Source organism: Corynebacterium sp. HMSC072D12 (genome assembly GCF_001813925.1).
GTDB classification, from domain to species: Bacteria; Actinomycetota; Actinomycetes; order Mycobacteriales; family Mycobacteriaceae; genus Corynebacterium; species Corynebacterium aurimucosum.
Map to the genome: position 1 here is coordinate 105,748 of NZ_KV814411.1, position 83,880 is coordinate 189,627.

An 83,880-nucleotide genomic window follows, 5' to 3' on the forward strand; every position below is an offset into this window, starting at 1 on the left:
ATGCGCTACCAACTGCGCTACATCCGCATTCGAAACCAGGCCCGGTTTCTAGGACTAAGTCCTTGTGCGCGATACTGGGATTGAACCAGTGACCTCTTCCGTGTCAGGGAAGCGCTCTCCCGCTGAGCTAAACGCGCTCACTGCACCCAGAATTGGGTGCCAGCTCTTGAGGTGGAAACGGGAATCGAACCCGTGTGCACGGTTTTGCAGACCGTTGCCTCACCACTCGGCCATTCCACCGTGGCGATACCGCCTCACACACTACATGTGCTGGAGCGGATGACGAGACTCGAACTCGCGACCCTCACCTTGGCAAGGTGATGCGCTACCAACTGCGCTACATCCGCATTGCACGTTCCCGGCTGGTATGCCGTGGTGCGAGAAGAAACTTTATCGTGCACCGCCCTAGTTTCCAAATCCGCAGCCCACAGCACTAATCCCCAACCATCCAACAGCACATGGATTACATTAGTGTGATTGAGACTGCGGTTACAGTGATTGCGCATGATTTGCACTAGGAACACACTAGTACTGACGGGAGATCTCCAAGATCCATCCGTTCTCGCACAGCCTTGAGCAGCCACTACATCCTTACAGCCGCGAGCAGCCACGCAGAGTAAATGAAAGCGCGGTTGAGCTGGACGATTAGGGGTTTCCATACGCGCGGTGTACCTTAAGTGCTGCAGCGAGGTTCTATAGCTCAGTGGGAGAGCGTTCCGTTCACACCGGAAAGGTCGCTGGTTCAATCCCAGCTAGGACCACCATTAAAGTTGCAGGTTAAAGACGTGCAGCGTATAACACAAGCCTCCGCGTGGATACTATGTGGAAAATGAATCCGCATTTAGCTGTTCACCCAGGGGTGTTTTCTCATTGTTCCTGAAACTGGCCAAGAAAGCCAGACACGATAGCTTAACCCGTTGGGGGACACGGCATGGTTAATAAAGTCTGCACGATATTGGACCTGCCCCCACGCGTAGTTACCCGATAACTCCATAATGGTTCAATAGCAACACGTGCAGGCATAGGGTGATAGATGTGCAGTTGCCAAAGTACGGCCCAGCCTGGGCAGGCTCCTTGATGGGAACCTCAATTGCGTCAACTTTGTCGGGTTTGCATGGTCTACGCGTAGGCCAAATTGTTTTTGCTCTTATCGCAGCTGTTCTGCTGGTGATTTTTACCGTGGGCGCGAAAAATGAACCGCCTCGACACCAGAATATGGCTGCGTGGGGCATGTACACGATGGGCCTGCTGGCGTGCGGCTCGGCATGGACCGCGCTGACCGGAACCGATGCCTTCCAGTTGGCAAGTTGGTGGATTGGCGCACCGCTTTCGGTCGTGGTCTGCCTGTGGCAGCTGTGGGGGTTGTTCAAACAGCAAGACCACTACGACAAGCCCGCGTTTCCTTGGGGGCTGGCGCTGGTCTCCCCCATGGTGGCGGCGACCTCCGCGGGTCAATTGGCTATCAATCACGGGCAGTTCTACCACTATGCCGGTGAGCTTTGCTTCTTCCTCACGTTCATCACCGCAATTCCGCTGTTCGCTTATTGCTATTGGTCTTTAGTACGCTGTCAAGATAGGCCGCGCGAGGCGGCTGCGGGTACGGCATGGATCCCACTCGGCGTGGTTGGACAGTCAACGGCGGCCTCGACACTGCTTTTTGACGCCCACCTCTACGGCATCATCATGTTCATCATTGGTGCGCCCTGCGTAGTATTCGCAATGTATTGCTTTTACCAAGCGGTAGTTGCGTGGGCCCCTTATGGCCCAGGCTGGTGGGGCTCCACATTCCCTGTCGGCACTTTGTGCCTTGGCTCCTGGGATGAAGGCTGGCACCGGTTGTCCCTTGCTTTATTGGTGCTCTTGCTATTGCATTGGGGAGCCTCTGCGCTGCGCTTCGGCACATGGCGGTTCCAACGCGCCTGATCACATACGCTCCGACTAATCCCACACCCTAAGCCGTCGTCGACATTTTAGGTACCGTAGGGCGCCATGAGTGACACCGCGCTGATCGAACACCTCATGGGGCCTGACCGAGAAGGAATCCGCTTGATCGCGGTGAGCACTCTCCACGGCTCCGCCACCATCGATGGAACCTCAGGACCGATGGGCAACGGCACCGACGCTCAGCTCTTCGCTGCACTGCGTGAGTGGGCCGACATTGCCGTCATCGGCTCAGCCACGGTGAAGTCGGAAGAGTACGGACCGTCGACAAGCACGCGGCTCGCCGTGCTCAGCCACTCCCTTGATTTTTCCGGCTTCGAGGACTTCATTGCAGCTGGCCCCCTCGTGCTTACCCCCGCAGAACGCGCATCTTCACTCGAGGCACGGCGCTTAGCCGACGCTGGTGCCGAAGTCGTCAGCACAGGTACCGGAACCATGAGCGAGGCTATTGCTGCCCTCCGCGCCCAGGGCGCGCGCCGCATCAGTTGTGAAGGTGGGCCATCCGTCTACTCCGCTTTTATCGCAGAAGGCCTCGTAGACAAGCTGTATTTGACGCTTGATCCGCACCTTTCCCCTTCCGTCGAAAAGCCAGTCGTTGACGGCGAGGCCACCTCCCCCGCACTCAAGCTCGAGCTAGAGAACGTCACCGCCGTCGACAACACGGTGTTTCTGCGCTACCGGCGCACTCAGACCCCGTAAACTGTGCTGCCGTGACTTCTCCGGCTCCCTCACCCTCAGATTCCACATCCGCTGATTCCGCGCGACTGTGGACGGCCGCCGCGTGGCCCGCCGCCATCGTCTTGGTTTTCCATCGCGTGTTCGTGTTCGCCTTCAACGGCACGGTGACTGATGATTTCGGCACCGTCTACCGCGCGATCCGGAACCTGTGGGTGGGCACCCCGGTCTATGAACAGAACTATTCCTTCGTCGAACCGCTCTACCTGTATAACCCAGGCGCCACGGTCCTCCTGTCCCCCTTGGGGATCGTGTCCGAGGAACACGCGCGCATCGCCTTCATTCTGGCCAACGCCGCCGCCATCATCGCTGCACTAGCCGTGTTGACCCGCTTTGTAGGCCACAGCCTGCGGGGCCCGCTGTGGCCGGTCAGCATCGCCGCAGCCTTCGCTACCGAATCAGTCATCAACACGTTGGTCTTTACCAACATCAACGGTTTATTGCTGCTCGCGATGGTGGCGTTCTTAGCCTTGTTGGATAAACACGGCTGGGCCGCTGGCTTGTGCATCGGACTGGCAATTCTGGTCAAACCACAATTTGCCCCGCTGCTCTTCCTCGCCCTCGTCCGCAAGCGCTGGCTCACTGTAGGCTTGGGCGTAGCCGTACCTTTGGTAGTCAACCTTGCAGCCTGGCCGTTCGTCCCCGGCGTGGAGGGCTTCCGCGCCAACCTTGTGCCTTACCTGTCCACCACACGCGATTATGCCAACGCCTCGTGGCCGGGCGTGCGCGCCTACTTCGATCTTCCTGGCATCATCTACTACCCCATCTGGTTGCTCTTCGCAGCTCTAGCGGCAGTGGCGATCCTCGGTCTGCTGCGCTGGCACGACAGTGAGCCCACCTTCTGGGCGCTGAGCACCAGTGGTGCCATCATGGTCGGCATCTTCTTCCTTTCCTCCCTGGGTCAGCAGTATTACTCCATGTGGCTTATCCCCATGCTGTTTACGGTGGTACTTGCGCGCTCGGTCTTCCACACGTGGGGAGCATGGTTGGCCGCATTTTTATTCTTGGCACCGCTCGAGTGGACGTCGTCCAGCATGCCCACCGCCGCGCACTGGATGAGCGTCTTTATCGCTACCCTTGGGTGGGGACTGCTCATTGTGGTCACCGCCGCCTCGGTGGCCGGCTGGTGGGCTGCGGAGCGAGGCACTAGCCCCAAGCATCAAGCGAGCGATAAAATCCCTGCATGACTGATTTCAAGCTCATTGCTGATGCTGAATGGCGCAAGCGCCTAAGTCCGGAGGAATACCACGTCCTGCGCGAGGCTGGCACCGAGGCACCGCACGTCGGTGAATACACCAACACCACCGCCGAGGGTGTGTACTCCTGCCGGGCCTGCGGTGCCGAGCTCTTCCGCTCCACGGAAAAGTTCGAGTCGCACTGCGGTTGGCCGTCCTTCTTCTCCCCTTTGGCCGGCGACGCCATCATTGAGCGTGAAGACAATTCACTGGGCATGCGCCGCATCGAGGTGCTGTGCGCCAACTGCGAATCCCACCTTGGACACGTCTTCGAAGGCGAAGGCTACGATACGCCGACGGACCTGCGCTACTGCATTAATTCCATCTGCCTCGACCTAGAAGAAAAGCCGGTCGAGGACTAAACCCTCAACCGACTTCCGGTGCCTTTCGCTGCCGCTACCCCGAATTATCGCAGCTCTTAAGGCAGGATAGCGATGAGCTCAGCGACGTCCTTCACGCGGCGTCCGGTGTGGAAGGGAATTTCCTCACGCACGTGGTGGCGAGCCTCGGTGTAGCGCATCAGGTACATCAGGTCCACGATGCGGTGCAGCTCTGGGGCCTCAAAGGCCAGGATCCACTCATAGTCACCCAGCGCGAAGGCCGGCACGGTGTTTGCGCGCACATCCGGGTAATCACGGCCCTGCATGCCATGCTCCATGAGGATGCGGCGGCGCTTTTCTTCATCCATGGTGTACCAGTCGTAGGAACGCACGAAGGGATAGACAGAAATCCACTCGCCAGGTTCTTCGCCCATGATGAAGGACGGCAGGTGAGATTTGTTGAACTCCGCCGGGCGGTGCAAAGCATTTCCTACCCACGTCACCTCAGAAACCTGGCCCAGGACGGTCTCGCGGCGGAAATCCGCGAAAGCCTTCTGGATGTCGGCGAATTCTTCCGCGTGCCACCAAATCATGTAATCAGCGCTCTCGCGCATTCCGGACAGGTCATAGATACCGCGAACGGTAACCACGCCTGCTTCCTCGAGCTCAGAGAAGAACTTCTGCGCCTGCGCAACGATCTCCTCGCGCTCCGTGCCCAACGCACCCGGGATCACCTGAAATACCGCGTGCTGCGAGTAGCGCTGGACCTTGTTGAGCTCGGCGAAGTTGACCTTCGACATGCCTTTCTCCTTCTTTCAACCGACAGAGTTTCTTATCCATCATAAGTTGGAGGCGCCTCCGCGCGCCACTAGCTTTTCGGCGCGCCTTCCACCGCCACACGGGCGGAGCTTATACCTTGATCCCCGTGAGCAATTCCGACGTTTCTTCGCGCAACCTCGCAGGGGCACCGACCAACCTGCACGATCGCGCCGCCGCCTCTTCCGCCGAATCGCGCCCTGCGGAGCCGAGCACTCCGACCGCCTTCACGGAGGCCGTCGAGTCCCTCCATACCGCACAGCTGCGCCCCGAAATCACCTTGGGCACCATCCGCCCACCGCAACGCCTGGCTCCATTCAGCCACGCCATTGGCCTCGAGGTTGAGCGCACAGAACACGGGGACCTTATCCCTACTGACTCTGAAGGCGATGCCTTCGGCCGCCTCATCCTGTTGCACGACCCAGGCGCTGAGGAAGCCTGGGAAGGTGCGATGCGCCTGGTGGCCTACATCCAGGCAGACTTGGACGATGCCGTCGCCGGGGACCCGCTGCTTCCCGACGTCGCCTGGGAATGGCTCACTGAATCCCTCGACGTGCGCGAAGCTACTCATACGAATTTGGGAGGCACCGTCACCTCGACCGCTTCCGTTCGTTTCGGCGAAATTGGCGGACCACCGCGCGCCTACCAATTAGAAATGCGCGCCTCGTGGACTGCCTCCGGCCTGGATCTCGCCCCACACGTCGAAGCTTTTGCGCAAGTCCTCTCTCTCGTCGCTGGTTTGCCGCCAGAGGGCGTAGCCGAACTCGGACGCTAAGATGAGCGAATTGCGCCAGGTACCGGTTGATGGGACGCCGAAAGTCCTCCTTTCTCCCCGTGAGTTTCAGGCCGGTGCCGCCCGCTTAGCTGCGGGCACCGGGCCGTTTGCCATCGACACCGAACGCGCCTCGTCCTACCGTTTTGATGACCGCGCCTTCCTCGTGCAAATCCGCCGGGAGGGTGCAGGCACGTTCTTGTTCGCCCCGGAGCACCACCGCGATGAGCTCCGCGCAGCACTCGCACCGGTGCTCAATGGGCAAAAGTGGGTGGTCCATGCCGCCCCTTCCGATCTCCCGAGCCTAGCGTGGATGGGCCTATACCCGGGCATGCTGTTCGATACCGAGTTAGCTGCCCGCTTCGCCGGTTTCGCACACCCTAACTTGGCCGCAATGGTGCTGGAGCTTTTCGACGTTGAACTGGAAAAAGGCTACGGCGATTCCGACTGGTCCGAAACCCCCATCCCGCGGAAGTGGCGCAATTATGCGGCGCTCGACGTGGAGCTTCTCAACGAGCTCGCCGTGACACTGCGAGATATTCTTGCGGAACAGGACAAGCTCGACTGGGCTTATGAAGAGTTTGAGAGGATTGTCGAAGACCACGCCCGCATCACTGGGCCTGAACCTAGGTCGTGGCGGGCCCTCAAGGGTGTCTCCTCTCTGCGCTCCCGAGAGCAACTCGTGGTAGCCCGTGAACTGTGGCAGCGACGCGAATCCATCGCCCGCTCCCAAGACATCGCCCCTAACCGAGTACTGCCGCACCGTGTGCTCGTCGACATCGCGCGCCGCGTGCCCCGGTCGCCGCACGAAATCAATCAAGTTAAAGGCTTCCCCCGCCGCCGCGGCGGCGCCACCTTGCGCTGGTTCGATGCCATCGAGACCGCCCTTGCTAGCCCGCGCCAGCAGTGGCCGAAGGCGTTGCGCAGCCCACGCCCGGTTCCTTCCAAATCAGCTTTTAACCGAGATTTCCCCGAGCTGTGGCAGCTCTATACCGAGATCCGTAGTGATTTCGAGGCTCTCGGTGAAGAGCTGGGCATGAGCTACGAGCTGATCCTCAAACCCAGCTTGGTCCGCGCTGTAGTCTGGGCGGCCTGCGGACCTGAAGGCGGTGTGGCGGGCGAAATCGCAGCAGACGCCGATATCCCCGATTTCCTGCGTTCCCAAGGTGCGCGCGAATGGCAGGTAGAGCTATCCGCGCCGCTCCTGCGTCGCGGTCTAGCGCGAATACGCTCTATGCCACCGCGCCTCTAGCTCCGAGCAGCTACCCACTCATTCACGGAGTCCGTGATTCCCTCCGGGGTCAACCCGAATTCCTCAAGGATTTCTCCGCGGCTGGCATGCTTGGGGAAGCACCCAGGAACACCAAGGCGGTGGACTGGGGTATCCACATCCGCGGCGTCGAGTGCTTCCGCCACCATGGAACCCACGCCGCCCCGCAAGAGGCCATCCTCTACCGTGACCACAAGATCATGATCAGCAGCGAGTGCAACGATGGATTGCGGGACCGGCACCGGCCAGCGCGGATCCACGACGGTGACGTTGAAGCCTTGGGCTTCGAGCAGCTCAGCTGCTCCCAGGGAACGCGCACTCATGGCACCGATAGCGACGATCAGTACATCAGTGGCTTCCGCCGCAGCAGCATCGGAATAGCTCAGGATATCTACCCCGTCATCGAGGCGCTTGAGTTCGTCGCGGTCATCAAGGAGGTTGCCCTTGGGGAAGCGCACCACCGTGGGGCCATCCTCAATAGAGATGGCCTCATTAAAGAGCTCACGCAGGCGTGCGCCATCGCGCGGCGCGGCAATGCGCATCCCCGGGACGATGCTCATCAACGCCATGTCCCACACTCCGTTGTGCGAAGGGCCATCAGAGCCCGTGACACCGGCGCGGTCGAGCACGATGGTGACGGGCAGCTTGAGCAGCGCGATGTCCATGACGACTTGGTCCACTGCACGGTTAAGGAAGGTGGAGTACACCGCCACTACCGGATGCATTCCGGCCAGCGCCAGACCGGAGGCGGAGGCCATGGCATGCTGTTCGGCGATGCCAACGTCGAAGAATCGCTCCGGGAATTCCTCCTGGAAGGGCGCAAGACCCGTCGGCCCCGCCATAGCAGCGGTAATAGCCACGATATCCTCGCGCGCATGACCGGCCTTGATGAGTTCCTCGGAAAAGGCCGCAGTCCATCCCGGCTGCGTTTGCCCCTTGGAGACACCGGTGACCGGGTCGATAGCTCCGGTGGAGTGCATCTGGTCCTTCGGCTCATTGACCGCCGGGGCAAAGCCATGCCCCTTCTCCGTGACGGTGTGCACGATGATGGGACCGTCATAGTCCCGGGCATAACTCAGTGCCCGGACCACCGCGTCGATATCGTGGCCATTAATGGGGCCAATGTATTTGATTCCCAACTCTGGGAACATCTCGGTAGGCAGAACGGTGGACTTTACGCCCTCCTTGACCGCGTGCAGAGCATCAAAGGTACGCTCGCCTACCCAACCCATCGACTTCAGGCGTTTCTTGCCCAACTCCATGAACTCGTCATAACCATGCTGTGCACGAATACGCCCGAGGTTCTCCGAAAGGCCGCCAATGGTCGGCGAATAGGAGCGGCCATTGTCGTTAACGACGATGACGACGTTGCGGTCTTTATCCGCAGAGATGTTGTTCAATGCCTCCCAGCACATGCCACCGGTGAGGGCACCATCACCGACGACTGCCACGGCATTGCGGTGCGATTCACCGCGAATCTTGAAAGCCTTGGAAAGGCCGTCCACCGTGGATAGCGCTGCAGAAGCGTGCGAGGATTCGGTCCAGTCATGTTCCGATTCCCCACGGTCCGTGTACCCGGATAAGCCGCCCTTCTGGCGCAAGGAATCAAACTGGTTGGCACGGCCGGTGAGCATCTTGTGCACATAAGACTGGTGCGAGGTATCGAAGACGACGGGGTCCCGCGGGGAGTCGAAGACGCGGTGGATCGCCACCGTGAGCTCCACAACGCCCAGGTTGGGCCCGAGGTGACCGCCCGTGGCGGACACCTTCTCAATCAAGCGCTGGCGGATATCCGCCGCGAGCTCAACCAGTTGCGTCTTGCTCAGGGCTTTGAGATCGCCTGGTGATTGAATGGAATCCAGAATGCCCATAGAGCTTGCCTTAAACCCCTTCATCGATCGTTTTCTTCTCTACCACCGTACCCGCTTATACGCGTGACACGTCAATCATTACCCCGGGATCTTCCGCCGCGGATGCATCCTGCCTTATGCCGCAGAAACCAGCAGTGCCAAGGTCTCAAAATGGTGTGTTCCCGGAAAGGCATTCACCATAGCTAGGCGCTCCATGCGGTAGCCGCGCTCGGACCATGCAGCGATATCACGCGCAAACGTAGCGGGGTCACAGCCAATGTGGAGGACGCGCTGCGGCGCCGCAGCGGCAATGGCGTCCACCACCTCAACACCCGCACCGGTACGCGGAGGATCCAAAATGACCGTTGTTGGCCGCGGCAGCTGGCTTGCGGCCTGCTCCACCTTAGCTGTCCGGAAGTGCACATCAATTCCTGAAAGGCCCGGCTGCGCTGCCGCAGCCGCCGGCGAGTAATCGACGGAATACACCGTGGCGTGCCCACCCTCAGGTGCAGTGACTTCAGCCAGCGCGGGAACGAATAGCCCTACTCCTCCGTAGAGATCCCACGCTACTGCTGTGACCTCGGATCCCTTCGTTGCTTCGTGTTCTTCGGCCTCGCCTTCAGCCGCGAGCCACTGACGCGCAAGCCGTGTGTAGACATCAGGTGCGCCGATGTGTGCTTGCCAAAAGGCGGTGGGTGGGAAGTGAAACTCGTGGCCATCAGCGCGTTGAACTACGTCTTGCGTCGGCGCCTCGATGGTCTCCCGAATAGTCTCGATCCTCCGGCCGCGCGGCGCCTTCCGGGTTTCCACGACGTGGCGGTTACCGTCGCTGTCCATGACCGCAATGACCTCCGCGCCAGGGCTAAATGTGCGGGCTCCAGGACCGACCAGACCGCTGACAAGGCCCGGTACTAGCTGGCTGCACGCCACGTCCGTAACCAGTTCTGTGGATCCGCGCTTGCGCACACCAGCACGGCCTTGCTGGTCGACGCCCAACCGGACCCGCGTGCGCCACCCTCGCTGGGGCGCCACATCAATAGGCTCAATTTCTGGAATACTCTCAAGGCGTCCTACCCGGCGCAGCTGATCCCGCAAGACTGCGACCTTGATTCCCGGCTCCGCCGCTAGGTCTAGCTCAGCGAAGTCGCAGCACCCGGCACCACGCTGTGCCGCCGGGCAGGCAGATTCAACGCGGTCAGGGCTTGCCTTGAGCACAGCATCAATTTCGGCTTCCACGAAAGATTTCTTCACCTTGGTAGCCGTCACTGCTACCTGGTCTCCGGGAAAAGCGCCGGGGACAAAACACACACGCCCGTCGGGTGCTGCGCCGATTCCGACACCGCCGTGCCCCATGCGCTCGATGGAGGTACCGAAAGACTGGCCTTTGGTGATGGCTGCGCTCTCAGCGTTCCGCTCAGTCTTAGTCATGAGTTTTCTCCTTGTGTAATTCCGGAGCCCTGCGCTTCCTCAACAACAGCGTTGGCGCGACGCACCATCCAAACAGTCAAGATGGTGACGATACCGGTCAGCGGCCAGCCCATGAGGATGCGGACGATGCCGAGGGTTGTGGTCTCGTCGGCGTCGTACAGCGCGCGCTGCACTATGAACCGGGCGATGAAGACTGCGGCCCACCCCGCTGTTGCTAAGGCATAGGCCCGCCGTGCCTTCGGTACTGTGCGCCACCCCATGTCATCGCCGTTCAGGCCCTTCCAGACCACGCCCACGAGTGGCCAGCGCGCGATGATAGAGACCACCGCCACGATGAACAGTACGAGCGACATCCAGATTCCATAAAGGAAATAGCCCTTGGCATCCCCTGTAAACCAGGCAATAGCGGCGCAGATAGCTACGCCCAACAGGCCGGAAACAGCCGGCTGCAGGGTCTCTTTGCGGGCCAAACGCCACACGCTAATGGCCAATGCCACGCCGAGCGCCGCAGCCAGCGCTGGTCCCAGACCCCAGACGTTGTTGACTGGGATGAGAACCAGCACCGGTAGGGTCGCGGACACGAGCCCAGTCAGGCCTCCCATCTGTTCGAGCAACGATGGTTCCACCTCGGCATCCGGGACCACGGCCGTTGCCTGCGGTGACGTATCGGTACTCGGCCCCGCGGTATCTGCGGGGCTAGGGGCGGCGCCGCGCTCAGTGAAATCGTGCTCTTCAGGCGTAGGGGTGGTCACGTGTTTTAAGAATCCTTTTCGCTAGTGCCGGGGAGAGAAAACAACGTTTAAAGTTTTAGTTCTTCTCGTTGTCTTCGAGCTCCCGCAGCTGTTCGCGGGCTTGGGCCTCCGCGGCGTTCTCGACGCCTTCGGTAGCTGATGCGGCCTCCGGTGTTGCAGTGTTGTCGGCATCGGCAGCCTGCTGCTGGCGCTCCTTCAGGGCCTGCTGAACTTGCTCAGCCAGTTGCTGCGGCAGCATAACAGGAAGCGAACTTCCGGCCAGGATAGGCTCCTCACCACGGTAGATGAAGGTACGGGCGACGACTTCACGCCCCAGCTTTGCGAGCTCTTCTTCCTTGCCCGCCGGGGCGGCCAGGGTCAATCGGTACATCCACCGCGGCCCCTCCACGCCGATAATGCGGATCCCGCCTTTGTCGCTGGATCCAACAATTTCAGATCCCCAAGGCCCGTCCTCTGGGTGCGCGGCAAAACCATCGGCTTCCAAGCCTTGGACGATATCCTCCGCAGATTCCGCCCATTGCCCTGGCGTGCGCGGCGCGGCAAAGGCTACGGGGGTCATGCGGCCGTGCGGCGTAAGGATGTGGAGCATGCGCGGGCCGTCTTGGCCCATCTCCACCTGGACCTGCGAGCCCTTCGGCAGCGGGATGCGCATGGAACCCAGGTCCAGCAAACCAACCGAGAAGTCCTCAAAGTTGAACTCGGCAATATCAACGTTATCGCCGTCGTAGGGCCCCATTTCCCCGTTGATGGCATCATGTGCCACGGCCTTAATCCCGGTAACACCATGAGAATCATCGTTGGCTTCGCGGACTAGGCCAGCGCTGGATTCGGCAGGAGCCGTGGCAGCGGTATCGGCTACGGTCTCTGCTGCCTCCGGAGCAGCCTCGTCCTGACGGAGATCCGGGTTCTTCCCCGCGTCCTCGGTCTTATTCTCGTCCTTCTTCTTTTTGCCAAAGGGCCACATCGCCATAGTTTATGCCTTCCTTAATTCGTGTGTGTTACTGGTCTATTCGAGTCAGTTGACGCCAGTGGAGCCGTAACCGCCTTCACCGCGAGCGGTCTCATCGAGTTCCTCAACCTCACGGAAACCGACCAACTCCACGCGTTGCACAAGGAGTTGGGCAATACGCATTCCCCGCTCAACCTCAAAGGTCTCTACTGGGTCGTGGTTAATAAGGCAGACTTTAACCTCACCGCGGTACTCCGCATCGATGGTGCCTGGCGTGTTGACCACGGAAATCCCATGCTTGGCTGCCAAGCCGGACCGAGGGTGAACCAAGCCGACCGTGCCCATCGGCAGGGCAAGGGCTATACCCGTGCCAACCAAAGCCCGCTGGCCGGGACGCAGAGTGACATCGTGCGCAGCATAGAGATCCGCGCCGGCATCGCCACGGTGGGCGCGCTGCGGCAGCGGAAGCTCCTTATCAAGGCGCTTTACCTGAATCTGACCAAAAGGACTTACCGGTTCTACGAGGGGATGTTGCTCATTCACGCGGCCCAGCCTACCTTGCTCCCACCGTGCCGCACCCACGGGCTGGGGCCTGGAGGCTATGTCTACTCGGCGCGTTGGGTTCTCCCCTCCCCAGACGACTAGACTCTGAGGCCATGTCTTCGAGTTCTTCGTCTGCTTCCCCCTCGGCGGCTGCCGAATCCCCCGTCATCCTTTACCGCGAGCGCCAGTGGGTGCCGTGGCACTGGTGGTTGATGGCGGCCGCCGTTGTGGTGATCTCTACAGCCACGGTCAGCCTCAACCGCGGAATCATGTGGGTCATCATCCCCGCTATTCTGCTCAGCGCCATCGCCGCGTGGGTCCTCTTAGCATGGTCCAACACGGTGGTGCAGGTGGAACAGGATACCGACGGCACGCGGTGGCTCACCGTGAAGGATGCGCAGCTGCCACATGATGTTGTCGCCCGAAGCACCGCGGTGCCGGCCACCGCGCGTCGCAATGCGTTGGGCCCACAGCTCGATCCCGCTGCATTCCTTGTGACACATGGCTGGGTACCAGAACATGTGATGCTTGTCCTCGATGACCCAGAGGACCCAACACCTTATTGGCTCATTGGCTCAAAGAACCCCGACGAGCTACTTGCGGCCTTCGTGCCCGAACAGGCCGCTGCTGCCAAGGCTTAAACGCCGCGTGCAGAATCAGGAAGCTCGTTAGCTCATTGGTTCAACCAATTGGCCGACCAATGAGCTAAGCGCAGTCCATGCAGACGGGCTGCCCGTCTTCTTCGTGGTCCAGGCGCTTATTGGACTGCACCAAGTAGCACACGGAACAGGTGAACTCGTTTTCCTTGCGCGGCACGACAGTGACGTTGAGCTCCTCGCCCGTCAGGTCTACTGACGGCGGCTCAAAAGCCTCGACGATTTCGCCATCGTCATCCATGCCGTTGTTGTCATTTTCAGCCGCCTTCAGGCCCTCGAGGGAATCAGCCTCGAGCTCATCTTCAGCGCGGCGACGCGGTGCGTCATAATCGGTGGCCATAATGCTTGCCTCTGTGAGTCAGATAGATAGGTACGTGTATTTATCGACGGCATCCTAAACCACACAGGCCCGCGTGTCACACTCGCCCCGCCATGGGGGCACCATGCGGCTCACCCTAATACCCCCTCCGCTCCTGCTTTCATGGTTCTAAGCTGTGCGTTTGCACCTTTCGTATCGTGGAAAATTTTTCTGGGTAAAGCTCCTCACACCCCACCCAATATGCATTGGGGCACGATGCATCGGACAGCGAAAATCGAAGCATTCTCCCCCACGCCTTCGGCTTAAATGCTGAAGTATCACCACATCATCGGGCGGCTAAACATAGACTGTCGGTATGACCGTGCAAGAATCACAGCAGCAGGACACGAATCCGAGCCCCCAGCACCATGGCCATGCCTTCGGCATCGATGTTGGAGGCTCCGGTATCAAAGGTGCCGTAGTAGACCTCGCGACAGGAGGGTTCGTCGGCGACCGCCTCAAGATCGCCACGCCACAGCCTGCCACCCCCGACGCCGTGGCCACGGTAATCGCGCAGATCGTCGCTGAGAAGAACTGGGACGGTCCTGTCGGAATCACCATGCCCGCGGTGGTCAAAGAACAGATTATTCGCAGCGCAGCGAATATTGATAAGTCATGGATCGGGGTCGATGCACAGGACTTGCTGAGCAAGTACCTCGCTGCTCCTTGTACTGTGCTTAACGACGCCGACGCAGCCGGCCTCGCCGAGGTGGCCTACGGCGATGACGTCGCGCGCTCCGGCCCCGTTATCTTCCTTACGCTAGGCACCGGCATCGGCTCTGCCTTCCTACTAGATGGCCAGCTCTTCCCTAATACGGAGATCGGCCACCTCATCGTCGGGGAAAAGGAGGCAGAGCACCAAGCCTCGTCCGCAGTCAAGGATCGTGAGGGGCTCAAGACTAAGCATTGGGCAAAGCGCGTCAACCGAGTACTCCATGAATACGAGGCGCTTTTTAACCCCTCAGCTTTTGTCATCGGCGGTGGAATCTCTCGAAAGTTTGACAAGTGGGGCGAGCACCTGAGCATCGAAACCCCAGTCGTTGCAGCTCAGCTCCGCAATCGCGCGGGCATCGTCGGGGCCGCAATGGCAGCGAAGGAAGGCATTCGCCCATAAACCGAGCAGACCCTATCTTCCCCAGTCGACCCCAGTCACCGCCTAGTGACAAAAATGATCTATACTGGGCTGTCGATTATCGAATATCCAGCGGCGCGCCTCCCCTGCTCATTACGGAGGCGGGCTAGCATCGGGGACTAGTCGCGATAAACTTGCGCGTCCCCATAGTTTCCACTCAAAGAGCAAGTCGAAAGGGCGTACGTGGCAGCCACTGATTCTTCAGACCAGGTACTCGGCGAGGGCGAGAGCGCCTCCGAGGCATCTGCACCTGCACAGAAGACCGCCAAGAAGACGGCAAAAAAGACAGCCAAGAAGACGGCTAAGAAAACCGCGAAAAAGACTGCGAAGAAAACGGCTAAAAAGACGGCCAAGAAGGCTGCTAAGAAGACAACTCGCAAGTCTGCGCAGAAGGCGACGAAGAAAACCGCCAAGAAGACTGTGCGCAAGTCGGCAGCCAAGAAGGCAACCTCGCCTGAAAGCTCTGAATCTGCCGAAGAGCTCGCAGAGGATCAGAACGACGAGTTGGATGCCGAAACCAACGACGATGCCGATATCGACTTCGATCCGGACAACGCAGAGTTGGACGAGGACGACGAGTTCGGTGACGACGATGACGACCTCGAGGGCGAGGACTCTGAAGAAGAAGATGACGGCTCATCTGTCTGGGATGAGGATGAGTCCGCAGCCCTGCGCCAGGCTCGCAAGGATGCAGAGCTAACTGCCTCGGCAGACTCTGTCCGTGCCTACCTGAAGCAAATCGGCAAGGTCGCCCTGCTCAACGCAGAGCAGGAGGTATCCCTCGCCAAGCGCATCGAGGCCGGCTTATACGCTCAATACCGCATGGATGAGATGGAAAAGGCCCGCGCCGAGGGCGACAAGGCCGCCAAGCTCTCCCCCATGGAGAAGCGCGATATGCGCGCCATCGCCCGTGATGGACGCAAGGCAAAGAACCACCTCCTCGAAGCGAACCTCCGCCTCGTCGTGTCCTTGGCTAAGCGCTACACAGGCCGCGGCATGGCATTCTTGGACCTCATCCAGGAAGGCAACTTGGGCCTGATCCGTGCCGTTGAGAAATTTGACTACACCAAGGGTTATAAGTTCTCCACTTATGCCACGTGGTGGATTCGCCAGGCCATCACCCGCGCCATGGCGGACCAGGCCCGTACCATTCGCATTCCGGTGCACATGGTGGAGGTCATCAACAAGCTGGGCCGTATCCAGCGTGAGCTGTTGCAGGACTTGGGCCGCGAGCCTACCCCTCTGGAGCTGGCGAAGGAAATGGACATCACCGAGGAAAAGGTGCTGGAGATCCAGCAGTATGCCCGCGAGCCTATTTCCTTGGACCAGACCATCGGTGATGAGGGTGACTCCCAGCTCGGTGATTTCATCGAGGATTCCGAGGCCGTTATTGCCGTCGACGCTGTGTCCTTCACTTTGCTGCAGGACCAGCTCCAAGATGTGCTCACTACCCTTTCTGAGCGCGAGGCCGGCGTGGTTCGCCTGCGCTTCGGCCTGACCGATGGCATGCCGCGCACTTTAGACGAAATTGGCCAAGTCTACGGCGTTACCCGCGAGCGTATTCGCCAGATCGAGTCGAAGACCATGTCTAAGCTGCGCCACCCATCGCGTTCCCAGGTGCTGCGCGACTACCTGGACTAAGCAAACTGAAGAAATAAAGCGGCGAGGAGGGATAAACCTCCTCGCCGCTTTTTCTTTGCCCTATACAGCCGGCAAACCCAAGGGCTTTCTAGCCTTCGATCCCCAGCTCAATGGCTGTGGCGATCCGATCGATAACGTCTTTATCGGAAACATCTCCGCTGATGGTCACCGAAGCGCCCTGGGATACCCCGAGAGACATCAGCATCATTGCAGAGTCTGCCTCTGCCGACTCTCCGTCACAGGAGAGGGTGACATCCCCTGCCGCTTCCGCCGCCAGCTCTGCAATCCGTGACGCCGGACGTGCATGCAGACCCGCCTCATCGGCCACAGTCACTGTCAGCGAGTACCCATCAGCGTTTGTTGCTAGGTCATCCTCGGCCGCAGACGCAGTGGCTGAGGGCTGCTTCGGAGCGAAGACTTCGATGGCGCGTTCCGCGGCTTTGATCACGGCGGCGAGTCCATCGCCCTGCTGAGCGGCGGTGGCTGCTGCAATTGTGGATTCGACAAAGGGGGCATCGACAAACGTCACCGTGTCTTCGTCAAGGAACTCGAGAACGGACTCAACGGTCATCGTGGCCGAGCCTAAATCGGTGAGGACAACCACGCTAAGGCCTTGTCCACGTGCATGGCTGATAGCCCCTTCGACGAGGTCAAAGGACGTTCCGATGCCGCCCTCCTCCAGACCACCGGCAGGAAGGATGGTCACGTCAGGAGCCATCTGAGCAGCAAGCTCAGTCAGACCTTCAGCGAGCTTTGCCGAGTGTGATACGAGAACGAGTCCAACGCGGGGTTGTGCCATATCCTATGCTTCCTCCTTGAGGGTTTCGGCGGCGCCCGCAGCCGCAGCGATGAAAAGTGCCGAGGATGTAGCGCCCGGATCCTTGTGTCCAGCAGAACGCTCCCCTAGGTAGGAAGCGCGGCCTTTCGTGGCCACCATCGGGATAGTCGCTTCCGCGCCTGTTGCTGCGGCGTCGGCAGCCGCGCGCAGCACTTGATCGGGGCTCTGTGCGGCATCCGCCGCAGCGCGAGCGGCCCGTGCGGCCGGCGCCCAGGCATCGACCATCGTCTTCTCCCCTTCAGAGGCCTTACCACGGGTGGCTATTCCCTCAAGCGCGGCCTCAATGAGAGCGGCCGTCGTAGGCGCATCGATCTCTCCAGAGCCTGCGGCCTTAGCCGCGCGTAAGAAAGCGGTTCCCAGCAATGGACCAGAGGCGCCACCAACGGTGGACATAAGCGTCTTTGCCGTCAGCTTCAACACATCAGCAACGTGAGACGTCTCCGGTGAGATATCCGAATCCACTTTCTCCGCGACAGCTCGGAAACCGCGGTCGACGTTTGCGCCATGGTCACTATCCCCGATGGCGCGGTCAAGCTCGATGAGTTCCTCGCGGTGTTCGTGTGCCGCTGCGGCGCAGTTTTTCATCCATGCCTGGGCCCACGCTGTTGTCAAAGTTGCATTGTCGGTCATATCTACATTCCTTGTCGTAGTGCAGCGGTGTGGCACGGGGCATCAAAAAGCTCAAGGTCTTCCTCGTCCGCGCGCATGACTGTAACGGAGCAACCGGCCATATCTAGACTAGTAACGAAGTTACCCACGAGGGAACGCTCGATGCTAACACCCGCGTCCTTCAGACGCTGAGCCACACGACGGTAGACCACGTACAGCTCGGACGCCGGAGTAGCACCCATGCCGTTGACAAGGACAATGGTACGCTCCCCATCACCCAGCTTAAGGTCTGCCAACACCGGATCAAGCAGATGGTCAGTTACGTCGTCGGCAGAGACCAACGGAATTTCCTTGCGGCCCGGCTCCCCATGAATACCCACGCCGAGCTCGACTTCGTCTTCCCCGAGGTCAAAGGAGGGCTTGCCCACGTGTGGCACCGTGCAGGCACTCAGCGCTGCGCCCATGGTCGCGGTGTTTTCTACCACCTTCTTCGCCACAGCGGCCACCGCCGCGAGATCATCACCGCGCTCGGCTGCAGCACCCGCCAGCTTTTCTACCAACAGTGTGCCGGCAACACCGCGGCGACCAGCTGTAAAAGTGGAATCCTCCACCGCAACATCATCGTCCACGATGACCTGGCTGACCTCAATATCATCGAATTCCGCCAGCTCCGCCGCGGTGTCGAAGTTGAGAACATCGCCGGTGTAGTTCTTGACGATGTAGAGCACCCCCGCCCCGGCATTAGCTGCCTCCGTGGCCGCTTGGATTGCGTCCGGCGTTGGCGATGTAAACATGGCACCGGGCACTGCTGCATCCAACATGCCGTAGCCAACGAAGCCGGCATGCAGCGGCTCATGTCCAGAACCGCCCCCGGAGACTATGGCTACCTTGCCGTCTTCTTTCTTCTGCGAGCGGGACACAAAGAGAGGATCGGTGGATCGAGTGACTATGTCACCGTGTGCTAAAGCAAAGCCCTCCACGGATTCCTCTACTACGCTGTCCGGCGAGTTGATGAGCTTCTTCATCATCCTTCTCCTTAGGTTTTCATTGCCCTCGAGCACTCTTCTGGGAATGCTGCCGAGCCTACCCTCGCTACCGGACGGTCTGCCGAGACCAGCGTAACGCTCCTGTAGCCCCCGCCTCACCTTCTTAGCTCTTCGCGGCCTTTTGAACCTGCAACGCACCAAAGACACCGAGTACCAAGAACATCACTGCGGCCAGAAGCGACCATCGAGCTGCATCACTCATGCCTTCGCTCAACGCCTGCACCAACGCTGTTGTCTGTTCCCCAAAGGGTCCAGCCGCGCCCTGTGCGCGAAGTCCTGCGATGCTCGAGCCCGCGGACTGGCGGGTAGCTTCCGCCATGGCATCTGCGGCTGGGCCGACGACGTCGATGTCTTCGAGCGCCTTCGGCAACGCCAGTGCTAGGGCGACGGAAAAGACGGAACCAGAAACCGCGGTGCCGAGGGAGGAGCCGATCTGGCGGACCGTGCTCTGGGTAGCAGATGCCTGCCCCGAATTCGCTACCGGTATCTCGCTCAAGACCGTGCCCGTCAACTGCGCAGATGCGAACCCCAAGCCCACGCCATACAACACAAGCGGAAGCGCGATGACCCAACCGCTAGTGTCCGGACTCAGGAGCATCGCGAGGATAAGCGCGCCGACAACTTCTAGGCCCAGACCTATGAGCACTGTTCCAGGAGCACCAAAGCGGCCAGCAACATGCCGTGCGGCGGCTCCCGAAATAAAGGCGCCGATTGCCATCGCCGCGAGCACGAGGCCAGCGGACATCACACTCAAGCCCAGCGCATTAATGAGGTACAGCGGGAGGATAAAAATAATCGCAAACTCACCGATAGCTACCGCGCCCGCGGTGATGTTTCCCCAGGAAAACGTGGAGTAGGAAAAGAGGCCCAGGTCCAGCAGCGCGGAGCGTTGTACTCGCTCACGGTGCTCCTCCCAGCGGATGAACAAACTGAAACTGATCGCGGCGATGAGCAGTGCAACTGGCACCGCAGATACCGGCGCGGTGGTGGGCCATGTCCAGCCGAACACCGTCAGCTCGGACTGTGGTGTCCACCAGCCAAGACTTGGCCCCTCAATCACCGCGAAAACAAGGGCTCCGAAGGCAATCGCGCTCAACTGTGCGCCATCGACGTCGACCCCGGGCCGTTTTTCGGGGCTACGGGTTTCCCGCACGGTGAGCACAGCTCCAACAGCCACGATGATGCCAATGGGAACATTGACCAGGAAGATCCAATGCCACGATACCCACTGGGTAAGCGCGCCACCGGCCAAAGGTCCGACGGCGGCGGCGCCAGAGATAACTGCGCCCCACACACCGAATGCAGCCGCGCGATACTTGCCTCGGAAAACGGCGTTCACCGTGGACAAGGTTGAGGGCATGATAAACGCTGCACCCACTGCTTGTACTGCACGCGCGGAAATGAGCGTGCCTGCGGAGTCCGCGAAACCCGCCCACACGCTGCCTGCTACGAAAATGCTAAGACCGGCGAGAAACGCTCGCTTGCGACCCCAACTATCCGCGATCTTTCCGGTGGACAACAACAGTGCGGCAAGCACTACCGCGTAGAGGCTGTTGACCCACTGCGCCTGAGTTATGTCCAGTTTGAGGTCAGTAATAATAGCCGGCAGCGCTACCCCGACGATGGTGCCATCAAGGACAATGACGCCCAGTCCTACCGACAAAACCGCAAGACTAATCCAGTCACGGCGGGTCGGCACCGCCGTGATGGAACCCGCTGTGGGCGACAACATGACTAGGCGCTCACGGGTGCCGGGGTGGAAGAGTTAGCCGGCTCCTTCAATGCGCGGCCAAGTGCGACAACGAAGAGAACGAGGCCAATCGTGATGAGGATGTGGCCAATACCGGCAATCCCGGCGATCATGGCGGTGGATTCCTCGCCCAACACGGTCAGGCTGCCGTGCCAGATGAGCATTCCAACGGTAAGCACGACACCAATGTTGTAGAACCAGAAGAAGGAGTTAAACAGCTTCTTATTCCGCGAGACGCCGAATACCTTGTCCACGACGAGGAAGATCAAAAACATCATGAATCCCAGCGCCAAGAGGTGGGTATGGGCCACGCCCAACTGGGTGAACTGGCCCTCCGGGAAATCATTTGCGCGTGTGAACTCACGGTAGAATAGTCCTGCTGCCAACCCCATAACGAGGTAGAAAATAGCTGCTCTATACAGGGACTTCATTACTTGTTCCTTCCTAGCCACGGTGTTGTGGCTGCTGCACCGAGGGTGTTATCTATCACGGCCAAAGCCTTCTGGTATCCATCCTGCTTGGCGCAGCCAGCACAGTCATCGAGTGGTCGGCTGACTTTGACATCAACCAACTAGTTGATCGCGCACCTAGCCCTCAGCCCGCAGCTCTCTTCTTCCCCGAATCCACGCCTACTCAGCGGCGCCAACTACCACTTGCGCAGATAATCGATGCGCTCTTGGAGCTGCTCGGCGTCGCACAACGCGGTGGGAGGGCCGCCGCAAGCCTTGCGGGCTTCAGTGTGAATAGCGCCGTGTGGGCGGCCGGTGCGTTGAGCGGTGATAGACACTACTGTGTTGAGCTCCTTGCGCAACGCGGAAATCTCATCCACCACACCTGACTGGGAACCGGTGCTGCTTGCCGATGCCTCCGCCCCGCGCTTGGGCGCATGCGGAGTGCCGTAGAGCTTGCGGCGTTGCTCCTCTGCCGCCTCTGCAGCCCGGCGCGCCTTCTCTTCTGCCTCGCGGCGGTCCAGCTCATCGGACTGCTTCTTGCGCAAAAGGTCCTTGACCTGGTCGGCGTCGAGAAGCCCGGGGATGCCGAGGAAATCCTCTTCTTCATCGGTGATATTGCCCGTGGTGAACTGCGAGCCGTTGTAAAGCAGTCCTGAAAATTCTGCTTCCGCGCCTAAGGATTCATAGGAAGGCTCGAGCATGTCCGGTTCGGACTTCTTCTTATTGGCGTCCTCGAGCAGCTCATCGTCCCAGCCATCCTTGTCGGGGTTTTTCTCCCCTCCCAGGACGTGGTCGCGCTGCTTCTCCATGTTCTCGGCAAGCCCCAAGAGCACCGGCACGGAAGGAAGAAAGACGGAGGCTGTCTCCCCTGGCATGCGGGAGCGCACGAAGCGCCCGATGGCCTGCGCGAAGAAGAGCGGTGTCGACGCAGAGGTGGCATACACACCCACGGCGAGGCGGGGAACGTCGACGCCCTCCGACACCATGCGCACGGCCACCATCCACTCGTCGGTGGATTCAGAGAACTCTGCAATACGCGCCGAGGAGCCTGGGTCATCGGAGAGGATGACGGAGACGGGGGTATTGGAAATCTGCTTGAGGATCTTGGCGTAGGCGCGCGCGGTTGTCGTGTCGGTAGCGAGCACGAGACCGCCGGCATCCGGCATGTTGCGGCGCATCTGCATCAGCCGTGTGTGCGCCGCCTGCAGGACGGTGGGGATCCACTCGCCTTTCGGGTCGAGGGCCGTGCGCCATGCGCGGGCGGTCTGCTCCGGATTGAGAATATCGCCGAGCCGGGCCGCATGTTCCTCACCGGCGCTATCACGCCAGCGGGATTCGCCGGAGTAGCTGAGGAAGACGACGGGGCGCACGACACCGTCGGCAAGCGCATCGCCATAGCCATACGTGTGATCAGAACGGGATACGAGGTGACCTTCCCCATCCTCCTCGTAGCGCACGAAGGGAATTTGCGAGTCATCGGAGCGAAAGGGGGTACCGGTCAGCGCGAGGCGGTGCTCCGCATCATCATAGGCTTCCCGCACGCCATCGCCCCAGCTCTTGGCATCACCGGCGTGGTGGATCTCATCGAGGATCACCAGGGTGCGCCGAGCTGAGGCCACCGCTCGGTGTTTGTACGGGTGCATGCCCACCTGCGCATAAGTCACCACGACACCGTCCATCGCGGGGTTGACTCCCGAGGAGTTTGTGAACTTGGGGTCGAGCGCTAAGCCAACGCGGGAGGCGGATTCCGACCACTGCACTTTGAGGTGCTCGGTGGGCACCACCACGATGACGCGCTCAACGGTGCGGTCCGCCATAAGCTCTGTGGCCACCCGCAGGGCGAAGGTGGTCTTACCTGCACCTGGCGTTGCCACCGCCATGAAATCCTTCGGCTTGGTGGCTAGGAACTTATCCAAAGCAGCGCGTTGCCACACGCGCAGCGAACCGTTATTGGCAAATCTCTGTGCTGGAGTCTGTGTAGACACGGTCAGCGACTATCCCCCTCTAGTTATCCCAACATCCCGCTTCTGTGAAGTTCTCTATCCCTAATGCTTGGCATCGACGCAGGATGAACGTCGATGCACAGCTTAACGGCGGCGCAAGCTCTTATAGACGCGCTCGCAGTCAGGGCACACGGGCGAACCAGGTTTGGCTTGCTTGGTTACCGGGAAGGTCTCTCCGCACAGGGCAACGACGTACTTGCCGTTGACCGCGGAGTCGAGGATCTGGTTCTTCTTCACGTAGTGGAAGAACTTCGGGGTGTCGTCGTTGGTCGACGTATCCTCGCGGACATCAGGGCGCTCAATAGTCTTAGTCGTCGTACTCACGCCCACTATCATGCCGCATCAGTATCGAAGTTGGCGAGTCCTCCAGCTACGCTGATAGGCATGACCCCTTCGAACTCGCGCGATAACGCCCGCCATACCCCACGATCGGGGCAGCGGCGCGGACGCCGATTCGGGCGCGAAACGCACCTCATCACCACGGCAAAACTCGCCCCCGGTCAGGACCGGCATCGCCGCGAGATCATCTACTCCATACTGCAGTTTCTGCGCGTTCCATCCCTCCTGATAGCCGGGGCCATGGTTTATGTCTGGCAGTGGTGGATCCCCGCCGCCCTTGTCGTGGCCGTCACCTTCCCCCTCCCCTGGATCGCTGTGGTCATTGGCAATGGCCGGGGTCAAAAGAAAGACAAGCGCGAAAAAGCTGTTTATAAACCAGCCCTTGCCCGGCAAATGGCGCAAGCACAACGTGAAGAACTCACCAGCGGTTCCCATGGTGAACTGCCCAGCACGCCTGGGCGGCACAAACCCTCGTCAGGAGCAGACACAAACAGTACTGCAGCTGACACTATTGACCACGAAGATTAGAACATCACTGTATTCCCTCCCCGATGCATTTAAGGATTCTCTTGTGAGCACCCAGCAGCCTTCTCCTTTTGGCCCAGCGATGAACCCGGAACACCCCATCGCGGACGTTGCGGCAGAACTTTCCCGAGTGTTTGCGGAGGCAGGGTTTAGTGCGGATGGCATCGCAGGCCATTTGGGACCCGAGTACACCGAAGCCCTGCATCGCGGCGAGCCCGCCGCAGTTGCGCTAGGAGCAAGCGGCGATTCCCGCCTGGACCATCTCATCCGTATCTTCTTGCTGCATGAACACGTACCAGCCACGCTGCTTTCCGACGTCCTCGGAGCACGCCTAGCCGCCCAACTCATTGATTGCGGTGTCGTGCTCAGCGACGAACACGGCACCGCCTACGTGGCTTATGACATTCGACCGCACATCATCGTGGGCAAGAATCGTGTCGTGTTCTCCGATGTTGATGCATCTCTGGTGCATCACGTCCCCGGCCCCGAGCATGTGTTGGGAGTGGGCTCGGCCAGCCTGTCCTTGTTGCATTCAACGCCAACGACACCAGTGGAATCAGTACTAGATTTAGGCACGGGTTCAGGCGTCCAGGTCCTTGGGCAGCTGGATTCTGCGCAACGCATTGTGGCTACCGACGTCCATGAGCGAGCCCTTGAACTCGCCCGCGCCACCGTCCTCGCGGCGGAGGCGGAAGACCGCGTTGAGCTACGCCACGGCTCCTGGTACGAACCCGTTGAGAATGAGCGCTTCGACCGCATCGTGGCTAATCCTCCATTCGTGGTTGGCTTACCCGAAGTGGGGCATGTCTATCGAGACTCCGGCCTCAACCTGGATGGAGCAAGCGAGCTGGTGGTCTCCCAGGCAGTCGAGCATCTCAACCCTGGGGGCACAGCGCACGTACTCGCAGCCTGGGTGCATCAAGGCGAAGAATCGTGGCAGCAGCGCGTCGCCTCGTGGCTACCGGATACCGGCGTCGCTGCATGGATCATTCAGCGCGATGTGGCGGACCCAGCGTTATATGTCTCAACCTGGTTGAGCGATGAATCCGTGGATGTTCGCAGCCCTGAAGGCCAAGAGCGGTCTCGCCGGTGGCTGGAGCACTTCCGTGAAAACGAGGTCACCGGAATCGGGTTTGGTTTCGTGGCCATCCAGCGCATCGGTGAGGACGAGCCCTCGGATATCTTGGCGGAGACCATGGCGCAGCCAGTTATCGATCCGCTCGGCCCGGAAGTGGAAGAATACTTCGCGCGCGTCGAATGGCTGCGCAACCTGGTGCCGGGTGAATTAGAAACTAAGCATGTACAGCTGCGCCCCGGGGTGGCCCGTGAGGACGTTGCGCTGCCCGATGGGGACCTGGGCATGGGCTTTGAGCGCGCGGCACTGCGGCTCAGCCGTACCGATGGCCCCCGCTGGCAGCACGATGTCGATGAGCATCTCGCGGCCATTGTCGCCGGGTTTAACCCGAATGGTTTGAGCATCGGTGAAACCATCGAGCTCTACGCCGCCGCGCAGGGTTTTGAAGAAGCCGAGTTGGTCAGCGCAGCACTTCCGGCCATCGTGGATCTTATCCGCCACGGGCTTCTCATCCCGACTGAGCTGCTAGCTTTTAGCAACACTGAGTAGCCTCGCGCCCCACTAAGAGCCTCTTTCCTCCTTCAATCCCCGCGTACTTCTCATCCGAGAAAGAACTCCTCTACAGAAAGGTTGTGTACTTCCCTGCCATGCGTGCTGTTTTAACCCGTGTTTCTGAAGCCTCTGTCACCGTTGACAACGACGTCGTTGGGTCCATTACCTGCCCCGACACCGGCGGAGTCCTAGCACTCATTGGTGTGTCGCGGGAGGACGTCGAGGCAGGTGGTGACGCCACCGCTAGCGACGGCCCGACTTTAGAGGAGAAGATGGACACGATGGCGCGCAAGATCGCTGAGCTGCGCATCCTCGAGGGTGAGACCAGCGTGGTCGATAGTGGTGCGCCAGTTCTGGTGGTAAGCCAGTTCACCCTCTACGGACGAACCGCGAAAGGCCGCCGACCTTCGTGGTCAGATGCAGCCCCAGGCGAGGCCGCGGAGCCGGTGATCCAGGGTGTAGTTGCGCGCCTGCGCGAACGCGGAATCACCGTGGAGGAAGGCCAGTTCGGAGCGATGATGCGCGTCTCCTCGGTCAACGAAGGGCCGTTCACCGTGCTCGTGGAGGTCTAGGTGCGGCGCGCCTCCCCCAAAATGGCCTAAAACCTCACTCTTCCCGCGGGGTGTTAGAACATTTTTCGGGCCACGGGAACTAACTGCGCCGAAAGCTCGTTGTAGGAGATGAACCAAGCCGCAACTTAGGAGGCATGAGATGGCCACATCATCCGCTGCTAGCGTCCAGGACGAGGACGGACAGGAAGTTGACCGCGGCTCACGCCGTAACCAAACAAATGACAATCCCTCTGCGGACTTGGTCCGCGTTTATCTCAACGGAATCGGCAAAACGGCGCTGCTGAGTGCTGAGGACGAGGTTGAGCTCGCACAGGCCATCGAGGTAGGCCTGTACGCCGAATACAAGCTCGCTAATGCCGAAAAGTTGACCCGCGCTGAGAAGCGCGACCTGAAGATTTTGGCCCGCGAAGGCAAGAAGGCTCGCTCCCACCTCTTGGAGGCCAATCTGCGTCTCGTAGTCTCCCTGGCTAAGCGTTATACCGGCCGCGGCATGCCGCTGCTGGACCTCATCCAGGAAGGTAACTTGGGCCTGATTCGTGCGATGGAGAAGTTTGATTATGCCAAGGGCTTCAAGTTCTCCACGTATGCAACGTGGTGGATCCGCCAGGCCATTACCCGCGGCATGGCTGACCAGTCCCGCACTATCCGCCTCCCTGTGCACCTGGTTGAGCAGGTAAATAAGCTTTCCCGGATTAAGCGCGAGATGTACCAGTCCTTGGGCCGCGAGGCCACGAATGAGGAGCTCGCGGAGGAATCCGGAATCGAAGAGTCCAAGATCGAGATGCTGCTGCGCCAGTCCCGCGATCCTGTTTCCTTGGACATGCCGGTCGGTACCGATGAGGAAGCCCCGTTGGGTGACTTCATTGAGGATGCCGAGGCAACGGATGCCGAGACCGCTGTGGTGGCCTCCATGCGCCACTCCGATATCCGCTCCGTGATTGGTTCCCTCGAGGAACGCGAACAGGATGTCATCCGCCTGCGCTATGGCTTGGACGATGGTGTCCCGCGCACCCTCGACCAGATTGGCCGCAAGTTCGGCCTCTCTCGTGAACGCGTTCGCCAAATCGAGCGTGAGGTGATGGCCAAGTTGCGCGAGGGCAACCGTGCGGACCGCCTCCGCGAGTACGCGCTCTAAGCCTTAGCTGACTTCCCAGCCTTAGCCATTGAGGAATGCCTTTGCTGCCCAGTTGACTTGTGCTGCTGGGCCGCAGAGGACGTTGCTCGGTGGCTTTTTCTTTCCTCGCGGTGGTCCTCACGGTTTTTAATTCCCGCCCCTCTCCTCCCTGTCGAACGCACAGTGCTGCGCGCTCTCAGCTTTCGAAAAATGCGCTATTGTTTAAGATATTCTCTTAATACACTTTTATTACCGCGCCTAAACCTATGTGGCTACGGACCGCCGACAACGCAGAAAGGTAAGCCCACGTGAGGGACCTAGTTGACACCACGGAAATGTATCTGCGAACCATCTACGAGCTCGAAGAGGAAGGTATTACCCCACTGCGTGCTCGAATTGCAGAGCGTTTAGAGCAGTCCGGACCGACCGTCTCCCAGACCGTGGCCCGGATGGAGCGCGATGGACTTCTTCACGTGCGCACCGACCGCAGCCTTGATCTCACTCAGCAGGGCCGCGAATTAGCTACCAACGTCATGCGCAAACACCGCTTGGCTGAGCGGTTGCTCACGGATGTCCTTGGCCTTGATATCCACAAGGTCCACGACGAGGCCTGCCGGTGGGAACACGTCATGAGCGAAGAAGTGGAAAAGCGAGTCGTCGCGGTGCTGGAGGATTCCTCCCGCTCACCATTCGGCAACCCAATCCCCGGTTTGGCTCAGCTGGGCATGTCTCCGGTAGAGCTCGACTTGGGCACGCGCGCCATCGACCTTCCCACGGGGCAAGAAACCGAGGCCACTATCGTGCAAATCAATGAGGTCTTGCAAGCTGATAATTCCACCTTCCACGACCTGTATGCCTGCGGAATCCAGGTTGGCTCGCACGTCACCGTAGTCAATGAGAGCGGGACGATTAGGCTGACAACGAAATCAGGGCACACTGTCGAGCTTGTCGACGACCTTGCTCACGCTATCCGCGTCAAGGAGGACTAAACCGATGAAGCTGTTAGTTACCGGCGGCGCCGGCTATGTCGGCAGCGTATGCGCGGCCGTCCTCGTTGAAAAAGGCCACGATGTCACCATCATCGACAATTTCTCTACCGGCAACCGCGAGGCCATCCCGGAGAAGGCGCGCCTTGTCGAAGGCGACGTGGCCGATGTCGCTCGTGAGGTGTTATCTGAGGGCGGTTTCGAAGGAGTCTTGCACTTCGCGGCCCGCTCCCTCGTGGGCGAATCTGTGGAGGCCCCGGCTGACTATTGGCAGCACAACGTGGTCACAACTCTAAAGCTGCTCAACGCTATGCGTGAATTCGAGGTCACCAACCTCGTCTTTTCCTCAACCGCTGCCACCTACGGTGAGCCGGCGCAAGTGCCGATCACGGAGACGATGCCCACCCAGCCGACGAACCCTTATGGCGCATCGAAGCTTGCCATCGACTACATGATTACTTCTTATGCCCAGGCCTATGGCTTGGGGGCGACTTCCCTGCGCTACTTCAACGTCGCCGGCGCCTACGGCGATATCGGAGAGAACCGCGAGGTGGAAACCCACCTCATTCCCCTTGTCCTGCAGGTAGCGCTGGGACATCGCGAAAAGATTTTCATCTTCGGCGATGACTACGACACCACCGATGGCACCGCAGTGCGCGATTACATCCACATTCGTGACTTGGCCGAAGCCCATGTCTTAGCGCTGGAGAGCAATGCCGCTGGCACCCACCGCATCTACAACCTGGGCTCCGGGGACGGCTACTCGGTCAAGCAGGTTATTGAGGCCTGCCGCGAAGTCACTGGACACCCCATCCCAGCAGAGCTTGCGCCGCGCCGCGCTGGTGACCCCGCGACGCTCGTGGCGTCCTCAGACAAGATTAAATCCGAGCTCGGATGGAACCCAGGCCGCACCGACTTGAAGACCATCGTCACGGATGCTTGGAATTTCACCCGGCAGCTCGGCGAGCGGGCTCACTCCGCTCGGCGCTAAGCGTCTTTTCTTTAGGCTCCTTCCCTAGGGCGGTGTCATAAGCCTTGAGCGCCCCTGTATGAATCGAATCACGTACCTTTTCATGCAGGCCATGGCGGTACGCTTGGCACAGCAGCGCCCCGAGGCGGTGGCTGGGAAACTCCTCCGTGACGAGCTGCAATGCTGGTCCGGCAAGGATATCCCACTCCTGCTCCAACTGCGCTAATGCGAAAAGGGTCAGCGCATTCGCCCGCAGCTCCCCGCTGAATGTGCGGGCCGCTGCGAGGAGAAGGTCCGCCCCGGCTTCGCCTGCCTGCGCGCAGATATCTACTACGAGGTCGCGCGTCCACGTCGTCGCGAGCCACACTGCGCAGGTTTCCAGTAGCTTGCTGTCCTGTTCTGCTTCTTCCACCGATGCCACTTGGTCAAGCGCCCACTGGGCATCCTCAAGAAAGTGATCCAGCAGGTCTTTGCGCTTCTTTCCGTGCGCAACGGCCACCTGCTCGCGATATCGCGTTGCCGAATCGCGGGCTTGCTGCGCTAAGACTTTAGCTTCTTCAGCGTCGAGGTAGCTATTCCCCGGCGCAAAGACGGAAAAGAAATCCTCCCGGTTTAGCTCAGGTACCACATTGTGGTCGACGCAAGAGCGCATCGAGGGGGCGTCGGTTAGCGCCGGTATAGTCCCCTCAACCCACTTCTTCATCGGCCCGCTACCGTCCGCGTTGACGGTTCCATGCAGCAATATATAAGGCGTATTCTGGGTGATTTCCTGGGCATACCACGCGGCGTCGATCTCCACCCCATCCTCAGCACGGTCCAGGCTATAAAGCCAGTGGGACACTTCCCGCAGTTCGGTGAGAGGCTGCTTCGAGATGAGGAAGGCAAAGACACCTTCGCGGGCATGCTCCGCTAGTAGCGGTGCGATGTCTGTGATCGTTCCTTGGGCATCCGTGATGTCGACGCGAGCGAGCGGCCCCATGGCTGGGCCGCGTGGAGTGGTGTCGATGGCCATGAACACCACTGATTCGGTGGGATAGAAGCCTAAGAGGCCGGGGATGTTAGCGAGAAGATGACCTGGAGTTGTTATTGGTGGTGTACGGTCTGTGTGCGTTGAAAAAGTGTTCATACCCTGTAGCCTGAACCACCAACGGTAGCCACCGCTAGGGATACCCCGGCGCGCACGGCATATCTGTGGATAACAAGTCCGGACTGCCACTCAATCCATGGAAATCCACTGGGTTATCCACACCTTGGCAAAGGCAAGCCTGGAGGAAGTAATGACTATATGGCATGCTTGTACGATCAACACCAGTTCCCGCAGGCAGTCCCACATACGCAGCCTCCCGGGTTTGTGTTCTCCTTGGAGCACCATTTCAGCTGGGAATAGGCAGCAAGCCTTAAGCGTTGCATGACACAGAACGCTGATGAAGTCCGTACGCTCGTTAAGAAGCGCACGATGAGAAGGAGGAGTCACTACCATGCAGGAAGAACAGCGCCGCATGTATGAGCTGGAGTATCCCGCTCCAGTGATCAAGGATGATTCGACTCCAGACAACGGCCCCACGATGATCGTTGCTATGAATGGTTATGCCGACGCCGGACAAGCCGTCGAAGCCAGTGCCGATCACCTCAAGGCCGCTTTGGAAAACCGCCAGCTGGCCTCGTTTAACAATGACGAGCTCATTGATTACCGCTCGCGCCGCCCCGCCGTCACCATCGATCATGACCGCACGGTGGAGATTGAGAACACTGACTTGGGTATCAAGGTGCTGCGGGATAACTCTGGCACTCCATTCTTGCTTCTCTCGGGCCCTGAACCGGACTTGCGGTGGGAGGCCTTTACTGATGCGGTAGTGAACTTGGTGGAGAAATTCGATATCAAGAACACCATCATGCTCTACTCGGCCCCCATGCCGGTGCCGCACACCCGCCCCACTGTGGTAACAGCGCATGGCAATTCGCCGGAGCTCCTTAACTCAATGGTGCGCATGGAATCCACCATGATGGTCCCCGGCGCCGCCGCCCTGTATATCGAGCGAGCCTTGGACAAGAAGGGCCGCCGCGTTGCCGGGTACACCGCCCATGTTCCGCACTACTTGGCCGCCTCCCCGTACCCGTCGGCCACGCTGCGTCTTTTGGATTCGGTGGCAACCGCAGCTGGCCTCAACATCCCACTGGGCAGCTTGGAGGCAGACGTGACTCGCGTTAACCAGCAGTTGGAGGAGCAGGTTACCAACTCTGAGGAAATTGCAGGCGTGGTCCACCAGCTGGAGGAGCAGTACGACGCCTACATGGAGCGCTACCGCTCCCGCCACCCGCAGGCCATCATGCCTGGCGAAGAGCACATGCCTACTGGTGAGGAGATCGGAGCAGACTTTGAAGCTTTCCTGGCGGGCCTCGACGACAATCCGGATATCCTCTCCGAAGATATCGATGACCGCGAAGACAACTATGGGCGGGAGCAAGGACCCGGCTCGGATATGGACGATGACGTCTAATCGCAGTTAGATCTACCGCACGAACACAGGCACCGAGGACAGCCATCTGGGACTCCGGGGTGGAGGCCTAGTCCGCGGTGCTTTTCGCCTAAGGTGGGACGGGTGAACCTTTCTCAGATGTTGCCCGATCTCGCCGAAGTCCCCGAGTCGATGGTTGATGAGGCCATCTGGGACACATTTTTGTCCTGGACTTCTGGCCGTGGTATTTCGCTTTACCCAGCGCAGGAAGAAGCCTCCCTCGGCATTCTTGCCGGGGATAACGTCATCCTGGCAACTCCCACTGGTTCCGGCAAATCCATGGTGGCCAACGCCGCCCACTTCATTGCTTTGGCGCGCGGCCAGCGCAGCTTCTACACCGCACCCATCAAGGCCTTGGTGAGCGAAAAATTCTTCGCGCTCTGCGAGATTTTCGGCCCCGAGAACGTCGGCATGATGACCGGTGATGCCACGGTCAACGGCTCCGCTCCCATCATCGCCGCGACGGCTGAGATTGTGGCCAATATTGCGCTGCGTGATGGCGCGGAAGCCGCCATTGATCAGGTAATCATGGATGAGTTCCATTACTACTCCGAGCCTGATCGCGGCTGGGCCTGGCAGGTTCCGCTGTTGGAGCTACCGAAGGCCCAATTCTTGCTCATGTCCGCCACCTTGGGCGATACCGCCTGGCTGGAGAAGGATTTGACGGAGCGTACCGGCCGTACGACGACTCTGGTAGCGGGAACAACTCGCCCAGTGCCCCTCGACTTCTCTTATGTCTTTTCCGCGGTCCACGAAACCATCGAAGAATTGCTCGCCGATGGCAAGGCCCCTGTCTATGTCGTCCACTTCTCCCAACGCGAGGCCTCAGAGCGCGCGCAGGCGTTGACTTCCCTGTCGAAGATCATCACCCCGGAGGAGAAGGAGGCCATTGCAGCTGAGCTCGCGGGCTTCCGCTTCACCACGACGTTTGGCAAAGACCTCTCTAAGCTTCTGCGTAAGGGAATCGGTGTGCACCACGCTGGTATGTTGCCGAAATATCGGCGCTTGGTTGAGCGCCTGGCCCAGAAGGGCCTTCTCAAGATTATTTGCGGCACCGATACTTTGGGCGTGGGCATCAACGTCCCCATTCGCACAGTCCTGATGACCGGCCTTGCCAAATATGATGGAACCCGCCAGCGCATTCTGAAGTCTCGCGAGTTTCACCAGATTGCCGGCCGCGCTGGCCGCGCCGGTTATGACACGGAAGGCACCGTCGTCGTGCAGGCGCCGGAGTATGAGATTGAGAACGCCAAGGCGCGGCGCCGTGTGGGCGATGACCCAGCAAGGCTCAAGAAGCTGAAAAAGAAGTCTGCGCGCGACGGTGAAGTGTCGTGGTCGGAACAGACTTACGCACGGCTTATCGACGCCGAACCGGAGCAACTAACGTCCCAATTCCGAGTGTCCAATTCCATGTTGCTCAACGTGCTCGCCCGGCACGGCAACGGCTACGAGCATCTCAAGCACCTGCTGCGCACCAGCCACAACACGCGTGCCCGCCAGAACGAAGACATCCTGACGGCATTGAGTCTGTTCCGGGGACTTCTCAATTCGGGCGTAGTGCAAAAGTCTACGAAGGGGCTCGATATCTACGGCCGTCCCTACCACGTCGTGCGAGAGATGCCGCGCGATTTCGCCCTCAACCAGCCTTTAGGACCCTTCGCGCTGGCAGCGCTCACCTTATTAGATCCAGAATCGGATACTTATGCACTCGACGTCATCTCTGTCTTTGAATCGGTGCTGGATGATCCTCGCCAGGTACTCATTGCCCAACAGAAGCAGCGGCGCGGTGAGGAAATCGCGGCGCTCAAGGCCGAGGGCGTGGACTATACCGAGCGCATGGCCATCGTGGAAGACATCACGTGGCCAAAGCCTCTGGAAGAGCTCCTCGAGCAGTCCTATGAGACCTTCTGCCAGACCAACCCATGGGCGAAGGAGTTCGAGCTGCGGCCTAAGTCTGTAGTGCGCGACATGCTGGAGAGCGCCATGACTTTTTCCGATCTCGTCGCCACCTACGGTCTGGCCCGCTCGGAAGGCGTCATTTTGCGCTACCTGACCGATGCCTGGCGCACGCTCAAGCAGTCCATTCCTGCGGAGTTCCTCACAGAGGAACTCGAGGACATTATCGTCTGGCTCGGGGAGCTTATCCGCCAAGTCGATTCTTCGCTTGTCGACGAGTGGGCTGAGATGGCTGGCGAGGACTCCCCCATTTCCCAGGAAGATTTGGACCGCGAGTTGGCCTTCGGAGTCGAGGATCCCACCGCCTTGACCGCGAATCAGCGGGCTTTCAGCATCATGGTGCGCAACTACTTCTTCCGCCTTGCCCAACTCTTTGCGTTGGAGAAGGAAGAGCGCTTGGCAGACCTGTTGGACTACTTGGAGGAGATTCCTGACTTTAGCCGTGCCCTCGATGACTACTTCGATGACTACGATGACATTGACACTGGGCCAGCGGCTAGGGGCCAGGAATACTTCCTCCTGGACAAGGGCGACGCAGGTTCGGGCGCTCGTGGCGTTGGCGGCTCGCGGTCGTGGACCGTGCGTCAGATCCTTAAGGACCCAGAGGGTGATAATTCCTATCAGCTCGTTGGCACCGTAGATCTCGATGCCTCCGATGAAGCCGGGGAGGTACGGCTATCCGAGCTGCGCGTGGAGTACTAGGGCGCATAAGCAGGGACTATTAATACCCCCCTTTCTGAATTAATATTTTCTACACACCGCATATTATGCGTATGATTGGGGAATGAGTACGCCACAGCAGATAGACGAACGCAAGCTTTCCCCTATCCCTCACGCCAGCGCAGCGCCTGCGGCCGAGCGCCTCACCCCCGGCTCCTTCACCATGAAGGTCCTCAACGGCATCTCCATCGCCGTCGTTGTGTCGCTCGTCCCACAAGCACTGCTCGGTGAATTAGCCAAGGCGCTACTCCCCTTGTGGTCCGGCGCAGCCACCGTCATTGCACTGACGGGCTTAGCCGCAAGCCTCTTGCCGGTAATGATTGGTGTCCTCGTGGGCATCGAATTCAAGATGACCCCCATCCAGACTGCTGCGGTCGGCATTGCTTCCTTCTGCGGCTCAGGCGTGGCCACTGTTAATCCCGAAGGCGGTTTCTTCCTCAAAGGCACCGGTCTTGTTATCAACTCAGGCCTTACCGCAGCCATAGCAGTGGGATTATTGCTCTTTATCGGCGACAGGCTGAAAAATTACTCTATTTTGTTGCTATCCACCATCGTGACGCTGGTGGCGGGCACCATCGGTTGGGCTGTCACCTTCCCCATCGTCAAGGTCTTCACTCTTTGGCTGGGCAACTTGGTCAATGGGGCAACTACTTTGCAGCCGGTTCTCATGGGTGTTGTCCTCGCCGTCCTTTTCGCCATCATGATTGTCTCTCCAGTCTCCACAGTCGGCATTGCCACTGCCATCTTCATTGACGGCATCGCCTCCGGTACCGCGAACCTGGGCGCCGTCGCCGCTGGGTTCACACTCCTCGTTGCCGGCTGGCGCGTCAACGGCTTCGCCACCTCTATCCTGCATGTTTTGGGTTCCCCGAAGGTGCAAATGGCCAACATGCTATCCAAGCCAGTCACCTTCCTGCCCGTGATATGCTCCGCTGCCGTGCTGGGCGGCGTCGGTGGCGCTTTAGGAATCTCCGGCACCCCTATCTCTGCTGGCTTTGGCATCTCCGGCCTCATGGGCCCACTGGCAGCCCTCAATTACGAAGGCTGGGGTTGGAGCGCCAGCAACGTGATGATTATTACCTTCGTTTATGTCATCCTTCCCCTCGCCCTTGCGCTGCTCTTTTGCTGGCTCTTTGAAAAGGTTCTGCACCTGACTAGGGCTGAGTACTTTTCTCTCGACTTTAAGTAGGTATCCGGGGAGTACAGTGGGGACCGCTATGAACGAACAGAACACCCCGCCCACCGGCATCCGCCTCGCAGGCGTTCATTTTGAGACGCACGAAGACGCCGTCACCGTGCATTGGCTCCTTGGAGGAATGCCCCACCACCGTGACGTCGTGTTCACCCTGCACACCCTCGATCTGGAGCTCACCGCTCACTTCGAACAAGAGCAGCTCACGTCGATGGAAATCTCTTCCTTCGGCGAGGACACCAGGGACGCCCACCGTCGGGTTGATTACCCCTACGAGTACACCCCGGAAGAGTTGACTGTTACCCTCCCCACCGCTCATTTCAACCTCTCGGAAGAAGTGTTTACCATGGCTCTTTCCGTGGACGGTGCGGCATGCGGTGAATGGACCGGCACTATAATCTAAGCCTTCACTCTCTGCATTCAGCTAAGCCTACACACGCTTTACAAGGCCCTGACCAGCGGCGATACTGGAACATAAGAAGTTCTCTAGACAACTGCGAAAGCACTAGAGAGCCACGCATATTCTGGTATCCAAGGAGCTGGCAATGCCACAACATATCAGCGAACCCCACGGAGCCTCACACAACGCTCGTCTGAACTCTCTTCGCGCAGGTGTACTTGGGGCTAACGACGGCATCGTCTCCGTCGCGGCACTTCTACTTGGCGTCGTTGGTTCTGGGGCGTCGGCAAGCGCCATCCTCACCGCCGGCCTAGCCGCAACGGTGTCGGGCGCTGCCTCCATGGCACTCGGAGAATATGTCTCTGTTTCGGCACAACGCGACTCCGAGCGCATGATGATAGACAAGGAGACCCGCGAGCTGGCAGATCTCCCCGAGCAAGAGCATGCCGAGCTCGTTTCTATGCTCGCCAGCTACGGCATGCATACCGAAACCGCGGATACTGCCGCCCGCGAGATCGCTGCCGAAGATAGACTTCTCGAGGCACACCTTCGACTGGAGATGGGCATTGATGGCGAAGACCTGACAAATCCTTGGCACGCCGCGTTGTGGTCGGCCGTATCCTTCCTTGCCGGCGCCGCACTCCCCCTGTTATCAATCTTCCTCGCACCCATGAGCATGGCTGCAGCAACAGTCGCCATTGTTACCCTGATCGCCCTGGCAATCACGGGCTACGTTTCGGCACGCCTCGCTGACACGGATGCCGCGCGCTCCGTCTGCCGCCTGGTTATCGGTGGTGCGCTCGGCTTAGCCATCACCTATGGCATCGGCGTAGCCTTCGGCGGGGTCATCGGCTAGCCCATGCTAGGACACTTTCCTCTGCCCCAGGTCCGGGCCCAAGCCGACAATGCACAAAGTCCCACTCACCGCAGTGCGAGCGGTGAGTGGGACTGCTTAACTGCGCTTGGGAAAGCGCACTGAGTCATTTACTCAGCGGAGCGTACGGCTTCGGCCTGGAGCGCTTGTGCAACGGCCTCAACCACACCAGCGACCTTGATGCCTTCCCAAATCTGCTCCTTGGTCACGCCTTCCTCGAGGAGAGTATTAGCGTGTGCGGACAGGCAGTGCTCGCAGCCGTTGATGGCGGAGACGACGGTGCTCCACAGCTCGAACGTAGCCTTGTCTACGCCAGGCTTAGCAATGATATTCATGCGCAGACCAAACTTGACCTGGGCAAAATCATCACCCAACCAGCTCTTTGCGCGGTAGGCCACGTTGTTCATAGCCATCACCGTGGCGGAGCCGAGAGCTGCGTCAATTGCCTCCTCGCTGAGGTGCTCGCGAGCTTCCTCAAGAATCTCCGACAGCACCAGGTCATTGCGGGTCGCAGCGGCGGCAGCAACCAAGCTGCCCCACAGCTGCTCCTCATTCAGCTCGGTGCTACGCGTAAGGGAACCAATGTTGAGCTTCTGATCCTTGGCATATGCCGGAAGCGCGGACTTCAGATTTTCGATGGACACTGATCTAACTCCTTTAAGGTTGGGCGGTTGTGCTTAGTGCTGTTTTACAGAGCGGACTTAACAACCTCGAGCTTGTCGATGTTCTTGGTCGGGTCATTAGCCTCCCAGTTGCAGGCACAGACCTCTTCAGACTGCAGGGCGTCCAGCACGCGCAGAACTTCATCTACGTTGCGGCCGACAGCATCCGGAGTCACGGACACGAACTGGATAACACCGTCCGGGTCGATGATGAAGGTAGCGCGGTCAGCAACACCGTCGGCGTTTTCCACACCGAGGGCACGGATCAGGTCGTGGCGAATATCAGAGAACATCGGGAACGGAACTTCCTTCAGCTCCGGATGGGTTGCACGCCAGTTGAAGTGCGCGAACTCGTTATCGGTGGAGCCGCCAAGAACCTGGGTATCGCGGTCCAGGAATTCCTCGTTCAGCTTGCCAAAGGCCGCAATTTCAGTCGGGCAGACGAAGGTGAAGTCCTTCGGGTAGAAGAACACGACCTTCCACATTCCCTGGTACTTGTCCAGAGATACCTGCTCGAAGTAGTCCTCCGGCTGGTTAGCGTTGACGTCGTGGAGGTCGCCACCCTTCAGCGCGGTCAGCTCGAACTCCGGGAACTTCTCACCAACGGTCAAGATAGGCATAGAAGACTCATCTCCTTCAATAGTCACAACAATGCACAAAAGTGATGCAAATCTCTACGACCGCACACCACTTTGCCTTTTGGCTGGTACGCAGTCGCTCGCTTGTTAAGTATGCCACGGAAGGCTTGGCACGTCAATAGGCTCCACGAATTAGAGATGTTAGAGTTATAGGCATGAACAATAAGGAGTATCGCCCAACCCTCGCCCAGTTGCGCACCTTCGTCACGATTGCGGAAAACAAGCACTTTGGAACCGCAGCCGCCAAACTCGATATCTCCCAACCTTCGCTCTCCCAGGCCCTCGTCGCACTCGAGCAAGGTTTGGGAGTACAGCTGATCGAACGCTCGACCCGCAAGGTCATCGTGACGTCCACAGGTGAAGCGCTACTGCCTTATGCCAAGGCAGCACTCGAAGCTTCCGATGCTTTCCTCAGCCAAGCGCGCGGCGCTAGCGGCACGCTTACCGGCCCCCTCACTATCGGCATCATCCCCACCATCGCGCCCTATATTTTGCCGGGGATACTGCAGTCCATCAGCGAGACCTATCCCGATTTAGAACCCCGCTTCGTCGAGGAACAGACCCAGCACCTGCTGGACAAGCTGCGCGAGGGCAACCTGGACCTGGCCATTGTTGCTCTGCCCACCGAAGCCCCCGGAATGGTGGAGATTCCTCTCTACAGCGAGGCCTTCACCGCAGTCACCCCGGCAGAGCACCCACTTGCGGGTCGAAAGGATCTCACGCTCGAGGATCTAGGGCACCTTGATCTGCTCCTGCTTGACGACGGCCACTGTCTCCGCGACCAAGTCCTCGACCTGTGCCGCCGCGCGAAGGTCAATCCCTCCGAAGCCACCAATGCCGTCACTCGAGCCTCATCGCTGACTACTATCTTGCAGCTGGTCATGGGAAACCTCGGCGCCACTCTCGTCCCCGAGTCCGCCCTGGCAACGGAATGCCAGAATCCGCGGCTCTCCGTCGCACACTTTGCCCCTTCTGTCACGGCGGAGCGGCACGTGGGGCTTGTCTTCCGCTCTTCCGCTGCCCGTGCCGATGAGTTCAGCGCTTTCGGGACCTTGGTCACCGCTGCCTTCCACGACGCCGCGGAGCGTTCCCGGACACTTTTCACGGCCTCCTAACTGTTCCCCAGCTCCAGCATCAGAGCTAAAGAAGACGACAACGCCGCCCCTAACTCACCTCATGAAGTCAGGGGCGGCGTTGCATATCGATTCGACAGCTTAAGCCTTAGGCTGCAGGAGCATAGCGACCCTGGCACTGGCGGCACAGGTGTGCGGTTGCCAGCTGCAGTGCCGGCGCGATGATGATCAGTGCCAAGCCCAGGGTGATGAGGGAGGCGAAAGCCATCAGACCGGACAGGACAATGAACAGCAAGATGTGACCGTAGTTTTCCTTGCCCAGCTTCAGACCCTGGGAGAAAGCCTCACCAACGGAGGAGCTATCGGCTGCCAACCACGGCATGAGAGTGAAGAAGGGCTGAATGAACAGCGCAATCAGCATGACGATGATGACTCCGCCGAAGATAGAGCCAACGAGTGCAAAAATATCATTTTCACTGAGCTGCTCTGGGTTCTGGAGGTCCACACCTGCCACACCACCGAGGCCCACCATAAGCAGGCCGACGATGACAATCACCAAGACAATCGCACCAAGAATGCCCAAGACGATGTTCACCACGAGCGGCGGTACCCAGCGAACACCCTGGAACAGGGTGCCCCATGTGGGGCTCGGCTTGTCGATTTCACGGTAGGCCAAACGATAAACAACCAGAGCAATGACAAAGGACAGGATGGACACCGCGAAGGAGAAGAGGTCCAACATAATGGAGGTCTCCGCCCCATCGGCGTTCTGCGCACCAACGCTGATTCCAATTTGTGGAACAAACTGAATAGCAAACACGACGACGGCGCCCAGCACCCACAAAAGTGCGTTACTGAGCGCGGCTTTGAAACCCCACTTGATAGCTTCGATAGCGCTGACCGGACCGGTGTAGGCCGGGCCGGCGCCTGGGCCTGGGCCTTCGTAGCTGGAGTCGCTTCCATAGCCCGCACCAGCGTAGCCTGGCTGGCCAGCCTCGTACCCACCATAGGACTGGGAGCCGTAGGCGCCGCCGCCATAATTGCCGTAGCTGCTGGACTGGCCGAAGCCAGCCTGATCTTCTGGGTGAGAAGTAGGCTCGTATTTGGGAAGTCCGCCGTTGTTTCCGGAGGAGTCGCCGGAGTTATGAGCCGGGTTGCTGCCAAAGCCCCGGTTGGAGCCGTTATCCTCCGGATTCGATTCAAAAGGATTAGTCATAATTCATACCCTTCATTGATTAGTGTTCACGCAATAAACACGAGGGTACCAATATCTCCACCTCGACCTGTGAGCGAATAGCCTTCCGAGTAGACTTTTAGGTCGATTATGACTGCTACTCGCGAAGACCTTTACGGCGCTCTCACTTCGGTTTCCTTGAGTGATGAGCGCGCTTTCCGCCGTCGCCTGCGCAAGGCCCGCTCCCCCAAGGCCCTGAATGCCATTGGAGCCGATATCGCAGCCGCCCAAGACAAGGTGCGCACCATCGATGCGCATGTACCACCCATTACCTACCCCGAACAGCTTCCCGTCACTGGGCGCCGCGATGATATCGCCGAAGCTATCGAGAATAATCAGGTAGTCATCATCGCCGGTGAGACTGGTTCGGGAAAGACCACCCAGATTCCCAAAATCTGTTTGGAGCTCGGCCGCGGGCGTCGAGGGCTCATTGGGCATACTCAGCCACGACGTTTGGCAGCGCGCACGGTTGCTGAGCGCATTGCAGAAGAGCTTGACCAATCCATCGGGGACTCAGTCGGCTATGCCATCCGCTTCGATGACCGAGTCTCCTCCACCACCGCTGTAAAACTCATGACGGACGGCATCTTGCTGGCAGAAATGCAGCGTGACCGCTTCCTCAACGCCTATGACACGATCATCATCGATGAGGCACACGAGCGTTCGCTCAACATTGACTTCCTTCTCGGGTACCTCAAAAGGCTGCTGCCCAAGCGCCCCGACCTAAAGGTGATCATCACCTCCGCCACCATTGATCCGGAACGCTTCGCCAAGCACTTCGCTGACGCTCACGGTGAACCAGCGCCGATCATCGAGGTATCGGGGCGTACCTACCCCGTGGAGATCCGCTACCGCCCGCTCGAGGTCGAATCAGGTGGCAAGACCATCGACCTCGATCCCTTGGACGCCCTCTGCGAAGCCATCGAAGAACTCATGGCCGAAGGCGAAGGAGACATTCTGTGCTTCTTCCCGGGCGAGCGCGATATCCGCGACGCCATGGAAGCCATCGAAGGGCGCCATTGGCGCAACGTGGAGGTCACTCCGCTCTTCGGACGACTGTCCAACCAGGAACAACATCGCGTCTTCCGCTCGCACCGCGGCCGCCGAATCGTGCTCTCTACCAACATCGCTGAGACCTCATTGACGGTGCCTGGCATTCGCTATGTCGTCGACACGGGCACCGCGCGCATCTCGCGCTATTCCACTCGCACCAAGGTGCAAAGACTGCCCATTGAGCCGATCTCCCAAGCAAGCGCTAACCAGCGCTCAGGCCGATGTGGTCGCGTTGCCGATGGCATTGCCATCCGCCTCTACAGTGAACAGGACTTCCTCTCCCGGCCAGAATTCACCGACCCCGAAATCCTGCGCACCAACCTGGCCAGCGTCATCCTGCAAATGATCTCGTTGCGCCTCGGTGATATCGCCGACTTCCCCTTCGTTCAATCCCCCGAACCGAAGGCCGTGCGCGATGGTCTGCTCCTCCTCCACGAACTGGGCGCACTCGAGGGCAAAGAAAAAGATGGGCTGCCGGTACTAACCCGAATTGGACGCAATCTTGCCCGCATTCCCGTGGATCCGCGCATGGCCCGCATGCTCGTTGAAGCCAACACCTCCGGATGCCTCCACGACGTCATGGTCATTGTCGCCGCGATGACAATCCAGGATGTGCGCGAGCGGCCTACCGACAAGCAAGCGCAGGCTGACCAAGCCCATGCTCGTTTTAAAGACAAGTCTTCAGACTTTATGGCAATGCTCAACCTGTGGGACTTTGTCCAAGAAGCGCGTGAGGAGATGAGCGGCAATGCTTTCCGCAAACGGATGAAGGCCGATTTCCTGCACTATATGCGCATCCGCGAGTGGTTCGACCTGGTGCGGCAGCTGCGGGACGTCACCAAGCAGCTCGGATGGAACGCTCAAGAGGGCACCGAACGGCGCCCCGATGACATCCACATGTCGTTGCTCTCTGGCCTGCTGTCCAACATCGGCGCACGTGACGGTAACTCCAAGGAGTTCATTGGCGCACGCAATACCCGCTTCCTTGTTTTCCCGGGATCAGCGCTCGCAAAGAAGCCACCGGAGTTCCTCATGGCAGCCGAGCTGGTGGAAACCTCGCGACTGTGGGCACGCGATGTTGCCGCCATCGACGCGGCCTGGGTGGAAAAACTGGCGAAGGATCTGTTGAAACACAACTATTCCGATCCAACATGGTCACGGAAGCGTGGCTCAGCAGTCGTTACCCAACGCTCGACGTTGTACGGCGTCACCGTGGTCGCAGACCGGACGCTGCCCTACCACCGCGTCGATCCTGCGGCGGCACGCGATATGTTCATTCGCAATGCGCTTGTCGACGGCGAATGGACCACCCACCATCACTTCTTCCACGACAACAAGCGCAAGCTTGCCGAGGCCTCCGAGTATGAGGAGAAGGCCCGTCGGCGCGGTCTCGTGGTGGATGAAGACACGCTCTTCGACTTCTATGACCAGCGAATCCCCGAGTCTGTCACCACTGCCCGTCACTTCGATTCTTGGTGGAAGAAACAGAAGAACAAGCATTCTTTGGACTTCGACCCGGAAGCACTCCTCGAAGAGGACCACGCTGTTACTGAAGAGGCTTTCCCCGACCGTTGGCTGAAGGGAAGCATCGACTACGACCTCTCTTATAAATTTGAACCCGGTGACCCCCTCGATGGTGTCACGCTCATGGTCCCTGTCCCCCTCCTTGCGGGATTGGACTCCGAGGGCTTCGACTGGCTCGTACCCGGCCTGCGGCTAGAGCTGGTAACGGAGCTGATTCGCTCACTCCCGAAGGCTCTTCGGCGCACTGTGGTTCCAGCACCCGAATTCGCTGAACGAGCGCTGCCCAAGCTTGTGCCCTATGAAGGCGCACTCACTGAGCAACTCGCTGCTGTTCTGCAAGAAATGGGCGGGCAAGGCATCAACGCAGGGGATTTCCGCCCCGACCAGCTCCCTCCGCACCTGCGCATGAACTACGCGGCAGTGGACAAACGAGGAAAGGTCATCGATTCCGATCGGGACTTGAAGGCGCTCGTGCAACGCCAAGCCGGGCATATCTCGTCCTCCGTCTCGCGTGTTGGCCGGGCAGCTGAATCCACCGCCGTCAAGGAATGGTCAAAGGACACTCTGGGCGCTATCGATGAAGAGGTAACCACTGTCGTTGATGGGCACGAGGTCACCGCCTATCCAGCACTCGTAGCAACGAAGGAAGGCGTCGCTCTCAAGGTGCACCCGACAAAAGCGGCTGCCGACGCCTCCATGATCACCGCCACCCTCACCTTGTTGCTTCGGGAAATCTCCGTGAGTGCACAACAGATGGTCAAGGGCTTGCCGCTACAGCAGCGGGTAGCTGTCGACTCCTACCCACACGGCGGAGCCGAAGGGTTGGTCAACGATGCACGAGTAGCCGCAGTGCGCGACATCATGATGGACAAGGGAGGGCCCGTAAGAACTCCTGAGGAATTTACCGCCTTGCTGAACGCCGTAAAGCCTGAGGTCCCGGGGCGTGTGCGTCAGGCGGTGGTGGCCATTGCCCCAGGGTTGGCAGAGTACTCCAACCTCAACGCAGAGCTGAAGCACTGGGAGGGGCCGGCAATCGATGATATTCGCGCTCAGCTCGACTTCCTATTGCCACCGCACGCAATCACCGTGCATGGAATCCAGCACTTGCGCCACCTACCGCGCTATATCCAGGCTGCACGTATCAGGCTTGATGATATGAACCTGGATCCAGATCGTGACGCTGACCGCCAGGCAGATGTCGACGAGGCCAAGGCCTACCTGAATAATCGTTTGCGCTCCTTGCCTGCAGGCCGCGAGAAGACGCGTGAAGTTAAGGAGATCTTGTGGATGATCGAGGAGTTGCGCGTATCGCTCTTCGCGCAACGCCTAGGAACCGCTCATGCGGTGTCTGTTCGGAGAATCCAAAAGGCCGCGGATAAATTGCGCTAGAAGCTATCGCGGTCACGCCGACGCATCAGGCGGATTTCCGATTCGAAGTCGTCTGCGCTTTCGAAAGACTTGTATACGGAGGCGAAGCGCAGGTAGGCGACCTCATCGAGATCGCGGAGAGGCTCCAAGATGGCAAGGCCGATGTCGTTGGCATTGACTTGGGAAGACCCATGACTGCGCACGGTCTCCTCGACTTCTTGTGCAAGCTTCTTCAGAGCATCGTCACTTACATCACGTCCTTGGCACGCGCGTTTGACGCCGCGAATCAGCTTGTCGCGGCTGAAGGGCTCCGCTAAGCCATTGCGCTTGACTACCGACAGGACCGCCTTTTCGATCGTGGTAAAACGGCCTTTACATGCGGCGCATTCGCGACGCCGCCGGATTGAGGTTCCACTATCAATCACGCGCGAATCGATGACTCGTGACTGTTCATTGTGACAGAACGGGCAATACATAGTGCCGTAACCTTCCTCTCCGCCGATGCGCCTTGCTTCCCCGGCTCAAGGAATTCTAGCGCGAAGCTGCCTCCGCGGTAGCTGAAGCACCATTGTTACTAGGAACCTCACTATCGATGCTGAGGCCACCCCACACTGTTCCAATAAAGACTGCAGCGCCAAAGACCGCGCCCAAAACATAGTTACCTACGTTCGACCCACCACGCCGGCTCCGCGACACACTCCGCGGGGAAGAAACACAGGGTGGTGCCGAGCTGATCGTGCGCCCCTGTGTTCTACCCTCCGAAGAGAGCGTTCGAACAACAGACGAGCCACGGGAAGAAGTAGGTGATAATTCATGGGTTCGCACCTGGCCCTGCACAGGATCCCAAATTGCCGCCGGAGGGACCAGCACTGCCGTATTGCGAGGCTTCCGACGAACATCCCTACGCAGTACAGAGGCATTATTGAGAGCGATAGCCATGACGGCTCCTTTCTAGTTCTTCCTTCTCCATCGACGCAATATCCGAAGTATAAGAATCCAGGCAGACACTTTCGAACATCACCATCGACCAACCGTTCGATTTAGCGTGTATGTTCGATTTATAGCACCGTCTCGAAAATTTGTCCATAATTCGGCGACGCCAGTCGAACATTTTTTCCTGTCGTGCTAAAAAGGAAAGCAGAAGCACCATCGGCAGCCCCATACATGCCTGGCACGCCAAAGCCTCAACCACGAATGTGCACATCGCAATAGTTTTAGGAGAAAGAATGGCTCGCAAATCCAAGCGAAGCGACCACCCTTCCCTCGACACCCTGTCCGCCCGCCAGCGCCGCATCCTGGAGGTTATCCATGATGCCGTAATGCTCCGCGGATACCCGCCAAGCATTCGTGAGATCGGTGATGCCACCGGCCTACAGTCCACATCATCCGTGGCCTACCAGCTGAAGCAGCTTGAGGAGAAGGGCTTCCTGCGCCGCGATCCAAACAAGCCGCGCGCCGTTGATGTCCGCCACTTCCCCGGTGCCGAAGACTCGAAGAAGCCCGGCCGCAAGACAAGCCAGGCAAACAAGTCTCCGGATCTTTCCACCCCCGATATCCCTGAGGACGCAGCGACGCCGAACTACATCCCTGTTGTCGGCCGCATTGCCGCAGGTACCCCAATTACCGCCGAAGAAAACGTTGATGCTTATTTCCCCATGCCGGGCGAAATCCTTGGCAGCGGCGAACTTTACATGCTGCAGGTCGTGGGCGATTCTATGCAGGACGCCGGAATCCTCAACGGCGATTGGGTGATTATTCGCTCACAATCCGTCGCAGAGGAAGGCGAGTTCGTCGCCGCTCTCCTAGACGGCGAAGAAGCCACCGTAAAGGAATTTCACCGCGACTCCTCCGGCGTCTGGCTTCTCCCCCATAATGATGCCTACTCCCCCATCAAGGGCGACGAAGCTGAGATCATGGGCAAGGTAGTGTCAGTTTTCCGCAAGCTCTAGGAATCATCACTTCGCAGCCATCCCCCAGGGCCCTACCCACCCCGCAGTGCCAGTCCACTCGGTGCGGGCGTAAAGGGCCGGGGGATTGTTTCTTTCTACCCCCTTGTGTGTGTACATGCCCGATTCCTACCGCTTTAGCGTCCGACATCACACATTTACATATGTGCAGGTTATGACGGAATTTTTACACTAAGACAGCAATCTCAATGTGAGTTTTTCTTTGTTTCGTTCCGTTTTCTTCACCTTCAGTGGGACAATAGAAGCATCGCCGCAACATTCGTTGTTCTTTTCGTTCACACGCCCCAGCCCCGTTTCCTTTCCGCGGCGGGCGCAGTGACCACCACAGGCAGACTTCACCGGGAGGAACTATGTACGCAGAAGAGCGTCGCCGACAAATTGCCTCATTGACCGCCGTCGAAGGCCGTGTCAATGTCACCGAACTTTCTGAACGCTTCGATGTTACCGCTGAGACGATTCGCCGCGATCTCGCGGTTTTGGACCGGGAAGGAGTCGTGCACCGAGTCCATGGCGGTGCGGTTGCCTCCCAATCCTTCCAAACCGCGGAGTTAACCCTTGATACCCGTCAACGCTCGGCCACGGGCGCCAAGATGGCCATTGCGCGCGCTGCACTGGAACAGCTTCCCGATGGCGGCAGCATCTTCCTCGACGCCGGCACCACGACGAATGCGCTTGCTGATCTCATTGGCCAGCGCTATTCGGCAGGTCAGTTCAGCATCGTCTCCAACAGCCTGCCGATCGCCCTTTCGCTAGCCAGCAACGGGGTATCCGAAGTCCAGCTCCTTGGCGGTACAGTACGGGCAATTACCCAGGCCGTGGTTGGTGATACCGCCCTTCGCACCATGGCGCTCATGCGTGCCGACGTGGCTTTTGTCGGCACCAACGCACTGACCATTGATCACGGTCTCTCAACGGCAGACTCGCAAGAGGCTGCGATCAAGTCCGCTTTCGTCACCAATGCGCACCGCGTCGTCGTACTGTGCGATTCTTCAAAGCTGGGCAATGACTACCTCGTGAGCTTTGCGTCCCTCGATGAAATTGATGTCGTTATCACCGATGCCGGCGCGCCCGCTTCCTACGTTGAAGCGCTGCGTGAGCACGGCATTGAGGTGATCATTGCTGCAGAGAAGTAGGCGCTTTAGCCCCTAGATCGTTTCAGGAGGTGTGCACCCCTTCATGGTGAGGGGCACACACCTCCTGCGCATTCACAATAATCTAGGACGCTTGGAATTGCTCCAATAGGTCAATCACCGCGGCGCGGGCATCAGCTGGGCCCTCAGCGTTTACTGCTGCGTCCGACATCTTCTGGCATTGCTCAAGAGTGACCTCAGCAAGCTGTGCGCCAACACCTGCGACCGCAGTCGACGCCGCAGACAGTGAAGTCACACCAAGGCCAGTTAGCACGCAGGCGAGCATGGGATCTGCTGCTGCTTCGCCGCAGACGCCCACCGGAACATTATTATCGCGCCCGACCACGCAGGTGTGCTGGATCAAACGCAACACGGCCGGTTGCCACGGATCAGTCAAGTAGGCCAGCTGGGGCGATAGGCGGTCAGCGGCCATAGTGTACTGCGTCAAGTCATTGGTACCGATGGACACGAAGTCGAGGTGCGGCAGGATAGTATCCGCCATCAGGGCTGCAGCCGGTACCTCAATCATCGCACCAGCCGTGAGCCCACGCTCGCGACAGAGTTCGGCGAACCACTTTGCCTCGACTGCCGTGGCCACCATCGGTGCCATAACCCACGTCGTGGCACTTTCGGCACGCTTTTCTGCGGCCTGCGCGATGGCATCGAGCTGACGGGTCAAAAGTGCCTCGTTATCGCGGGCGATGCGCAGGCCGCGGACGCCCAAGGCGGGGTTCTCCTCAGAGTCTAACGTGGCATAGGAGATCGGCTTATCAGAACCGGCATCGAGTGTTCGAACAACGACCTTGGAGTCCGGGAAAGCGTTGAAAACCTTGCCGTAGATGCGCGCTTGCTCCTCCACGGTGGGCTCTTCGCTCGCGGAGAGGAAGGACAGCTCTGTACGGTACAAACCGATACCTTCTGCCTGCGAATCAGAGGCGATGCGAGCTGCGTTGCCGTCGGCAACATTGGCGAGCAACTGCACGCGGTGTCCATCCTTGGTCTGGGCCGGACCCCGCCACTCGGCCACTCGTGCCGCCTTCTCGCGGTATTCCTCTACAGCCTTGAGCGAGGCAGCGCGATCCGCACCAAGGGCCACTGTTCCCACGGAGCCATCGACGAAGATCTGGGTTCCCGCCTCAATCGTGCGTAGCTCAGCGCCGACGGCCACGATGCACGGAAGGTCGAGCTGACGAGCGATAATTGCCGTGTGGCTGGTGGGACCGCCCAGCTCGGTCACAAGCGCCTTGATATGGGTGGTGTCCAAGGTTGCGGTATCCGCCGGTGCAAGGTCATCCGCCAGCAGCACCGCCTCCCCTTCAACCATGGGCAGGCCCGGCTCTTGCTCACCACGCAGTTGTGCGATGACGCGGTCGCGCACGTCCTTGAGGTCAGTCGTGCGCTCGGCCATTACGCCGCCGGCGGCCTCAAACATGGTGACAAACCTGTCTGTGGCACCAACAACTGCATATTCGGCGTTCTTGCCGCTGCGAATGCCCTTGCGCACTGCCTTGTGCCAACCTCGGTCCTTGACCATTCCAGCAGTAGCGCCCAGAACTTCTGCTGCCTGACCTTCAGCACCAGCGGCACGCTGTTCTAGCCTGCTGGCAACGATGTCGGCGGCTTCGAGGAAGCGATCGTATTCAGCATCACGTTGCTCTTCCGCCACGGTTTCTCCAGCCGTGGGCAGTTCTGGGCGTGGGCGAACCCACACCGCCTCAGCGTATGCAACGCCGGCGACGACGCCGGTGCCTTTAATGGTGGATGGGGATGCGTTTTCCATGACACATTTCCTTACGGAGACGATGTTTTTCTCTATCCAGATCATCACAAGTCGGTCAAAAATGCAACGAAAACCACAGTGATTCCGTTGACATTCGGACACATACGGGCAATAATCAACATTAAGCAACATTACTTTCACGCTGACCACGGGCAATCCGCACGGGAGTTCTTGTTTAAGCCGCCGAGGCGCGTTTGCCCCCAATATACGCACTCCGCGAAAGGGGACATTGTCCACAATGATCCTTACCTTGACCCCCAACCCAAGCATCGACGCCACCGTGCGCCTAAACGAGGAACTCGAGCCTGGTGCTGTACACCGCGCAGGGTCTGTATCCAGCGTTGCCGGTGGTAAAGGCGTCAACGTCACGCACGCCGTAACGCTCGCTAACGTCGACAGTCTGGCCCTTCTACCGGCTGTGGCCTCAGACCCTTTCTTAGCCCTCGCCGCTGACGCGTCTATCCCCGTGCACGCCGTGCCGGCACATGACGCGGTGCGCACCAATACCACCCTGACCGAACCGGATGGCCGTACGACCAAACTCAACGGACCCGGCCCCACGCTCGATGAATCAATTCAGCAAGACGTGGCACAGGCCGTTGCTGAACTCTGCGCTGACGCCGAGTGGATCGTCATGGCGGGCTCTCTCCCCCAAGGCGTTCCTACAGATTGGTACACGCAGCTCATCTGTGTCGCGCGCGAAGCCAACCCCGGCATCCGTGTAGCCGTCGACACCTCCGATGCCCCTATGGTGGCTCTCGGAGAAAACCTCGAAACCGCCAGCCCCGACCTCATCAAGCCGAATGGTCTTGAGCTTGGCCAGCTAGCCAACGTGGATGGTCAGGCCCTCGAAGCTGCCGCCGAGAACGGTGATTTTAGCGGTGTGGTCAAGGCCGCGAGGGTCGTCGTCAAGCGCGGCATCCCCGAGGTTCTCGTCACCCTGGGTGGCGCTGGCGCAGTGCTGGTCACTGCCGATGAAGCGTGGGCCGCTACTCCCCCGCCGATTACCCTGCGCTCTACCGTGGGCGCCGGTGATTCTTCGCTCTCCGGCTATATCCTCGCCCGCCGCTCGGGTGCCTCCTACTCGGAAGCCCTGCGCCAAGCGGTGGCCTACGGCTCGGCTGCCGCAGCACTCCCGGGAACCCAGATACCAACCCCTGAAGAACTAGATATCGAACACACGACGGTTCAGGCCGTCACCGACTTTTAGCAGTACTGAGGAGTACGTACCCGATGTCATCAGAACTCATCACCACCGATCTTGTGGCGCTCGACGCCGACTTCGGTGACAGCATCGAATCAGTCATTACCAACCTGGCCACGCTTGTCCACGACACCGGCCGCGCCACCTCCGTGGAGGAACTGGCTGGCCCCGCCATCGAGCGTGAAGCAAAAGCTGGCACCGGTGTCCCCGGTGGCGTTGCCATCCCACACTGCCGCTCCGCCGCAGTGTCTGAACCCACCTTGGCCTTCGCCCGCCTCTCGCGCGGTGTAGACTTCTCCGGGCCCGATGGCGACGCCCACCTGGTGTTCCTCATCGCCGCCCCGGAAGGTGGCGGTAAAGCACACCTGAAGATCCTTTCCAAGCTGGCTCGCGCGCTGGTGAAGAAGGACTTCTTGGAGGCTCTGCGCACCGCGCAGACCAAGGAGGAAATCGTCTCCCTGGTACTCGACGTGGTTAACGCCGAAAAACCGAAGAAGAAGGCTACGGCCAGCGAATCAGCACCTGCAGCTGCGACTGCAGCGCCTGCGGCGAGCAAGGCTGCGTATTCACAGAAGACCCGCATCGTGGCTGTGACCGCATGCCCGACCGGCATTGCCCACACATACATGGCAGCCGACGCCCTCACCCAAACCGCCGAGGAGCGCGACGATGTCGAGCTCACCGTTGAAACCCAGGGTTCCTCCAATAACACCGCTGTTTCTGCAGACACCATCGCGGCTGCCGACGCCGTCATCTTCGCTACCGATGTCGGTGTTCGCGACCGGGAGCGCTTCGCCGGAAAGCCCGTTATTGAATCAGGCGTCAAGCGCGCCATCAACGAGCCGGGCGTGATGCTCGATGAAGCTATCGCTGCGTCCAAGAACCCCAACGCACACAAGGTCGCAGGCACGGCAGGCGCAGCCTCCTCTAGTTCCGCAGAAGAAGGCGAAGGTCTGGGCTGGGGCAAGCGCATTCAGCAGGCCATCATGACCGGTGTGTCTTACATGGTGCCCTTCGTCGCTGCCGGTGGCCTCCTCTTAGCCTTGGGCTTCCTCTTCGGTGGCTACGACATGGCCAACGGTTGGCAGGCCATCACCAGCGATTACTCGTTGACCAACCTGCCGGGCCATGACGTCATGGTTGATGGCGAAATGATGACCTTCAAGAAGGCAGGGTTCGCCCTGTACATCGGCGCCGTGCTCTTCGCCATCGGTCAAGCATCGATGGGATTCATCGTCGCGGCGCTCTCCGGCTACATTGCCTTCGCGCTGGCGGGCCGCCCGGGCATCGCGCCGGGCTTCGCCGGTGGTGCCATTGCGGTCACCCTCGGTGCGGGCTTCATCGGTGGTCTGGTCACCGGCCTTATCGCTGGCTTTGTTGCGATGTGGATTGGCAAGTGGAAGGTCCCGCGCTGGATCGGCTCCCTCATGCCTGTGGTCATCATCCCGCTGCTCGCCACGATGATTACCGGCCTGCTCATGTACCTGCTGCTCGGTGCACCGCTGGCCGCCATCATGGAAGGCCTGCAGAACTGGCTGTCCTCTATGTCCGGTTCCTCCGCGGTCCTTCTGGGCATCATCCTGGGACTTATGATGTGCTCCGACTTGGGTGGCCCGGTCAACAAGGCTGCTTACCTCTTCGCTACTGCTGGCCTGTCCACGGGTGATGAGGCTTCCATGAAGATCATGGCCGCCGTTATGGCCTCCGGCATGGTTCCGCCGATCGCACTGTCCATCGCTACCTTCGTACGCAAGAACCTGTTCACGCCTGCGGAGCAGGAAAACGGTAAGTCCGCCTGGCTGCTGGGGCTGTCCTTCGTCTCCGAGGGCGCTATCCCATTCGCTGCTGCCGACCCGCTGCGTGTCATCCCGTCAATGATGCTCGGTGGCGCAGTAACTGGTGCTCTGTCGATGTCCCTGGACGTCATGTCTCGCGCCCCGCACGGCGGTATCTTTGTTATCTTCGCTATCGAACCTGCGTGGGCCTACTTCGTGGCTATCCTTGCCGGCGTCATCGTGTCCGCCATTGCGGTCATCGCGATGAAGCAATTCTGGCCTAACAAGGCTGCTGAAGAAGCTGCTGCGAAGGCAGACAAGACCAAGGCCGCCGCCTAGCGCCTAAGCCGCGTACACTTGTAAGCACGAAACACCGTAATTCGAAAGGATTATTATCATGGCTTCTAAGACCGTCAAGGTTGGCTCCTCCGTCGGACTGCACGCACGTCCGGCCTCCATCATCGCCGATGCCGCCGCTGAGTTCGACGAGGACATCTTCCTGACCCTCGTCGGCGATGAGGACGAGGATGAGACCGATGCTGCTTCCTCCCTCATGATCATGGCTCTCGGCGCCGAGCAAGGCGACGAAGTCACCGTGACTTCTGAGAACGAGGCCGCTGTGGAGAAGATCGCCGGTCTCATCGAGCAGGACCTCGACGCTTCCTAAAGCACTTTCCGTCTATAGAACGGCAGAGCTCCCGCTTCCCTCTTGTACTGAGGGTGGCGGGAGCTTTTTGTTTCTCCGTGTCTGCGCGGGCTCTTTCTCTCGTCTTCTCCCCTCGACTGAAGTGACCTACTGTGTAGAGTCAAAGACATGACTGGCCAGCCAACAACGCCCCCAGACTTCGGCTACGAGGTCATGGGAGCGTTGACCCGGTTCCGCGGCGACCTCGATACCGAAACCCTCTACCACGGAGTCGCCTCACGCCTCTGGGCGGATCAATTAGCGGGAGATTATCCGATTGGAAAAGCAGACTTCGCCAACCCCGAAACCATTTCGTGGCCAACTCATACCGACGACGAGGTATACATACACACGGTGGAAGAGCTGCTGGACTACGCACAGGCTCATTCCGACAGTGATGATGTCTGGCTGAATGATGAGTTCGTGGGGAGAGCTCTAAAGGGACCGAAGTAAAAGCACCTTATGCAGACTTCTGCACACATTCACCTGGGATTTTCTAAATCAAAGCCTCCAGATGGTGCCTTTACTCCGTTCAGGCGGCGAGGGTATGTCTAGTACTTCGCGCCGCGGCCCTCACCAATGGAGCCGTAGAGCTTCTTCATCACCGGGTAGAGCACGATGATGCCGACAGAGCCCCAGGCAATGCCCTCAAGCGTCACGCCAAAGACGTCGAGGGTGAGGTTGCCAATACCCGCGATGAGCGCCACCGCCGCAGCAGTGAGGTTCACCGGGTTATTGAAGTTGACCTTGTTGTCCATCCAGATGCGCACGCCGAGCATGCCGATGAGCCCGTAGAGGACAATGCAAGCGCCGCCCAGCACGCCGGTGGGGATGGTAAAGATGAGCGCGCCAAACTTCGGGATGAAGGCCAGAGCGATGGCTGTGATAGCAGCTACCCAGTAGGCGGCCGTGGAGTAGACGCGGGTCGCGGCCATAACGCCGATATTCTCCGCATAGGTTGTTGTGCCGGAGCCGCCGAACCCACCGGCTAGGGAGGTAGCCAGGCCATCAGCGATGAGAGCGTCACCGGCCAAATCATCGAGATCGCGTTTGGTCATCTCCGAGACCGCCTTGACGTGACCGACGTTCTCAGCAATCAGCACAACCAGCACCGGCAGGGCTGCCGCGATGGCGGAAACGTGGAACTCCGGCGCATGGAACTGCGGGAAGCCAATCCAGGCTGCTTCGCGGATGGACTCCACAGCGCCTTCGCCAAGGTTGCCTGTAGCGGCCGCGAAAGCCCAGCCGACGACGACGCCGATAAGAATCGACAGGCGCGACACCATGCCGCGACCGGCGACGGTGGCAAGGATGATGACCGCCAGCGTCACCGTGGCAACTAGAGGCTGGCTCGAATAATTGGTGGCAGCATTGGGCGCCAAGTTAAGGCCAATCAGTGCCACGATGGCGCCGGTCACAGCCGGCGGCATGACGGCGTCAAGGACCTTCCGGCCCGCCGCCTTCACCGCGAAACCAATCGCCACCAGGACCAGGCCAGTCACTAAGACGGAACCCGCCTGTGCGCCAATGCCGTACTGCTGGGAGGCGCTCAGCGGCGCAATGAACGCGAAAGAGGATCCCAGGTAGGAAGGCAGGCGGTTGCGGGTAATCAGGAGGAATAGGATTGTTCCCAGGCCTGAAAACAGCAACGTCGTATTGACCGGGAATCCGGTCAGGGTGGGCACCAGCAGTGTCGCGCCGAACATGGCCACGACGTGCTGCATGCCAATGCCGATAGTGCGGCCCCAGCTCAATCGTTCTTCGGGTGCGACGACCGCGCCCGGCTTAATCGTTTTTCCGTCCCCGTGGACGGCCCAGCCAAAATTACTCACGAACCATAATTATGGCTCACGGGAGCACTGAAACCTAAGCGTCCTCACCGGCCACGCGAAATTCCCTGAGTTCGGCGGCAATAGAGGCGGGCAGGCGAACGTCGACAAGCGTGCCCTGACCCGTGTACTCTTCACTGCGCACGGTGCCCTGGGTATGGATGCGATCGACCATGTCCCCGCGGGTAAACGGAATGAGCAACTGCACATGTTCGTCCTGGGAATTGAGGAACAGCTCCACACGCGCAGTGAGCTCATCGATGCCCTCCCCTGTCTTGGCGGAGACATAGACGACATTGTCGCGGTCGAGGGCGTGGCGCAGCTCCGCGAGTACCAGGGGGTCAGCCTGGTCAATCTTATTAATGACGATAATCTCCGGCGGGGCTTCCTCACCGGTGTCCTTCACAATGTCATAGATGACCTTGTTGACCGCTTCAATCTGCTTGAGCGGGAAAGGATCAGAGCCGTCCACCACATGAAGCATCAAGTCCGCTGCGAGGACTTCCTCCAAGGTGGATTTGAAGGCTTCCACCAGCTGCGTCGGCAGGTGGCGCACAAAGCCGACGGTATCGGTGAAGACGACCTGACGGCCATCGGCCAGCTCGGCGCGGCGCGTAGTGGGATCCAAGGTAGCGAACAGCGCGTCCTCCACCAGCACGCCAGCGCCCGTCATCGCGTTGATGAGCGAAGACTTGCCAGCGTTGGTGTAGCCAGCAATAGCGATCTGCGCAATCGTTGAGGATGCGCGGCGCGAGCGCTTGATCTCGCGTTCCGTCTTCATCCCTTTAAGTTCCTTGCGCAAGAGCGCCATCTGCGTGCGGATGCGGCGACGATCCGTCTCAATCTTGGTTTCACCGGGTCCGCGCAAGCCGACACCGCCGTTGGATCCGGCTCGGCCACCCGCCTGGCGCGAGAGGTTACCGCCCCAACCGCGTGTATGGGTGTAGAGGTACTCCAGCTGTGCGAGCGAGACTTGGACTTTACCTTCCTTGGACTTGGCGTGCTGCGCGAAGATGTCCAAGATGAGCATGGTGCGGTCGATAACCTTGGTGTTGAGCGCTCGTTCTAATGCCGTGAGCTGGCCCGGGGTAAGTTCGCCGTCGCATACCACGGTATCCGCGCCGGTGGCAGTCACGATATCCTTGAGCTCTTTCACCTTGCCGGAACCGATATAGGTTCCAGGATCCGGCTTGTCGCGCTTCTGATACAGGGCTTCGATGACCTCTGCACCCGCGGTCTCCGTCAACGCGACAAGCTCCGCCATCGTGGCCTCAACCTCGGCCACGGTGCCTTCGGTCCACACGCCCACCAAGATCACTTGCTCAAGGCGGAGCTTGCGGTACTCCACCTCGTAGATGTCGGTGCTGTCTTCTGAGCGGATTGTGGTCTTACGGTTCACTCGCCGGAAGGCATTGCGCTCCGCGAGGTCGAAATCACCGGTGGACGGCACCTGTGTCATGGGCGCGGGCTCACCAAAAGCCTGCGCGAGGAGATCATCATGGGTTTCTTGTGTCATATGTTTTCTATTCTTGCACGTCACGCCTCTTAACAGGGAATCTCCGTTGCACACGACCTTGTGCCGATCCCGGCGGCAAGGCTCACCGACAACATTTTTGAGTCATCGCGGCGCCAGATACAATGGGCCGCATGACCGTCAAAGAGACCACCCACCCAGAGATGCAGGCCATTGGCCTCAACTACGAGCGCTGGCAGGACGCCGTCGAAGCCGCCATTTCCACCAACCAGCTGGCAGTCACCGGGGAGGTTCGCGGAGGACAACTCATTCAGTTCTCGGATCCTTCCGGGGCGCAACTCAATATCCTTGCCGTCGAACCTTTCGCCACCTTTATCGGCTTCGAGGGCGTCACCCAAGGATTCGCTCACGTCTCTATGATCAACGATGTCTTGGCTTACCTGGACATCATCGATCCTTTCGGAAACGTTCTCGCGCAAGCAACGGCGAACCTGGCGCAGGGCCCGCTCTTGGCAGATGAGGACACCCAGCAGTGGCAACAGGTAGAGCTCACCGCGATGGGCCTCGACGTCACCGCCTTCGACAGCACTGAAGCCTACGAAGCCGAGAAGGGTGCCTACCCAGCCACGTTTGAATCCACTGGCGCGGCAATTGTTGCGGCCGGTTCCGGTTCCGAATCCCCCACGCCGGGCTGCACTTTTTCCGCACGGGTCATGGAATCCGAGTGGCGCCACAACCAGCTCACAGGTAAGCGCTTCATGCACCTCGTCATGGATGGCACCTTCCCCTTCGATCTGTGTCTGCCGGAGAGCTTTGGTGAGCTGCCACCGAAGGATTCCGTTCTTGCGGGTTCGGCGATGTTGACGGCCTCGATTGCGCTGCCCACCGGTGGTTGTGGCGGCGAAGGCGGCTGCGCTTGTGGCTCTGGAGGCTGCGGAGGCCACTAAGGTCTCGGAGAGTTGTCACCATGATTTTTTCCGCATCTCAGCGTCGCGGTCTAGCGCTGCTTCTCGCCGCAGTTACCGCTGCGGTGTTGATTGTGACGCTGAAGCTGCCGGGAGTCATCCTCGCTGCTTTCGTCTGCGGCGCGCTGTGGCTTTTCGCCGATGCCCGCCCCAACGCCTCGGAGCATGCGGCACTGCGGGCTTCCATTGCGCTCACGGTGGAGGACATCACGGGTGTCCTCGAGGACTATGCCACGTTTGCTACGAGCGATGACGCGGAGTCCTTAGCCGACCGAACATTGCACCGCCCCGCGCTTGTCGACGTCGACTGCGCAAACCCCGTCATCGAAGCGTTCCACTACGAGATGCATGGTGCGCAACGCTTCTTACGCCGCCTCGATGCGCGGGTGAACTCACCGCACGTTGAAACCAGTGAGCTGGAATCCCTGCTTAAAGTGGCCGACGAGCGCGCCGCAGAACTCAAAGAAGCCTGGCTCGCGGCCCGCCGCGCCGCCTTGGCCTTGGGCACCAACTACAAAAAAGAGGACGGACGCTAAACGCCGTCCCGAAAAGCCCTATAGTGAAGTTTCACCAGTTGCCACGATGCGCGAAGGCCCCGTCAGCGTGGAGCCGTCTTCGGTGATGTCCACCTCTACCTCGCCGCCCGGAACAATGACGCGGACGTGGCCGGTGACCTGGGAGGCATCGGCAAGCGCGGCGCACGCTGCCGCCACCGTTCCGGTGCCGCACGAGCGAGTCTCCCCCGAGCCGCGCTCGAAGACGCGCATGTGAATCACACCATCGCGCAAAGGTGTCACCAGCTCTACGTTGACGCCTGCCGGGAAAAAATCAGTGTCAAAGACAGGCTGCTCAAGGCGCTTTCCAGCCAAGGCCTCTGCGCTAAGCCCCGGGATTACAGCCGCCAAATGGGGGTTTCCCACGTCCACTCCTAGCCCGGCGAAGCTCTCCCCCGCCATCGCAGCCGTGGAGACACCGAGCACCTGTGCTGGTCCCATCTCCACGCTAACTTCGGCCTCAGTCTCGCTGAAAGAGTGCACGGTAACCTGCTTGGCGCCGGCGCGCGTGCCCACGGTGAAGGTGTCTTCTTCCACCAACCCACGGGAACGGACCCAATGCGCGAAGACGCGGGTGCCGTTGCCACACATTTCCGCCACGGAGCCATCCGCGTTGCGGTAGTCCATGAACCAGTCATCGGCGTTAATACCCGGCGCGAGCTCATCGATTTCTCCAGAAGCGAGCAGTTCACCAGCGCGGATGACGCGCAGTACACCGTCGGCGCCGATTCCGGCTCGACGGTCACACAGTGCCGCCACCTTTTCCGGCGGTAGCGGCTCGGTTCCCTCCACAATGACGAAATCGTTCTCAGTTCCGTGGCCTTTAGCAAAGTTCATAGCTGTAGAGTCTAACGCCCTTCGAGGACACGCAAAGCCTGCGTGGTCGTGTCAGCCGCGGCATCCAACCAGTGGATCCGTTTATCGCGGTTGAACCAGGCGCGCTGGCGGCGCACATAGCGGCGGGTTCCGGTGATAGTGCGCTCCACTGCCTCCTCCCATGTCAGCTCTCCGCGCTGTGCTTGGAGAACTTGGGCATAGCCAATCGCCCGCCCGGCTGTGGACTCAGCCTTCAAGCCGCGGATTTGGAGGCTCTCCACTTCCTCCACCAGCCCCTTGTCGAACATGAGGCGGCTACGCAGCTCGATGCGCGGGTTCAACCAGCTGGCTTCCGTGCGCAACCCGAGGATTCTCGTGCCCCATCGGGGCGGGGCGTTCTTCGGTGGCTGGCTGGCTTTGAAAGGCTTGCCTGTAAGCTCGATGACTTCCAGTGCGCGCACGGTACGGCGCGGGTCCTTATCTTCAATGATGGCCGCGGCTGCCGGGTCCACGCTGGCAAGCTCTGCGTGCAAGGCATCGGTACCAATCTCTTGGCGCCGGGCTTCCCAGCGAGCGCGCACCTGCGGATCAGTGGGCGGGAATTGCCAATCATCCACGAGTGATTGGACATAAAGCATGGAGCCGCCCACCAAGATCGGAGTCTTGCCACGCGCTCGAATACTCTCGATATCCGCGATGGCAGCGGACTGATAGCGTGCTACCGACGCCGCTTCCGTCACGTCCCACACATCGAGCTGATGGTGTGGGATACCTTCGCGTTCCTCCATCGTTAGCTTGGCGGTGCCGATGTCCATGCCACGGTAGAGCTGCATCGAATCAACGTTGACAACTTCCCCGTCAAGCTCGTGTGCAAGAGCTACGCCGAGAGCCGACTTTCCGGAGGCCGTCGGGCCGACCACTGCAATGGGGGTTGGCGCGTGCGGGTGAGTATGAGTCATCAGCACTGCCACCCCGCCACATAGCGCCCTACCCCGAGGGTTGAATCCGCTGCCCGAAGCTCCGCGTGCCGTGGGTGCACGCCTGCCAGCTGTGCCCAGAGGTTCGTCTCGAGCACACCTGCGGACCGCAGACGTGCCTCGTCGCAGTGTGCTTCCCCGCCGGCAAGAACGCTTTCGCACCACAAGTGGGCATCCCGTGCGCCGTCGACGAGGGCTAGTGGCGCGCGTTTGGTCAGGCCTGCTGAGCCATCAACACAGACAACGGTCAGGCGGGCGGGACGGACCTCACCGAGTTCAGCGCGGGAATCCTCCACCACGAAGCCTGGTTCATCGGGTGTGTGGGCAAGCGCGCGACAAAGCACGTAGCGGGCCATGATTTCTGGCAGAAAGTTGCCTCCGCCGACGTCGACCTGCGGCGCTCCCCATGCTCGCAAGCTTCCCGTATGCTCGGTGCGCCACCGAGTATCACGCGATCCCACGATATCTACCTTGAGAGGGCCTCCGCCGCTTATGCGTGCGGCATCGCGAGCGAGCTCGCAGGCCGCGCCGAGCAGCGCGCGCGAAGCGTCATCGCCGGGAGAGAGTTCTTCCGCCAGAGCCGGGGAGGCTGGCATAACCATGAGATTCTGCATCAACTCCCATCCTATAAGGTTTGTTTTTCGGGGTTAACACGCGGCTGCACGGCGGAAACGGTAGTGTTGTGTCACATAAGTTTTGGCAGCCGTGTCGCGCGGCGCGATAGTACCGAAGGTGGTTTCCTACCATGTCCGCTATTCCTTCTCCTGGAGCCATGCCCCGCAAGGGCGCTCGTCCCGGCCCGTCGGCTTCCGCCCCCGCCGCACGACCGGTGCAGCCGGCAAAGAATGATCCCGCTAAATGGGGCCGCGTTGATGCTGATGGTTCGGTCTTTGTGAAGTCGCCCGAAGGTGAACGCAAAATCGGCGAATGGCAGGCAGGCACCCCAGAAGAAGGCTTGGCGCACTTTGGCGCCCGCTACGACGATCTGTCTACCGAAATCGAGCTGCTGGAATCCCGCCTGCAGGCGCATCCGGACGATGCAGCATCGATCAAATCAACCGCGGCAGAGCTCCGGGACTCCCTGCCCACGCAGGCAGTGATTGGTGATATTGCCGCCTTGGACAAGCGCCTGAACACCGTCATTAAGCATTCCGTGGAGGCCGGCGAGCAGGCGCAGGCTAACAAGGCTCGCCGCCGCGAAGAGGCAATCGCCAAGAAGGAAAAGCTGGCGGCCGAGGCCGAGGACATCGCCGCCAACTCGACGGAGTGGAAGGCCGCCGGCGACCGCATTCGCGCCATCCTCGAGGAGTGGAAGCAGATTCGTGGCATCGACCGTCAGACGGATGATGCACTGTGGAAGCGCTATTCCCGCGCCCGCGATTCCTTTAACCGTCGTCGGGGCTCGCATTTCGCCGAGCTCGATCGCAACCGCGCTGCAGCCCGCGCCAAGAAGGAAGAGCTAGTGGAGCGCGCGGAGGCTATTAAGGAATCCACCAACTGGGGTGAAACGGCGCGTGCTTACCGTGACCTCATGACGGAGTGGAAGGCCGCTGGCCGCGCTCCCCGCGAGATCGACGATAAACTCTGGGCCCGCTTCCGTGCCGCGCAGGACCACTTCTTCAACGCCCGCAACGCGGTCAACGACGAACGGGATAAGCAATTCGCAGAAAACGCCGCCGCCAAGGACGCGCTCATTGCGGAATATGACTCCCAGATTGATCCATCCAAGTCCATCGACGCTGCAAAGGCCAAGCTGCGGGAGCTGCAGGAAAAGTGGGAAGAGATTGGTTTCGTCCCGCGCAAGCAGGTGCGCGAATACGAGTCTAAGATCTCGGCTTTGGAAAAGCGCGTGAGCGACGCCGAGGATTCACAATGGCGCCGGACGGACCCAGAGGCCCAAGCCCGCGTGGCCCAGTTCCAAGCCAAGGTGGATGAATTCACTGCACAGGCGGAGGCCGCAGACGCCAAGGGCAATGCCAAAAAGGCAGAGGAACTGCGCGCCCAGGCGCAGCAATGGCAGGAGTTCGCGGATGCCGCTGCGGCTGCTGTCAACGATAAGTAGCGGCTCCCAGTCTGAGTGTTCGTTCAGATAGTCGCCCCGCCGGGCTCGGCACACGCTGAGCCGGCGGATTGCCTCCGCAGCTTTGTCTTCGACGCTAACCTTGCCGCACAGGAAGCCAGCGGTGATCCCGCGGCCAGTGGCTCTCCACGCCGTGTGCTCCAGCGCTTGCAAGGCTCCGCAGAGTCCGTGACTTACCTTTTCGGGCTCACTACCGCTGCTATGGGCACTGCAGGAGAACTGGGGCTGCCGGTCATTTCAGCAGCCGAGCCCAGCCCAGAAATCGACTTCGACGGTTTCATCCATATCTCACTTCCTCTCTTGGAGGAAACGGACAACGCCGATATCGAATGCGTTCTCGCCGCGGATCTCTTGCCCTTGCCTGGGGAGGAACTAGAGCCAGAGGCTCTCGACGTTACGCGAGCCCTCGCCCGCGAGGCACTCCGGCTTACCCGCCAACTGGGCCGCAAGAATGCCCAGGTTGGCATGCTGTATCCGCCGGACGCGGACCATACCTACGATCCGATGTCGCAGGCCTACCTCGAACTGGGGTTTCGCCAGAAGCACGCCGAGCGTCAGATGTACGTCGACATCCAGCCCACTGCCCCGGTGCTCGGTGCGCAGGTGTGGCCGGACTATGACATTCCGGAAGAGTTGCTGGATGATGTCCTGCGGCTGCTCACCATTGCCTCCGCCGACGCCGTGTACGGTGACTTGAGCGTTGAGCCTATCGTGTGGACGCGGCAACGCCTCAACGAAGCTTACGCCCGGCTACGCTCCCGGAAGGCTCACACGTTGCTCGTCGGCATTCTCGAGCGCGGTCGAGTTGTCGCACTCACGGAGCTGTCGCGCCACGGCGATGCAGACCCCGAAGTGTGCGAGTGGACTCTCACAGTCACCGACCACGCCTACCGCCGGCGCGGACTGGCCACGCGCGCCAAGCAGCATGCTCAGTACGCGGTGACGCACCACTGGCCCACCGTTCGCCGGGCGTACTGTTCTGTGGCCCAAGCTGATCCAGCGATGAATGCGCTCTATGCGCGCCTCGGCGCGCATATCATCTCCGCCAGCAGCGCCTACGAGCTCACCGTGTAGAGCGGATAATCGGTGTAGCCGCGCTCCCCACCTGTGTAAAACGTTCCTTCGTCCGGCGCGGTGATTGGAAGCTGCTCCTGCCAACGGCGAACGAGGTCCGGGTTCGAGATGGCCAAGCGGCCCACGGCCACCGCATCACCATGCTGAACCAGCTCCTCGGCTTCGGCACGCTGGGTGACCTGGACAAATCCCGAATTCAGGATGACGCGGGTGCGCCCGTTAGCGCGTGCAAGGGTGCTCAGCTCAGTAATGAGCTCACCGGTAGGCTCTGCGTGGAGGAAGGAAACATAGGCCAGACCGAGGTCTTCACTTGCACGGAGCAGCCCTCCATACGTGGCAAGCACATCCGCGGCGTCAGTTTCCTCGATGCCCTGAATATTGTGTTGTGGCGACAGCCGCAGTGCGAGACGGTCTGCACCGATCTCCTCGGCCACAGCACGGAGGATTTCCTCCACGAGGCGATAGCGATTCTCTGGGTTTCCACCATAAGCATCCTCTCGGTGATTGGAGCTCGGGGAAAGGAATTGATGCAGAAGGTAGCCATTGGCGCCATGGATCTCTACGCCATCCATCCCTGCGTCGATGGCGTTGCGAGCGGCCTGACGGAACTCTCCGATGATGCGAGGTAGCTCTTCAACGTCGAGGGCTCGGGGAACCGGGCACTCTTTGCGGGACTCAAAATCTCTGACCGCAGTCCCAGAGGCCACTGCGGAGGGCGCTACCGGCTGTGCCCCTTCGAGGAGACTGGCATGAGACAGGCGCCCGCCATTCATTACCTGCATGAAAATGCGCCCGCCGACCTCATGGACGGACTCCGTCACGCGACGCCACCCGGCAATCTGCTCTGGAGTTTCGACACCGGGCTGGCCAGGAAAGGCGCGGCTCGTCATCGAGGGGAATACGCCCTCTGTCACGATAAGGCCCATGGAAGCGCGCTGCGTGTAGTACGTCTCGTGCACATGTGTGGGGACACCGTCACGGCCTGCCCGTGAGCGGGTCAAAGCTGCCATGGTCACGCGGTTTGGCAGGGTTAGTCGTCCCAATTCAAGTGAGTCGAAGAGTGTAGTCATGCACTCCACAACACGATAGTAGGAGTGCTTATTCCTCGCCCTGCTGACGGCGGTGGCGTGAGGCGGCGCGTGAGCGGCGGTCGTCGATAAGCAGCGGGTTCTGCTCCGCTGGCAGCTCAGTCGCGGCTTCGTTTTGCAAGACACCCACGTGGTCAAGCTGCCCCGAGACTTCACGGACACGCTCAGCGGCGGCTAGCTGCTCAGGGCTGCGGCGCAACGCAACTTGGCAGTACACAAGAAAGGCCACCAACGTCGAGATAGCACCCGCGTACATGCCGATGGAAGCACCCTCAGCGGCGCCGCCGCGGTACCAGAAGCCCCATAAGTTGACGAAAAAGGAGATGGTCACCATCATCCATGCGGCGAGAGCTACAGACGTCCGCCGCGTGAGGAGTGTGGCCGTGGTCAGAATACCCACGCCACCCAACGCTAGCCAGGCGCTGACGGTCTCCATAAGCGAGATCCGGACTCCCTCGACGGTTCCTCCGACGAAGAGCGCTTCCCATCCGCGAGCCTCGCCAGCATAAGGAAGCACCAGGTACGCTACCCACGCCAGGACGGATACGATGAGCGCGTATTTGTGCTTTCCCAGTTCAATGGTCCTCGCTGCACGCTTCTCTGCCGCGACGGCGTCGCGCACCTGCTTCAAGTCATCACTCATAGAACCGGAGCCTACTCTCTTCTAACAGCCGCAAGAATCAGCCGGCGCGCTGGGCTTGCCGACGCCCGGCAGCCCCAGCCCCACCCCAATCGGAGCCGTCGTAGGTGTCTGCCCTGCCGCCGACATATCGCCGGCCTTCGTGCGGCGGTGCTCGCTGACGCCGGAGTCAGCAACCAGGAAGAAGGAGCCCGCACCCGTCACGGTGGTGTGCACGACATCACCGGGACGAATCTCCGCGGAAATGTCCTTGCCCGCAGGATCGACGGGAGCGAAGTGAACGAGGCGACCATCGCGAGCACGGCCGGTAAGGCGGTGAGTCTCGGCGGACTTACGGCCACCTTCCGCCTGAACCAGAAGCTCTACATCGGAACCGACGAGCTTCGCGTTTTCCTCAGCCTGGATGGAGTCTTGCAGCGCTACCAAGCGCTCGAAGCGCTCCTGCACGACCTCTTTCGGTATCTGATTCTCCATTTCCGCAGCCGGGGTGCCTGGGCGCGGCGAGTACTGGAAGGTAAAGGCGGACGCGAAGCGGGCGCGGCGCACCACCTCTAGAGTGGCCTCGAAGTCTTCCTCTGTCTCGCCAGGGAAGCCCACAATTATATCCGTCGTAATGGCAGCATGCGGCATCTTCTCTCGCACTTCATCGAGAATGCCCAGGAACTTCTTCGTGCGATAGGAACGGCGCATGTCCTTGAGCACCTTGTCCGAACCAGACTGAAGCGGCATGTGCAGCTGTGGGCACACCGCTGGGGTCTCCGCCATGGCATCGATAACATCGGACGTAAACTCGGCAGGGTGTGGGGAGGTAAAGCGGAGGCGCTCAAGGCCCTCAATCTTGCCTACTTCCCGCAGCAGCTTGGAGAAAGCGAAGCGGTCCCGCGGCAGATCCGGGTCGGCGAAGTTGACACCATAGGCGTTGACGTTTTGCCCCAACAAGGTCACCTCGGACACGCCCTGGTCCACCAGTGCTTGAACCTCTGCGAGGATATCACCTGGGCGGCGGTCCTCTTCCTTGCCGCGCAACGAGGGAACAATGCAGAAGGTACAGGTGTTATTGCAGCCCACGGATACCGATACCCACCCGGCATAAGCGGATTCGCGCTTTGCCGGGAGCACAGACGGGAAGGCCTCCAGGGCGTCGACGATCTCAACCTGGGCCTCATCGTTGTGGCGGGCACGCTCCAGCAATGCCGGCAGGGCAGCCATGTTGTGGGTTCCGAAAACAGCGTCTACCCACGGCGCATGGTCAAGGACTGTGTCCTTATCCTTCTGCGCCAAGCAGCCACCCACCGCGATTTGCATGCCCGGGTGGTTTTCCTTCGTCTTCTTTAACGCACCCAACGTGCCGTACAGGCGCTTATCGGCGTTCTCGCGCACGGCGCAAGTATTGAAAACGATGAGGTCAGGCTCAGTGCCCTCCGGTGCCGCCGAATAGCCGGCTTCCTCAAGCAGGCCGGAGATGCGCTCTGAGTCATGAACGTTCATTTGGCAGCCGAAAGTCCGCACCTCATAGGTGCGGGGCTGGGAATTAGTTACGGGGGAGTTCACGGGGGGACATTCTAACTGGCCCATCCGACTACTCATAATGCCTTAAGTTCAGCAATGCGTGCGTCCAAGACCTCAATGGAGATACGCATAACGAGTTCCTGGTTATAGCCGCGCCGCGCGAGCGTGCCAACGATGCGACGCAAGAACTTGTCCCTCTCATGCCGGTCAGCGGGAACCCTCTTGAGGGTTCGCGCCTTCTTTTCAGCTACCTGGCGGGCGACAGCCTCTTCAGATTCTTCAGTGATCTGCTCTAAAGCTATGGCACGGTCGGCAGCCTCGACGCCCTTCTCCTTCAATTCGAGGTTGAGGGCCCGGGCCGATTTTCCTCGCCGGGCGTGACGCTGACGCACCCACTCCTTGGCAAAGGCTTCATCATCAACAAGCCCTACCCCTGCTAAGTCATCGACGACAGTGTCAACGACCTCTGGCTCAAAGTCCGCAGCGACGAGCCGGTCACGCAGCTCCTTGCGGGAACGCGCCCGCTGATCCAGTAGACCTAGCGCACGGGAACGCACGGGTGCCTTCGCCGCTTCGGCTTCCGCGTCAATGAGTTGCCCGCCGGCGTCACCCGACTCGTAGGCTTCGAGAGCGCGACGCAGCTTTTCGAGTTTCTCTGGTGAAGGTTGTGGCATTGATTCCGATTAGTCGTCGTCGAAATCGACGTTCGGTACAAGATCCACAGCCTCATCCGTCAGCGGATCGTCCGCGCCCGGCACGTCCATCGCTACATCCTCGCCCGCTTCGGCAGCGGCGGCACCAACGCCGAGTTTGACGAAGATCTTCTTTTCAATCTCATCCGCGAGATCTGGATTGTCCTTGAGGAAGTTACGGGCCTTTTCCTTGCCTTGGCCCAGCTGGTCGCCCTCATAGGTAAACCACGAGCCAGACTTCTTGATGAAGCCGTGTTCGACGCCCAAGTCAATGATGGAAGACTCGCGCGAAATGCCCTCGCCGTACATGATGTCGAACTCAGCGATCTTGAACGGCGGGGAAACCTTGTTCTTCACAACCTTGAGCTTGGTGCGGTTACCAATGGCATCCTGACCATCCTTCAGGGTCTGGATTCGGCGAATATCGCAACGCACCGAGGCGTAAAACTTCAGCGCCTTACCACCCGTCGTGGTTTCCGGCGAGCCAAACATTACGCCGATCTTTTCACGCAGCTGGTTGATGAAGATGGCGGTGGTGCCCGAGTTGTACAGAGCACCGGTCATCTTGCGCAGCGCTTGGGACATGAGGCGCGCCTGAAGGCCAACGTGGCTATCTCCCATCTCGCCCTCAATCTCAGCCTTCGGTGTCAGCGCCGCGACCGAGTCAATGACAATGATGTCAATGGCACCGGAACGCACCAGCATATCGGCGATTTCCAAAGCTTGCTCACCGGTATCTGGCTGGGAAACCAACAGGTTGTCCGTATCCACGCCGAGTAGGCGCGCATACTCCGGGTCGAGAGCGTGCTCAGCATCGATAAATGCGGCGATGCCACCGGTTTTCTGCGCCGATGCAATGGCGTGCAGCGCAACGGTGGTCTTACCCGAGGATTCCGGGCCATAAATCTCCACGATACGCCCACGCGGGAAACCGCCGACGCCTAATGCGATATCGATAGCTGTGTTGCCGGAGGAAATGGCTTGGATTGGCGGGCGGTCATCATCGCCCAAACGCATGACGGCGCCCTTACCAAAATCCTTCTCAATCATCGCCATTGCGGCATCAAGGGCCTTTTGACGATCATCGCCCTTGTTCGCCGTCGAGGACTTCTTCTTCGTAGCCATTCATTTCCTCACTATCGTGCGTCAGTTGTTGTGCATTCTTGCTCGTTAATACGTGCGTGTTAATGCTTGAGTGTTAATTAAAGGTGGCACCTAGTTAGACTGCCGCCTCGTGACTTTGGTTCCCAGGCTTTGACTCAATTAGCCTTTCACCCTCACCACAAGCCACGAAAGCACCCTAACGCGCTCACCGGACCACGTCCCCACAATACACACACAAGTGTTCGATTGGCCATTCTGCCGTGACGCGTGTCCAGGGCGCCAAGTCCGTTACTGGAGCACCCACGGGCCACCCTGCTCCTGCCGAGAGAAAGTCACCTTCTCAGAAGCTGGAAGAACGGCCACCTCCTCCCCTAGTTGACCACACATGTCTAGCTCGTCAAGGTCAGCCCTACTGCTCATGAATGAGGAATACCCGGGCCTTTGCACATCCCGGTAGAGCTCAACCTGCCCCGCAGCAGGCGGCACCCACTCATCGTCCTCATCACTACCGCCCTGCCAGGTACCTTCGCCCGCCGCTAGGACATCTTTTTCGGAAGCACCGGGGCAAATTAAGATCACCCGTTCATACTCGGAATCAAAGATGTCACCGATCTGCATGTCCACGCTGCCAGGATCCCCCTCCTTCACCCCGGCTGCCCTATCGATATTTTCAATGACATTCGCGGAATTCATCAACGAACATCCAGTCAGACCACCTATGACCAAGCCGGAGAGAAGCGCCATTGCACCCCCGCGCACGCTTAGGTGCATCACATCGTTAAACCATGCTTGTCCCTGCCTATCTGCCATGCCCCGAGGGTACCCCGTTCGGGGTGATCGTGGGATCCAAAGCCCATGCTTGAACGGTGTTCAAAAGGGCTCATTTGCTGCACCGTTACCCCGCTGGATAAACTTTGGCCCATGAAAAAGAATTCCGTCGCGGCTGACATCGCGTACGTCGCGGTCTTCACCGCGCTCATCATAGTCTTTGCTTTCGTCTCCATCCCCACCCCCACCGCGGGTGTGCCCATCGTTCTCCAAAATGCCGTTATCATCCTGGCCGGCCTGGTTCTCGGCGGCCGGCGCGGCCTCTTCGTCGGTCTGCTTTTTATAGCTCTCGGCCTCGTTGGTCTTCCCATCCTGGCTGGCGGGCGCAGCGCGTTAAGTGCTATCGCCGGCCCCACGGTGGGCTACCTCGTTGGATATGTGGTCGCTCCGGCCATCACCGGTCTTATCGCCTACCGGGCGCCGCGCGGCAAGGGAGGCATGACCGCCATCCTCGCCATTGCTGGTCTTGTTGGCTTAGCTGTGCAATATTTCTGTGGAAGCCTGGGCCTAGTGTTCCGCTCTGACATGTCCTTCGGGGCTGCCATCATTGCCCAAGGCCCATTCATCATCCCCGATCTCATCAAGGTCGCCGTCATGGTCATTATCGCGGTCGGTGTTCATGCAGCATTCCCCGATCTGATGGGTCGACGCGCTCAAGCGAAGTAGCTCCCGTGCCGCAGATCGATTTCCGCAATGTTTCCGTCGCCTTCGACGAAACCCCCGTACTCAAAGACATTTCACTTTGCTTGAGCGAACAGCGCATCGGCATTATCGGTGCCAATGGTGGCGGCAAGTCCACGCTCGTTCGGCTCATCAACGGACTCGGTGACCCCACCAGCGGTCAGGTGGTGGTGGACAACCTGGACGTCGCCAAGCACGGCAAGGAAATCCGACGCCGCGTGGGTTTCGTCTTTTCTGATGCCGAGAACCAGATCGTCATGCCGCAGGTACGCGATGACGTGGAGTTCTCCCTGCGTCGTCTCAAATTGTCTCGGGAAGAACGTACCAAGCGTGTCGACGCCGCCCTCGAACGCTTCGGCCTAGGCCCCTTGGCAGAGCAGTCTCCGCACACGCTCTCAGGTGGGCAGAAACAGCTCCTTGCACTGGCCTCAGTACTGGTCATCGAACCGACCATCATCATCGCTGACGAGCCAACCACCCTGCTCGACCTGCGCAACCGCGACCGCATTCGCCGCGAGTTCGCACGTCTGGAACAACAGCTCATCGTCGTCACTCACGATCTAGACTTCCTCTCCGATTTCGATCGCGTTCTGTGCATAGACAACCACAGCGTCGTTGCCGATGGAGCACCCGAGGAGGTCATCCCCTTCTACACGAACCTTATGGAATCCCGCCCGCTCTAACTCATGCCCAAGAACATCCCACTCGGCTTCTATGTCGACGCCGATACCATCATTCACCGCATCCCCGCCGCGGTGAAGTTCCTACTACTCATCGCCTTCATTCTCGTAACATCGCTGGCGGTGCACACGATCCCTTGGGCGGCGGTGAGCCTGGCTCTCCCCCTTGGCCTCTTCCCCATTGCCCGAGTTCCTTTCCGCGTTGCGTTTGGCCAACTCGCACCGCCGCTCTACCTTCTCCTCGCGCTCGCCGCGTTCCAGTGGTGGCAGAAAGACCTGACGGCGGCTGCCATCATGTTCCTCACCATCTACGCCGCCATTAGCGCGGCGGTGCTGCTAACACTCACCACAAAGGTCTCGGAGATGATGGACTCCCTGGATCGCGCCCTGGCTCCTCTGGGGCGCCTCGGGGTCCCCGTTGAGAACATCACGCTAGCGATGTCCCTGACCATTCGTTTACTTCCCCTGATGCTAGGAACGGTCGTCGAGGTGCTGGACGCACGAAAAGCCCGGGGTGCCACGGCATCACTAACCGCCTTTGGCACCCCGGTTATCATTCGCTCGATCCGTCGCGCACGCGCCATGGGCGAGGCCCTGCAAGCGCGCGGCGTCGGAGACTAAACTCTATTCACCGCGCAGCTCACGTAGGCGAGCCTGGACGGCATCATCCTGCACGTTCGGCTGAGCCTTAGCTTCAGCCGAACCGATTGCCTGCTGGGAGTTGCCCTCTACAGCCTTCGGATTGTTCATCTCGGCGCGAATCTGCTCAAGACGGGAGTGGCCAGCCAGCTGCACACCGGCCTGCTCAATCTCATGCATTCGGTTCGACACAGAGTTCTCCGCGAGCTCCGCCTGACCCAAAGCCTTGGAGTAGCGGCGCTCAATCTTATCGCGCACGGCATCTAGGGAAGGCGTGTTGCCATTCGCGGTAAGCTCGTTCATCGAGTTAAGGGAGTCGGAGACCTTCTCCTGCATCTTGGCCTGCTCGAGCTGGGACAGCAACTTCGAGCGCTCGTTAACCTTCTCACGCAAAGCCATGCCATTGCGCTCGACGGCCTTCTTAGCCTGCTCCGCCTGCTGCAGTGCCTGATCATGCAGCTTCTTGGTGTCTTCAACAGACTCCTCCGCGGTTACCAGCTGGGCGGCAAAGGCTTCCGCTGCGTTCTCATACTCGGTAGCCTTCTGCACGTCACCCTCAGCACGGGCCTTGTCCGCCAAGCTGAGAGCGTTGCGGGTGTTTTGCTGCAGCTTTTCAATCTCACTAAGACGACGGTTGAGCTGCATCTCCAGCTGACGCTGATTACCAATCACCGCAGCGGCCTGCTGGGATAGCTCCTGGTGCTGGCGCTGCGCGTCCTCGATCGCCTGCTCGATCTGCACCTTCGGATCAGCGTTCTCTTCGATCTTCGAGTCAAAGAGAGCCATCAAGTACTTCCAGGCCTTTACGAATGGATTCGCCATAACAGAAGGTGCCTTTCTCAGCAGTTCGTTGTGTGGATAAATGGGTAATCAGAGTATTCTCTGCCTGCCTAATATTAGCGAAGCAAGGAGAGCTACGCCGCAGTTCTATAACTCGGATGCAGCTGGCGCAGTGGATGCAAGTTCCTCATCCATCGACGGCAACGCCATGTAGCCGGCCGCCTCAATGAGGACATCGGAGACGCTGACATCGAGTGCATGGCAGACAGAGGCCAGCAGCTCGGAGGAAACCTCCTTGCGGCCACGCTCCAGCTCCGAAAGATATCCCGGGGAAACACGCGCCACACCGGCGAGTTCGCGGAGGGTCACGCCTTTATCCGCACGGAAGGCGCGAAGCGTTAATCCGAGGGCCTCACGCAGCAGCGGTTCAGGAGTCCGCGTCGACCGCGCCGGGGACTGGGTGGGTTTATCGAGTAGTGCAACTGAAGTGTTCATCACCCCGTACAACGGCTCAGCAGTCGTACTTGTTCCCACAATCAACTAATTTTCTTCAAGAGTTGATAGGAGAAGACTCAATGCCGCCTCAACGGCAGCGAAACGAATCGCGTTGCGCCCCTCAGCAGGAAGCTCATAAAGGACGCCGCGCTTGGCGACGCCCCCGCCACCCCTCCCGCATAACCCCACGTACACCGTGCCCGCGGGTTTGCCTTCCTGGAGGTCCGGCCCGGCTACACCAGTCAGCCCTACCCCCCAATCTGCACGCGTTTCAACGACCGCCGCCTCAGCCATCTGCGCAGCAGTCGCAGCAGACACCACGCCTTGCTCCTCAAGTTCTTCCACGGTGGTGTTGAGAAAATGAGCCTTGACCTCTGTCGCATACGTCACCAGCCCACCCCGCAGCACCGCCGAGGCTCCCGGGATGCACGCCACAGTCGCAGCGGCTAGACCAGCAGTAAGGGACTCACAGAACGCCACAGTTTCACCGCGTTCGCTGAGCGTGGATACTAGTTGCGCCTCGATGCTCATTGGTTCTCCCTATGGCCATCAATGAGGTACTGGATGCCGGTCAGGACGGTAACGAAGGCGGCGGCCAACATAACGAGGAGGCTCGGAAGGTCCATCCACCCTGGCAGCGGACAAAGATACAACGCCACCGCCACAGTCTGCAACGCTGTCTTGAGCTTTCCACCTTGGGAAGCCGGCACCACCTTCCCTTGACGCAGCAAGAAGAAGCGCCAAATCGTAATGCCGAATTCGCGAAACAGAATCAGCACGGTGATCCACACCGGCAAAGCCCCGGTGATATTGAGGCACACGAGGGCCGCGGTCATCAGGGCTTTATCCGCGATCGGGTCCGCAATCTTGCCAAAGTTAGTGATGAGTCCCCGCGCGCGTGCAATATCGCCATCCAACTTATCCGTGAGCATCAAGAGCGCGAAGCAGAGGAAAGCCCACCATTCATGGCCGGCGAGCACCAGCCAGGCAAACAGGGGGATAAAGAGGATGCGCAAACTGGTCAGGATGTTGGGCAGGTTCCAATTGGAGACCTCGGGGTTAACATCCGTAGTTTGAGATTGCTTGTGCGCAGCCTGAGAATCATTCACGCTCTTCATCCTACCGTGGCCTGCCTGCCCCTCGGGCGAGCACTACCATGGTCGGTATGAAGTATTTCGCAGTTTCCTATGAATACAATCCATCTAACCCGGTTATTGCTGAGGTTCGCCCGAAGCACCGCGAATTCATCGGCGCACTCCACGACAAGGGCCAGATCTGTGGCTCTGGCCCCTACACCGATTCCAAGGGCGGGGCGCTCATCGTCCTGCAATTTGAGGATGAGTCCGTAAAGGTGGCCGATGTCATCGCCCTCATGGACCAGGATCCCTTCTACACCGAAGGCGCTGTTACTGGGCGCGCTTTCCGCGAGTGGAATCCCGTTATTAATTCCTTCTAAATCCCCGCGGCCCGAGTTTAAGGCAGCTCGGACTTGGGAAGTTCGTCCGCCTTGCCGACGAGCTCGCCCTCCTTGTTGCGTACGATCTTGTTGCCAAAATCGTCCCAATCATAGTGGTTGTGAGAAACCACCACGCCACCCTGGGCTTGGTCGCGTTTGTCCTTCCACACCGACAACAACACCGTAACCAGGAGGACGCCGACGATGACCAGTAGCGACACAAGGGTCGTAATCTCCGGTACTGCGCTGACATTCTCACCTCCATTGATGAAGGGCAAGTTGTTCTCGTGCAGAGCGTGGAAGAGCAGCTTGACACCAATGAACAGCAAGATAATACCCAGGCCATAAGGCAGGTAGACCAGGCGGTCCAACAGGCCATCAATGAGGAAGAACATTTGGCGCAGCCCCATGAGAGCGAAGGCATTGGTGGTGAAGACGAGGAAAGGCTCCGAGGTAATGCCGTAGATAGCTGGGATGGAGTCGAAGGCAAACATGACGTCGATCAGCCCGATAGCCGCCAAAGCAACGAAAAGCGGCGTCAGGGCGAATTTGCCCTTCTTCTCACCGGATTCCTCACGGTGGGTGAGCTTGTCACCGTGGTAGCGCGGGGTCACATGGACCACTTTGCGCAGCCACTTGACTACCAGCATGTCGTTGGGGTCGGTCTCGGGCGTCCCGTTGATCTCATCGATGAGCAGCTTGACTGCGGTGTAAATAAGGAAGATGGCAAACAGGTAGAAGACATCCGACCATGCCGCAATAATGGCCGCGCCCATCAAGATGAAGACAAGGCGGAAAACCAGCGCTAGGACGATACCGATGAGCAGGACCTTCTGCTGATACCTGCGGGGAATCTTGAAGGAGCCCATGACGAGCGAGAACACGAACAGGTTATCCACGCTCAACGCCTGTTCCGTCACCCAACCGGTGTAGAACTGTGCCGCATGTTCACTGTCCCACAGCACCCATACAACTCCGCCAAAGACAACGGCGACGGCCATGTAGAACAGTGTCCACCCACCGGATTCCTTGATGCTGGGCTCGTGGGGTGAGCGGACGTGGCTATAGAAATCGAAAACAAAAAAGCCCAAGATCACCGCGATGGTGATGGCCCAGACCCATAGTGGCACATGCATAATGAGTTATCCCTCCGGTCGACGCGACAATAAAGACCGGAGGTCTCCCCCGCTAGCAGGCTCTATGCACAGTCCCGCTAGCCGGCGCGACCGGGAACTGTACCGCAGTTGCCGTGTTGACGATCGACGCCGTGGATTGGGGTACTCCCCTCCAAGACTCGTCCTATCCTACACGGAGCTTAGAACGCACCTGTGGAGGGGTTAGCGGAGATTTCTACGGTGCGGGTATCGGCTTCAGCGTCATCTACCCCGCCGGCATCTTCAGCGTCTTGGACCTCCTTCGGGGCCTCTGCTGGGTCAGCGCCCTTGATCATCCAGATGATGGTGTCGAGCTCCTCCGGCTTGACCAATACCTCACGCGCCTTGGAGCCTTCGGAAGGCCCAACCACACCGCGCGACTCCATGAGGTCCATGAGTCGACCGGCCTTGGCAAAGCCGATGCGCAGCTTGCGCTGGAGCATCGACGTGGAGCCCAGCTGGGAGGTGACCACAAGGTCGACGGCCTCCAAGAGGTCGTCCATATCCTTGCCGATCTCTTCGTCGATCTCCTTCTTCGCCTCCGAGGCCTTATCGTCCGTCACGCCTTCGGTGTAGTTCGGCGAGCCCTGTGCCTTCGCGGCGTCGACAACCGCCTGCACCTCCTCGTCGGAGACGAACGCACCCTGCATACGCACGGGGCGGCCGCCCTGCGGGATGAAGAGGCCATCGCCCATACCGATGAGCTTCTCGGCTCCACCCTGATCCAGGATGACTCGAGAGTCCGTAAGCGAGGACGTCGCAAAAGCCAGACGAGAAGGAACGTTGGTCTTAATAAGACCGGTCACAACGTCCACGGACGGGCGCTGCGTTGCGAGCACAAGGTGAATGCCGGCTGCGCGCGCCTTCTGGGTGATGCGGACGATGGAATCCTCGATTTCCTTCGGGGCTGTCATCATGAGGTCTGCGAGCTCGTCCACGACACACACGATGTACGGGTACGGGCGCATCTCTCGCTGGGAGCCGGCAGGAGCCTGGTATTCGCCACTGCGGACCTTCCGGTTGAAGTCCTCAATCTTGCGCACTCGGGCAGCCTGCATATCCATGTAGCGCTGCTCCATCCCCTCCACCAGCCACTGCAGGGCCGCCGCAGCCTTCTTCGGCTGCGTGATGATGGGAGTGATGAGGTGCGGGATACCTTCGTACGGTGTGAGCTCCACCATCTTCGGGTCGACGAGGATGAGGCGGACGTCTTCCGGCGTCGCGCGGGTCAACAGCGAGACCAGCATGGAGTTCACGAACGCCGATTTACCCGAACCGGTTGCGCCGGCCACAAGCAGGTGCGGCATCTTCTTTACGGAGAAAGAGGTGTATTGACCCTCGATGTCCTTGCCCAAGCCGATCAGCATGGGGTCATGGTCGGCGCGCAGTGCCGGGGAATCCAAGACATCGCGCAGCCGCACCATTTCGCGGTCAGCATTGGGCACCTCAATGCCGACTGCGGACTTGCCCGGAATCGGGGTGAGCAGGCGCAGGTTATCTGTCGCGACGGCGTAGGCCAGGTTGGACTGCAGGTTTGTAATCTTCGAAACCTTGACGCCAGGGCCCAGCTCGATCTCATAGCGCGTGACTGTCGGACCACGGCTAAAACCGGTTACCTGGGCATCGACCTTGAATTCTTCGAAGACCTCGGTGATGGCCTCGATGATGCGATCGTTAGCCTCCGTGCGTGCCTTCGCAGGTTTGCCGGCGGTGAGCAGGTCCGTCGTCGGCACATCGTAGCCGCCGCCCAGGGCAGTGTCTTCCGCACCACTCGGAGCTGCGGGTGTTTCTTCGGCTACGCTCTGGGCTTCATCCTCAATCTTGGCACCCGTTCGCGCATCACGTCCGGATCGTTCCTGGAACATGCGCACTGCCTCGGAATGAGCGGCGGAGACCACGTCCTCTCCCGCTGAGCCAGCCGACGCTGCGCTTGCCGACGCCTCGGCAGCCGCCGCTCCCAGTGCTGCACCGGCGGCACCGCCGACGTCCACGCGCGGACGCTTTTTCGGTGCTGGTTTGGATACTGGCTGCGATGCCGCCTTCTGCTCCGGCTGTGGAGCCGGCTCCAGTTCCGGGACGGCAGGGATCTCATCTGTGTCATCGACTCGGCTATCAAAGCTTGGGCGACCGTGCTGTACCGGCTCCTGGGTTACAGGCTGTGCCGCGGAGTCAAAGGAGACCGTGGCATTCTCATCCGGCATCTGCCTCGGGGGTTGCTTCGGTGTCAGCTTCGGGCGCGGGCGCGGAGTATACGCCGGGCGTGCGGGACGCTCGCGCCCTTCGGCGATGGCGTCGATGTCCTCGCTGGCGTAGCCGTAATCGTCCGCGGGGGCGTCGTCAAGCAGTTCCTCATCTGAGCGGTTCTTCCGATCGCGGAGTCCGCCGAGGAGCGCGGAAAACTGGGCGGCCACGAAGTCATATGCCTCGCGCAGGGTGATGCCAGTGATATTGAGCGCTCCGTACACGATGAGCAGGAAAAGCAGTGGCACCGCCACATAGCTGGAGAAGGCCGCTACCAATAGCTCGCCTACTAGATACCCGATGCCACCACCGGCCTCTCCGGCGGCATTGTCCTTCCAGGTCAGCTTCGGGAGCCCAGCGAAAATATGGATGAGGCTGAGCATGCACACCACGATGAGGGCGGTGCCACCCACGACGCGCGGCTTGAAATGGCCCGCGGGACCGGACAGGTCCATCATGAGCGCGATGGCAACCGCAATCAATGCCACGGGAAGGACATAGGCGCCTGCACCAATGACGTAGCGAACAGCATTGGTGAGGTATTCACCGATAATGCCGGCGACTTGGAACCACGTTGCACAGGCAAGGATGATGGCCACACCAATCAGCACGAGCGCAACCGCATCTGGATTAGAGACACGAATGCTCTTCTCCATGCGAGTAGGGCGCTCCATAACGGTCGTCGGCATATCACCGTCGACGTCATGGACCCGGGTCACCTTGCTCTTCGACGAAGCAGCGCCCTCTGCCCTCTTGCTAGTTTTTTTATTCTTCGCGCGTCCAGAAATTTCCCCTGGCTCCCTCAACTCGTCGTAATCATCAATTGCCCCCTCATCATGGGGCGCATCATAAGCAGAATCGTAGAGATCCTCGTCCCGGCTTCCCGCTTCAGCTGGCTTAAGCCCAGCGAGGCCATGCCCGACTCCCCGCGCCATGCTTCCCATGCCCTTGGCGGTGGCGCCAAAAACGCTGCCGAGTCCGCGGCCAACGGCACGAAAGGCGCTGCCGGTCCTCTCCTCGGAGGTCTCGGCAGCGCGGGTTGCAGACGTCAGCGAGTAGCTTGTGCGGCCCGACGGCCGCGCCCGATTTACGGTGCGACCTCGACCGGAGGCGCGAGACGGAGCGTTCTTGACAGACATGCCTGCCACTCTAGTAGCAAACGCACCATTAACCACATGCGCCACACGCGCATGCTAAAGAATTTTCGCAGTTCAGCCTACAGGCTTGACCTAACGATGGCGGAGGTATCGCCCTCGATCTCAACCCGCGCGGCCTCGCGGCCGAAAGCCCACAAAAGCAATTCGGCCACGGTGCCACGCACCCGCACCACTGCATCGCCTTGCTCCGAAACGTGCCGCTTATCCGCGGCCACGATCGGTGGAAAGCCCTGTGGTTCCAGCACGACAGGACGGCGAGAACGTGATAACAGCCGTGTGCCTAGTAGTTTCAACGGCGCACGAAGCTCGGCGTGTGCGGCTCGTGACAAATCCCGCGGTTCAGTGTGACCATTGGCGCGGCGAAGATCCTCATGATGGACAAAGTGCTCCGCAGCATTGAATACTGGGTCCGCATAGCGCAGAGGATTGAGTCTGCCCGCTCCCCTACCCCAGGAATCAACAAGCTCCTCATATGCCTTCTGCGCACGAATCTTCCTAGCGATGTCATCAGCATGAGAAGACAGTGCCGGGATAAAAGCCCCGATCGCAGCATCAGGGCGGTTCTCACGAACCCACAAATGCGTTATGAGGTCATGGGCCGACCAGCCCACGCACAACGTCGGTGCGTCGGGACCAAGTTCATGAAATAACGCCACCATTTTGGCGCGCTCGCTTGAGGAAAACGACATGCGCCCCAGCATACCCACCAAAGACGGGAACGCTGGGGCGCTGTTGGCCTAAAGCCTAGAGCGATTCACGGGAAGCGTGAACTTCGTCGTCGTCAGGCAGCAAGATATCCGAGTTCGTCGGCACGATGGTCGGCAGGATCACCGGCTCGCGCTTGTACTTGGAATCCATGAGCTTCGACACCTTGCGGCGCAGCTTCTGCACCATGCGGTAGGTGTCGTTCTCACCCTCCGCTGCGAGGTCATTCATGGTGTTCTCCACCATCTCAGCCACCTCGGGCACGATTCCGCGGTCATCGTCGGAGAAGCCCGTTGTGGACACCGTCGGGTGCTCGAGCAGGCGCGAGGTGCGGTTATCAATGACGCAGGTGATGGAAACAACGCCGCCAGCACCCAGGTTGGTGCGGTCCGCCAGGGTATCTGCGTCGACATCACCCATCGACACACCATCGACGTAGAGGTTGCCCACAGGGATCTGGCCGACAACTTCAGCGCGGCCGTTGCGCAGATCGACGACAACACCGTTCTGAGCCAAGACCACGCGGTCGCGGGCCACACCGGTGGAAATAGCCAGCTCCTTGTTCGCGCGGAGGTGGCGCCACTCGCCGTGCACCGGCATCGCGTTCTTCGGGCGGGCAGCGTTGTAGAGGAAGAGCAGCTCGCCACCGTAGCCGTGGCCGGAGGCGTGAACCTTAGCTTCCTTGTTGGTGATGACTTCAGCACCAATCTGAGAGAGCATGTTGATAACGCCAAACACGGCTTCCTCGTTACCCGGAATCAGGGAGGAGGAGAAGATGATGAGGTCACCATCGCGGACCGTGATCTGGCGGTGCTCGCGGCGGGCCATGCGGGACAGCGCCGCCATCGGCTCGCCCTGGGTACCGGTGGTAATGAGCAACACCTTGTGCGGAGCCATCTTGGCTGCTTCATCGATCGGGATAATGGTGCCGCGCGGGACCTTCAGGAAGCCCATCTTCTCCGCAATTTCCATGTTGCGCATCATGGAGCGACCGTTGAAGGCAACCTTGCGGCCGGCGGCCACGGCGGCGTCGATAGCCGCCTGCACGCGGTAAACGTTGGAGGCGAAGGAGGCGATGATCACACGTTGCTTGGCCCCAGACACCAGGCGTTTAAACGTTGCCGGAATGTCGCCCTCAGAGGCAGACACACCCGGAATGTTGGCGTTGGTGGAGTCACACAGCATGAGGTCCACGCCCTCATCGCCGTAACGCGACAGGGCCGGCAGATCCGTCGGACGATTATCCAGTGGGGTCTGGTCCAGCTTGATATCACCGGTGTGGATGATGTTGCCGGCCGGGGTACCCAGCATGACGCCAAGCGCATCCGGGACGGAGTGGTTCACTGCCCAGAAACGGCAGCGGAACGGACCGTAGTTCACATCGGACTTCTCGTTGACCTCTACGAACTTCGGCTTCTGGCGGTGCTCCTTACACTTGGCCGCGATCAGCGCAATGGTGAAGCGCGAAGCCACGATCGGGATATCCGGGCGCAGCTTCAGCAGCCACGGAATCGCACCGATGTGGTCCTCGTGTGCGTGGGTGACGACGAGCGCCTTGACCTTGTGAATCTTCTTCTCAATCGGGCCAAAGTCCGGGAGAATCAGGTCCACGCCCGGCTCACCGGAGGACGGGAAGAGCACACCACAGTCGATGATGAGCATTTCGTCCTGGTACTCGAAGACGGTCATGTTTCGACCGATCTCAGAAATACCGCCCAGAGCATAAATACGCAGCGAATCCTTCTGCTGCTTCGGCGGCTCTGGCAGACGCTTGGTCAAGTCCGCGCCCTGCATGGACTTGGGCACATTGCGGCGACCGCGGTTGTTGTTGCGGTTACGGTTGTTACGACCACCGTTGTTGCTATTGCCGTTGTTGTGGTTGTTGTTGCCGCCGCGGCCGCGACCACGGCCGCCACGGGAACCACGAGAACGGGAACGACGGTTGCCGTCGTCAGAGTTTCCAGACTCCTTAGAAGTGGCGCCGGAAGCAGCCGATTCGTTCGGCGCTTGGAAAACCGGCGAAGCCGCCTCATTCGAGGCGGTCTCAGTCTCCGAAGGCGGACCCGCCTTACGGGTTACCTTGCGGGAGCGATTACGGGATTCAGTCATTCTTAAAGGACTCCAGCCTTTTCCAAATCGTGGCGGAGAGCCTCGATCTCCTCCGCGTCAGCCGCGGTAACTGGGAGACGAGGTTCTCCAACTTCAATACCCTGCAGGCGCAGGGCAGCTTTAACAAGAGTTACTCCTCCGAGGCGACCTTGTGCCTCGACGAGCGGGGACAAAGTTTTCGCGTTAATCTCTCGTGCACGTGCAATATCGCCTTCATCGAAGGCTACGCAGAGATCAGCCAGGGCCCGCGGAGCAATATGGCCAATCACGGAAATAACGCCCGAAGCACCGAGGGCCAGCCACGGCAAGTTCAGTCCGTCATCTCCGGAGTACCATGCCAAACCGGTTTCCTGGATAAGCGGTGCGGCTGCTACAAGGTCGCCCTTGGCGTCCTTAACAGCCTTGATGTTCGGCACCTCCGCGAGGCGAAGAAGGGTCTCCGTCTCAATCGGAATGCCCGAGCGGCCAGGAATGTCGTACAGACAAATTGGGAGGTCCACGGCGTCAGCCACAGCGCTAAAGTGCGCGTACACACCAGCCTGGGAAGGCTTGGAGTAATACGGGGTCACGACCAGAAGGCTGTCTGCTCCCGCATCAGCGAAAGCGCGCGCTGCCTCAATACTGGTGGCGGTGTTATTAGTTCCCGCACCAGCGCACAACTTAGCGCGGCCGCCTACCTCTTCCTTTACAGCTGCGAACAGCTCCAGTTTCTCATCCAACGACGTCGTCGGTGATTCGCCCGTGGTCCCAGACAAAATGAGCGAATCTACGCCGCTATCAACCAAATGAGCTGCTAGGCGACGACCAGCGGACACGTCTAAGCCGCCGTCCTGGTCAAATGGAGTGACCATAGCTACGCCTACGCGTCCGAAGGTGTCGACGCCTGCCTGTGCTGTCATACCTGTGCTCATAGGCGTCAAGATTACCTGCTTTCGCCCCCATTGGCCGCATCGGGGTCGTGCGCGAGTCTCCTACTGAGTGCTTTAAGCGTAGGGACTCGAGGCCATTTCGGTACCGTCAGCCAGGGTGGTGATATGGAAGTCGTCGAAAAGCACCGGCGATTGCTCCCGCAAGAGCTTTAAACACGTGACGGCGAGCTGGCGCATCTCTGTATCGGCCTGTTCAGTCGCCCGCGCGCCAATAAAGTGACGCCACGCGCGATAGTTTCCCGTCACGACGATGCGGGATTCCGTGAGATTGGGTAATACCGCACGCGCTGCTTGTCGAGCCTGTTTCTTGCGCAGCAATGCATTTGGCTCCTCTTCCAGCTTGGACTCGAGAGCGTCAAGGAGCTCCTCGTAGACAAACCTCGCTTCGTCGGCCACCTGCAAGGTCAACCGCGTTAGCTGTTCATCCTCCGCAATGAATTTGGGCAGAACTACCTCTGCTTCCTCGGAATGCACAAAGCGCTGCGAGAGCTGCGAGAAGGAGAAATGACGGTGGCGAACCAGCTCATGCGACGCCGACCGCGACAGTCCCCGTATATAGAGCGTCGCCGTGGCATGCTCCAGCAATGCATCGTGGCCTACCTCCAGAATGTGGTGCAGATAGGCCTGATTTGAGGCGGTACGGGGATTCGGCTTGTCGAAGGACTCATAACAGGCGCGCCCGGCAAATTCGACTAGAGCCTCGCTTTCCGACGCCCCCTCATCAACCTCCCAGTCCACTCCTCGCGGCGCATGGAAAGCGGTTGCCGCAATGAGCTGGACATCAAGCTCAGAGACTTTTGCCATTACAGCCCCAAGTACTTCTCAAGTCCCACGGTCAAGCCTGGGTGGGATGCAATTTCTCGTACACCCAGCAGAACACCGGGGGTAAAGGAAGAGCGGTCATAGGAATCCTGACGGATGGTCAAGGACTGGCCTTGAGTGCCGAAGATAACTTCTTCATGAGCCACCATTCCCTGCATACGGACTGCGTGGACGTGAACACCATCGACGTCTGCGCCGCGCGCTCCATCGAGAGACTGCTCGGTCTTGTCCGGCATAGCGTCCAAGCCTGCCTCCTGGCGAGCCTTTGCAATGCCCTGCGCAGTGTGAACCGCGGTACCGGACGGCGCATCGAGCTTGTTCGGGTGGTGGTATTCAACTACCTCGGCACTGTCAAAGAACTTCGCCGCCTGCGCGGCAAACACCATGGTCAGTACAGCTGAAATAGCGAAGTTCGGGGCGATGAGAACGTTGCCGGCGTCCTCTTTCTGAGTCCACCCCTCCACCTTGGCTAGGCGTTCTGAATCGAATCCCGTGGTCCCCACAACAGCGTGGATGCCATGTGCGATGCAAAACTCTAGATTGTCCATGACCGATGCCGGCTGGGTGAAGTCGACGGCGACCTCGGCACCCGATTCAACCAGCTTCTCCAACGGGGTCCCGCGGTCGATGGAAGCAACTAGCTCCAAATCCTCTGCCGCATTAACGCCTTCCACGATTGCTTGGCCCACGCGCCCTTTAGCCCCCAAGACGCCTACCTTGATAGTCATTCACAATCCCTTCATACGTGTTCGTGCGGTTAACTGTGCCCAGTCTATCCCTGACACCGGCGAGGTTTCAGACAGGGCTCAAAAGGCTGCCTTTAATACGCATTTTCTTCCTTTCGTTGCGGACACAGGCGACACCACTCAAGTCATTCGGCATCGAATGTCCTGGCTAACCCATGGTGGCTACCCCCGTTTATAGTGACGACTTGACATGAATTTAGCGCTAACTATGGCTATGTGTGGCGGTGGCCGCTAGGATTATGTTTAGAACACTTCTTCTAACTCATGTTGATCTCGGGGGAGACCATGACCACTACTGCTACACGCCCGCCTACCTTTTTCTTTTCCACCACCAACCCTAATAATCCACATGCGATGGCTCGTGCTCAAGCCCGGAGAGCCACCTATAAAACCTGGGTCGGGGCCATGCCCAGCCTGCACGCCGATATCAACACCACCGCACTATCCCTAGTGGCGGCCTGGTCACTGCCGGAAGGCCACATTAAATCCGGCCTGCGTGCTATCCACCGGCTGGGTAGCCTGCCGAAAGTCAAAGCCATACAAGACACCCACTGCCTGCTGGATATTGAATCCCTCATTGCTATTGATCAACCCATGTCAGCACTGACAGCCCTAACAAAAGAAACCCTAGAGTTCATCGACACCCTCCTGGCTGACTTCTTTACCCCTTCTAAAC

77 protein-coding genes, 4 tRNA genes and 2 pseudogenes are annotated in these 83,880 nt (G+C 59.7%); 38 read left to right on the forward strand and 45 right to left on the reverse strand.

Annotated elements, in window-relative coordinates:
* Window positions 1–65: 65 nt before the first annotated feature.
* The 3 genes from HMPREF2943_RS08060 to HMPREF2943_RS08070 all read right to left on the reverse strand — a co-directional run bounded on the left by HMPREF2943_RS08060 (window position 66) and on the right by HMPREF2943_RS08070 (window position 347).
* Window positions 66–137: transfer RNA gene (locus HMPREF2943_RS08060), tRNA-Val, on the reverse strand.
* A 32-nt stretch (window positions 138–169) separates the two neighbouring features.
* Window positions 170–240 (reverse strand) — tRNA-Cys (locus HMPREF2943_RS08065).
* A gap of 31 nt (window positions 241–271) precedes the next feature.
* Window positions 272–347, reverse strand: a tRNA-Gly gene (locus tag HMPREF2943_RS08070).
* Between the two features lie 342 nt (window positions 348–689).
* Between HMPREF2943_RS08070 and HMPREF2943_RS08075 the strand changes: the two genes are divergently transcribed.
* From HMPREF2943_RS08075 to msrB, 5 genes and pseudogenes are all read left to right on the forward strand, one after another.
* A tRNA-Val gene (locus HMPREF2943_RS08075) sits at window positions 690–764 on the forward strand.
* 271 nt (window positions 765–1,035) lie between these two features.
* Window positions 1,036–1,923, forward strand: a complete 888-nt coding sequence (locus HMPREF2943_RS08080) for a TDT family transporter (RefSeq protein WP_070711298.1) — start codon at window positions 1,036–1,038, stop codon at window positions 1,921–1,923.
* A gap of 180 nt (window positions 1,924–2,103) precedes the next feature.
* A pseudogene (locus HMPREF2943_RS08085) lies at window positions 2,104–2,547 on the forward strand (dihydrofolate reductase family protein); the annotation flags it as partial.
* Window positions 2,548–2,651: 104 nt separating this feature from the next.
* Window positions 2,652–3,863, forward strand: coding sequence for a glycosyltransferase family 87 protein (locus HMPREF2943_RS08090; RefSeq protein ID WP_070711300.1), 1,212 nt, complete (start codon window positions 2,652–2,654; stop codon window positions 3,861–3,863).
* Window positions 3,860–4,273: a peptide-methionine (R)-S-oxide reductase MsrB gene (msrB, locus tag HMPREF2943_RS08095; RefSeq protein ID WP_070711301.1), complete on the forward strand. Its 414-nt coding sequence runs from the start codon at window positions 3,860–3,862 to the stop codon at window positions 4,271–4,273. The genes HMPREF2943_RS08090 and msrB overlap by 4 nt, the downstream gene beginning before the upstream one ends.
* A 56-nt stretch (window positions 4,274–4,329) precedes the next feature.
* Here msrB and hemQ read toward each other — a convergent pair whose 3' ends face one another.
* Entirely contained in the window at window positions 4,330–5,031 is a 702-nt protein-coding gene (hemQ, locus tag HMPREF2943_RS08100; protein WP_070446778.1) for a hydrogen peroxide-dependent heme synthase, read from the reverse strand.
* A 176-nt stretch (window positions 5,032–5,207) separates the two neighbouring features.
* Here hemQ and HMPREF2943_RS08105 point away from each other — a divergent pair, with 176 nt between their 5' ends.
* Window positions 5,208–5,822 carry a DUF3000 domain-containing protein gene (locus tag HMPREF2943_RS08105; RefSeq protein WP_070446948.1) on the forward strand — a complete coding sequence of 205 codons (615 nt, stop codon included), beginning with the start codon at window positions 5,208–5,210 and terminating at the stop codon, window positions 5,820–5,822.
* Between the two features lies 1 nt (window position 5,823).
* Window positions 5,824–7,071 carry an HRDC domain-containing protein gene (locus HMPREF2943_RS08110; protein WP_070711302.1) on the forward strand — a complete coding sequence of 416 codons (1,248 nt, stop codon included), beginning with the start codon at window positions 5,824–5,826 and terminating at the stop codon, window positions 7,069–7,071.
* Here HMPREF2943_RS08110 and dxs read toward each other — a convergent pair.
* The 5 genes from dxs to dut all read right to left on the reverse strand — a co-directional run bounded on the left by dxs (window position 7,068) and on the right by dut (window position 12,611).
* Window positions 7,068–8,960, reverse strand: a complete 1,893-nt coding sequence (gene dxs / locus HMPREF2943_RS08115; protein ID WP_070711334.1) for a 1-deoxy-D-xylulose-5-phosphate synthase — start codon at window positions 8,958–8,960, stop codon at window positions 7,068–7,070. The genes HMPREF2943_RS08110 and dxs overlap by 4 nt on opposite strands.
* 114 nt (window positions 8,961–9,074) lie before the next feature.
* Window positions 9,075–10,367 carry a class I SAM-dependent RNA methyltransferase gene (locus tag HMPREF2943_RS08120; protein WP_070711303.1) on the reverse strand — a complete coding sequence of 431 codons (1,293 nt, stop codon included), beginning with the start codon at window positions 10,365–10,367 and terminating at the stop codon, window positions 9,075–9,077.
* On the reverse strand, window positions 10,364–11,119 hold the full coding sequence (locus tag HMPREF2943_RS08125; protein ID WP_070446774.1) for a DUF3159 domain-containing protein: 756 nt from the start codon (window positions 11,117–11,119) through the stop codon (window positions 10,364–10,366). The genes HMPREF2943_RS08120 and HMPREF2943_RS08125 overlap by 4 nt, the downstream gene beginning before the upstream one ends.
* A 55-nt stretch (window positions 11,120–11,174) precedes the next feature.
* The gene (locus tag HMPREF2943_RS08130; protein ID WP_070446773.1) at window positions 11,175–12,089 is read right to left on the reverse strand and encodes a DUF3710 domain-containing protein; all 915 of its coding nucleotides are present in this window, start codon (window positions 12,087–12,089) and stop codon (window positions 11,175–11,177) included.
* 45 nt (window positions 12,090–12,134) lie between these two features.
* On the reverse strand, window positions 12,135–12,611 hold the full coding sequence (gene dut / locus HMPREF2943_RS08135) for a dUTP diphosphatase (protein ID WP_070644927.1): 477 nt from the start codon (window positions 12,609–12,611) through the stop codon (window positions 12,135–12,137).
* Window positions 12,612–12,724: 113 nt separating this feature from the next.
* On the opposite strand from dut, the gene HMPREF2943_RS08140 reads away from it, so the two are divergent.
* Window positions 12,725–13,252: a DUF3093 domain-containing protein gene (locus HMPREF2943_RS08140; protein ID WP_070446771.1), complete on the forward strand. Its 528-nt coding sequence runs from the start codon at window positions 12,725–12,727 to the stop codon at window positions 13,250–13,252.
* A 64-nt stretch (window positions 13,253–13,316) separates the two neighbouring features.
* Here the strand turns inward: HMPREF2943_RS08140 and HMPREF2943_RS08145 are convergent, their stop codons facing one another.
* Window positions 13,317–13,607, reverse strand: coding sequence for a DUF4193 domain-containing protein (locus tag HMPREF2943_RS08145; protein WP_070446770.1), 291 nt, complete (start codon window positions 13,605–13,607; stop codon window positions 13,317–13,319).
* A 334-nt stretch (window positions 13,608–13,941) separates the two neighbouring features.
* On the opposite strand from HMPREF2943_RS08145, the gene ppgK reads away from it, so the two are divergent.
* Window positions 13,942–14,739 carry a polyphosphate--glucose phosphotransferase gene (gene ppgK / locus HMPREF2943_RS08150; protein ID WP_070711304.1) on the forward strand — a complete coding sequence of 266 codons (798 nt, stop codon included), beginning with the start codon at window positions 13,942–13,944 and terminating at the stop codon, window positions 14,737–14,739.
* Between the two features lie 201 nt (window positions 14,740–14,940).
* Window positions 14,941–16,398 (forward strand): RNA polymerase sigma factor, encoded by a 1,458-nt coding sequence (locus HMPREF2943_RS08155; RefSeq protein WP_070711305.1) that lies wholly within the window; start codon window positions 14,941–14,943, stop codon window positions 16,396–16,398.
* An 88-nt stretch (window positions 16,399–16,486) separates the two neighbouring features.
* Here HMPREF2943_RS08155 and dhaM read toward each other — a convergent pair whose 3' ends face one another.
* From dhaM to HMPREF2943_RS08190, 7 genes are all read right to left on the reverse strand, one after another.
* Window positions 16,487–17,197, reverse strand: a complete 711-nt coding sequence (gene dhaM / locus HMPREF2943_RS08160; protein WP_070711306.1) for a dihydroxyacetone kinase phosphoryl donor subunit DhaM — start codon at window positions 17,195–17,197, stop codon at window positions 16,487–16,489.
* A gap of 3 nt (window positions 17,198–17,200) precedes the next feature.
* Window positions 17,201–17,866, reverse strand: a complete 666-nt coding sequence (gene dhaL / locus HMPREF2943_RS08165) for a dihydroxyacetone kinase subunit DhaL (RefSeq protein ID WP_070644929.1) — start codon at window positions 17,864–17,866, stop codon at window positions 17,201–17,203.
* Between the two features lie 2 nt (window positions 17,867–17,868).
* On the reverse strand, window positions 17,869–18,870 hold the full coding sequence (dhaK, locus tag HMPREF2943_RS08170) for a dihydroxyacetone kinase subunit DhaK (protein ID WP_070446765.1): 1,002 nt from the start codon (window positions 18,868–18,870) through the stop codon (window positions 17,869–17,871).
* A 124-nt stretch (window positions 18,871–18,994) separates the two neighbouring features.
* Window positions 18,995–20,623: a DHA2 family efflux MFS transporter permease subunit gene (locus HMPREF2943_RS08175; RefSeq protein ID WP_070446764.1), complete on the reverse strand. Its 1,629-nt coding sequence runs from the start codon at window positions 20,621–20,623 to the stop codon at window positions 18,995–18,997.
* A gap of 2 nt (window positions 20,624–20,625) precedes the next feature.
* Entirely contained in the window at window positions 20,626–21,072 is a 447-nt protein-coding gene (locus HMPREF2943_RS08180) for a DUF2871 domain-containing protein (protein WP_070644931.1), read from the reverse strand.
* A 215-nt stretch (window positions 21,073–21,287) separates the two neighbouring features.
* Complete coding sequence (locus HMPREF2943_RS08185) at window positions 21,288–23,078, reverse strand: DEAD/DEAH box helicase (protein WP_070446762.1); 1,791 nt, start codon at window positions 23,076–23,078, stop codon at window positions 21,288–21,290.
* Between the two features lie 102 nt (window positions 23,079–23,180).
* Entirely contained in the window at window positions 23,181–23,432 is a 252-nt protein-coding gene (locus HMPREF2943_RS08190) for a DUF3039 domain-containing protein (protein WP_012715089.1), read from the reverse strand.
* Between the two features lie 48 nt (window positions 23,433–23,480).
* On the opposite strand from HMPREF2943_RS08190, the gene HMPREF2943_RS12215 reads away from it, so the two are divergent.
* The 6 genes from HMPREF2943_RS12215 to galE all read left to right on the forward strand — a co-directional run bounded on the left by HMPREF2943_RS12215 (window position 23,481) and on the right by galE (window position 29,250).
* Window positions 23,481–23,963 carry a DUF3099 domain-containing protein gene (locus tag HMPREF2943_RS12215; protein ID WP_141740731.1) on the forward strand — a complete coding sequence of 161 codons (483 nt, stop codon included), beginning with the start codon at window positions 23,481–23,483 and terminating at the stop codon, window positions 23,961–23,963.
* Between the two features lie 79 nt (window positions 23,964–24,042).
* Complete coding sequence (locus tag HMPREF2943_RS08200) at window positions 24,043–25,584, forward strand: DUF7782 domain-containing protein (RefSeq protein WP_210399730.1); 1,542 nt, start codon at window positions 24,043–24,045, stop codon at window positions 25,582–25,584.
* 98 nt (window positions 25,585–25,682) lie between these two features.
* Window positions 25,683–26,159: a D-aminoacyl-tRNA deacylase gene (gene dtd, locus HMPREF2943_RS08205; protein WP_070446759.1), complete on the forward strand. Its 477-nt coding sequence runs from the start codon at window positions 25,683–25,685 to the stop codon at window positions 26,157–26,159.
* 139 nt (window positions 26,160–26,298) lie between these two features.
* Window positions 26,299–27,294 carry a sigma-70 family RNA polymerase sigma factor gene (locus HMPREF2943_RS08210; RefSeq protein ID WP_046648202.1) on the forward strand — a complete coding sequence of 332 codons (996 nt, stop codon included), beginning with the start codon at window positions 26,299–26,301 and terminating at the stop codon, window positions 27,292–27,294.
* Between the two features lie 287 nt (window positions 27,295–27,581).
* Entirely contained in the window at window positions 27,582–28,262 is a 681-nt protein-coding gene (locus tag HMPREF2943_RS08215; RefSeq protein ID WP_070446758.1) for a metal-dependent transcriptional regulator, read from the forward strand.
* A 4-nt stretch (window positions 28,263–28,266) separates the two neighbouring features.
* Window positions 28,267–29,250: a UDP-glucose 4-epimerase GalE gene (galE, locus tag HMPREF2943_RS08220; RefSeq protein ID WP_070446757.1), complete on the forward strand. Its 984-nt coding sequence runs from the start codon at window positions 28,267–28,269 to the stop codon at window positions 29,248–29,250.
* On the opposite strand, the gene HMPREF2943_RS08225 is transcribed toward galE, so the two are convergent.
* Window positions 29,207–30,355 carry a DUF4192 domain-containing protein gene (locus HMPREF2943_RS08225; RefSeq protein WP_070711308.1) on the reverse strand — a complete coding sequence of 383 codons (1,149 nt, stop codon included), beginning with the start codon at window positions 30,353–30,355 and terminating at the stop codon, window positions 29,207–29,209. The genes galE and HMPREF2943_RS08225 overlap by 44 nt on opposite strands.
* 352 nt (window positions 30,356–30,707) lie before the next feature.
* Between HMPREF2943_RS08225 and HMPREF2943_RS08230 the strand changes: the two genes are divergently transcribed.
* The 5 genes from HMPREF2943_RS08230 (at window position 30,708) to HMPREF2943_RS08250 (ending at window position 36,869) form a co-directional block, all read left to right on the forward strand.
* On the forward strand, window positions 30,708–31,727 hold the full coding sequence (locus HMPREF2943_RS08230; RefSeq protein WP_070446755.1) for a PAC2 family protein: 1,020 nt from the start codon (window positions 30,708–30,710) through the stop codon (window positions 31,725–31,727).
* Between the two features lie 102 nt (window positions 31,728–31,829).
* Complete coding sequence (locus tag HMPREF2943_RS08235) at window positions 31,830–34,403, forward strand: DEAD/DEAH box helicase (RefSeq protein WP_070644937.1); 2,574 nt, start codon at window positions 31,830–31,832, stop codon at window positions 34,401–34,403.
* Window positions 34,404–34,584: 181 nt separating this feature from the next.
* Entirely contained in the window at window positions 34,585–35,610 is a 1,026-nt protein-coding gene (locus HMPREF2943_RS08240; protein WP_371325764.1) for a PTS sugar transporter subunit IIC, read from the forward strand.
* Window positions 35,611–35,638: 28 nt separating this feature from the next.
* On the forward strand, window positions 35,639–36,016 hold the full coding sequence (locus HMPREF2943_RS08245; RefSeq protein WP_070527229.1) for a hypothetical protein: 378 nt from the start codon (window positions 35,639–35,641) through the stop codon (window positions 36,014–36,016).
* A gap of 142 nt (window positions 36,017–36,158) precedes the next feature.
* Window positions 36,159–36,869 (forward strand): VIT1/CCC1 transporter family protein, encoded by a 711-nt coding sequence (locus HMPREF2943_RS08250; RefSeq protein ID WP_070527225.1) that lies wholly within the window; start codon window positions 36,159–36,161, stop codon window positions 36,867–36,869.
* A 128-nt stretch (window positions 36,870–36,997) separates the two neighbouring features.
* On the opposite strand, the gene HMPREF2943_RS08255 is transcribed toward HMPREF2943_RS08250, so the two are convergent.
* Window positions 36,998–37,531, reverse strand: coding sequence for an alkylhydroperoxidase, AhpD family (locus HMPREF2943_RS08255; protein WP_070446750.1), 534 nt, complete (start codon window positions 37,529–37,531; stop codon window positions 36,998–37,000).
* Window positions 37,532–37,575: 44 nt separating this feature from the next.
* Window positions 37,576–38,169: a peroxiredoxin gene (locus tag HMPREF2943_RS08260; RefSeq protein WP_010190254.1), complete on the reverse strand. Its 594-nt coding sequence runs from the start codon at window positions 38,167–38,169 to the stop codon at window positions 37,576–37,578.
* A gap of 173 nt (window positions 38,170–38,342) precedes the next feature.
* Here HMPREF2943_RS08260 and HMPREF2943_RS08265 point away from each other — a divergent pair, with 173 nt between their 5' ends.
* Complete coding sequence (locus HMPREF2943_RS08265; protein ID WP_070644939.1) at window positions 38,343–39,302, forward strand: hydrogen peroxide-inducible genes activator; 960 nt, start codon at window positions 38,343–38,345, stop codon at window positions 39,300–39,302.
* Window positions 39,303–39,408: 106 nt separating this feature from the next.
* Here HMPREF2943_RS08265 and HMPREF2943_RS08270 read toward each other — a convergent pair whose 3' ends face one another.
* On the reverse strand, window positions 39,409–40,476 hold the full coding sequence (locus HMPREF2943_RS08270) for a hypothetical protein (RefSeq protein WP_070446748.1): 1,068 nt from the start codon (window positions 40,474–40,476) through the stop codon (window positions 39,409–39,411).
* A 108-nt stretch (window positions 40,477–40,584) separates the two neighbouring features.
* Between HMPREF2943_RS08270 and hrpA the strand changes: the two genes are divergently transcribed.
* A complete protein-coding gene (gene hrpA, locus HMPREF2943_RS08275; protein WP_070711309.1) occupies window positions 40,585–44,460 on the forward strand; it encodes an ATP-dependent RNA helicase HrpA in 3,876 nt (1,291 codons plus the stop codon).
* Here the strand turns inward: hrpA and nrdR are convergent.
* On the reverse strand, window positions 44,457–44,915 hold the full coding sequence (gene nrdR, locus HMPREF2943_RS08280; protein ID WP_010190258.1) for a transcriptional regulator NrdR: 459 nt from the start codon (window positions 44,913–44,915) through the stop codon (window positions 44,457–44,459). The genes hrpA and nrdR overlap by 4 nt on opposite strands.
* 750 nt (window positions 44,916–45,665) lie before the next feature.
* Here nrdR and lexA point away from each other — a divergent pair.
* Window positions 45,666–46,388 (forward strand): transcriptional repressor LexA, encoded by a 723-nt coding sequence (gene lexA / locus HMPREF2943_RS08285; RefSeq protein WP_070711310.1) that lies wholly within the window; start codon window positions 45,666–45,668, stop codon window positions 46,386–46,388.
* Window positions 46,389–46,756: 368 nt separating this feature from the next.
* Entirely contained in the window at window positions 46,757–47,539 is a 783-nt protein-coding gene (locus tag HMPREF2943_RS08290; protein WP_070446745.1) for a DeoR/GlpR family DNA-binding transcription regulator, read from the forward strand.
* Between the two features lie 82 nt (window positions 47,540–47,621).
* Here HMPREF2943_RS08290 and ptsP read toward each other — a convergent pair whose 3' ends face one another.
* Window positions 47,622–49,316: a phosphoenolpyruvate--protein phosphotransferase gene (gene ptsP, locus HMPREF2943_RS08295; protein WP_070711311.1), complete on the reverse strand. Its 1,695-nt coding sequence runs from the start codon at window positions 49,314–49,316 to the stop codon at window positions 47,622–47,624.
* A gap of 238 nt (window positions 49,317–49,554) precedes the next feature.
* On the opposite strand from ptsP, the gene HMPREF2943_RS08300 reads away from it, so the two are divergent.
* The 4 genes from HMPREF2943_RS08300 (at window position 49,555) to HMPREF2943_RS08315 (ending at window position 53,433) form a co-directional block, all read left to right on the forward strand.
* Window positions 49,555–50,526 (forward strand): 1-phosphofructokinase family hexose kinase, encoded by a 972-nt coding sequence (locus tag HMPREF2943_RS08300; RefSeq protein WP_070711312.1) that lies wholly within the window; start codon window positions 49,555–49,557, stop codon window positions 50,524–50,526.
* A gap of 23 nt (window positions 50,527–50,549) precedes the next feature.
* Entirely contained in the window at window positions 50,550–52,634 is a 2,085-nt protein-coding gene (locus tag HMPREF2943_RS08305; RefSeq protein ID WP_070711313.1) for a PTS fructose transporter subunit IIABC, read from the forward strand.
* 58 nt (window positions 52,635–52,692) lie between these two features.
* Window positions 52,693–52,962: an HPr family phosphocarrier protein gene (locus HMPREF2943_RS08310; RefSeq protein ID WP_010190265.1), complete on the forward strand. Its 270-nt coding sequence runs from the start codon at window positions 52,693–52,695 to the stop codon at window positions 52,960–52,962.
* 147 nt (window positions 52,963–53,109) lie between these two features.
* Complete coding sequence (locus HMPREF2943_RS08315; RefSeq protein ID WP_070711314.1) at window positions 53,110–53,433, forward strand: hypothetical protein; 324 nt, start codon at window positions 53,110–53,112, stop codon at window positions 53,431–53,433.
* Window positions 53,434–53,531: 98 nt separating this feature from the next.
* Here HMPREF2943_RS08315 and HMPREF2943_RS08320 read toward each other — a convergent pair whose 3' ends face one another.
* Window positions 53,532–54,812, reverse strand: coding sequence for a uracil-xanthine permease family protein (locus tag HMPREF2943_RS08320; RefSeq protein ID WP_070711315.1), 1,281 nt, complete (start codon window positions 54,810–54,812; stop codon window positions 53,532–53,534).
* Window positions 54,813–54,846: 34 nt separating this feature from the next.
* A complete protein-coding gene (gene hflX, locus HMPREF2943_RS08325; protein ID WP_070711316.1) occupies window positions 54,847–56,325 on the reverse strand; it encodes a GTPase HflX in 1,479 nt (492 codons plus the stop codon).
* Window positions 56,326–56,447: 122 nt separating this feature from the next.
* On the opposite strand from hflX, the gene HMPREF2943_RS08330 reads away from it, so the two are divergent.
* A complete protein-coding gene (locus HMPREF2943_RS08330; RefSeq protein WP_070711317.1) occupies window positions 56,448–57,230 on the forward strand; it encodes a hypothetical protein in 783 nt (260 codons plus the stop codon).
* Window positions 57,231–57,250: 20 nt separating this feature from the next.
* The gene (locus HMPREF2943_RS08335; RefSeq protein WP_070446737.1) at window positions 57,251–57,784 is read left to right on the forward strand and encodes a hypothetical protein; all 534 of its coding nucleotides are present in this window, start codon (window positions 57,251–57,253) and stop codon (window positions 57,782–57,784) included.
* 18 nt (window positions 57,785–57,802) lie between these two features.
* On the opposite strand, the gene dapF is transcribed toward HMPREF2943_RS08335, so the two are convergent.
* Genes dapF through HMPREF2943_RS08350 form a run of 3 tightly spaced genes read right to left on the reverse strand, consistent with a single transcriptional unit; the run spans window position 57,803 to window position 60,209 of the window.
* Window positions 57,803–58,639 carry a diaminopimelate epimerase gene (dapF, locus tag HMPREF2943_RS08340; protein ID WP_070446736.1) on the reverse strand — a complete coding sequence of 279 codons (837 nt, stop codon included), beginning with the start codon at window positions 58,637–58,639 and terminating at the stop codon, window positions 57,803–57,805.
* An 11-nt stretch (window positions 58,640–58,650) separates the two neighbouring features.
* Window positions 58,651–59,577: a tRNA (adenosine(37)-N6)-dimethylallyltransferase MiaA gene (miaA, locus tag HMPREF2943_RS08345; protein WP_070711318.1), complete on the reverse strand. Its 927-nt coding sequence runs from the start codon at window positions 59,575–59,577 to the stop codon at window positions 58,651–58,653.
* Complete coding sequence (locus tag HMPREF2943_RS08350; protein WP_070644956.1) at window positions 59,577–60,209, reverse strand: hypothetical protein; 633 nt, start codon at window positions 60,207–60,209, stop codon at window positions 59,577–59,579. The genes miaA and HMPREF2943_RS08350 overlap by 1 nt, the downstream gene beginning before the upstream one ends.
* A 131-nt stretch (window positions 60,210–60,340) precedes the next feature.
* On the opposite strand from HMPREF2943_RS08350, the gene HMPREF2943_RS08355 reads away from it, so the two are divergent.
* Both HMPREF2943_RS08355 and HMPREF2943_RS08360 read left to right on the forward strand, forming a co-directional pair.
* On the forward strand, window positions 60,341–61,657 hold the full coding sequence (locus HMPREF2943_RS08355; protein ID WP_070711319.1) for a DUF349 domain-containing protein: 1,317 nt from the start codon (window positions 60,341–60,343) through the stop codon (window positions 61,655–61,657).
* A gap of 15 nt (window positions 61,658–61,672) precedes the next feature.
* Window positions 61,673–62,749, forward strand: a complete 1,077-nt coding sequence (locus HMPREF2943_RS08360; protein ID WP_070711320.1) for a GNAT family N-acetyltransferase — start codon at window positions 61,673–61,675, stop codon at window positions 62,747–62,749.
* Here the strand turns inward: HMPREF2943_RS08360 and HMPREF2943_RS08365 are convergent.
* The 6 genes from HMPREF2943_RS08365 to HMPREF2943_RS08390 form a co-directional block, all read right to left on the reverse strand.
* The gene (locus tag HMPREF2943_RS08365) at window positions 62,731–63,819 is read right to left on the reverse strand and encodes an alkene reductase (protein ID WP_083315664.1); all 1,089 of its coding nucleotides are present in this window, start codon (window positions 63,817–63,819) and stop codon (window positions 62,731–62,733) included. The two genes, HMPREF2943_RS08360 and HMPREF2943_RS08365, sit on opposite strands and share 19 nt — an antisense overlap.
* A 28-nt stretch (window positions 63,820–63,847) precedes the next feature.
* On the reverse strand, window positions 63,848–64,480 hold the full coding sequence (locus HMPREF2943_RS08370) for an Rv2732c family membrane protein (RefSeq protein ID WP_070446732.1): 633 nt from the start codon (window positions 64,478–64,480) through the stop codon (window positions 63,848–63,850).
* A 21-nt stretch (window positions 64,481–64,501) separates the two neighbouring features.
* The gene (miaB, locus tag HMPREF2943_RS08375) at window positions 64,502–66,052 is read right to left on the reverse strand and encodes a tRNA (N6-isopentenyl adenosine(37)-C2)-methylthiotransferase MiaB (protein WP_168166186.1); all 1,551 of its coding nucleotides are present in this window, start codon (window positions 66,050–66,052) and stop codon (window positions 64,502–64,504) included.
* Between the two features lie 8 nt (window positions 66,053–66,060).
* Window positions 66,061–66,660 carry a recombination regulator RecX gene (gene recX, locus HMPREF2943_RS08380; RefSeq protein WP_070711321.1) on the reverse strand — a complete coding sequence of 200 codons (600 nt, stop codon included), beginning with the start codon at window positions 66,658–66,660 and terminating at the stop codon, window positions 66,061–66,063.
* Window positions 66,661–66,669: 9 nt separating this feature from the next.
* Window positions 66,670–67,803, reverse strand: a complete 1,134-nt coding sequence (recA, locus tag HMPREF2943_RS08385; RefSeq protein ID WP_070446729.1) for a recombinase RecA — start codon at window positions 67,801–67,803, stop codon at window positions 66,670–66,672.
* 267 nt (window positions 67,804–68,070) lie between these two features.
* Window positions 68,071–68,592 (reverse strand): hypothetical protein, encoded by a 522-nt coding sequence (locus HMPREF2943_RS08390; RefSeq protein WP_070711322.1) that lies wholly within the window; start codon window positions 68,590–68,592, stop codon window positions 68,071–68,073.
* A gap of 111 nt (window positions 68,593–68,703) precedes the next feature.
* Here HMPREF2943_RS08390 and HMPREF2943_RS08395 point away from each other — a divergent pair, with 111 nt between their 5' ends.
* From HMPREF2943_RS08395 to HMPREF2943_RS08405, 3 genes are read left to right on the forward strand one after another with little or no spacing between them, the layout of a single operon-like run.
* Window positions 68,704–69,276 (forward strand): biotin transporter BioY, encoded by a 573-nt coding sequence (locus tag HMPREF2943_RS08395; RefSeq protein ID WP_070711323.1) that lies wholly within the window; start codon window positions 68,704–68,706, stop codon window positions 69,274–69,276.
* 5 nt (window positions 69,277–69,281) lie between these two features.
* Window positions 69,282–69,974: an energy-coupling factor ABC transporter ATP-binding protein gene (locus HMPREF2943_RS08400; protein WP_070446726.1), complete on the forward strand. Its 693-nt coding sequence runs from the start codon at window positions 69,282–69,284 to the stop codon at window positions 69,972–69,974.
* A 3-nt stretch (window positions 69,975–69,977) separates the two neighbouring features.
* Window positions 69,978–70,592 (forward strand): energy-coupling factor transporter transmembrane component T family protein, encoded by a 615-nt coding sequence (locus tag HMPREF2943_RS08405; RefSeq protein ID WP_070446725.1) that lies wholly within the window; start codon window positions 69,978–69,980, stop codon window positions 70,590–70,592.
* Window positions 70,593–70,595: 3 nt separating this feature from the next.
* Here the strand turns inward: HMPREF2943_RS08405 and HMPREF2943_RS08410 are convergent, their stop codons facing one another.
* The 4 genes from HMPREF2943_RS08410 to pgsA form a co-directional block, all read right to left on the reverse strand.
* A complete protein-coding gene (locus HMPREF2943_RS08410) occupies window positions 70,596–71,432 on the reverse strand; it encodes a PspA/IM30 family protein (protein ID WP_070446724.1) in 837 nt (278 codons plus the stop codon).
* A 105-nt stretch (window positions 71,433–71,537) separates the two neighbouring features.
* Complete coding sequence (locus tag HMPREF2943_RS08415; protein WP_049157573.1) at window positions 71,538–71,885, reverse strand: helix-turn-helix domain-containing protein; 348 nt, start codon at window positions 71,883–71,885, stop codon at window positions 71,538–71,540.
* 45 nt (window positions 71,886–71,930) lie between these two features.
* Window positions 71,931–72,416 carry a nicotinamide-nucleotide amidohydrolase family protein gene (locus HMPREF2943_RS08420; protein WP_070644971.1) on the reverse strand — a complete coding sequence of 162 codons (486 nt, stop codon included), beginning with the start codon at window positions 72,414–72,416 and terminating at the stop codon, window positions 71,931–71,933.
* A complete protein-coding gene (gene pgsA, locus HMPREF2943_RS08425) occupies window positions 72,413–73,003 on the reverse strand; it encodes a CDP-diacylglycerol--glycerol-3-phosphate 3-phosphatidyltransferase (RefSeq protein WP_210386014.1) in 591 nt (196 codons plus the stop codon). Before pgsA ends, HMPREF2943_RS08420 begins: the two co-directional genes overlap by 4 nt.
* Before the next feature lie 47 nt (window positions 73,004–73,050).
* Between pgsA and HMPREF2943_RS08430 the strand changes: the two genes are divergently transcribed.
* Window positions 73,051–73,341, forward strand: coding sequence for a YciI family protein (locus tag HMPREF2943_RS08430; protein WP_010190299.1), 291 nt, complete (start codon window positions 73,051–73,053; stop codon window positions 73,339–73,341).
* 17 nt (window positions 73,342–73,358) lie between these two features.
* Here the strand turns inward: HMPREF2943_RS08430 and HMPREF2943_RS08435 are convergent, their stop codons facing one another.
* The 7 genes from HMPREF2943_RS08435 to dapB form a co-directional block, all read right to left on the reverse strand.
* Entirely contained in the window at window positions 73,359–74,477 is a 1,119-nt protein-coding gene (locus tag HMPREF2943_RS08435; protein WP_070644975.1) for a TerC/Alx family metal homeostasis membrane protein, read from the reverse strand.
* Window positions 74,478–74,656: 179 nt separating this feature from the next.
* On the reverse strand, window positions 74,657–77,875 hold the full coding sequence (locus HMPREF2943_RS08440) for a DNA translocase FtsK (RefSeq protein WP_070711324.1): 3,219 nt from the start codon (window positions 77,873–77,875) through the stop codon (window positions 74,657–74,659).
* Window positions 77,876–77,952: 77 nt separating this feature from the next.
* Window positions 77,953–78,594, reverse strand: coding sequence for a TIGR03085 family metal-binding protein (locus HMPREF2943_RS08445; RefSeq protein ID WP_070711325.1), 642 nt, complete (start codon window positions 78,592–78,594; stop codon window positions 77,953–77,955).
* A 43-nt stretch (window positions 78,595–78,637) separates the two neighbouring features.
* Window positions 78,638–80,707, reverse strand: coding sequence for a ribonuclease J (locus HMPREF2943_RS08450; protein WP_070446719.1), 2,070 nt, complete (start codon window positions 80,705–80,707; stop codon window positions 78,638–78,640).
* A gap of 2 nt (window positions 80,708–80,709) precedes the next feature.
* On the reverse strand, window positions 80,710–81,618 hold the full coding sequence (gene dapA / locus HMPREF2943_RS08455) for a 4-hydroxy-tetrahydrodipicolinate synthase (RefSeq protein ID WP_070711326.1): 909 nt from the start codon (window positions 81,616–81,618) through the stop codon (window positions 80,710–80,712).
* Between the two features lie 72 nt (window positions 81,619–81,690).
* Window positions 81,691–82,440: an FAD-dependent thymidylate synthase gene (gene thyX / locus HMPREF2943_RS08460; RefSeq protein ID WP_070711327.1), complete on the reverse strand. Its 750-nt coding sequence runs from the start codon at window positions 82,438–82,440 to the stop codon at window positions 81,691–81,693.
* A complete protein-coding gene (gene dapB / locus HMPREF2943_RS08465) occupies window positions 82,440–83,186 on the reverse strand; it encodes a 4-hydroxy-tetrahydrodipicolinate reductase (RefSeq protein ID WP_070711328.1) in 747 nt (248 codons plus the stop codon). The genes thyX and dapB overlap by 1 nt, the downstream gene beginning before the upstream one ends.
* A gap of 303 nt (window positions 83,187–83,489) precedes the next feature.
* Here dapB and HMPREF2943_RS08470 point away from each other — a divergent pair.
* Window positions 83,490–83,880 (forward strand): annotated as a pseudogene (locus HMPREF2943_RS08470) (HNH endonuclease); the annotation flags it as partial.

Coding starts and splice junctions, on each gene's coding strand:
- msrB (WP_070711301.1), top strand. CDS start 3,860: ATGACTGATTTCAAGCTCATTGCTGATGCTGAATGGCGCAAGCGCCTA.
- hemQ (WP_070446778.1), bottom strand. CDS start 5,031: ATGTCGAAGGTCAACTTCGCCGAGCTCAACAAGGTCCAGCGCTACTCG.
- HMPREF2943_RS08110 (WP_070711302.1), top strand. CDS start 5,824: ATGAGCGAATTGCGCCAGGTACCGGTTGATGGGACGCCGAAAGTCCTC.
- dxs (WP_070711334.1), bottom strand. CDS start 8,960: ATGGGCATTCTGGATTCCATTCAATCACCAGGCGATCTCAAAGCCCTG.
- HMPREF2943_RS08120 (WP_070711303.1), bottom strand. CDS start 10,367: ATGACTAAGACTGAGCGGAACGCTGAGAGCGCAGCCATCACCAAAGGC.
- HMPREF2943_RS08130 (WP_070446773.1), bottom strand. CDS start 12,089: ATGGCGATGTGGCCCTTTGGCAAAAAGAAGAAGGACGAGAATAAGACC.
- HMPREF2943_RS08140 (WP_070446771.1), top strand. CDS start 12,725: ATGTCTTCGAGTTCTTCGTCTGCTTCCCCCTCGGCGGCTGCCGAATCC.
- HMPREF2943_RS08145 (WP_070446770.1), bottom strand. CDS start 13,607: ATGGCCACCGATTATGACGCACCGCGTCGCCGCGCTGAAGATGAGCTC.
- ppgK (WP_070711304.1), top strand. CDS start 13,942: ATGACCGTGCAAGAATCACAGCAGCAGGACACGAATCCGAGCCCCCAG.
- dhaM (WP_070711306.1), bottom strand. CDS start 17,197: ATGGCACAACCCCGCGTTGGACTCGTTCTCGTATCACACTCGGCAAAG.
- dhaL (WP_070644929.1), bottom strand. CDS start 17,866: ATGACCGACAATGCAACTTTGACAACAGCGTGGGCCCAGGCATGGATG.
- dhaK (WP_070446765.1), bottom strand. CDS start 18,870: ATGAAGAAGCTCATCAACTCGCCGGACAGCGTAGTAGAGGAATCCGTG.
- HMPREF2943_RS08175 (WP_070446764.1), bottom strand. CDS start 20,623: ATGTTGTCGCCCACAGCGGGTTCCATCACGGCGGTGCCGACCCGCCGT.
- HMPREF2943_RS08180 (WP_070644931.1), bottom strand. CDS start 21,072: ATGAAGTCCCTGTATAGAGCAGCTATTTTCTACCTCGTTATGGGGTTG.
- HMPREF2943_RS08190 (WP_012715089.1), bottom strand. CDS start 23,432: ATGATAGTGGGCGTGAGTACGACGACTAAGACTATTGAGCGCCCTGAT.
- HMPREF2943_RS12215 (WP_141740731.1), top strand. CDS start 23,481: ATGACCCCTTCGAACTCGCGCGATAACGCCCGCCATACCCCACGATCG.
- HMPREF2943_RS08200 (WP_210399730.1), top strand. CDS start 24,043: ATGAACCCGGAACACCCCATCGCGGACGTTGCGGCAGAACTTTCCCGA.
- dtd (WP_070446759.1), top strand. CDS start 25,683: ATGCGTGCTGTTTTAACCCGTGTTTCTGAAGCCTCTGTCACCGTTGAC.
- HMPREF2943_RS08210 (WP_046648202.1), top strand. CDS start 26,299: ATGGCCACATCATCCGCTGCTAGCGTCCAGGACGAGGACGGACAGGAA.
- galE (WP_070446757.1), top strand. CDS start 28,267: ATGAAGCTGTTAGTTACCGGCGGCGCCGGCTATGTCGGCAGCGTATGC.
- HMPREF2943_RS08225 (WP_070711308.1), bottom strand. CDS start 30,355: ATGAACACTTTTTCAACGCACACAGACCGTACACCACCAATAACAACT.
- HMPREF2943_RS08230 (WP_070446755.1), top strand. CDS start 30,708: ATGCAGGAAGAACAGCGCCGCATGTATGAGCTGGAGTATCCCGCTCCA.
- HMPREF2943_RS08240 (WP_371325764.1), top strand. CDS start 34,585: ATGAAGGTCCTCAACGGCATCTCCATCGCCGTCGTTGTGTCGCTCGTC.
- HMPREF2943_RS08245 (WP_070527229.1), top strand. CDS start 35,639: ATGAACGAACAGAACACCCCGCCCACCGGCATCCGCCTCGCAGGCGTT.
- HMPREF2943_RS08250 (WP_070527225.1), top strand. CDS start 36,159: ATGCCACAACATATCAGCGAACCCCACGGAGCCTCACACAACGCTCGT.
- HMPREF2943_RS08260 (WP_010190254.1), bottom strand. CDS start 38,169: ATGCCTATCTTGACCGTTGGTGAGAAGTTCCCGGAGTTCGAGCTGACC.
- HMPREF2943_RS08265 (WP_070644939.1), top strand. CDS start 38,343: ATGAACAATAAGGAGTATCGCCCAACCCTCGCCCAGTTGCGCACCTTC.
- HMPREF2943_RS08270 (WP_070446748.1), bottom strand. CDS start 40,476: ATGACTAATCCTTTTGAATCGAATCCGGAGGATAACGGCTCCAACCGG.
- hrpA (WP_070711309.1), top strand. CDS start 40,585: ATGACTGCTACTCGCGAAGACCTTTACGGCGCTCTCACTTCGGTTTCC.
- nrdR (WP_010190258.1), bottom strand. CDS start 44,915: ATGTATTGCCCGTTCTGTCACAATGAACAGTCACGAGTCATCGATTCG.
- lexA (WP_070711310.1), top strand. CDS start 45,666: ATGGCTCGCAAATCCAAGCGAAGCGACCACCCTTCCCTCGACACCCTG.
- HMPREF2943_RS08290 (WP_070446745.1), top strand. CDS start 46,757: ATGTACGCAGAAGAGCGTCGCCGACAAATTGCCTCATTGACCGCCGTC.
- ptsP (WP_070711311.1), bottom strand. CDS start 49,316: ATGGAAAACGCATCCCCATCCACCATTAAAGGCACCGGCGTCGTCGCC.
- HMPREF2943_RS08300 (WP_070711312.1), top strand. CDS start 49,555: ATGATCCTTACCTTGACCCCCAACCCAAGCATCGACGCCACCGTGCGC.
- HMPREF2943_RS08305 (WP_070711313.1), top strand. CDS start 50,550: ATGTCATCAGAACTCATCACCACCGATCTTGTGGCGCTCGACGCCGAC.
- HMPREF2943_RS08310 (WP_010190265.1), top strand. CDS start 52,693: ATGGCTTCTAAGACCGTCAAGGTTGGCTCCTCCGTCGGACTGCACGCA.
- HMPREF2943_RS08315 (WP_070711314.1), top strand. CDS start 53,110: ATGACTGGCCAGCCAACAACGCCCCCAGACTTCGGCTACGAGGTCATG.
- hflX (WP_070711316.1), bottom strand. CDS start 56,325: ATGACACAAGAAACCCATGATGATCTCCTCGCGCAGGCTTTTGGTGAG.
- HMPREF2943_RS08330 (WP_070711317.1), top strand. CDS start 56,448: ATGGGCCGCATGACCGTCAAAGAGACCACCCACCCAGAGATGCAGGCC.
- HMPREF2943_RS08335 (WP_070446737.1), top strand. CDS start 57,251: ATGATTTTTTCCGCATCTCAGCGTCGCGGTCTAGCGCTGCTTCTCGCC.
- dapF (WP_070446736.1), bottom strand. CDS start 58,639: ATGAACTTTGCTAAAGGCCACGGAACTGAGAACGATTTCGTCATTGTG.
- miaA (WP_070711318.1), bottom strand. CDS start 59,577: ATGACTCATACTCACCCGCACGCGCCAACCCCCATTGCAGTGGTCGGC.
- HMPREF2943_RS08350 (WP_070644956.1), bottom strand. CDS start 60,209: ATGCAGAATCTCATGGTTATGCCAGCCTCCCCGGCTCTGGCGGAAGAA.
- HMPREF2943_RS08355 (WP_070711319.1), top strand. CDS start 60,341: ATGTCCGCTATTCCTTCTCCTGGAGCCATGCCCCGCAAGGGCGCTCGT.
- HMPREF2943_RS08365 (WP_083315664.1), bottom strand. CDS start 63,819: ATGACTACACTCTTCGACTCACTTGAATTGGGACGACTAACCCTGCCA.
- HMPREF2943_RS08370 (WP_070446732.1), bottom strand. CDS start 64,480: ATGAGTGATGACTTGAAGCAGGTGCGCGACGCCGTCGCGGCAGAGAAG.
- miaB (WP_168166186.1), bottom strand. CDS start 66,052: ATGGGCCAGTTAGAATGTCCCCCCGTGAACTCCCCCGTAACTAATTCC.
- recX (WP_070711321.1), bottom strand. CDS start 66,660: ATGCCACAACCTTCACCAGAGAAACTCGAAAAGCTGCGTCGCGCTCTC.
- recA (WP_070446729.1), bottom strand. CDS start 67,803: ATGGCTACGAAGAAGAAGTCCTCGACGGCGAACAAGGGCGATGATCGT.
- HMPREF2943_RS08390 (WP_070711322.1), bottom strand. CDS start 68,592: ATGGCAGATAGGCAGGGACAAGCATGGTTTAACGATGTGATGCACCTA.
- HMPREF2943_RS08395 (WP_070711323.1), top strand. CDS start 68,704: ATGAAAAAGAATTCCGTCGCGGCTGACATCGCGTACGTCGCGGTCTTC.
- HMPREF2943_RS08405 (WP_070446725.1), top strand. CDS start 69,978: ATGCCCAAGAACATCCCACTCGGCTTCTATGTCGACGCCGATACCATC.
- HMPREF2943_RS08410 (WP_070446724.1), bottom strand. CDS start 71,432: ATGGCGAATCCATTCGTAAAGGCCTGGAAGTACTTGATGGCTCTCTTT.
- HMPREF2943_RS08415 (WP_049157573.1), bottom strand. CDS start 71,885: ATGAACACTTCAGTTGCACTACTCGATAAACCCACCCAGTCCCCGGCG.
- HMPREF2943_RS08420 (WP_070644971.1), bottom strand. CDS start 72,416: ATGAGCATCGAGGCGCAACTAGTATCCACGCTCAGCGAACGCGGTGAA.
- pgsA (WP_210386014.1), bottom strand. CDS start 73,003: ATGAAGAGCGTGAATGATTCTCAGGCTGCGCACAAGCAATCTCAAACT.
- HMPREF2943_RS08430 (WP_010190299.1), top strand. CDS start 73,051: ATGAAGTATTTCGCAGTTTCCTATGAATACAATCCATCTAACCCGGTT.
- HMPREF2943_RS08435 (WP_070644975.1), bottom strand. CDS start 74,477: ATGCATGTGCCACTATGGGTCTGGGCCATCACCATCGCGGTGATCTTG.
- HMPREF2943_RS08440 (WP_070711324.1), bottom strand. CDS start 77,875: ATGTCTGTCAAGAACGCTCCGTCTCGCGCCTCCGGTCGAGGTCGCACC.
- HMPREF2943_RS08445 (WP_070711325.1), bottom strand. CDS start 78,594: ATGCTGGGGCGCATGTCGTTTTCCTCAAGCGAGCGCGCCAAAATGGTG.
- HMPREF2943_RS08450 (WP_070446719.1), bottom strand. CDS start 80,707: ATGACTGAATCCCGTAATCGCTCCCGCAAGGTAACCCGTAAGGCGGGT.
- dapA (WP_070711326.1), bottom strand. CDS start 81,618: ATGAGCACAGGTATGACAGCACAGGCAGGCGTCGACACCTTCGGACGC.
- thyX (WP_070711327.1), bottom strand. CDS start 82,440: ATGGCAAAAGTCTCTGAGCTTGATGTCCAGCTCATTGCGGCAACCGCT.
- dapB (WP_070711328.1), bottom strand. CDS start 83,186: ATGACTATCAAGGTAGGCGTCTTGGGGGCTAAAGGGCGCGTGGGCCAA.